The sequence below is a fragment of the Solirubrobacter phytolaccae genome, assembly GCF_027587195.1.
Classification (GTDB): domain Bacteria; phylum Actinomycetota; class Thermoleophilia; order Solirubrobacterales; family Solirubrobacteraceae; genus Solirubrobacter; species Solirubrobacter phytolaccae.
The window spans coordinates 1-115,343 of the sequence record NZ_JAPDDP010000009.1; the positions used below are offsets into that span (position 1 = coordinate 1).

The 115,343-nt window shown below is 71.7% G+C and carries 95 protein-coding genes (1 of these 95 running past the window's edge); 55 read left to right on the forward strand and 40 right to left on the reverse strand.

All coding sequences use genetic code 11. The features are described from left to right. Window positions 1–135 precede the first annotated feature (135 nt). A complete protein-coding gene (locus OJ997_RS06915; protein ID WP_270024332.1) occupies window positions 136–744 on the reverse strand; it encodes a hypothetical protein in 609 nt (202 codons plus the stop codon). A gap of 949 nt (window positions 745–1,693) precedes the next feature. Between OJ997_RS06915 and OJ997_RS06920 the strand changes: the two genes are divergently transcribed. Further along, window positions 1,694–2,254: a hypothetical protein gene (locus OJ997_RS06920; protein ID WP_270024333.1), complete on the forward strand. Its 561-nt coding sequence runs from the start codon at window positions 1,694–1,696 to the stop codon at window positions 2,252–2,254. 59 nt (window positions 2,255–2,313) lie between these two features. On the opposite strand, the gene OJ997_RS06925 is transcribed toward OJ997_RS06920, so the two are convergent. After that, window positions 2,314–3,747: an SMP-30/gluconolactonase/LRE family protein gene (locus tag OJ997_RS06925; RefSeq protein ID WP_270024334.1), complete on the reverse strand. Its 1,434-nt coding sequence runs from the start codon at window positions 3,745–3,747 to the stop codon at window positions 2,314–2,316. Window positions 3,748–3,855: 108 nt separating this feature from the next. Between OJ997_RS06925 and OJ997_RS06930 the strand changes: the two genes are divergently transcribed. Continuing rightward, entirely contained in the window at window positions 3,856–4,761 is a 906-nt protein-coding gene (locus OJ997_RS06930) for an NAD(+)/NADH kinase (RefSeq protein ID WP_270024335.1), read from the forward strand. On the opposite strand, the gene OJ997_RS06935 is transcribed toward OJ997_RS06930, so the two are convergent. Genes OJ997_RS06935 through OJ997_RS06945 form a run of 3 tightly spaced genes read right to left on the reverse strand, consistent with a single transcriptional unit; the run spans window position 4,754 to window position 6,611 of the window. Continuing rightward, complete coding sequence (locus OJ997_RS06935) at window positions 4,754–5,251, reverse strand: DUF892 family protein (RefSeq protein ID WP_270024336.1); 498 nt, start codon at window positions 5,249–5,251, stop codon at window positions 4,754–4,756. The genes OJ997_RS06930 and OJ997_RS06935 overlap by 8 nt on opposite strands. Continuing rightward, window positions 5,248–5,493 carry a hypothetical protein gene (locus tag OJ997_RS06940; RefSeq protein WP_270024337.1) on the reverse strand — a complete coding sequence of 82 codons (246 nt, stop codon included), beginning with the start codon at window positions 5,491–5,493 and terminating at the stop codon, window positions 5,248–5,250. Before OJ997_RS06940 ends, OJ997_RS06935 begins: the two co-directional genes overlap by 4 nt. Further along, window positions 5,490–6,611 (reverse strand): inorganic phosphate transporter, encoded by a 1,122-nt coding sequence (locus tag OJ997_RS06945; protein ID WP_270024338.1) that lies wholly within the window; start codon window positions 6,609–6,611, stop codon window positions 5,490–5,492. The genes OJ997_RS06940 and OJ997_RS06945 overlap by 4 nt, the downstream gene beginning before the upstream one ends. Before the next feature lie 176 nt (window positions 6,612–6,787). On the opposite strand from OJ997_RS06945, the gene OJ997_RS06950 reads away from it, so the two are divergent. Beyond that, a complete protein-coding gene (locus OJ997_RS06950; RefSeq protein ID WP_270024339.1) occupies window positions 6,788–10,030 on the forward strand; it encodes an HtaA domain-containing protein in 3,243 nt (1,080 codons plus the stop codon). Here OJ997_RS06950 and OJ997_RS06955 read toward each other — a convergent pair. The 6 genes from OJ997_RS06955 to OJ997_RS06980 form a co-directional block, all read right to left on the reverse strand. Then, a complete protein-coding gene (locus OJ997_RS06955) occupies window positions 10,014–11,750 on the reverse strand; it encodes an APC family permease (RefSeq protein ID WP_270024340.1) in 1,737 nt (578 codons plus the stop codon). The two genes, OJ997_RS06950 and OJ997_RS06955, sit on opposite strands and share 17 nt — an antisense overlap. Next, window positions 11,747–12,124 (reverse strand): 4'-phosphopantetheinyl transferase family protein, encoded by a 378-nt coding sequence (locus OJ997_RS06960; protein WP_270024341.1) that lies wholly within the window; start codon window positions 12,122–12,124, stop codon window positions 11,747–11,749. Before OJ997_RS06960 ends, OJ997_RS06955 begins: the two co-directional genes overlap by 4 nt. After that, a complete protein-coding gene (locus OJ997_RS06965) occupies window positions 12,121–15,927 on the reverse strand; it encodes a Pls/PosA family non-ribosomal peptide synthetase (protein WP_270024342.1) in 3,807 nt (1,268 codons plus the stop codon). The genes OJ997_RS06960 and OJ997_RS06965 overlap by 4 nt, the downstream gene beginning before the upstream one ends. Window positions 15,928–16,002: 75 nt before the next feature. Next, on the reverse strand, window positions 16,003–16,875 hold the full coding sequence (locus OJ997_RS37415; RefSeq protein ID WP_270024343.1) for a type IV toxin-antitoxin system AbiEi family antitoxin domain-containing protein: 873 nt from the start codon (window positions 16,873–16,875) through the stop codon (window positions 16,003–16,005). A 116-nt stretch (window positions 16,876–16,991) separates the two neighbouring features. After that, entirely contained in the window at window positions 16,992–18,788 is a 1,797-nt protein-coding gene (locus OJ997_RS06975; RefSeq protein ID WP_270024344.1) for a hypothetical protein, read from the reverse strand. A gap of 68 nt (window positions 18,789–18,856) precedes the next feature. Continuing rightward, the gene (locus OJ997_RS06980) at window positions 18,857–19,849 is read right to left on the reverse strand and encodes a hypothetical protein (protein ID WP_270024345.1); all 993 of its coding nucleotides are present in this window, start codon (window positions 19,847–19,849) and stop codon (window positions 18,857–18,859) included. A 27-nt stretch (window positions 19,850–19,876) separates the two neighbouring features. On the opposite strand from OJ997_RS06980, the gene OJ997_RS06985 reads away from it, so the two are divergent. Both OJ997_RS06985 and OJ997_RS06990 read left to right on the forward strand, forming a co-directional pair. After that, window positions 19,877–21,154 carry an MATE family efflux transporter gene (locus OJ997_RS06985; RefSeq protein WP_270024346.1) on the forward strand — a complete coding sequence of 426 codons (1,278 nt, stop codon included), beginning with the start codon at window positions 19,877–19,879 and terminating at the stop codon, window positions 21,152–21,154. A 3-nt stretch (window positions 21,155–21,157) separates the two neighbouring features. After that, on the forward strand, window positions 21,158–21,925 hold the full coding sequence (locus tag OJ997_RS06990) for a hypothetical protein (RefSeq protein ID WP_270024347.1): 768 nt from the start codon (window positions 21,158–21,160) through the stop codon (window positions 21,923–21,925). Here the strand turns inward: OJ997_RS06990 and OJ997_RS06995 are convergent. Then, window positions 21,918–22,517: a class I SAM-dependent methyltransferase gene (locus OJ997_RS06995; RefSeq protein ID WP_270024348.1), complete on the reverse strand. Its 600-nt coding sequence runs from the start codon at window positions 22,515–22,517 to the stop codon at window positions 21,918–21,920. The genes OJ997_RS06990 and OJ997_RS06995 overlap by 8 nt on opposite strands. Window positions 22,518–22,543: 26 nt before the next feature. Here OJ997_RS06995 and OJ997_RS07000 point away from each other — a divergent pair, with 26 nt between their 5' ends. The 3 genes from OJ997_RS07000 (at window position 22,544) to OJ997_RS07010 (ending at window position 25,115) form a co-directional block, all read left to right on the forward strand. Further along, on the forward strand, window positions 22,544–23,491 hold the full coding sequence (locus OJ997_RS07000) for an NAD-dependent epimerase/dehydratase family protein (protein WP_270024349.1): 948 nt from the start codon (window positions 22,544–22,546) through the stop codon (window positions 23,489–23,491). After that, a complete protein-coding gene (locus OJ997_RS07005) occupies window positions 23,488–24,561 on the forward strand; it encodes a DegT/DnrJ/EryC1/StrS family aminotransferase (protein WP_270024350.1) in 1,074 nt (357 codons plus the stop codon). Before OJ997_RS07000 ends, OJ997_RS07005 begins: the two co-directional genes overlap by 4 nt. A 68-nt stretch (window positions 24,562–24,629) precedes the next feature. After that, the gene (locus OJ997_RS07010) at window positions 24,630–25,115 is read left to right on the forward strand and encodes an anthrone oxygenase family protein (protein ID WP_270024351.1); all 486 of its coding nucleotides are present in this window, start codon (window positions 24,630–24,632) and stop codon (window positions 25,113–25,115) included. Here the strand turns inward: OJ997_RS07010 and OJ997_RS07015 are convergent. Continuing rightward, window positions 25,097–28,378, reverse strand: coding sequence for an AfsR/SARP family transcriptional regulator (locus tag OJ997_RS07015; RefSeq protein WP_270024352.1), 3,282 nt, complete (start codon window positions 28,376–28,378; stop codon window positions 25,097–25,099). The genes OJ997_RS07010 and OJ997_RS07015 overlap by 19 nt on opposite strands. A gap of 160 nt (window positions 28,379–28,538) precedes the next feature. On the opposite strand from OJ997_RS07015, the gene OJ997_RS07020 reads away from it, so the two are divergent. The 5 genes from OJ997_RS07020 to OJ997_RS07040 are packed head-to-tail and all read left to right on the forward strand — an operon-like array spanning window position 28,539 to window position 32,186. Next, a complete protein-coding gene (locus OJ997_RS07020; RefSeq protein ID WP_270024353.1) occupies window positions 28,539–29,360 on the forward strand; it encodes a class I SAM-dependent methyltransferase in 822 nt (273 codons plus the stop codon). Between the two features lie 25 nt (window positions 29,361–29,385). Further along, the gene (locus tag OJ997_RS07025) at window positions 29,386–29,565 is read left to right on the forward strand and encodes a hypothetical protein (RefSeq protein ID WP_270024354.1); all 180 of its coding nucleotides are present in this window, start codon (window positions 29,386–29,388) and stop codon (window positions 29,563–29,565) included. A 38-nt stretch (window positions 29,566–29,603) separates the two neighbouring features. Further along, window positions 29,604–30,152, forward strand: coding sequence for an RNA polymerase sigma factor (locus OJ997_RS07030; RefSeq protein WP_270024355.1), 549 nt, complete (start codon window positions 29,604–29,606; stop codon window positions 30,150–30,152). Continuing rightward, entirely contained in the window at window positions 30,145–31,194 is a 1,050-nt protein-coding gene (locus tag OJ997_RS07035; protein ID WP_270024356.1) for a hypothetical protein, read from the forward strand. The genes OJ997_RS07030 and OJ997_RS07035 overlap by 8 nt, the downstream gene beginning before the upstream one ends. A gap of 38 nt (window positions 31,195–31,232) precedes the next feature. Further along, entirely contained in the window at window positions 31,233–32,186 is a 954-nt protein-coding gene (locus OJ997_RS07040) for a L,D-transpeptidase family protein (protein ID WP_270024357.1), read from the forward strand. Here OJ997_RS07040 and OJ997_RS07045 read toward each other — a convergent pair whose 3' ends face one another. After that, window positions 32,187–32,618, reverse strand: a complete 432-nt coding sequence (locus OJ997_RS07045) for a hypothetical protein (RefSeq protein WP_270024358.1) — start codon at window positions 32,616–32,618, stop codon at window positions 32,187–32,189. A gap of 37 nt (window positions 32,619–32,655) precedes the next feature. Beyond that, on the reverse strand, window positions 32,656–33,291 hold the full coding sequence (locus OJ997_RS07050) for a response regulator (protein ID WP_270024359.1): 636 nt from the start codon (window positions 33,289–33,291) through the stop codon (window positions 32,656–32,658). 80 nt (window positions 33,292–33,371) lie between these two features. Between OJ997_RS07050 and OJ997_RS07055 the strand changes: the two genes are divergently transcribed. Then, window positions 33,372–34,466, forward strand: coding sequence for an MFS transporter (locus OJ997_RS07055; protein WP_270024360.1), 1,095 nt, complete (start codon window positions 33,372–33,374; stop codon window positions 34,464–34,466). On the opposite strand, the gene OJ997_RS07060 is transcribed toward OJ997_RS07055, so the two are convergent. Next, window positions 34,390–34,950, reverse strand: coding sequence for a hypothetical protein (locus OJ997_RS07060; RefSeq protein ID WP_270024361.1), 561 nt, complete (start codon window positions 34,948–34,950; stop codon window positions 34,390–34,392). The two genes, OJ997_RS07055 and OJ997_RS07060, sit on opposite strands and share 77 nt — an antisense overlap. 49 nt (window positions 34,951–34,999) lie before the next feature. Between OJ997_RS07060 and OJ997_RS07065 the strand changes: the two genes are divergently transcribed. Continuing rightward, window positions 35,000–35,980, forward strand: a complete 981-nt coding sequence (locus tag OJ997_RS07065; protein WP_270024362.1) for a PAS domain-containing sensor histidine kinase — start codon at window positions 35,000–35,002, stop codon at window positions 35,978–35,980. Here OJ997_RS07065 and OJ997_RS07070 read toward each other — a convergent pair. Further along, complete coding sequence (locus OJ997_RS07070) at window positions 35,963–36,622, reverse strand: response regulator transcription factor (RefSeq protein WP_270024363.1); 660 nt, start codon at window positions 36,620–36,622, stop codon at window positions 35,963–35,965. The two genes, OJ997_RS07065 and OJ997_RS07070, sit on opposite strands and share 18 nt — an antisense overlap. Window positions 36,623–36,955: 333 nt before the next feature. Between OJ997_RS07070 and OJ997_RS07075 the strand changes: the two genes are divergently transcribed. Genes OJ997_RS07075 through OJ997_RS07095 form a run of 5 tightly spaced genes read left to right on the forward strand, consistent with a single transcriptional unit; the run spans window position 36,956 to window position 44,544 of the window. Continuing rightward, entirely contained in the window at window positions 36,956–38,209 is a 1,254-nt protein-coding gene (locus OJ997_RS07075) for a sugar phosphate isomerase/epimerase family protein (RefSeq protein ID WP_270024364.1), read from the forward strand. A 9-nt stretch (window positions 38,210–38,218) separates the two neighbouring features. Further along, complete coding sequence (locus tag OJ997_RS07080; RefSeq protein WP_270024365.1) at window positions 38,219–38,875, forward strand: hypothetical protein; 657 nt, start codon at window positions 38,219–38,221, stop codon at window positions 38,873–38,875. Next, the gene (locus OJ997_RS07085; protein ID WP_270024366.1) at window positions 38,868–40,106 is read left to right on the forward strand and encodes a hypothetical protein; all 1,239 of its coding nucleotides are present in this window, start codon (window positions 38,868–38,870) and stop codon (window positions 40,104–40,106) included. Before OJ997_RS07080 ends, OJ997_RS07085 begins: the two co-directional genes overlap by 8 nt. A gap of 32 nt (window positions 40,107–40,138) precedes the next feature. Beyond that, window positions 40,139–40,285 carry a Sec-independent protein translocase subunit TatA/TatB gene (locus OJ997_RS07090; protein WP_270024367.1) on the forward strand — a complete coding sequence of 49 codons (147 nt, stop codon included), beginning with the start codon at window positions 40,139–40,141 and terminating at the stop codon, window positions 40,283–40,285. Further along, window positions 40,282–44,544, forward strand: coding sequence for a ThuA domain-containing protein (locus OJ997_RS07095; protein WP_270024368.1), 4,263 nt, complete (start codon window positions 40,282–40,284; stop codon window positions 44,542–44,544). Before OJ997_RS07090 ends, OJ997_RS07095 begins: the two co-directional genes overlap by 4 nt. A 22-nt stretch (window positions 44,545–44,566) precedes the next feature. Here OJ997_RS07095 and OJ997_RS07100 read toward each other — a convergent pair whose 3' ends face one another. Together OJ997_RS07100 and OJ997_RS07105 are read right to left on the reverse strand one after the other, a co-directional pair. Next, window positions 44,567–44,791, reverse strand: a complete 225-nt coding sequence (locus tag OJ997_RS07100; RefSeq protein ID WP_270024369.1) for a hypothetical protein — start codon at window positions 44,789–44,791, stop codon at window positions 44,567–44,569. Window positions 44,792–44,881: 90 nt separating this feature from the next. After that, on the reverse strand, window positions 44,882–45,718 hold the full coding sequence (locus OJ997_RS07105; protein WP_270024370.1) for an SDR family NAD(P)-dependent oxidoreductase: 837 nt from the start codon (window positions 45,716–45,718) through the stop codon (window positions 44,882–44,884). 74 nt (window positions 45,719–45,792) lie between these two features. Between OJ997_RS07105 and OJ997_RS07110 the strand changes: the two genes are divergently transcribed. Beyond that, window positions 45,793–47,028 carry a hypothetical protein gene (locus OJ997_RS07110; RefSeq protein ID WP_270024371.1) on the forward strand — a complete coding sequence of 412 codons (1,236 nt, stop codon included), beginning with the start codon at window positions 45,793–45,795 and terminating at the stop codon, window positions 47,026–47,028. Here OJ997_RS07110 and OJ997_RS07115 read toward each other — a convergent pair. Then, complete coding sequence (locus OJ997_RS07115) at window positions 47,025–48,236, reverse strand: Tm-1-like ATP-binding domain-containing protein (RefSeq protein WP_270024372.1); 1,212 nt, start codon at window positions 48,234–48,236, stop codon at window positions 47,025–47,027. The genes OJ997_RS07110 and OJ997_RS07115 overlap by 4 nt on opposite strands. Then, a complete protein-coding gene (locus tag OJ997_RS07120) occupies window positions 48,233–49,072 on the reverse strand; it encodes a phosphoenolpyruvate hydrolase family protein (RefSeq protein WP_270024373.1) in 840 nt (279 codons plus the stop codon). Before OJ997_RS07120 ends, OJ997_RS07115 begins: the two co-directional genes overlap by 4 nt. A gap of 92 nt (window positions 49,073–49,164) precedes the next feature. Between OJ997_RS07120 and OJ997_RS07125 the strand changes: the two genes are divergently transcribed. From OJ997_RS07125 to OJ997_RS07180, 12 genes are all read left to right on the forward strand, one after another. Continuing rightward, window positions 49,165–50,346, forward strand: a complete 1,182-nt coding sequence (locus OJ997_RS07125; RefSeq protein ID WP_270024374.1) for an ROK family transcriptional regulator — start codon at window positions 49,165–49,167, stop codon at window positions 50,344–50,346. Between the two features lie 147 nt (window positions 50,347–50,493). Further along, on the forward strand, window positions 50,494–51,303 hold the full coding sequence (locus tag OJ997_RS07130; protein WP_270024375.1) for a sugar phosphate isomerase/epimerase family protein: 810 nt from the start codon (window positions 50,494–50,496) through the stop codon (window positions 51,301–51,303). 27 nt (window positions 51,304–51,330) lie between these two features. Beyond that, window positions 51,331–52,449 (forward strand): Gfo/Idh/MocA family protein, encoded by a 1,119-nt coding sequence (locus OJ997_RS07135; RefSeq protein ID WP_272599466.1) that lies wholly within the window; start codon window positions 51,331–51,333, stop codon window positions 52,447–52,449. After that, a complete protein-coding gene (locus tag OJ997_RS07140) occupies window positions 52,449–53,396 on the forward strand; it encodes a branched-chain amino acid ABC transporter permease (protein WP_270024377.1) in 948 nt (315 codons plus the stop codon). The genes OJ997_RS07135 and OJ997_RS07140 overlap by 1 nt, the downstream gene beginning before the upstream one ends. After that, window positions 53,393–54,433 carry a branched-chain amino acid ABC transporter permease gene (locus OJ997_RS07145; protein ID WP_270024378.1) on the forward strand — a complete coding sequence of 347 codons (1,041 nt, stop codon included), beginning with the start codon at window positions 53,393–53,395 and terminating at the stop codon, window positions 54,431–54,433. The genes OJ997_RS07140 and OJ997_RS07145 overlap by 4 nt, the downstream gene beginning before the upstream one ends. 21 nt (window positions 54,434–54,454) lie before the next feature. Next, window positions 54,455–55,873, forward strand: a complete 1,419-nt coding sequence (locus OJ997_RS07150) for an ABC transporter substrate-binding protein (protein WP_270024379.1) — start codon at window positions 54,455–54,457, stop codon at window positions 55,871–55,873. A 7-nt stretch (window positions 55,874–55,880) separates the two neighbouring features. Continuing rightward, on the forward strand, window positions 55,881–56,663 hold the full coding sequence (locus OJ997_RS07155; RefSeq protein WP_270024380.1) for an ABC transporter ATP-binding protein: 783 nt from the start codon (window positions 55,881–55,883) through the stop codon (window positions 56,661–56,663). After that, entirely contained in the window at window positions 56,656–57,375 is a 720-nt protein-coding gene (locus tag OJ997_RS07160; RefSeq protein WP_270024381.1) for an ABC transporter ATP-binding protein, read from the forward strand. The genes OJ997_RS07155 and OJ997_RS07160 overlap by 8 nt, the downstream gene beginning before the upstream one ends. Before the next feature lie 13 nt (window positions 57,376–57,388). Further along, complete coding sequence (locus OJ997_RS07165) at window positions 57,389–62,743, forward strand: ThuA domain-containing protein (RefSeq protein ID WP_270024382.1); 5,355 nt, start codon at window positions 57,389–57,391, stop codon at window positions 62,741–62,743. A 113-nt stretch (window positions 62,744–62,856) separates the two neighbouring features. Then, window positions 62,857–64,764 (forward strand): SGNH/GDSL hydrolase family protein, encoded by a 1,908-nt coding sequence (locus OJ997_RS07170; RefSeq protein ID WP_270024383.1) that lies wholly within the window; start codon window positions 62,857–62,859, stop codon window positions 64,762–64,764. Further along, window positions 64,761–67,124: a hypothetical protein gene (locus OJ997_RS07175; RefSeq protein WP_270024384.1), complete on the forward strand. Its 2,364-nt coding sequence runs from the start codon at window positions 64,761–64,763 to the stop codon at window positions 67,122–67,124. The genes OJ997_RS07170 and OJ997_RS07175 overlap by 4 nt, the downstream gene beginning before the upstream one ends. Before the next feature lie 96 nt (window positions 67,125–67,220). After that, window positions 67,221–68,375 carry an ROK family transcriptional regulator gene (locus tag OJ997_RS07180; protein ID WP_270024385.1) on the forward strand — a complete coding sequence of 385 codons (1,155 nt, stop codon included), beginning with the start codon at window positions 67,221–67,223 and terminating at the stop codon, window positions 68,373–68,375. A gap of 6 nt (window positions 68,376–68,381) precedes the next feature. Here OJ997_RS07180 and OJ997_RS37420 read toward each other — a convergent pair whose 3' ends face one another. From OJ997_RS37420 to OJ997_RS07200, 4 genes are all read right to left on the reverse strand, one after another. Beyond that, entirely contained in the window at window positions 68,382–70,235 is a 1,854-nt protein-coding gene (locus tag OJ997_RS37420) for a DNA/RNA non-specific endonuclease (protein WP_270024386.1), read from the reverse strand. Window positions 70,236–70,310: 75 nt separating this feature from the next. Continuing rightward, complete coding sequence (locus OJ997_RS07190) at window positions 70,311–70,676, reverse strand: hypothetical protein (RefSeq protein WP_270024387.1); 366 nt, start codon at window positions 70,674–70,676, stop codon at window positions 70,311–70,313. Between the two features lie 22 nt (window positions 70,677–70,698). Beyond that, entirely contained in the window at window positions 70,699–71,703 is a 1,005-nt protein-coding gene (locus tag OJ997_RS07195) for a hypothetical protein (protein WP_270024388.1), read from the reverse strand. A gap of 353 nt (window positions 71,704–72,056) precedes the next feature. Beyond that, window positions 72,057–72,260 (reverse strand): hypothetical protein, encoded by a 204-nt coding sequence (locus OJ997_RS07200; RefSeq protein WP_270024389.1) that lies wholly within the window; start codon window positions 72,258–72,260, stop codon window positions 72,057–72,059. A 116-nt stretch (window positions 72,261–72,376) separates the two neighbouring features. Here OJ997_RS07200 and OJ997_RS07205 point away from each other — a divergent pair, with 116 nt between their 5' ends. From OJ997_RS07205 to OJ997_RS07265, 13 genes are all read left to right on the forward strand, one after another. After that, entirely contained in the window at window positions 72,377–74,053 is a 1,677-nt protein-coding gene (locus tag OJ997_RS07205) for a hypothetical protein (protein WP_270024390.1), read from the forward strand. Between the two features lie 46 nt (window positions 74,054–74,099). Next, window positions 74,100–76,094, forward strand: coding sequence for an LLM class flavin-dependent oxidoreductase (locus tag OJ997_RS07210; protein WP_270024391.1), 1,995 nt, complete (start codon window positions 74,100–74,102; stop codon window positions 76,092–76,094). After that, window positions 76,091–76,924 (forward strand): transketolase, encoded by an 834-nt coding sequence (locus OJ997_RS07215; RefSeq protein WP_270024392.1) that lies wholly within the window; start codon window positions 76,091–76,093, stop codon window positions 76,922–76,924. Before OJ997_RS07210 ends, OJ997_RS07215 begins: the two co-directional genes overlap by 4 nt. A gap of 67 nt (window positions 76,925–76,991) precedes the next feature. Beyond that, on the forward strand, window positions 76,992–77,936 hold the full coding sequence (locus OJ997_RS07220; protein ID WP_270024393.1) for a transketolase family protein: 945 nt from the start codon (window positions 76,992–76,994) through the stop codon (window positions 77,934–77,936). Next, on the forward strand, window positions 77,933–79,264 hold the full coding sequence (locus tag OJ997_RS07225) for an FGGY family carbohydrate kinase (RefSeq protein WP_270024394.1): 1,332 nt from the start codon (window positions 77,933–77,935) through the stop codon (window positions 79,262–79,264). Before OJ997_RS07220 ends, OJ997_RS07225 begins: the two co-directional genes overlap by 4 nt. Continuing rightward, entirely contained in the window at window positions 79,261–80,250 is a 990-nt protein-coding gene (locus OJ997_RS07230; protein ID WP_270024395.1) for a sugar-binding transcriptional regulator, read from the forward strand. The genes OJ997_RS07225 and OJ997_RS07230 overlap by 4 nt, the downstream gene beginning before the upstream one ends. Continuing rightward, window positions 80,247–80,873, forward strand: a complete 627-nt coding sequence (locus OJ997_RS07235; protein WP_270024396.1) for a DUF2291 family protein — start codon at window positions 80,247–80,249, stop codon at window positions 80,871–80,873. Before OJ997_RS07230 ends, OJ997_RS07235 begins: the two co-directional genes overlap by 4 nt. Window positions 80,874–80,881: 8 nt before the next feature. After that, window positions 80,882–82,378: a sugar ABC transporter ATP-binding protein gene (locus OJ997_RS07240; RefSeq protein WP_272599470.1), complete on the forward strand. Its 1,497-nt coding sequence runs from the start codon at window positions 80,882–80,884 to the stop codon at window positions 82,376–82,378. A 14-nt stretch (window positions 82,379–82,392) separates the two neighbouring features. Continuing rightward, window positions 82,393–83,466: an ABC transporter permease gene (locus OJ997_RS07245; RefSeq protein WP_270024398.1), complete on the forward strand. Its 1,074-nt coding sequence runs from the start codon at window positions 82,393–82,395 to the stop codon at window positions 83,464–83,466. A 25-nt stretch (window positions 83,467–83,491) separates the two neighbouring features. Beyond that, window positions 83,492–84,493: a D-ribose ABC transporter substrate-binding protein gene (locus tag OJ997_RS07250; RefSeq protein ID WP_270024399.1), complete on the forward strand. Its 1,002-nt coding sequence runs from the start codon at window positions 83,492–83,494 to the stop codon at window positions 84,491–84,493. 8 nt (window positions 84,494–84,501) lie between these two features. Beyond that, window positions 84,502–87,060: a DUF1593 domain-containing protein gene (locus tag OJ997_RS07255; RefSeq protein WP_270024400.1), complete on the forward strand. Its 2,559-nt coding sequence runs from the start codon at window positions 84,502–84,504 to the stop codon at window positions 87,058–87,060. Further along, window positions 87,057–88,886 carry a DUF1593 domain-containing protein gene (locus OJ997_RS07260; protein ID WP_270024401.1) on the forward strand — a complete coding sequence of 610 codons (1,830 nt, stop codon included), beginning with the start codon at window positions 87,057–87,059 and terminating at the stop codon, window positions 88,884–88,886. The genes OJ997_RS07255 and OJ997_RS07260 overlap by 4 nt, the downstream gene beginning before the upstream one ends. After that, window positions 88,883–90,796 carry a DUF1593 domain-containing protein gene (locus tag OJ997_RS07265; protein WP_270024402.1) on the forward strand — a complete coding sequence of 638 codons (1,914 nt, stop codon included), beginning with the start codon at window positions 88,883–88,885 and terminating at the stop codon, window positions 90,794–90,796. Before OJ997_RS07260 ends, OJ997_RS07265 begins: the two co-directional genes overlap by 4 nt. Window positions 90,797–90,834: 38 nt before the next feature. Here OJ997_RS07265 and OJ997_RS07270 read toward each other — a convergent pair whose 3' ends face one another. Further along, window positions 90,835–92,025, reverse strand: a complete 1,191-nt coding sequence (locus tag OJ997_RS07270) for a threonine/serine exporter family protein (protein WP_270024403.1) — start codon at window positions 92,023–92,025, stop codon at window positions 90,835–90,837. Window positions 92,026–92,061: 36 nt separating this feature from the next. Beyond that, window positions 92,062–92,658 (reverse strand): TetR/AcrR family transcriptional regulator, encoded by a 597-nt coding sequence (locus OJ997_RS07275; RefSeq protein WP_270024404.1) that lies wholly within the window; start codon window positions 92,656–92,658, stop codon window positions 92,062–92,064. Between the two features lie 180 nt (window positions 92,659–92,838). On the opposite strand from OJ997_RS07275, the gene OJ997_RS07280 reads away from it, so the two are divergent. Both OJ997_RS07280 and OJ997_RS07285 read left to right on the forward strand, forming a co-directional pair. Continuing rightward, window positions 92,839–96,897 carry a ThuA domain-containing protein gene (locus OJ997_RS07280; protein WP_270024405.1) on the forward strand — a complete coding sequence of 1,353 codons (4,059 nt, stop codon included), beginning with the start codon at window positions 92,839–92,841 and terminating at the stop codon, window positions 96,895–96,897. Further along, window positions 96,894–98,261 (forward strand): sugar phosphate isomerase/epimerase family protein, encoded by a 1,368-nt coding sequence (locus OJ997_RS07285; RefSeq protein WP_270024406.1) that lies wholly within the window; start codon window positions 96,894–96,896, stop codon window positions 98,259–98,261. The genes OJ997_RS07280 and OJ997_RS07285 overlap by 4 nt, the downstream gene beginning before the upstream one ends. 66 nt (window positions 98,262–98,327) lie before the next feature. Here OJ997_RS07285 and OJ997_RS07290 read toward each other — a convergent pair whose 3' ends face one another. Further along, window positions 98,328–99,959 carry a calcium-binding protein gene (locus tag OJ997_RS07290; RefSeq protein ID WP_270024407.1) on the reverse strand — a complete coding sequence of 544 codons (1,632 nt, stop codon included), beginning with the start codon at window positions 99,957–99,959 and terminating at the stop codon, window positions 98,328–98,330. A gap of 106 nt (window positions 99,960–100,065) precedes the next feature. On the opposite strand from OJ997_RS07290, the gene OJ997_RS07295 reads away from it, so the two are divergent. Next, window positions 100,066–102,714, forward strand: coding sequence for a hypothetical protein (locus tag OJ997_RS07295; protein ID WP_270024408.1), 2,649 nt, complete (start codon window positions 100,066–100,068; stop codon window positions 102,712–102,714). Here the strand turns inward: OJ997_RS07295 and OJ997_RS07300 are convergent. The 7 genes from OJ997_RS07300 to OJ997_RS07330 form a co-directional block, all read right to left on the reverse strand. Beyond that, the gene (locus OJ997_RS07300) at window positions 102,711–103,046 is read right to left on the reverse strand and encodes a hypothetical protein (protein WP_270024409.1); all 336 of its coding nucleotides are present in this window, start codon (window positions 103,044–103,046) and stop codon (window positions 102,711–102,713) included. The two genes, OJ997_RS07295 and OJ997_RS07300, sit on opposite strands and share 4 nt — an antisense overlap. 61 nt (window positions 103,047–103,107) lie before the next feature. Next, entirely contained in the window at window positions 103,108–103,791 is a 684-nt protein-coding gene (locus OJ997_RS07305) for a hypothetical protein (protein WP_270024410.1), read from the reverse strand. Then, window positions 103,722–103,886 (reverse strand): hypothetical protein, encoded by a 165-nt coding sequence (locus OJ997_RS07310; RefSeq protein WP_270024411.1) that lies wholly within the window; start codon window positions 103,884–103,886, stop codon window positions 103,722–103,724. Before OJ997_RS07310 ends, OJ997_RS07305 begins: the two co-directional genes overlap by 70 nt. An 81-nt stretch (window positions 103,887–103,967) precedes the next feature. Continuing rightward, complete coding sequence (locus OJ997_RS07315; RefSeq protein ID WP_270024412.1) at window positions 103,968–104,513, reverse strand: hypothetical protein; 546 nt, start codon at window positions 104,511–104,513, stop codon at window positions 103,968–103,970. Window positions 104,514–104,653: 140 nt separating this feature from the next. Then, window positions 104,654–105,340: an acyl-ACP thioesterase domain-containing protein gene (locus tag OJ997_RS07320; RefSeq protein WP_270024413.1), complete on the reverse strand. Its 687-nt coding sequence runs from the start codon at window positions 105,338–105,340 to the stop codon at window positions 104,654–104,656. 252 nt (window positions 105,341–105,592) lie between these two features. Then, window positions 105,593–106,018, reverse strand: coding sequence for a hypothetical protein (locus OJ997_RS07325; RefSeq protein WP_270024414.1), 426 nt, complete (start codon window positions 106,016–106,018; stop codon window positions 105,593–105,595). A gap of 48 nt (window positions 106,019–106,066) precedes the next feature. Beyond that, window positions 106,067–107,971 carry a hypothetical protein gene (locus OJ997_RS07330; protein ID WP_270024415.1) on the reverse strand — a complete coding sequence of 635 codons (1,905 nt, stop codon included), beginning with the start codon at window positions 107,969–107,971 and terminating at the stop codon, window positions 106,067–106,069. A gap of 120 nt (window positions 107,972–108,091) precedes the next feature. On the opposite strand from OJ997_RS07330, the gene OJ997_RS07335 reads away from it, so the two are divergent. Beyond that, window positions 108,092–108,586 (forward strand): AMIN-like domain-containing (lipo)protein, encoded by a 495-nt coding sequence (locus tag OJ997_RS07335; protein ID WP_270024416.1) that lies wholly within the window; start codon window positions 108,092–108,094, stop codon window positions 108,584–108,586. Here OJ997_RS07335 and OJ997_RS07340 read toward each other — a convergent pair. Both OJ997_RS07340 and OJ997_RS07345 read right to left on the reverse strand, forming a co-directional pair. Beyond that, window positions 108,576–109,535 carry a hypothetical protein gene (locus OJ997_RS07340; protein WP_270024417.1) on the reverse strand — a complete coding sequence of 320 codons (960 nt, stop codon included), beginning with the start codon at window positions 109,533–109,535 and terminating at the stop codon, window positions 108,576–108,578. The two genes, OJ997_RS07335 and OJ997_RS07340, sit on opposite strands and share 11 nt — an antisense overlap. A gap of 2 nt (window positions 109,536–109,537) precedes the next feature. Continuing rightward, window positions 109,538–109,984: a GNAT family N-acetyltransferase gene (locus OJ997_RS07345; protein WP_270024418.1), complete on the reverse strand. Its 447-nt coding sequence runs from the start codon at window positions 109,982–109,984 to the stop codon at window positions 109,538–109,540. A 231-nt stretch (window positions 109,985–110,215) separates the two neighbouring features. Between OJ997_RS07345 and OJ997_RS07350 the strand changes: the two genes are divergently transcribed. Beyond that, entirely contained in the window at window positions 110,216–110,908 is a 693-nt protein-coding gene (locus OJ997_RS07350) for an NADPH-dependent F420 reductase (RefSeq protein ID WP_270024419.1), read from the forward strand. A gap of 63 nt (window positions 110,909–110,971) precedes the next feature. Here the strand turns inward: OJ997_RS07350 and OJ997_RS07355 are convergent, their stop codons facing one another. After that, window positions 110,972–111,385 (reverse strand): hypothetical protein, encoded by a 414-nt coding sequence (locus tag OJ997_RS07355; protein WP_270024420.1) that lies wholly within the window; start codon window positions 111,383–111,385, stop codon window positions 110,972–110,974. 102 nt (window positions 111,386–111,487) lie between these two features. Here OJ997_RS07355 and OJ997_RS07360 point away from each other — a divergent pair, with 102 nt between their 5' ends. Together OJ997_RS07360 and OJ997_RS07365 are read left to right on the forward strand one after the other, a co-directional pair. Further along, window positions 111,488–112,174, forward strand: a complete 687-nt coding sequence (locus tag OJ997_RS07360) for an MBL fold metallo-hydrolase (protein ID WP_270024421.1) — start codon at window positions 111,488–111,490, stop codon at window positions 112,172–112,174. Beyond that, the gene (locus OJ997_RS07365) at window positions 112,174–112,731 is read left to right on the forward strand and encodes a TetR/AcrR family transcriptional regulator (RefSeq protein ID WP_270024422.1); all 558 of its coding nucleotides are present in this window, start codon (window positions 112,174–112,176) and stop codon (window positions 112,729–112,731) included. Before OJ997_RS07360 ends, OJ997_RS07365 begins: the two co-directional genes overlap by 1 nt. Here OJ997_RS07365 and OJ997_RS07370 read toward each other — a convergent pair. Next, window positions 112,720–113,070 carry a hypothetical protein gene (locus OJ997_RS07370; protein ID WP_270024423.1) on the reverse strand — a complete coding sequence of 117 codons (351 nt, stop codon included), beginning with the start codon at window positions 113,068–113,070 and terminating at the stop codon, window positions 112,720–112,722. The genes OJ997_RS07365 and OJ997_RS07370 overlap by 12 nt on opposite strands. Before the next feature lie 19 nt (window positions 113,071–113,089). Between OJ997_RS07370 and OJ997_RS07375 the strand changes: the two genes are divergently transcribed. Beyond that, window positions 113,090–114,250 (forward strand): aminotransferase class V-fold PLP-dependent enzyme, encoded by a 1,161-nt coding sequence (locus tag OJ997_RS07375; RefSeq protein WP_270024424.1) that lies wholly within the window; start codon window positions 113,090–113,092, stop codon window positions 114,248–114,250. Here OJ997_RS07375 and OJ997_RS07380 read toward each other — a convergent pair whose 3' ends face one another. Next, window positions 114,251–115,039 (reverse strand): DeoR/GlpR family DNA-binding transcription regulator, encoded by a 789-nt coding sequence (locus OJ997_RS07380; RefSeq protein WP_270024425.1) that lies wholly within the window; start codon window positions 115,037–115,039, stop codon window positions 114,251–114,253. Between the two features lie 233 nt (window positions 115,040–115,272). On the opposite strand from OJ997_RS07380, the gene OJ997_RS07385 reads away from it, so the two are divergent. Next, window positions 115,273–115,343: the beginning of a ThuA domain-containing protein gene (locus tag OJ997_RS07385; RefSeq protein ID WP_270024426.1), read on the forward strand. Its footprint extends 4,738 nt past the window's final position; only the first 71 of its 4,809 coding nucleotides appear in the window; the start codon lies at window positions 115,273–115,275; its stop codon lies beyond the right edge, outside the window.

A 115,343-nucleotide genomic window follows, 5' to 3' on the forward strand; every position in this document is an offset into this window, starting at 1 on the left:
CGGACCGCGCCGGCCGTGGACCCGTCGGTTCGACGCGGGGCGGTCGAATTCATCGAATGGATGACACCGCCGAAGAGCTAAGAGCCGCCAGCGCGGCTGCAGTGCAGAAGTAGTCGTGCTCTTGGACTCCCCGCGTTAGGCGGCGGCGTCACCGTCACGGTCGCCGGCGAGTCGGATCGCACGCTCGAGATATTCCGGTGAGTGCTCGAGCACGCTGGCCGGCACAGCATCAAGGATCGGTGATTCCGTCCACCACGATGGGATGCGCGCGCTGTGGTGTTCGTAGTGCAGGCAAGAGCCGCACCACTCCCAGCCGCCGCCGCGGTCGTTGTCGTAGCGACGGAAGTAGCGTCGTAACTCGGATCGGCGGCAGAGAGGGCATGCGGTGGGCACGCGCGCGTGCGAGCTCTCGATTGCGAAGGCGTCCCGCCACTCCGAGCGCGTGTCGTCGGGGACGTCGAGCCAGCGAAGGCGTTCGCCTTCTACTCGGAGACGGACGGACGCGAGCAACTCCGTGCAGGCGCGTCGAGCCTCGGGCTGGCCTACGGTGCCGGGGTAATCCTGCAGCAGAGCCACCGAGCGGTCCGCGAGCTGGTCGCCACGATGACGTGCGACAAGCCAGTCGTGTAGCTCACGCGCGTATCGCCTGGAGAGATCGGCGCCGCCGGCGAAGCGCCCGACTCGGACCTGAAAGTCATCGAAGAACTCCGCCTTGGCGGCGGCTACTGCCTCCGGCGATTTCATCGTCCGAGCAAACCACGACACGACCGCTTCTGGGCCACCTGGCTCGTCTGTGCCCCCCGTCGGCCGCCGCTTCACACCGTCTCCTCCTCCGCACGACCGCGTGGTTTCCCGCATACCGCTCCGTGGTTGCCGCGCTTGGCGAGCTGGCCCGCACGCGCGAACCTGTGTGCATGACCCACGCCTCCGCAGCTGGCTCGACCGATCCGAATCGGCGGCGCCCGAAGACGCGCCGCGTCCGCAACGCCGTAAGCCGTCCCGCAGACGCCGTGGCCGAGGTGTGCGAGGTTCGGTCATGACGTTCAACGCCGAGTGGCACCACACCCACCCGATGCCCCCGAAGGCCACCTTCGAGCAGCGCGTAACGTGGCACCGCGAGCACGCACGCGAGTGCGCTTGCCGCAAGCCTCCCCGCGACATCGCCGTCCTCCTCGAGCAGGTCGAGCTCACCGATCGACCGGAACGCGCGTCTGCGTAGGCGGCCTCGCCGGTTCCAACACCGTGACCCGTGCGCGTTGTAGTGCTTTTCGACGGTTCCGCTACTTCGTGGACTGCGACTCATGCCCACAGCGCGCTGCGATGAGAGTCCCCCGATCGCGGTCTCTCTCTATGCGTCCCACACGCCGCTCGACTCCGTGAGCGACCGTCGCGAACGGCGAACACACGACGCTTCTCCAGCACGACGACACTGCTCGCTCTGTCGTCGCCGCCTTCTTGACAGGCTTTAGGCAACTCGACGGCGAGTGCTCCGACGGTGCGTTCGAGGCCGGCTGGCGCCACCCGTTTCCGCGCGATGCGGTCGCACAACTCGACCGCCTGCTCGACGCGGAAGCGAAGTAGCGTTTTTGACGAGACCGCTCGACGGTTCCGCGTTTGCGGATCCAGTGAGCACCGGGCACACTGACCGTGTGGGGCACGCTGTATTCCGCCAGGCGAGCCCGTGAGGATGTCCGTGCGGCGTCTTCTGGCTCTCGCGGCGCTGGTGCTCCTGGCTGTGGCGGCTGTGGCCGGCGGTCGAGAGTTGAGCGAGGGGGCGCCGCGGGCCGAGTTCCGGCCGCGTGCGACAGGCTTTGGGCTTGCAGGGGTGGACCGCGTCACGGCGCTCGACCGTGCACGCCAGCAGCGCAGTTTCCAGGCCGTCGTCACGGAGGGCGACTGCTCGAGGTTCATAGGGTTTCGGTTCCGGGTGACTTCGAACGCGATCACCGCGTGGGCCGAGATGCGAGAGAAGATCCCGCCTCCTGGCGCTGCGTGCCCGGCCAAGGCATTCGAGCGCCGAACGACACTCACGCTGCCCGAGGCTGTCGGCGACCGCGCGTTGATCATCTACGCCGGCCCGTACGAGTTCAGGACCCTTGTCATCCCGCCGGCAGGACGCGAGGCCGTGCGGGCGCTGTTGTTGCCGATCCGTCGTGGGGATCGACGTCAGCCGCCGCCGCTGACCTACGGCTCCGCGGTGTGCGATGCGGTGGACCGCTACATCCGCGACGTGCCGCGACGTGACCGGTGCTGACCCGCCGACATCACTCGGCCGGAGCGCCTTGAAACCTCACCGGGAGTTGGCCAACGCGGTTAGACGGGGCAGCGGACTTCCTTATCGGAGACTCGCACCCCGTCGGGACGCAGCCACGCGCGTGCCCAACCGCGGCAGGTTCCGCGGTTGGATTCATCGGGGTTGTACCGGTAGTACGTGACGCGGCACGCGACCTCGCGGCGACTGCGGGCGGTGCAGTGGCCGAGCTCCGTGCCCCAACCGTCGCCACCGTCGCCTTCTCCGCCGACGACCTCTTCGCCGATCGCGCGCCGCGCGGTGCCCATCCGGAGGCGATCGCGAGTGACGAAGCGGCCGGAGGCCTGCACAACACCGCCGGGCGGCGTCGTGAGGATCAGCTGGACGTCGAAGACGCCTTTGGGCACGGGACTTGGCAGCCGGATCGTTCCGAGGCCGCCGGACGTCGTGCCGGTCGTCGTGTGCGATGTGCGCCCGCCGGCCTGGCGAACGGTCAACCGCCACTGCCCCGCGCCATTGGCGAGATAGCGGATCCGGCCTCGAGGGAACGACCGCCAGGTCGACGGCAGCAACACGATTCGGGCGCGCGCGCTCGACGGCGGGACAAGCGCCCGCACCGAGCACTCGTCGTCACGGAACACGAGTTCGCCGTCGCCACCGAGCCACGCGCTCGAGGGCCGGGCCAGGGGAAGCCGACGGTAGCCGTCTCCGTTGCCGTAGATGCCCGTGGCCCCGGTTGCTTGGAGCGACTCGCTCTGTCGCGACCCGTGAAAGCGCATTGTGTGAGTCAGCGCCACGCCGTCCTCGTCCGCGGAGATCAACGCGACGAGCTCGTCGCCGTGCGACGCGAGGGTCGTGCTCGGCCCGCTGTCCGGTGGGAGGTGCGCGAGCACGGTCCGGCGGCCGTTGCGCTCGACACGCACAATGCGGTCGCGCATGAACTCGACATAGGCGAACGCGCCACCGCCCAGGGGGGCGACGTCCGTGATCAGCGCGCGACCGGAAGGGCCCGGTACCACGACGCGTGCCTTGCCGTCGACGATGCGCCAGAGCGCCGAGCCGTTGTCTGCAACCAAACTGCCGTCGTCAAGGGCGATCACCCGCTCGAAGAAGTCCGCGGACCCGGGCAGATCGACGATCACGGACGTGGTCTGCGCGGCAAGGTCCACGCGCAGGATCCGACGCGACGAGCGGGCGACCGCGACAAACGACGAGGGCCCATCGGGAGCGATGTCCTGAACTGATTCAGGCAGCGCGGCGACGGGTGTGCGCACACCGTCGAGACCGACCCGCCACACGCGCGGCGGCGAATCATCGGCCACCAGCAGGCTGCCGTCGGGGTACACACCCACGGGATCACAGCCATGCTCGTCCGCCCCCAGCAGCGTGAACAGCCGACCTCCCGGGCCGCTCGCGCCAACGGCGCCGGGTGACGGGTCAGCGACCGTCAGTGCCGCGGCCAGTGCCAGAACAAAAGCCGACACCCGTGAGCGCACCGAACCACTGTTCCACTCGACGCCCAGAGCCGCAAGCCGGCCTCGCGCTCGACGGCAGTCGCCTCGCGCAGTCGCGACACGCCATGAGTCCGTCAAGATCGGGCAGACATGGGTGCTTCACAGCAGATGCGCATCGGGCTCGTGCTTCATCCGAGCCGGGACGACACCGCGGTGATGGAGACGTTGCTGAGCTGGGTCGGGTCCAGCGGCGGGCACGTGCTCGTGCGGGCCGCGGACGCCGAGCGGTGCCCGCCCGGCGTCGAGGCGGTCGACGACATGGTGTTCGCCGAGCAGGTCGAGGCGCTGATCAGCCTCGGTGGGGACGGGACGATGCTCGGGGCGCTGCGGCTCATGGCGCACCGGCCCGTGCCGGTGCTGGGCGTGAATCTTGGGCACCTGGGGTTCCTGGTGGAGATCCATCCCGACGAGCTGGGGACGGCGCTCGAGCGGCTGGGCACGGAGGACTTCTCCGTCGAGGAGCACAGCGCGCTGCTCGTCAATGGCGCCGGCGAGGAGCTCGTGGCGTTCAACGACGTCGCGCTCGTGCGGATCCCGGGGCAGGGCGTCGTGCAGGCGACGTTGTCGGTCGGCGGGCAGCGGATGGGGCGGTTCCGTTGCGACGGGCTCGTGGTCTCGACGCCGATCGGGTCGACGGCGTACGCGTACGCGGCGGGCGGGCCGGTGGTGTCGCCGAACCTGGACGCGCTGATCATCGCGCCGCTCGCGCCGATGGCGGGGATCGGCCGGCCGATGGTGGTCTCGGCCTCGGAGCCGGTCCGGCTCGACCTGCTGCCCGAGAGCGGGCGGCTGGCGATCGAGGTCGACGGCCTGAAGGTGTGCGAGATCGGCGCGGGCGACGCGCTCGACGTGACGCTGTCACCGGCCGCCGGCCAGGTGGTGCGGCTCGACAGCGATCGCTACCAGCGGCGCAACCAGGTCAAGCTCAGCCTGCTCGACCTGCCGTTCCTGCCCGAGGAGCTGCGCGAGCTGGCACCCGGCCCGCCGGCTAGCTGAGCGCGTCCGCCAGCGCGGGGATCTCGGCGATGATCGCGTCGAAGCGCTCCTGCTCCTGCGCGCCGAGCCGGGCGGCGAGCGCCTGCGTGGTCGTGTCGCCCGCGCTGCCGGCGATGCGGTCCAAAGCGCGGTAGTCGGCGATGTTCGCGGCGTGGGCCGCGGCCGCGTGGCGGGCACGCTGCAGCACGCGGTCGCCCGGGTCCGACGGGCGCAAGAGGTCGAGCGGCGTCAAGCGACGGGCGGTGGCCTGCGCGATCCCCGACTGCACCAGGTGCACGACGCCGGACACCAAGGAGCCGTTGCGGTAACCGAGCTCGCTCAACCGCCCCGCGAGCAGGCGGATGTGCGTCTGCGTCTCGGCGAGGTGCGCTTCGAGCTCGTCGCGGTAGCCACCGGGCGGCGCGGCGGAGAGCTGCGCGCGGATCTCGGGCACGAGCGCGCGCTCGCGCTCGTGGATGTCATGCAGGCGGCGGAGGACCCGCGGGGTCATTTTTGCGTGATCGCCCACAGCCCGAGTCCTAGCAACGCGAGGGTGCAGAGTGCGCCGAACAACGCCACCGCGCCGTAGCCGACGGCGGTGCCGGTGCGCGCTCCCGAGCGGACCTCCTGGGTGCGCTCCAACCCGAGCAGCAACAGGCCCCAGGTGACGACGAGGCCGACGCCGCCGGTCAGGCCGACCGCAACGACCTTGCCGAGATCGCCCCAGGCGACCAGCTCCGCGAACACGTTCACGCCGGCACCGCCTTCAGGTCGTTGAGGCTTGCGTCCGCCGAGTCCTCGCGGCGGGTCTTGAGGAACAGCGCGACCGAGCCCGCCAAGGCCAGGCCGCCGACGACGATCGGGCCGGCCGTGTCACCCAGCACGGAGACGATCCCGTACGCGCCCGCCGCGACCGCGCCAGCGCCGGGGATGGTCAGCAGCCAGGCGATGCCCATCCGCCCGGCGATGCCCCAGTTGACCTCGCTCTCACCGCGCCCGATGCCCGAGCCGACGACCGCGCCGCTCACCACCTGCGTGGTCGAGAGCGGGTAGCCGAAGTAGGAGGAGCCGAGGATCAGCGTCGCGCCCGACGCCTCGGCGGAGAAGCCCTGGGGCGGCGTGATGTCGCCCGTGACCTTCTTGCCGAGCGTGTCGATGATCCGCCAGCCGCCCATGAAGGTGCCCAGGGCGATCGCGGTCGCGCAGCTGACCTTCACCCACAGCGGGACGGTGAAGTTGTCGGCGCTCAGGTTCCCGTTGGCGACGAGCGCAAGCACGATGATGCCCATCGTCTTCTGCGCGTCGTTCGTGCCGTGCCCGAGCGACACGAGCGACGCCGAGCCGATCTGGCCGAGCCGGTAGCCGCGCGTGGCCATGCCCTCGCCCATCCGGCGCAGGAAGAAGTAGGCGACCTTCGTGCCGATGACGGCGACGCCGCCCGCGATCAACACGGCGAAGACGCCCGGGATGAGCACCTTCTCGAGGATGCCGGACCACTCGACGCCGCCCGATCCGACCGCGGCGAGCATCGCGCCGACCATGCCGCCGATCAGCGCATGGCTGGAGGAGGAGGGCAGGCCGAGGTACCAGGTGGTGAGGTTGAAGCCGATCGCGCCGAGCAGGCCGGCGAAGATGATCGGGAGGGCGATCTGCCCCTGGTCGACGATGCCGCTCGCGATCGTCGCGGCGACGCTGATCGACAGGAACGCGCCGATGAAGTTCAGGCTGGCCGCGAGGCCGAGCGCCTGCTTGGCCGGGAGCGCGCGCGTGGCGATCGTGGTGGCCATGGCGTTCGCGGTGTCGTGGAAGCCGTTGGTGAAGTCGAACGCCAACGCGGCTCCCACGACGACGAACAGGAGCACGTCGTTCATGCCCACGACGATCCCCCGTCCGGGCCGATCCAACCGGGGCGGTAACGGAACCTTCACGACCATGAGAACGCCGTGAGCGGGGAGCCACCGGACCGAGCGGTCCGCAAGTGTTAGGGCACCCTAACTCCGTTTGTTAGGGTCGGCGGCTCGACTACTGCTTGGAGCTGACCCTGACCATGTCTCTGACTCGCCGTGCCCGAAGGCTGCTGGTAGGCCTCGTCGCCGCCTTCGGGCTTCTCTGGACCTCGACCGCCCACGCCGATCCGGTCCCGATCACCGCCGGCGCCGGCCTCGACTGGGGCGTGAAGGAGTCCTGGCGCAACTACATCACCGCCGGCGGGACGACGTTGAGCGCCGGCGCCACCCGCAACGCCGACGGCACGTTCCACTTCCCGGTGACCGGCGGCAGCTACGACGCGGCCACGCGCGCGACGATCGTGCGCTTCGGCGGCAGCGTCGAGTTCCTCGGGCACTGCGAGGGCGCGCAGCCGTACGAGCGCCCGTGCGCGCTGGACATGACGGTCACCAACCCCTGGGTCGAGATCAACGAGGACCGCGCGATCGTCCACGCGCAGATGCGGAGCCGCCCGCGCGAGGGTGGTGAGATCACCGACTACCCGGACGTGCCGATCGCGGCGCTCGGCGTCGAGGACGCGACCCCGGTGATCGCCGGCGGCAAGACGACGTGGAGCAACCTCGCCTCGACGATGACGCTCGCGGGTAGCGACGTGTTCACGTATGCGGTCGGCACCGTGATCGATCCCGTCACGTTCGGCTACGACGGTCCGGGTGGCAAACCGCTCGGCGAGGTGTTCGCGGAGGCGGGCATCGCGACCTACGCCCGCGAGCCGATCGCCGACGGTGACCGCCCGCGCTGGACGGTCTCCGGCAAGACGGGCGGGCCGCTCGTCGGCATCCACCTGGGCATCATCTCGAGCGGGCTCTCGCTGATCGATCCGGTGACGTTCGCGGTCGTGCCCGGCAGCCGCTACACCGGCGCGTACGGCGCGTTCGGCTCCGTCGCGAGCGACCCGACGACCGGCACGGTGTTCAGCACCCAGTCCAGCGGCGGCATCCGCACGTTCACGTGGGACGGCAGCGCCTGGACGGCCACGGTCCTGGAGAACAGCACGCTCGCCGGCTCCAACGCCGGTGGTGCGACGTGGGACCCGCAGGGCAGGCGCTACCTGGTCTCGCGCACCGTCGGCAGCGACAACCAGCTGTGGCAGGTCGTGCAGGTTGCGGGGGTGTGGACGGCGTCGAAGGTCGGCTCCGTGCGCCAGACGACGACGCTGCCGGCGCCGCTGATCCAGAGCATGATCGCGGTTCCGAACGGCAACCCGGCCAGCACCGCGGTGATCCTTGTGACGTGGTTCGGGCAGATCCACCGGCTCACGTTCGCGCCGGACGGCATCGTCGCCGAGCCGCTCACGAACGCGCCCGGCGTGACCGGCAACAAGCTGCTCAAGACGGACAACGGCGCCTACGCGGTCCAGGACGGCCGTGCGACGTTCATCCCGGTTCCCGGCACGGCGACCAACAAGACGATGGGCACTGCGCTCGCGCCGGTGACGATCCCCGGTTCGGCCGGGCTGAACGCGCTCGACACCGGCTTCGTCGCGGTCGATCCGGCGCGGGACCGGCTGTACGTGCCGTCCCTGAACCTGACGCGGATCATGCGGATCGACGCGGGCCAGCTCAAGCACTCGTTCGCGGTCCCCGGCGCGACCCGCGTCAACTACTTCGCCGACTTCCTGGCGGGCGTGAACACCGCCGGCAACCTCGTGATCGAGTCCGACACCGAGTCAAAGGCGTTCTCGCTCGCCTACCAGAACGCCGCGCCGTCGTTCACGACCGCTCCGGCGGACACGACCGTGGACCTGAAGGGCGCGAGCGCCACGGCGACGCTCACCGTCGCCGCCACGGGCGACCCCGCGCCGACCGTCCGCTGGCAGACGCGCCTTCCCGGCCAGGCCACGTGGACGGACGTCGCCGGCGCCACCGCGAACACGCTGACCACGACCGTGACCACCGCCGACGGCGGCCGCCAGTACCGCGTGCTCGCCACGTCGAGCGCCGGAACCGTGGCCAGTCCGCGCGCGACGCTCACGCTGCACACCGCGCCCAGCGTCGCCGTCCAGCCCGATCCGCAGACGGTGGTGGCCGGATCGTCGGCGCAGTTCAAGGTGATGGACGCCGGCAGCCCGGACCCCGTCATCACCTGGCAGCAGCTGGTCGGCGGGTTCTGGCGTGACGTCGACGCGAGCTCCGGCGACTTCGAGGTCGATGGCGGCTTCCTGACCGTGCTCGAGACCCGCTCCGCGATGACCGGCACGCAGTTCCGGGCGCGGCTTTCCAGCCCGCTCGGCACCGTGTTCTCGCGGGCGGTGACGCTCACCGTCCAGACGCCGCTCACGGAGCCGGTGACGATCCGCGGCGGGAACCTCGACTGGGGCTTCGCGAACCGCTGGCGCTGCTACGTGGTCGGCTCGGTCGCGCACGGCGGGATCGAGCTCGGCGGCGGCGTCACGCGCCTCCCGGGCACGCTCGCGACCGGTTCGCTGTGCCCGACCAACGCGGGCTCGGAGGCGCTGCGCTTCCCGGTCACCGGCGGCGCGTACGACCCGCAGACCAAGAAGCTCTCGGTGAGCCTGGCCGGCACGGTGCGCTTCTGGGGGCACGTGACCGGCGGCACCCCAGTGCTCGACACGCGCTTCTCGAACCTGCGCCTGGAGGCCGACGGGCAGACCGCGACGCTCTACGGCGACGCGTCCGGCTCAACCATGACCGACTCGACGGTGAAGACGTGGTCGGGGGTGGCGCTGGTCAGCGTCGACCTCGCGGGCGCCGGGCCGACCGTGCAGGACGGCCGGATCGTCTGGACCGCGGCGCCGACGACGCTCACCGCGGCGGGCTCGAGCGTGTTCGGCGGCTACCCGACCGGTGAGCCGTTCGACCCGCTGACGCTGTCGGCGTCGGCGGAGCCCACGGCGCTTCCGGAGGAGGAGACGCCCACGCCGCCGGTGCAGATCTTGCAGACGATCCAGCACATCACGCAGGTGCTGCCGGCGCCGCTGCCCGCCCCGGCGGCCGCGCCGTCGATCACCGCGCGCACCGCGACGCAGGCGCTCGGCAAGAGCCGCGTGGCGACGCTCGCCACGCTGCGCTGCCCGGCCGGCGCGACCGCGTGCACGGTCAAGGCGCCCAAGCGCGTCAACGTGACGGTCGGCGGCAAGCGCTACGCGTTGACGGTCGTCGCCCCGGCCACGCTCAAGCCGGGCGCGACCGGGACGCTGCGCGTGCGCGTCCCGGTCGCGGCGGCCAAGCGCCTCGCCGGCCGGACCACCACCGTCACCGTCAAGCTCACCGTGGGCGCCGCGAGCAAGACGGTGAAGGTGAAGGTCAAGCGGGCGAAGTAACCAACACCCGTTCCGGGACCGGCGGCGCCTCCTCGCCCGCCGGTCCCGGGTCGACCCCTTCGACGGCCCGGTCGACCGCTTCCTCCGGCAGCCGCAGCGCGACCGCCAGGCGGTAGACGACGAGGCTCCAGGCGGCGGAGGCGACCAGCCCGCCGACGAGCCCGAGGGCGTTGTTCCCGCCGTCCGCGAGCACGTCGTTGAAGGGCCCGACGCCGCCGATGATCCCGCCCGCGCCGAAGCCGCCGAAGTACGAGATCACGAGCATGCCGAGCAGGTACGGGCCGATCCACAGCGCCGCCCGCCACTCGACCTTCGTCGCCGCCGGGTTGAGCTTGAACGCGTACGAAAAGGCGATCAGCGCGTAGCCGACGAGCATCGCCGCCATCAGCGTCGTGAGCGTCTGCCAGCCGGACCAGTACATGATCCAGGTGGCGCACACGAACGCGAGCGGGGCGAGCACACCGGCGGCCGGCAGCCGGTACACGCGCGGCAGGTCCGGCTTGCTCTTGCGCAGCGCGCCCAACGCCAGCGGCGCCGACGCGTACATCAGCACCGACGCGCTGGTGACGATGCCGACGAGCTTGCTCCAGCTCGGGAACGGCAGCAGGAAGAGCAGGCCGATCGCGGTCGAGAACAGCACGCCGAACACCGGGACGAGCGTGCGCCGGCTCGTACGCTCGAACTGCTCGGGGATCGACCCGTTGCGGGCCATCGCGTGGCTGATGCGCGACGAGGTCGTGAGGTAGATGAGGCCGCTGCCGAACGGCGACACGACCGCGTCCAGCCGCAGGATGAACGCGATCCACGCGAGCCCGGCGACGGACGCGATCGCGTAGAACGGGCCGGCGTTCAGCGCCACCACGGCGGGGTCGGTGGAGCCCGCGCCGAGGCCCGTCCAGGTGTGCTCGACGAGCAGCTTCGGGTCGAGCGAGCCGATGAACGCGAACTGCAGCAGCGTGTACAGCGCCGCGCCGATCAGGATCGAGGTGATCACCGCGCGCGGGAGGTCGCGGCCGGGGTTCTTGGCCTCACCGCCGAGTTGCGTCGCCTGCTCGAAGCCCAGCAGCGCGAACACGATCCCGCCCGTGGGCAGCGAGACGAGGATGGCGTGGATCGCGCCGCCATCGTGGACGAAGAAGCCGCCGCCCGCGGTGAAGTTGCCGGGGTGGAAGTGCGTCGCGAGCAGCACGACGACCGTGCCGACCGGGATCAGGACCTTCCACACGGTGATCGCGCTGTTGGCGCGCGAGAGCCAGCGGATGCCGATCAGGTTCAGGATCACGAAGCAGAGCATCAGGCCGGTCGCGACGAGCATCCCCTGGTGGGTCAGCGTGCCGCTCGCGTTGTAGAGGCCGTGGCCCCAGGAGGTAGTGGACATGTACTGGATGGCGGCGAGCACCTCGATCGGCGCGGTCGCCGCGGCCTGCAGGTAGGAGGCCCAGCCGAACGTCATCCCCGCGAAGTTGCCGAACGCGTAGTGGGGGAAGCGGCTCGTGCCGCCGCTGACGGGGAACAGCCCCGCCAGCTCGGCGTGCACGAGCGCGAGCAGGATCACGATCCCCGAGGCGAGGACCCAGCCGATCAGGGCGGACGGGCCGGCGACGGTCGCCGCGACGAGCGCGCCGAACAGCCAGCCGGAGCCGATGATCGAGCCGACCGAGGTCCAGAGCAGACCCCAGAAGCCGACGTGGCGCTTGAGCTGTGAGTCGGTGGTGATCATCGCCAGCACACCCATCCGGTGAAGCCGTCGGGGAGCGGGAGCGGTTCGGCGTGCCAGGCACCGGTGACGCCTTCGCTGAGCGCCCGCAACCGGCGCGGGTCGTAGTCGACCGCGTCGCCGAGTGCCTTGGCCAGCGCTTCCTTGGCCGACCACAGCGAGATGATCTCGGCGTCGGTCTCCGGGACGGTCTCGTCGGGTGTGACGATCGACGCCGCGAACCGCGCGTCGCATTCGACGACGCGCTCGATGTCGACGCCGACCGGGCCGTCGTGGAAGGCGACGAGCGCGTACGGCTCGCAGTAGGAGCGCGACTGGCCGCCCAGCGCGCGGGCACGTTCGCGGAGGTTCGCGCCCTCGATCAGCATGACGTTCATCGCGCCGTCACCGGGGTCCCGTGCCAGCGCGTGCCGGCGGGCAGCTCTTCGCCGCGGAGCACGACGCTGTGGGCTTCGATGGTGGTCGAGGCGCCCACCCGTGTGTCGGGCAGGACGACCGCGGTCGGGCCGAGCGTCGCGCCCTGCTCGAGATGCGTCGGGCCGATCCGCAGCAGGCGGTCGTGGAACAGGTGCGTCATCAGGCACGCGCCGCGGTTGACGGCCGCCCCGTCGTCGAGCGTGATCATGTCGTACTCCGTGACGGCGGTCGTCTCGCACCACACGCCACGCCCGACCTTCGCGCCCATCGCGCGCAGGTACAGCGACATCAGCGGCGTGCCGATCGCCAGGCGCAGGAGCTTCTCGTCGGCGAGCTGCTCCTGGGCGGCGTTCATCATCTCGTCGCGCCACACGAACGCGGACCACAGCGGGTGCTGGCTGCGCGTGTAGCGGCCGATCAGCAGCCACTTCAGCGCGACCGTGATCGCGGTGCAGACGACGCCGCCGGCGAGCAGGACGAACGGGGCGGCGAGCACCCCGACCAGCACGCCCGCGTGGACGACGACCCAGACCATCGCGGTCAGCTCCATGATCTCGACGAAGAGCGCGATCGCGTTCGGGCCGAGCAGGCGCAGCGTGTCCATCACGCCGCGCGCGATCCGCAGCCGCCGGGGCGGGTTGGTCGTGCGTGCGGCGTCGGCCGCGTCGGGATGGCGCGGCAGCTCGAGCGCGGGGACGCCGAGCCACGAGGTGCCGTTGTCCGGGCGCATCGGGGACAGCGTCATCACGCCCAGCAGGCTGTCGTCGCCGAGCCTGGTGTCGCCGCGCAGGATCGAGCCGGGGCCGAGGAACGTGCGGTCGCCGATCGCGATCGGCTCGACCGCCAGCCAGCCGTCACGCGAGCGGGTGGTGCAGAAGCCGATGTCGTCGGTGCCCTGGGCGAGCTCGCCGAACGAGACGAGCGGGTTGAGCCCGGTCGAGACGGAGAGCTCGGTGCCCTTGCCGATCTTGATGCCCATCAGCCGGTACCAGTTGCGCGTGAAGCGGGACGCGTAGAGCGGGAACAGCAGCGTGATCGAGCTCTTCTTGAGCTCCTCGCCGAACCACAGCGCCCAGCCGGTCGGGCCGTGCTCGCCGTGCCAGCCGGGCTTGACCAGGCGCCACACGAGGCGCAAGGTGAGCGCGACGATCAGCGCGGTCAGCGGCACCGCGATCACGGTGATGACGAGGACTTCGAGGATGAGCTCGTCGAGCGAGCTGGAGAGCGTCGGCAGCTCGGAGCCGAGCAGCGCGAGCAGGCCGAGCGCGGGCAGGAACGCGGCGAGGCTGAGCAGCAGCTCCAGGCCGAGGCTGAAGGCGAACGCGAGCGGCCACAGGCCCTTGTTGGTGGCGGGCGGCTGCGTCTTGGGCCAGTGGTCGCCCGCGTGGCCGACCTTCCTGGCGGGCGCGCCGCCCCAGCGCTCGTGCGCGGGGACATGCCCGTCGACGACGGTGCCGGGCTCGAGCTCCGCGCCCGTGCCGATGACGGCGCCGGGGTTGAGCATCGAGCGCGAGCCGATCCGCGCGCCGGGGCCGATCTCGATCGCGCCGACGACGAGCTCCTGCCCGTCGATCCACCAGCCGCGCAGGTCGACGTTGCCCTCGATGGTCGCGCCGGCGCCGACCGTCAGCAGCGAGCCGGCCGGCGGGACGGTGGCGAGGCGGGCGCCGTCGCCGACCTTCGCGCCGACCAGCCGCGCGTACTTCGCGGCCCACGGCGTGCCACCGAGGCGCTCGTAGCGGGTGACCTCGGCGAGGCGGTCGATGAACCACAGCCGCGCGGCGAGCCATGAAGCGCGCGGGTAGCGGCCGGGCTCGACGTCGCGCAGGAGCACGCGGGTGGCGACGAACTGGAGCGCGACGTGCGCGGGCGGGCTGGCCAGCAGCACCCAGGCGGCGAGCAGCGCCACCCAGTGCACGTGCGGCGTGCCGATGTCGACGAGGTTGCCGTACACGAGGGTGCCCAGCAGCCACGGCACGGCCTGGATCGCGAACAGCACGAAGACGCCGACGAGCTGCAGGGCCTGGAGGGTGCGCATGCCCTTCAGCGAAAGCTCGGGGATGTCGGTGATCTGTGGGCCCGCGATGGCTTCGAGATGCGTGGCGAAGGCGCTGAGCGTGCGGTGCTCGTACACGTCGGCGACGGCGACCGCGGGGTGCCCGACGCGCAGCACGCTGATCAGCTTCGCGGCGGCGAGCGAGGTGCCGCCGAGCGCGAAGAAGTCGCTGTCGGGGCCGATCGCGACCGGGCCGAGCTGCTCGCGCCAGTGGTCGGCGAGAGCGCGCTGGGCTTCGGTGAGCTCGCCGTCGGTGGTGTTGGTCTCCGGCGGTGGCCAGGGGAGCGCCTTGCGGTCGACCTTGCCGGAGGTGGCGAGCGGCATGTCGTCGAGGACGACGATCATCGGGACGAGGCTCGCGGGGAGGCGGTCGGCGACGTCGGCGCGCACGTGCTCGGCCGTGACCGCGCCGGTGACGTAGCCGACGAGGAGCTTGTTGCCGGCGGCGGACTCGCGCACGACGGTCGCGGCGGCGCGTACGCCCTCGGTCGCGTTGAGCGCGTCGTCGAGCTCGCCCAGCTCGATCCGGCGGCCGCCGATCTTGACCTGGTGGTCGCGGCGGCCGACGAACGCGAGGCCGTCGCGGGTGCGGCGGACGATGTCGCCGGTGCGGTACGCGCGGTCCCAGCCGAGCGCGGGGAGCGGGCGGTAGCGCTCGGCGTCGAGGTCGGCGCGGAGGTAGCGGCCGAGGCCGACGCCGCCGATCACGAGCTCACCCTCCTCGGCCGGCTGCTCGTGCTCGTCGACGATCGCGAGCTCCCAGCCGCGCAGCGGATCGCCGATCGTCACGGGCACGCCGGGCAGGAGGCGGATCGCGGTGGAGACGACGGTGGCCTCGGTCGGGCCGTACGTGTTCCACAGCTCGCGGGTGGGGGCGAGGCGCTGGACGAGCGGCTCCGGGCACGCCTCGCCGCCGAGGATGAGCAGGCGCACGGAGGCGAGCGCGGAGTCGTCCCAGATCGCGGCGAGCGTCGGCACGGTCGAGATGACCGTGACCTCGCGCTCGGCCAGCCACGGCCCGAGCTCCACGCCGCTGCGCACGAGGGCGCGCGGTGCCGGCACGAGCGCGGCGCCGTTGGCCCACGCGAGCCACATCTCCTCGCAGGACGCGTCGAACGCCACCGACAGCCCGGCGAGCACGCGGTCCTCGGGGTGCACGCGCCACAGCTCGGCCTCGCCGTCGATGAACGCGACCGCGGCGCGGTGGCTGACCGCGACGCCCTTCGGCGCGCCGGTCGAGCCGGAGGTGAAGATGATCCACGCGTCGTCGTCGGCGTGGGGCCGGCCGACGCCGCCTTCGGGCTCGCCGCGCCAGGCCAGCTCGAGGTCGTCACCGATCGCGACGCAGGCGTTCGCGTCCGTGAAGATCTGCTCCGCGCGGGCGTCCGGGTCGTCGCGGTCCACCGGCACGTAGGCGGCGCCCGCCATGAGCGCGCCGAGGATGGCGACGTACAGGTCGGCCGTGCCGCTGGCGACGCGCACGCCGACGCGGTCGCCGGGGCCGACGCCACCGTGGCGCAGGCGGCCGGCGAGCTCACGGACGCGCTCGGCGAGGGCCGCGTAGGTCAGCTGCGTGGTCGGCGTGTCGAGCGCGAGCCGCCCGCCGTGGGCCGCGACCGTCGCCTCGAACACGTCGATGAGCGTCGCCCGCGGGGCGGGCGGGCCCACCGCGGCGGGGTCGAGATCGGGGATGTCGGTTGTGCTCATTCGGAGGCTCCTGGGGCGTCTGATTCGGCGCTTTGGAGCCTCCCAGCGGGCAGGCGGCGGCTCGACAGTACGGGACTACGGCAATCCTCTCCGGTCGCTACTTAGGGCACAGCCGATACGGGTTGCGACGTCCTCGGGCTCGGGGACGCGGATGAGCTCGTAGCCGGCGTTGCGGAACAGCTCGTCGCGCTCGGCGTCGCTGCGGCGGCTCGGCGGGCGCGTGTGCGGCGGGCCGTCGAGCTCGACGATGAGCTTGAGGTGCGGCCAGTGGAAGTCGACTTCTTCGCCGAGGAACGTGGTGTTGACGATCGGGCGCGGCAGGCCTTGGGCGTCGAGGAGGGCGAGGGCGTGGATCTCGCCGCGGGAACGAGTGCCGGCTGAGCCCGCCTCGTACAGGGCGATGGCCTCGTCGAGGAGGGCGACGTGGCGTCGTCCGTTGGCTCTTTGTCTGGCGTCCTGGGTGGCGAGGAGCGAGTAGGCGCCGTTGTAGGCCGCCTGGTGGATGACCGCGGTGATCTCGTGCGGGACGCGGACGACGTCGGTGAGGTCGACGAGGAGGCGGGCGACGGAGGTGACGGGGATGTCGTCCCGGTCGGTGCGGTCGCGCCAGTGGATCGTCGCGCGGCGGTATCGGGTGCCCGGCGACGACTGGCGCTTGCGTGGGACAACGACATCGATGAAGGAGGCGCGCCACTTGATGAGCCCGTGGAGCTCAGCCGCGGCCCAGTGGCTGAGCAGAGCGCCCGGGCCGGCAGCGAGGACCGCCGCGAGCAGCTCGCCTTGGCGGCTCAGCGGTCCGAGCGAGTAGACGCCGCGTGCCCGCCGGCGAAGAGCGCCGCGGTCCACGCGCTTCTTGACCGCGCTGTCCGAGAGCCCGGCCGCGTGGAGCTGCGCGAGGGTCACCAGCCCGTGCTGGCGCGCCGCGAAGGCCGAGATGGCGAGGTCCACGGAGGGTGCGGTCGGAAACTGTCCTGAGGGGAAAGTTTGCGACCGCACCCCCGGAGTTTCCGGGTGATCGGTGTGACGGGTCTAGACGCGTTCGTGCCGAATGTGTGCCGAGATCATCACGCGGTCGTCACGCGCTGGACGACCGTGCCTCCGGCGGTCACGCGGACGTCGACGCGCCGGGCGGGCCGGTCGAGACGCACGCGGAGGGTGCGCGTCGTTGAAGTGAGGCGCGCGGTGCGGCGCGCGAGGGTGCGCGGGCGCGCGCCGACGGAGCGCACGACGACCTGGACGCGTCGGCTCGAAGCGTCGCGCAGGCGCAGGGTGAGTTGACGACCGCGAAGGGTGGCGCGGACCGCGAGGGGCGCGGGCGTGGTGGTGGGCTGCGCCGTCGTGGCGGCGAGCCGCGAGGGGGCGGGGGAGGACGTCGCCTCGGGCTCCGGGACGCGCGTGGCCGTGGTCGGCGTGGCCGGGGTCGCGGTTGCGGTCGGCGTGGCTGTGGCCGTCGGCGTCGTGGTCGGCGTGGCCGTGGCCGTCGGGGTCGCCGGTGCGGTCGGCGTGGCCGTCGGCGTCGTGGTCGGCGTGGCCGTGGGCGTCGTGGTTGGCGTGGCCGTTGGCGTCGGGACCGGCCCGTTGGGCGTGGTCCAGGTCGAGACGAAGATGCGGTGCTGGTAGGTCGGGGCCTGCGTGCCGGTGGGCCAGGCGGCGACGGCGCTGTTGGGACCCGAGGCCGCGACCCGCGGCGGGTAGCTGATGAGCTCGGTCGCGAGGGCGGTCGCCGAGCCGGTGAACGTCCCACCCGCCGGGCGCACGGCCGCGAACACCTGCAGCGAGCCGCTGCAGCGGGTCGGCGAGACGTTCCAGATCACGTAGAGGGTGCCGTTCGCGTCGTAGTCCGCGCTGCCGTGGCAGAAGGTGTAGTCGACGATCTTCTCGGGCGTTCCGACGCCGGTGGCGCTGACCGGCACCGCCCAGCTGCCGTCGCCGCCTTCGCTCCACCAGCCCGGCATGACGACCGTGGCGTTGCCGTCGGCGTCGATCGCGGCGGTGCCGCCGTCGCCGATGTCCGGCAGCCGGACGGGCGGGAGGAACTCGCGCGCGCCCGCGGGCTTGTAGGCCGCCATGTGGCGGTAGCCGCTCTCGACGCCCGGCGACTCGGTCCAGGACAGGATCGTGTCGCCGGCCCGGTTCGTCTTGAGGTCCCCGCCGCCCGGGACGCCGCTGAGCGGGGCCCCGCCCGGCCGGGTGTTGGAGACGATGACGCTCGAGCTGAACTCGCCGCCGGGCGGGCGGATCGCCGCGTACAGGCCGACGTAGTCGTGCCAGCGGGCGACGATCGTGCCGTCGTCGGCGATCGTGTAGGAGCCGCCGCTGATCGGTCGCTCGCCGGCCGCGGACGGGATCGTGCGCACCGGACCGAACGCGCCGCCGCGTGGCGCGTCCGCGTAGAAGTTGTGGTCGCAGTCCGAGCCGAACACCGTGACGTTGCCGGCGGCGTCGAGGAGCACCGCGAGCCCGTTCAGCGTGCACTCGCCGAACGTGAGCCGGAACGGCCGGCGCGGGCCGTCGGCGGGCATGATCACCCCGACGAGGCTGAACACGAGCCGGGTGCCGTCGTCCACCGCCTCCGACCACATGATCGCCGCGTCACCGGCCTCGTTGAGCGAGGCGACCGGGTCCCACGGGCCGGTGGTCAGCAGCTCGACCGGGTCCCAGGTGCCGTCGGCGTGGCGGCGCTGGAACTCGACCAGGCGCGTCTCGTCACCGACCTTGCGCGCCCACGTCACGAGCGCGTCGCTGGCGTCGTTGCCGTAGACGTCCTGCGCGCCCTGGCCGATCCGGCCGCTGTCGGACACGGCGACCGGCGCCGTCCAGTCAGCGGCGGCGGGCGCCGCGGCGACCAGCATCACCAGCATGAGAAGCAATACCGCCGACCGCACCGGGAACCTCCATCGTTCGTCGTCGCGGGAGGCTGGTACCCCGTTCAGCCGTCGATCACGCTCAGCGCGTACAGGTTCCTCGGGTGCGTGCCGACCCGCGCGCCGGTCGCGACGTCCAGCACCGCTGGCTGCGCGTAGACCCGGCCTGCCGCCACCGCCGTCGCGTCCCCGGCGGCGCGCCACAGCACGCGGCCGGTCGTGCTGCGCGCCGTGATCTTTCCGCGTCCGCCGGCGATGATCGTGCGCCCGGAGACGAAGACGTCCGTGCTCCGTGAGTCGCGCGCGAGCAGCCGCCACGTCCGCGTGTCGTACATGCGCAGCCCGCGGGTGCCGCCGATCGCGAGCGTGGTGCCGGTGAATGCGGCGGTCGACGCCACCCCGTCGAAGCGCCGGGTCCGCACGCGCAGCGTCGCCGGGTCGAGCGTCGCGATCCGGCCCTTCCCCACGATGAACGCGCGGCGGTCGCTGCCGGCGAGCGCCACGTCGCGCGTCATGCCCGGGACCCGGATGAACGTCCGGCGGACGCGCCCCGCCGCCGACACCACGGCGACCTCGATCCCGCGCCCGCGCCGGACCTCGTTGACGAGCACGCCGCGGCCCGCGACGACCTCGCCGTCCGGGGTCCCGAACGAGAACCCGATCTGGCGACGGCTGAGGATCTCGCCACTGTCGGGGTCGACGACCACGAGCGCGCCGCTCTGCAACATCGCGGCGACCATGCCCGGGAACACGACCGCCTCGGCGGCGATGCCCGTGCGGACCTGGCGCTCGATCCGCATCGCCCCGGCGTCCACGATCCAGAGCCCGACGCGACCCCGGCCAGGCGTCGGCGGGTCGGGCAGGCCGGAGGAGGACAGGCCGATCGCGAACCGTCGCCCGTCCGGCGCCAGCGCCGGTCTCGCGTGCGGTTCCTCGACCGCGATCGTCGGCCCCACCGGCTGCAGGGTGTCGCGCTCGAACCGGCCCAGGGTGTGCTCGACGACGCCGAGCGGTTGCGGAGCGAGCACGGCCGACACGAGCGCAAGCGTGAGGCGCACGGCCGAAAACTACTGTGTGGATGGTCAATGCTCAACCTCGCTCGCAGCGCGGCGCCGATCTACCTGGCGGTCGTGGCCACGACCATCGGCGCGACCGTCGACGCCGCCGTGCTCGGGCACTACGACACGACCGCGCTCGCGCGGTTCACCGCGGTGATGGCCGTGTTCATCCCGGCGGTGACCGTCGTCACGGGCGCGCAGCGCGGTGTCGTGCCGTCGCTCGCGCAAGCGGTGGACGACCCGCAGCGGCTGCGCGCGAACCTGCGGGCCTCGATGTGGCTGGCGCTCGCGGTCGGCGCGCTCGGCGCCGCGGCGGTGCTCGGCACGCGCGGTGTCGGACGGCTCGTCGGGGCCGCGGAGGAGGTGGCGCAGGTCCCGGTCACGCTGCTGGTCCTGCTCGCCGCGAGCGTCGTGCTGACCGCCGTGCAGGCGACGGGCTCGGCGGTCGCGATCGCGCTCGACCGGGCAGGCCTCGTGTTCCGGGCCGGCGTGACCGCGACCGCCGTCGGCGTCGCCGGGACGCTGCTGCTCGTGCCCGCGCTCGGCCTCGTCGGCACGGGCTGGGCGATGCTCGCCTCGACCGCCACGTACGCCGTCCTCGTGCACGCGACGGTCGCGCGCTCCGCAGGCCTCGGCGCCGCGGCCGTGCGGATCGGGCGCCCGCCCGTCGCGGCGATCGTCGCGCTGGCGCGGGTCGGGATCCCGCTCGCGGCGACGGTGCTCGTGAAGTTCGCGGTCCTCGGGGTGGTGGCGCTCGCGGTGACGCGCCAGGGCGTGGACGCGGCCGCCGCGCACACCGTCGCGCTCTCGCTGGCGAACCTCGCCTTCGCGGCCGCGGTGGCGATCGGGCAGGCGGTGATCCCACGCGTTGCGCGAGCGGAGGACCGCGCAGGCCGGCGCGCGCCCGTGGTCGACGGCGTCAAGCTCGCGCTGGTGACGCTCGTGGTCGTCGGCGCGCTCGTGGCCGTGCTCCACGCTCCGATCGTCGGCGTCTTCACGAGCGATCCCGCCGTGGCGCGCGCCGTGACGAACCTGCTGCCGATCGTCGCCGTGGTGGTGCTCGCCGACGCGGTGCAGGCCGTCGTCGGGTTCGGGCTGGTCGGGCTGCGACGGGCATCCGCGAGCCTGTTGGGCTTCGCCGCGTGTTACGGGGTCCTGGCCGTGCTCGCGGTCCCGGTCGCGGACGCGGGGGGACTGGAGGCGCTGTGGATCGCCCTCGCGGTCGCGAACGGGTTGCTCGTGGTCATCCAGTCGACCTTCTTCACGCGCTTGAGTTCGAACGCGCCACCGCGAATTATCTTGTGACTCATGGCACGCACATGGAAGTTGCTCGGGGGCGCCGCCGTCGCGGTGCTCGTGGCCACGGTCGTCCCGGCCGGCGCGCAGGCCTGCTCGCTCGCGGTCGTCAACGCACAGGTCGTCGCTCCCGCCGAGTCGGCGTCGATCGTCCAGACCGGGGAGGCACTGCCGATCCGCGTCAAGTTCGGCGACAGCGGGACGTACGCGCCGGCCCAGGTCGGCATCGCGCGGATGAACACGTCGACGCTGCCGCCGCTCGGCGCCTCCCTGCCGGCTGAGGTCGGGACCGTCGTGGAGACGGTGCCGCTGACGTTCGACCCGGCGACGGGGACCTGGGGCGCGGACGCCAACGGCAACGACTGGGCGCTGACGCCCGGCGAGTACGTGTGGCAGGCGTCCGCCACCCTGACCGTCCCCGCGCCGCCGCCCCCGGTCGAGGGACAGCCGGTGTCCAGCTGCGGCGGGCCCTTCACGCTGAGCCTGGACGGTCGGTGGGTGCATCGCTTCACCGTGCTCGGGGCGAGCGCCGTGACCACGAAGGCCGGCAAGGCCCGCGCGGGGCGCGCGAAGGTCAGCGGGCAGATCGCCAAGACGTTCCCCGGCAAGGTCCGGCTGACGGTCGCGTGCCCGGGCAAGCGCGAGCGCACGACGTTCGTGCCGACCGCCGACGGGCGCTGGAGTCGCACGGTGCTCGCCAAGCGCGGCTGCACGGTCAAGGCCGCGGTCGCCGCCCGCACGGGGTGGGCCGCGTCGGAGGCCTCGGCGCGCGTCACCTGATCACGGCGAGCAGCCACGGGCGGCTGCGCTGCACCGTCACGAGCTGGCCGTGCGGCGCGAGCTGGGCCATGAAGGCGCGGCTCGACCAGTGATGGATGTGGCCGGGCGTGTTGCCGCGCTCGGCCAGGTACGCGCCGCGGGCGACGTTGAGCGCCCGCCACAGCGGCTCGTCGGGCACCGTCACGACGACGCCGCGGCGGGCGACGCGGGTGGCCTCGGCCAGCGCCTGCGCCGGGTCGGTCACGAGCTGGAGCATCTCGATCAGCGTCACGACGTCGAAGCTGCCGTCGGCGAACGGCAGCGCGTGCGCGTCGCCCGTGATCAGCTCGACCCGAGCGTCACGGGTCGCCCACGCGGCGCGGAGCTTCGGCACGTCGCGGTCGAGGCCCACCACACGCGCCCCGGGCGGGAGTCGTGCGGCCAGGTGCTCCGTCACGACGCCTTCACCGCAGCCCACGTCGAGCAGATCGGCCGGCGCGAGCTCGTCGACGAGCCCGTCGAGCTCCGCGAGAAACCGCGCGACCAGGCGCCGGGTCAGCGGGTTGCGCGAGTCGTACTTGTTGTAGACGTTGCCGGGATAGGGCTCGGGCACGCGCGGATGATGGCAACATGCGGGACTTGGGACGGGTCTTGCTCATTGGCGGTGCCGGCTTCATCGGTGCTCACCTCGCCTCCGAGCTGTCCGGACGTGGGGAGGACGTCGTCGTGCTCGACGACGACCGGACGTGGAGCACGGATGCCGACGGCGCGGCCGCCAGGGCGCGCGAGTGGCGCAGGCGGATGCTGCTCGGCGACGTGGAGCTCCGGCACGGGGCCGCCGAGCACGCGGCGGCAGTCCTGGCCGCGGTCGAGCCGGAGGTCGTGGTGCACCTGGCCAACCTCCCGCTGGTCGGCGTGGCGAGCCGCGATCCCGCGCTGGCACGCGCCGCGATCGTGGGGACCACCGCCGCCGTCCTCGCGGGCGTGGAGCGGCACGCGCCCGATGCGCGGCTGACCTACGTGTCCTCGAGCATGGTCTACGGGGACTTCGCCGGCGACCCACAGCCCGAGACCGCCCCGCTGGTGCCGCGCGAGCCGTACGGCGCCGGCAAGCTGGAGGCCGAGCGGCTCGTCCGCGCTTCCCGCACCCGCTGGACGATCGTGCGCCCGTCGGCCGTGTACGGGCCGGGTGACGGCCACGGCCGCTTCGCCACGCGCCTCGTCGACGCGGCGGTCCACGGCCGCCCGCTGCGGCTGACCGCCGACCCGGACACGCGACTGGACTTCACCGCCGTCACCGACGTGGCCCGAGGGCTCGCCGACGCGGCGCTCTCGCCGGCCGCCGAGCACGGCACGTTCAACCTCGCGGCGGGCCGCGCACGGTCGCTCCGTGACGCGATCGACGCCGTTCGCGCGCTGGGCGGCGACGTCGAGGTCGAGCTGGCGGCCGCGCCCGGCCCGCACCCGCGCCGGGGCACGCTGGACATCACGCGTGCCCGCGAGACGTTCGGCTTCGCGCCGCGCTTCGCCTTGGAGGACGGCCTGGCCGCGCACCTGGACGTCGCCCGCTCGCTCGCGCCGGCATGAGCGAGCCGCTGCCCTTCTTCGCCGCGCAGCGGACGTGGGCCGAGCACGGCCAGCGCTACGCCGCGTTGATGGCCGAGGCGCTGGCCACCGGGCAGGCGTTGCAGGGGCCGGCGGTCGCCGCGTTCGAGGCGGCACTCGCGGAGCGCTGCGGGCGGCGGCACGCGGTCGCGGTCGGGTCGGGCACGGATGCGCTGTTCTTCGCGCTCGTGGCTGCAGGCGTCGGGCCGGGGGACGAGGTGCTCGTGCCCGCGATCTCGTTCATCGCGACCGCGTCCTGCGTGCTGCGCGCGGGCGCGATGCCGGTCTTCGTCGATGTCGACCCGTGGCTGCGGCTGGACCTCGACGCCGCGCGCGCAGCACGCACGCCGGCGACGAAGGCGCTGATCGCGGTCGACCTGTACGGGCAGACCGTGGACCCCGACGCGTTCACCGCCTTCGCGACCGAGCACGGAACCGTGCTGATCGAGGACGCGGCGCAGGCACTCGGCGCGCAGTCCGCCGGCTCGATCGGCCGGCTGTCGTGCTGCTCGTTCGACCCGACGAAGACGATCGCGGCGCCCGGCAGCGGTGGCGCCGTCCTGTGCGACGACGACGAGGCCGCAACGCGGCTCCGGCGCTTGCGCTGGCACGGGCGCGACGAGGACGGGCGCTTCGCGACGCTCGGGTACAACTCGCAGCTGCCGAGCGCCTCGGCGGCCGTGCTGCACGACAAGCTCGCCTACGACGTCACCTGGACCGCCCGCCGCCGCGCGATCGCCGCCGCCTACGACGAGGCGCTCGCGCACACGGAGCACCGCCCGGTCGGCGTCGCACCGGGCCGCGACCACGTCTTCCACAAGTACGTCTTGCGCACCCCGGACCGCGCCGCGCTCGCCGACACGCTGGCCGCCGCGGGGATCCCCACGCGCATCCACTACGACCGTCCGCTGTACCGCGAGCCCGTGTTCGGAGGCGGTGCGCACGACTGCCCCGCTGCCGAGGCGGCGTGCCGCGAGGTGCTCTCGCTGCCGATCCACGCGTACCTCAGCGACGCCGAGGTCGAGCACGTGACCGCCGCGCTCCGAAAGTAGACGCTCGCACATGCATACGCGCACCTGAGCTATTCACGCGCTCACGCGAACGCGATTCCATTCACGACATGGACTTCCTACGCGCGCCGTCGCTGGTCGGAGCGACCTTCACCATGGGCCTCGTGACGGGGGCGTTCGCGCTGTACGCGCACGCGATCATGCCGGGCCTGAAGACCACGGACGACCGCACGTTCGTGGCGGCGTTCCAGTCGATCGACCGGGCGATCATCAACCCCTGGTTCATGCTCTTCGGCTTCCTCGGCGCGCTCGTGCTCACGCTCGCCGCCACGCTCACGCAGCTCGGCCGCGATCCACTGCCGTGGGTCGCCGTCGCGCTCGGGCTCTACGTGATCGTCGTCGTGATCACGCTCGCGGTGAACGTGCCGCTCAACGACGCGATCAAGGCCGCGACGGACCTCGACGACGCGGCCGCGATCCGCGAGCGCTTCCACGAGGCGCGCTGGGCGGCGTTCAACCTCGTGCGCGTCGTCCTGTCGACGGCCGCGTTCGGCTGCCTGCTGTGGGCGCTCGTGGTCTACGGTCGCAGCGCCTGAGCGCGCCGCGTGTGCTCGAGCCACACGCGCGCGCCCATGCGCTCGTTCATCGCGACCGCGTCGGCGAAATGGCGCTCGGCATCGCCAAAGCGACCGAGCAGCGTCGCCAGCAACCCGAGCGGCCGGCTCGCCGAGTCCAGCGCGAGCTCGGGCACCGCGACCGCGTTGTGGTCCGCGTACGGCTCGAGCAGCGCGTACAGCGCAGCGCCGGCCTCGACGTCGCCGACCATCGCGCACGTCTCCGCGAGCAGGCACAGGCTCACGAACCACTGCTCGTCGACGTGCCAGTCCGCGAGGTCATGGCCCAGCAGCTCGACCACGAGCTCCGCCGCCTCATCCAGGCGATCCAGGTGCGCGAGCGCGTGCGCGAGCACCGAGCGGTGCACCAGCGGCGACGGGAACACGTCCTCGCGGTCGCGGACCTCCAGCACGTAGTGGGCGAGCCCGCCCTGCTCGCGGCAGTAGATGAAGCGCTGGAGCGCGCGCGCGGCCGTCGCATTCCACGCCAGCGTCGGAGCGCCGATCTCGTACGCGCGTGAGATGAGCGCGGGCGCCTCGTCGAAGCGGCCCTGCGCGAGCGCGAGCGTCGCGCGCGCCGCCGCGAGCATCCACTGCTGAGCGGGCTGGCGCAGCTCGCCGGCGACCCGCGCCATCTCCGCCAGCTCGCGCGCGCGACGGTCGGGATCGCCGAGCTCCCAGGACGCCCAGAACGCGTGCTCGTGCCCGTCGAACTCGCGCTCGCGATCCCCGGCACGCACGGCCAGCGCCACGATCTCGCCCGCGTTGGCGAGTCGCGCGCTCGCCGTGTGGGGCGCGTGCAACGCCGACTCGGCGGCGGTCAGCGCCGACGCGATCGTGACGGGATCGTCGATCCGGCGGGCCATCAGGATCGCCTCGTCCATCAGCCGCTCGCGCCGCTCCCGGGTCGGGCCGTGGCGCAGGGCGGCGGCCAGGCGCGAGAGCAGCCGGACGCGCAGCTCGCTGTCGCTGGAGCCGACGGCCACCAGGCCCTCTTCGAGCAGCGGCACGAGCCGCTCGTCGGTGAGCCCGCGCGCCCACAGGAACCGCCCGCCGTACCCCGCCGTCGCGCGCGCGAGCAGCTCCGACTGCCCGGCCGCGCGCGCCAGCTCGGCGGCCTGCAGGAACGTCGCCTTCGCGCCGCGGTCGTCGCCGCGGCGGCCCTGCGCGTCGCCGAGCACCAGCAGCAACCCGCAGCGCTGCTCGGGCGTGGCCGCGCCGCCCGCGTCGAGCGCCGCCAGCGCCAGCGCGTAGAGCCGCACGGCCTCCTCATAGGCGAGCAACGTCACGGCGCGCGCGCCCGCACGCGAGGCGTAGTAGACGGCGCGCACCGGTCCGTCACCGGCGGCGGCCTCGGAGAAGTGGTGCGCGAGCTCGGCGAGGTGCGGATCCAGATCGGCCTGGTGGATGGCCTCCAGCCCTTCGCCGACGCGCCGGTGCAGCGCCACCCGGCGGGCGCGCGTGAGCCGGTGGTACGCGGCGTCGCGGATGAGCGCGTGGGCGAAGCGCATGCGCCCGAGCGCGCCGCCCGGCACGTCCGAGACCACGCGCGCGTCCGCGGCCTCGTCGAGCAGCTCGAGGACGGTGGTGCTCGGCAGCTCGCTCACGTGCCTGAGCAGGCGCAGGTCGAACTCGCGGCCCAGCACCGACGCGGTCGTGAGCAGCGCGTTGCAGTCGTCGGAGAGGTGCCGGAGCCGGCGGCCGATCGTCTCGCGGACGCTGGCCGGGATCGTCAGCGTCTGCTCCTTCCCGAGCAGCCGGACGATCTCGCCGACGAACAACGGGTTGCCCTCCGTCTCCGTGTGGACGGACGCGCCCAGCACGGTCGCGGGCACACCGGCGAGCTCGATGAAGCGGGCGACGTCGGACTCGGCGAGCCCGGCGAGCGGGACGGTCCGCGTGACCGGCTCGCGCGTGAGCTCCTCCACCGCGGTCCGCAGCGCGTTCGAGAGCGTCGGGTCCACGTCGCGGTAGGCGCCGACCACCATCACGCGGCTGCGGGCGAGCTCGCGCGCGAGGAACTGGAGCAGCAGCAACGACGGCTCGTCCGCCGCATGCAGGTCGTCGAGCACGAGCACCAGGGGTTGGGCACCCGCGACGCTCTTCAGGAACGCCGTGAGCGAGTCGAACAGCCGGAAGCGCGCGCCTTCGGAGTCGAGCGCGGCGACCGTCGGCAGGTCCGGGAGCACGTCGCGCAGCTCGGGCAGCAGCTGCGCGACGTCCGCCGCACCCGGGCCGAGCTGCGCGCGCAGCGTCTCCGGCTCGGCCCGGCGCACGTACGCGCGGAGCGACTGCACCCACGGCCAGTACGCGGGCGCGCCGCCCGCCTCCCAGCAGCGGCCGACGAGGACGAGCGCGCCGCGCGAGCGTGCGTGCGCGCTGAGCTCCTCCGCGAGCCGCGACTTGCCGATCCCCGGCTCACCGACGAGCAGGAACAGCCGCCCGTGCCCCGCGGCGGCGTCGTCGAGTCCGGCGGTCAGCTCCGCGAGCTCGGCGTCCCGGCCGACGAACGCGCCGGCGGTGGTGGGCTCGGGCGTGGCGGCCGGCGTGATTGGCGCGAGGTCGAGCCGCGGGTCGTGCGTGAGGATCGCGCGCTCGAGCTCGCGCAGCCGCTCCCCGGGCTCGATCCCGAGCTCGTCCGCGAGCGTGGCGCGCGCGTCCCGGTAGGCCTGCAGCGCGTCGGCCTGGCGGTCGCAGCGGTAGAGCGCGAGCATCAGCTGCGCGCGGAAGCGCTCGCGGAACGGGTGCTCGGCGACGAGGCGTTCGAGACGTTCCACCAGGTGCGCGTGGTGGCCGAGCTCGAGCTCGGCGTCCGTCAGCAGCTCGAGCGCGTCGACGTGCAGGTCCTCCAGGCGCGCGATCTCGCGCTGCACGGGCGGCTCGAAGGCGAGGTCGGCGAGCGGCGTGTCGCGCCACAGGGCCAATGCGCCTTCGAGGGTGGAAGCGGCGCGCGCCGCGCGGCCCTCCGCGAGCTCCGCGCGGCCCTCGGCCACGAGCCGCTCGAAGCGGTGCGCGTCGAGCTGCTCGGGATCGACCTGCAGCTCGTAGCCGTGCTCGCGCGTGGTCACGCCGCCGTCCGGGCCGAGCGCCTTGCGCAGGCGCGAGATGTAGACCTGCACGGTCTTCCCGGCGGTCGGCGGCGGATGCTCGCCCCACAGCTCGTCGATCAGCCGGTCAGGGCTCAGCGTCTCGTTCGCGCGCAGCAGCAGGAGCGCCAGCAGCGCCCGCTGGCGCGCCCCGCCCACGGTGAGCGGGCGGTCGTCGGCGTGGACTTCGAGCGGTCCGAGGATGCGGAATTCGATGCCCAGTGGCTCGACGGTATCGGACTCGGTGTTACCGCGCTGAAACCGCGTCCGGGGACCATCCGCCGCGACGTTTCCTCCCCACCGTCATGGAGCTCCCCCAATGTCACTCACCTTCGAGACGATCGATCTCGCCGCGGTCAAGCGCAAGCAGCAGGCCATGTGGGCCAGCGGCGACTTCGGTGTGATCGCCTCTTTGATCCACGTCGTCGCCGAGCGCCTTGCCGACAGCGCCGACCTCGTCGCCGGCTCCCGCGTCCTGGACGTCGCGGGCGGCACCGGCAACATGGCGATCGCGTCCGCCCGCTGCGGCTGCGACGTCACCTGCACCGACTACGTGCCCGGCCTGCTCGAGCGTGGCCGTGAGCGCGCGTCGGCCGAGGGCTTCGACATCAAGTTCGCCGAGGCGGACGCGGAGGCGCTGCCCTGCGAGGACGGCGAGTACGACGCCGTCACCTCCGTGTTCGGCGTGATGTTCGCGCCGCACCAGCACCAGGCCGCATCCGAGCTGGTGCGCGTGTGCCGCCCCGGCGGGCTGATCGCGCTCGCGGCGTGGACGCCGGACGGCTTCCTCGGCGAGCTGTTCCGCGCGACGGGCGCCCATGTCCCGCCGCCGGCCGGCGTGCCGTCGCCGCTGTTCTGGGGCACGGAGGCCGGGGTCGCCGAGCTGCTCGGCGACGAGGTCGACTCCATCCGCACGCGCCGGCGCATGTTCATGTGGCGCTTCCGCGACGCGGCCGAGTTCATCACCACCATGCGCACCTACTACGGACCGACGCTCAAGGCCTTCGAGGCCGTCGGCGAGGCCGGAGCCGAGGCGCTGGAGCGCGACCTGATCGCGGTCGTCGAGCGCTGCGCGCGCCGTCGCGACGGCGGCATCGCCGTGCCGGCCGAGTACCTGGAGGTCGTGGCGGTTCGTCGCTGATCGCCGGAGGGCGTACGCTTGGGCGATGCTTGATTCAGCGCACGCCCTGATGCTTCGTGGAGTGGCCGAGGGCGTGGCGGACGGCAAGCCGCCCGCGCCGGCGCTCCGCGCACTGATCGACGCGGGGCTGGTCGAAGAGCAGTCGGGCCAGGCCTACGTCGTGACCGTGCCCGGCCGCCGCGTGCTCGCTGCCCAAGAGCAGTAGGTGTCACGCGCGGGGCCGCTCGCGCAACGATCAGGGTGGTGGCCGACGATCGGGACCTGTTGAAGCGGATCGCCCGCGGTGACGAGCGGGCGTTCTCCGCGTTCTACCGCGCGCATCTGGACGCGGTCGTCGCGTACCTGCGGCGCCGCGTGCCCGAGCCCGAGCTGGCCTTCGACCTCGCCGCGGAGACGTTCGCCGTGGTCGCGTTGCGCGCCGACACCTACGGCGGCGACGGGCCGCCCGCCGCGTGGCTGTTCGGGATCGCGCGCAACAAGCTGCGCGAGAGCCTGCGGCGCGGGCGGGTGGAGGACGAGGCGCGCCGCGCGCTCGGGCTCGAGCCGGTCGCGCTGGAGGACGAGGCGCTCGCGCGGGTGGAAGAGCGCGCGGCGGCGGGCGGACCGGCGTTGGCGCGGCTGCTCGCGCAGCTGCCCGAGCCGACCCGCGCGGCATTGCTCGCCCGGGTCGTCGACGAGCGTCCCTACGAGGAGATCGCGGTCGTGCTGGAGTGCTCGGAGCAGGTCGTGCGGCAGCGTGTGCACCGCGGGCTGGCGCGCTTGCGAGCCGGACTGGAGGGCGACGATGCGTGATCCGTTCGACACGTTCGAGTCCGGTGTGCGGGAGGCGTTGACGCTGCGACGGCGTCGGCGGCGCCGCGCGACCTGGGCGATCGGCGGCGTGTTCCTCGCGCTCGGCGGCGCGGCCACGGCGACCGCGGTGGTCGTGCGCGACGAGCCGTCCAAGCCGCTCCGCGCGCCACTACCGGGCACCCAGTTCGACTATCGCGCCGCGATGCGCCCGGACCTGACCGCCGGGAAGGTGGGCTGGTGCATGACGGTCGTCGTGCACCGGGGCAAGACCGTGTCCACGGGCGGCAACGGCTGCGGGCCGGCCGCGTCGCCGGACCGCGGCGTCGTGCTGGGCGCGGGCATCGGCTACGGCTCGCGCTCGCTCACGGCGCTCGTCGTCGACGGCCGCGCGGCGACGGTCGTGGTCGGCAACCGGCGGATCACGCCGCGCCCGGATCGCGGCGTCCCCGACGCGTGGAAACTGGCCGTCTACACCGAACGCGAGTCCGTGCAGCCACAGACCACGCCGACGCCGGCGGCGACCGGCGGACCGGCGGAGACGAGCACGCCGACGCCGAACGCGGCCGGCGGGCCGGCGCCGAGCGGCGCGGAGCCGGTGAGCCCTGTCGTGCTCGACGCGGCCGGGAGCGCGATGGCTTCGGAGGACCCGAAGGGCAGCTGGGCCGCAGGGCTCGCGCGGTATCCGGTGGACAAGGTCGACCCGGACGACCCGCCGGGGAAGCCGTGCGCGATCCGGGCGGGCGCGCTCCCGCATCTGCGTGCGGTGTCCGCGAACCTGCTCACGCGCTTCCCGACGACGCCGCCCGTGGTCAAGGAGCCCGCGTTCCTGAGCTGCGCGACGACCGTCTTCTACATCGGCAAGACGCGACTGCGCGCGGCCGTGCTCGTGGACGCGATCGACCACACGCGGCCGGCCGCGCCGCTGCCGGAGCACTTCCAGCTCAGCACGCGGCGGGTCGGCACGGGCTGGCTGGTCGTGTTCGGCGGCGACGCCAAGCTCCGCAAACGACTCCTCGCGGTGCTCTCCACTCGGCTCGAGTGAAGGTGGTGAACGTCCGAAGTGATCGCCACACTCGCCGGATGCTCCGTGCCGCCCTGCTCTCCGCCGTCGTGCTCCTCGCCGCTCCGACGGCCGCCCAGGCCGCCACGGCCCGGATCTACTTCACGAAGGGCGAGCAGCTCGCCTACGTCGAGCGGGATCTCCCGATCGGCGTCGAGCCGGCGCTCAAGGCGCTGATGGCGGGCCCTCCGGCCGGTTACGGCACGACGCTCCCGGCGGGCGTGACCGCGAAGGTCAAGGGCACGAGCATCGACTTCACGCCGAACCTGAAGGACTACGCGGCGCGCGCCCAGGTCGTCTACACGACGGCGTCCGGCGAGGACGAGGTGAAGATCGACGGCAAGACGTACACGCGCGAGGACTTCGGGCCCGAGCCGTACGTGGAGCCCGAGCCGCCCGCCCGCAAGGTCCCGGCGCCCGCGAAGCCCAAGGACGTGCAGACCAAGCTCGCGGCCCTCGGCTACCTGCCGACCAGCGCCATCACGGGCGCGTTCGACTACCGGACGATGCAGGCCGTGCTCGCCTTCCAGGCCTGGACCGGGCTGGACCGTGACGGCGTCGTCGGGCCGATGACGCTGGCCAAGCTCCAGTCCGCCGGCCGGCCGCTCCCGCTGGACCGCACGAGCAAGGGCCGGCGCGTGGAGATCTACCGCGCCCAGGGCGTCGTGCTGCTGATCAACAGCGGCAAGGTCGTGCGCGCGATCCACACCTCGACCGGCATCGGCGGCGACAGCCCGGACATCGGCACCCCGCCCGGCAAGTGGAAGATCTACCGCAAGGAGGTCAAGTCCTGGTCGGTGCCGTACAAGACCTGGCTGCCCTACGCCGCGTACTGGGTCGGCGGCTGGGCGCTGCACGGCTACGCGGACGTCCCCGCCCGGCCCGCCTCGCACGGGTGCGCGCGGCTGCCACTGCCAGAGGCCAAGTACGTCTACGACTTCGTGTCGATCGGGACGCCGGTCCAGGTGATCTAGCTAGTCACGCGGCACGGGCGGCACGAACACCCTCGTCAGGGAGTCGAAGTAGCCGGCAACCCACGCGTGAATGGCCCCGGCGCCGGCCCGGCGGCGGAAGCGCAGGAGCCCGGCGGCCACCAGCACGATCCCACCCGCGAAGAGCACTTCTCGGCCCGGCAACTCGTCGCCGGTGGCGACGGTGTACCCGCCCCCGATCATGAACGCGAGCGCGACGATCACGATGCCCGCGGTCATGAGCGGATCCGGCGGACGCACGATCCCGCTGTGCAGCATCCACAGCCAGCTGACGCTGACGCCGACGCCGCCGACGGCGTTCACGCGCGGGTTGTCGAGCACGAGCAGGCCGACGAGGACGATCGCGCCGAGGACGAGCGCCGCGATGGCCCGCGGGCTTTGGCTGCCAAGGAAGTAGTCGGCGAGGCGCTTCACTCAGCGGAATATAACCGCGCCACGCGGCGACGCGCAATCACTCGATCAGGCCGCGCCGGATGCCCTCGGCGACGGCCGCGGCGCGGTCGGAGACCTCGAGCCGCTCGTAGATCCGCTGCAGGTGCCCCTTGACCGTCGACGGGCTGAGGTAGACCTCGGCCGCGATCGCCGGGGTGGAGCGGCCGGCGGCGAGGAAGCGGAGGATCTCCAGCTCACGCACGGTCAGGATCACGGGCGGGTTCTCGCGGCGGCGCCGCACCGCGAGCGCGAGCGCGATCTGGGCGTCGGACGAGAGCACGGTCTCGCCGGCGGCGACGCGCAGCAGCGTGTCGAGGATCTGGTCGCGGGTGACGCTCTTGTCGAGCACGCCGTGCGCACCGGCCTCGACCAGCGCGTAGACCGTCTCGCAGTCCAGGTCCTCGGCGAGGCACAGCACGCGGGTGTGGAGGCTTTCGCGGGCGAACGCCTTGAGCACGTCGACGGCGCCCATGCCCGGCATCTCGACGTCCACGACGGCCAGCTCCGGGCGGTACTCGAGGGCCAGCTCGATCGCCTCGCGGCCACCGCGCGCCTCGCCGACCAGCTCGAGCTCCGGGTGCGCCTGGATCGTCCTCGCGATCGCGAACCGGAACAGCGGGTGGTCGTCCGCGATCAGTACATCCAGACAGCGCATCCAAGGTCGGTTCTCGGAAGAAACCGCGCGCCCTGAACCGGACGAGAAGTTCATCTGTAGCGCGTGAGGTTTCTTGGCGCGTGGGGCTGCTGCTCCCGGCGGGCGCGATCGGCGACCGCTTCGGCCGCCGCGGCGTGCTGCTGATCGGCCTCGCGATCTTCGGGGGTGGTGCGCTCGTCGCCACCCAGCTCAGCGACCCCACCACGCTGATCGCCGTCCGGGCCGTGATGGGCGTCGGCGCGGCGATGATCATGCCGACCACGCTGTCGATCATCACCGCCACGTTCCCGCCGCAGACGCGCGATCGTGCCGTCGGCGTGTGGGCGGGCGTCGCCGGCGGATCCGCGCTCGACGGCGTCGGCGCCGGCCTGTCCGCGCTCGGCCTCGCCGGCATCGTCTACGGCTTCATCGAGGGCCCGAACCACGGCTGGACGTCCACGCCGGTGCTCGCCGCGTTCATGGTCGGCGTCGCGCTGCTCGTCGCGTTCGTCGGCTGGGAGCTCACGCGCGAGCAGCCGATGCTGGACCCGCGCCTGTTCAAGCTCGCCGGGTTCGCGTCCGGCTCGCTGTCGGTCTTCGTCCAGTTCTTCGCGCTCTTCGGCGTGATCTTCGTGCTGCTGCAGTACCTGGAGTTCGTGCTCCGGTACACGCCGCTGCAGGCCGGCGCGGCGCTCGCGCCGGCGGCCGCGATCATGGTCGCGCTCGCCCCGCGCGTGCCGAAGCTCGTCGAGCGCGTCGGCGTCCGTCGCGTCGGCCCGACCGGGCTCGTGCTGATCGCGCTCGGCCTGCTGGTCGCGGCGACGATGAGCACGGGCGCGTCCTACTGGACGCTGCTCGGCGCGCTCGTGCTGCTCGGCAGCGGCATGGCGCTCGCCGCGCCGCCCGCCACCGCCGCGATCGTCGGCTCGCTCCCGGACGACAAGCAGGGCGTCGCGTCGGCCGTCAACGACACGGCGCGCGAGGTCGGCGGAGCGCTGGGCATCGCGGTGCTCGGCTCCGCGCTCGCCTCGCACGTCGGCCACCTCGGCCCGCACACGGACCCGCTGGTGCTCGTCGACGGCTTCCAAGCGGCGCTGCACGTCGGCGCCGCGGCGCTGCTCATCGGTGCGCTGCTCGTGTTCGCGCGCGCTCCGCGGCGGGCGCGGCGACCCGTCGCGGCTCCGGCCACGCGCTGAGCAGCAGCGGCTCGACCAGGGCGGCGAGCGGGCCGTCCTCCAGCGGGACCCGCGTGACGATGTGCTCGTGCTCGAACAAGAGCGTCGGGCCGTCGCCGAGCTGCAGCGACCGGCCGCGTTGCAGCTCGGCCAGCGCCCGCTCGCGGCGCGCCGGATGGCGGAGCTCGTCGAACACGCGCGCCGGGTCGAGGCCCACGCGCAGCGCGATGTCGACCAGCACGCGACGGCCGAGCCGCTCGCCGCGGTGCAGCTCGACCGCGATCGGCAGCGCGAGCGAAGGCGCCGCCGCGCGCAGCGCGCAGAACGCGCGGGCCGAGCGCTCGGAGTCGTGGCCGAGCCCGAGCCGTGCGGTCGCCGTGCCGGCGTGGGCGGCCTCGAAGCGCACCCGCGCCCGGTGCGAGCGCCACAGCTCCAGCACCGCCGGCGCCGCGGCGGCACTGCGCGGGTGGTGCGGGTCGAAGACGAAGGTCAGCGTCGGCGCCATGTCCCTAGGATCGACGCTGCCCGCGCCGCCGACCATCGGGTTTTCCCACGTGACCGACCTTCCGCTCGCCGAAGCCCTGATGGCCAGCCTGGCCGACGCCGTCTACTTCGTCGACGCGGCGGGCGAGGTGAGCTTCGTCAATCCGGCGGCGCTGACCGTGCTCGGCTACGACGACGAGCTCGAGCTGCTCGGCGTCGACAGCCACGCCACGATCCACTCCCACCACCGCGACGGCAGCCCGTTCCCCGCCGAGGAATGCCCGCTGCTGCGCCCGCGGGCGACGGGGGAGACCGTGCGCGTCGAGCTCGACTGGTTCATCCGCCGCGACGGCTCCTTCGTCCCGGTGAGCTACGTCTCCTCGCCGATGGCCACGCCCGACGGGCGCGGCGCGGTCGTCGTCTTCCGCGACGTGAGCGAGCGCCTCGCGGCGGAGGAGGTCAGCCTCTCGCGCGCCCGGATCATCCAGGCCGCCGACGAGGAGCGCCGGCGGATCGGACGGGACCTGCACGACGGCGCGCAGCAGCGGCTCGTGTCCGTGCTGATCAGCGTCGAGGAGGCGCGGCGCGACCCGGCCCGCGCGACCGACGCGCTCACCCGCGCGGCGACCGAAGCGCGCCAGGCGATCCAGGACCTGCGCGACCTCGTCAACGGCGTCCACCCGCTCGTCCTCACCGACCGCGGTGTCGCGGTCGCGCTGGAGGAGCTGACCGCGAGCGCGCCGATCGCGGTGCATCTCGACGTCACCGAGGAGCGCTTCCCGCCAGCCGTCGAGGCCGCTGCGTACTTCACGGTCGCCGAGGCGCTCACGAACGTGTTCAAGCACGCCGACGCCACCCACGCCGAGGTCACGATCCGCCGCGAGGGCGACACGCTGATCATCGACGTCGCCGACGACGGCCGCGGTGGCGCCGACCCCGCCAAGGGCTCCGGCCTGCGCGGCCTGCAGGACCGGCTCGCCGTCCTCGGCGGCGCGCTGGAGGTCGCCGACCGCCGCGTGCGGGGCGTGATCCCCCTAGCGGGCGGCGCGTAACAACGCCAGCACCGCGAGCACGCGCTGGTTCTCGGCGCGGTCACGCGCGATGCCGAGCTTGCTGAAGATCGCGGTCGCGTGCTTCTCCACCGCCGGTGGCTGCACCGTCAGCCGCTCCGCGATGCCCTGGTTGGAGAGCCCCTCGGCCATCAGCGCGAGCACCTCACGCTCACGCGGCGTCAACGCCTCCAGCGGGTCCTCGCGCCGGCGCCGCCCGAACATCCGCGCGACGACCTCCGGGTCCAGCGCCGTCCCGCCCTGCGCCACCGACCGCACGGCGTCCACGAAGTACCCGAGGTCCGCGATCCGGTGCTTGAGCAGGTAGCCGACACCGCGCGCGTCCTCACCCATCAGCTCGGTGACGAACCGCTCGACCAAGTGCTGGGAGAACACGAGCACGCCGACCTCGGGCAGCTCGCGCCGGATCTCGATCGCCGCCCGCAATCCGTCGTCGGTCAGGTCCGGCGGCATCCGCACGTCAACGATCGCGACGTCCGGCTTGTGCCCGCGCACCCGCCGCAGCAGCTCGGGCGCGTCGGCCGCCCGGGCGACGACCTCGATCCCCGCCTCCTCGAGCACGCGCGCGACCCCTTCGCGGAGGAGCAGCTCATCGTCGGCGATCACGGCGCGGAGGGGTTCCACGACCGCGGAGTATGTCCAGTGCCCCGCCTTTCTCATGATCCGCGCGGCCACTTTGGCGCTACGTCGCCACTTTTGCCCGACTCGATGAGAGATGTGACCCGGTCGGTGGACCTGGACTTGACAACACATCACGTGTAAGCAGATAGTTGCGCCGGGTCTGGGACGCGCTTCTGGCGCGTTGTCATACAAAAGGGTTAAGAGGGCACGGTCGATGGAGTGACCGCGTACGGCGCCATGCCCGCGCCGCGATGCCCCCTGTCCATGTCGCGGGCAGCGAGGAGATAGATGGCCGTGAACTCGGAAGAGCTCCGCCTGGATCGACGTAAGTTCCTGATGGCCGCCGCAGGAGTCGCCGGGACGGCGGCCCTCGGCTCGTGGGCACCGTGGGCGCAGAGCCGCCCCGGAGGCCCGAACGCCCCGATCGTCTTCAAGCAGACGCTCGCGGCGCAGCACTTCTCCATCCGTGACTCGATCACGCGGGTGGACAAGGCAGTGATGGGGTACCTCGGCGGGCCGAACTTCCCGGAGGACCCGACCGACCTCGGCCCGCTCGTGCCGCTGCCCGGCGGCTACCAGGCCGTGTTCCAGTTCCTGGGCGAGTGCGGCTACGGCGGGTTCGAGTTCTACCAGTTCACCCAGGCCGCGGGGAACCCCGGCGGGGCGAACCCCGGCAACACGCTGATCAAGCAGTGGCTGGACTCCGCGGGCCTGAAGTCCGTGGGCACGCACACGGGCGGCCTCGGCCTGCTCAACACCACGACCGGCGGTCTGAGCACGAACGGCCAGACGCAGCTCGCGATCGCCGACGCGCTCGGGCACCGGATGCTCGGCACCGCCGGCGACCCGGTCAGCGGCAACGCGGCGAACACGCTCGCCGGCTGGCAGACCGCGTGCGAGAACTACAACAAGCTCGGCGCGCTGCTGATGGAGAACTACGGGATCAAGGCGTACCTGCATCCCGAGCAGAACAACTGGGACTTCATCCGTGACGCGGCGCACCCGGAGCTCGCGCGCAAGCACCGGATCGACTTCTTCGTCGAGAACACCGACCCGCGCTACGTGTTCCTGGAGCCGGACACGTTCCACATGTACAACGCGCGCGGGCGCTTCCCCGACCCGGTCGACGGGTCGCTGTGGGACCCGGTGCCGTACATGACCAAGAACTGGAAGCGACTGGTCGGCTGGCACGTCAAGGACGCCGTCCGCGCGGCCACGCCGGTCGCGGCGCCGGGCAACCCGTTCGAGCAGACCAAGGTCCGTCCGGGCTTCCCGCTCGCGGGTGGCGTCGACGTCATCTACTCGACCGAGGGCCACATCGGCAACGGCGCGCAGGCGGCCGCGCAGCCCGGCACGTCGCCGCGCGCCTACGGCTACGACCCGGGTGCCACCGCGCCGTCGGCCCAGCCCGGCCCGGACCCGAAGGTGTGGGGCCTGCGGCGGATGTTCACCGACGTGAAGGCCAACCGCGCGAAGGGCTTCGCGTACCACATCGTCGAGTCCGACAGCGGCCCCGGGCCGGCCACCGACCCGGGCCGCAGCCTGCGCCACGCCAAGTACAGCGCGAAGCTCCTGCTCGGGCAGAAGTAGATGCGACCGATGCGGCTCATCGTGGCCGCGGTGCTGGCCCTGCTGTGCGTGCCCGCCGCGGCGCTCGCGCACGGCGACGCGTCCACCCACTATCTCGAGACGGGTGACTTCTACCCGGGGTTCGGGGCGCGCGCGTCCCAGGACACCGAGCTGGAGTTGATCGGGTTGCTGGACGCGGCGAAGGCCGCGGGCTACCCGATGAAGGTCTCGATCCTGGGTGACGCGTCCGACGTGATGGACACGCCGGACATGCTCCAGCACCCCCAGCGGTACGCCACGTTCGTCGCCACCGAGCTCGAGCGCTCGCACGTCAAGCTGGTCGGTCCGGTCGTGATCGTGTCCCCGTACGGCGTCGGCGTGGCCGGCCCGGGCGCGGAACGGCTCGACCTGCCGACGGGTACCGACGGCGAGCAGCTCGTCGCCGCCGCGACCACCGCGGTCCGCACGCTGGCGGAGACGGCCGGGCACCCGCTGCCCGCGACCGTCGCGGCCGCGAGCGTCCCGGTTCTCACACCGCCCGAGCCTGCCGGCGATGGCTACGACCTCAGCGGCCTGACGCCGTTCGCGGTCTTCATCGCGATCTTCGGCAGCGCGCTGCTCTTCGTCCGCCTCCGCGAGCGGGCCCACCATTCCCGACTTTTCGTTTCCAAGGAGAACAATGCCTAGCCGACTGAAGGCCTTCACGGCCACGGCGGGGGCGCTGCTCGCGGCCGGGGCGCTGTGCGCGTCCACCGCGTCGGCGGCGCCCGTCCTCTACGGCGCCACCGGCGTCGCCGAGGACGACAGCCTGCCGGCGTCCAACCTGTACACCGTCGATCCCGCCACCGGCGCGACGACGAGCATCGGCTCGATCGGCAAGGCCATCACCGGCCTCGCGGTCGACAACGCGGACGGCGGCAAGCTCTACGGCGTCACCGCCGGCGTGTACCTGGACGGCAAGGAGCGCCAGCTGCTCCGGATCAACCCGGCGACCGGCGCGAGCACCGTCGTCGGCTCGCTCGGCCCGAACGAGATCGAGGACATCGCCTTCAACGCGCTCGGCCAGCTCTACGGCTGGAACGAGACGGGCGACGACCTGTACGCGATCAACAAGGGCACGGGCGCGATCACCAAGACCGGTGAGTCCAACCTCGGCGTGACCTACGGCGACGGCCTCGCGTTCGACAAGAACGGGTGGCTGTGGGCCGCGCTCGACGGCGACTCCGGCAGCCTCTACACGCTCAACCCGGCGACGGGCGCGGCGGCCAAGGGCGTGCGCATCACCGGCTCGCCGAACTCGACCGGCAACCTGATCTCCAGCGCGGACTTCGCCTGCGACGGCTCGACGCTCTACGGCGTCGTCAACGACTTCGGCGGCGCGGCCAACCTGGTCACGGTCGACACGGCCACCGGCAAGATCACCAACAAGGGCGCGCTGCCCGCGGGCCTGGACTCGATCGCGTGGGGCGGCTGCCCGCCGCCGCCGCAGACCGATGTCGGCGGCAGCGTGCCGGCGACCCTCTCGCTCGGCCTCAAGGGCGGGAGCCCGGTGCTCGGCCCGTTCGTCCCCGGCCTCGCCGCCGAGTACCAGGCGTCGGTCGACGCGAACGTGATCAGCACCGCCGCGGACGCGACGCTGTCGGTCGCCGACGCGAGCGCGGTCAGCCCCGGCAAGCTCGTCAACGGCGCGTTCTCGCTGCCGCAGCCGCTGCTCGCGAAGGCGACCACGGTGAGCGCTCCGGCAGCGGCCTTCGCGGCGCTGAGCGGGACCCCGCTGACCCTGACCACGTGGTCCTCGCCCGTCAGCAACGACACCGCGACGATCGCGTTCAAGCAGGCCATCGGCGCGACCGACGCGCTCCGCACCGGCGTCTACGCCAAGACGCTGACCTTCACGTTGTCCACGACGACCCCGTAACCCAGGAGCCCCCAATGCCGAACATCGGCCCCATGGAACTCGTCGTCGTGCTCGTGGTCGCCCTGCTCGTCCTGGGCCCCAAGCGGCTTCCCGCCGCCGGGCGCTCACTGGGTCAGGGCATCCGTGAGTTCCGCCAGTCGATCACTGGCGCATCGACCCACACAGAGGAGAAAGCATGAAGAGGGGATTGGGTGCGGCTCTACTGAGCCTTGCCCTCGTAGCGCCCGCCACGGCGGCAGCGCAACCGAAGGCCGCGCCGGCCGACCCGTACAAGGTGCTCGTGGTCACGAGCACGCAGGACGCCGCGTCCACGGCGGGCATCAGCGCGATCACGAACGCGGTCGGCAGCGCCGGCACGGTCACCGCGCCGGCCCCGGCGGAGGTCGGCGCGCAGTTCACGCCGGCCGGCCTGGACGCCTACCGCACGGTCGTCTTCCTGAACACGGGCCAGGCCAGCCCGCTGAACGACGCGCAGCGCGCGAACTTCGAGGCGTACTTCAAGAAGGGCGGCGGCTTCGTCGGCATCGGCTCCGCCGTCGAGACCGACTCGAGCTGGGCGTTCCTGACGAACGTGCTCGGCACGCGGTCCTCGGGCCGCACCAGCTCCCAGAGCGGCACCGTGAAGGTCTTCGACCGCGTTCATGATGCGACGAAGAACCTGCCGGAGTACTGGGATCGCACCGAGGCTTGGTACAACTTCTCGACGAACGTCCGCGGGCTGTCGCACGTGCTCGCGACCGTGGTCGAGGACCCGTTCGGCCCGCAGCCGGGCGGCAACACGCTCGACGGCATCGCCGGCGGCACGATGGGCGCCAACCACCCCGTGTCCTTCTGCAAGGACTTCAACGGCGGTCGCTCGTTCTACACCGCGCTCGGCACCGACGCGTCGTCGTTCGACGCGCAGTGGCAGACGCACCTGAAGGGCGCGATCAGCTGGGCCGCGGGCCAGAGCGATCCGGCCTACAGCGACTGTGGCGCCACCGTCCTGAAGAACTTCCAGCAGGTCAAGGTCTCGGCCCCGCCGAACCTGAACGAGCCGATCGGCTTCGACCAGCTGCCGGACGGCCGCCTGATCCAGACCGCTCGCCGTGGCGAGCTGCGCCTGCACGACCCGGTCAAGGGCACGACGCAGGTCATCGCCGACTTCTCGTCGACGAGCCTGCCGACCACGCAGCGCATCTACACGCACTCCGAGGACGGCCTGTACGGCCCGGCGGTGGACAACGACTTCGCCACCAACCACTGGGTCTACCTCTACTACTCGCCGCAGACGGTCACCGACGTCAAGCTCTCCACGGGCGAGATCGTCACGCAGACCACCCCGAACACGACCCCGCCCACGAGCGCGGCGTCGAAGACGGCGTGGGACCCGTACGTCGGCTACTTCCAGCTCTCCCGCTTCAAGTTCATCGACGGCGACGGCACCAATCCGCCGCGGCTCGACCTGACCTCGGAGCAGCAGATCCTCCGCGTCTCCAACAACCGCCAGCAGTGCTGCCACGTGGCGGGCGACATCGACTTCGACTCCCACAACAACCTGTGGTTCGTCACCGGCGATGACAACGAGGCGAACGGCATCAACGGCGCCGGCTGGGCCCCGATGAACGATCAGCTCACCGACGAGCAGCAGACCGTGCGCAACACCAACGCGACCGGTGGCACGTTCACGCTGTCCTTCAAGGGCCAGACGACCGCGCCGCTGCCCTACAACGCGACGCCACTCCAGGTCGACGCCGCGCTGGAGGCGCTCTCCACCGTCGGCGCCAACAACGTCCAGGCGTCGGGCGCCAGCACGGCCAACGCGGCCGTCGTCAACGTGTTCTTCCGGCGCGGGCTGCAGCAGGCCGACCAGGAGCAGGTCACGATCAACGGCGCGGGCCTCACCGGCAACTCGCCGACGGTCACCGCGGCCACGACGCAGCAGGGCGGCTGGTTCCTGAACCCGATCGGCGACACCCGCCGCGGCGCCGCCAACACGAACGACCTGCGCGGCAAGGTCAACCGCATCAAGGTCAAGGACGGCGCGATCCCGGCCGCCGACTTCAACAAGGCCGACCTCGGCTCGGGCGGCGCGTACACGATCCCGGCCGGCAACCTGTTCCCGCTCCAGGGCGGCCAGCCGCAGGCGAAGACCCGTCCCGAGGTCTACGCGATGGGCTTCCGCAACCCCTACCGCCTGCAGGTCGACGAGGACGACGTCGCGTACGTGACCGACTACTCGCCCGACGCGCAGTCCCCGCAGCGCGGTCGCGGCCCGGCCGGTACCGGCCGCGTCGAGATCGTCCGCAAGCCGTCCAACTACGGCTGGCCGATGTGCTACTCGAAGAAGCTCAGCTACTACAAGTGGAGCTACTCCGAGTTCATCCCGAACTACAACCCCACCAGTCCGGCGCTCGGCGTGCCGCTCAACGACCCGCCGCAGAAGTGGGACTGCACCGGCGCTTCGGTGCGCAACGAGTCCAAGTGGGTGCGTGACGGCGGCCCGGCCAACGAGGCCGGCCTCGCCGACCTGCCCCCGGTGACCGATCCGGAGATCTGGTACTCGTACCGCGACAACCCGTCGGCGGCCGTTCCGCAGCCGCTCGGCACGCCGTGCCCCGAGTACTCGGATCCGACCCCGGGCCCGATCGCGCCGGGCTCCACCACGGAGTGCGCGCGCCTGTTCCCGGAGCTGTACGCGGGCCTGGCGCAGGTCGGCCCGCACGGCGCGGCCAAGTACAACTACAGCGCGGCCAACCCGAACCCGGCCAAGTTCCCGCCGTACTGGGACGACTCGATCATCCTCGGCGAGTTCACGCAGGACACCATGCGTGAGATCAAGCTCGACTCGCAGAAGCGGGTCTTCAAGATCAACACGGCGCTGGACTGCGGTGCGGTCGCCGGCTTCGGTGGCGTCGCCACCGCGCCGTTCGAGTTCGAGTGCGACAACCCGGAGGACCTCCAGTGGGGGGCCGACGGCAACCTGTACCTGCTGACGTACGGTGACGGCTTCTTCGCCATCAACGGCGACGCCGGCCTGTACAAGTGGCAGTACGTGAAGGGCCAGCGCGCGCCGAAGGCCGTGCTGAGCACGAACAAGACCGACGGCGCGCTGCCGCTGACGGTCCAGTTCACCGGCTCGGCCTCGAGCGACCCGGATCCGGGCGACTCGATCCGCTACGAGTGGGACTTCGGCGACGGCTCCCCGATCTCCGAGGAGGCCAACCCGAGCCACATCTACACCAAGGCCGGCCGCTACACGGCCGTCCTGAACGTGATCGACTCGTCGGGCAAGAAGACGGCGACGTCCACCGTCATCACGGCCGGCAACACCGCTCCGACCGTCACGGTCGAGGCGCCGATCCAGGGTGGCCTGTTCAAGTTCGGCGACGTGATCAGCTACAAGGTCACGGTCACCGATCCCGAGGAGGGCACGATCGACTGCAAGGACGTCGTCACGACGTTCGTGCTCGGCCACGACACGCACGGCCACGCTGAGAACAGCGCGACGGGCTGCAGCGGGCTGCTGGAGACGATCGCGGACGACGTCGATCACGGCGGCAACGTGTTCGGCGTGATCAGCGCGACGTACGCCGACAAGGGTGCGCCGGGCGCTCCGTCGCTGGAGACCACCAGCCAGGTGACGATCCGCCAGAAGCACACCGAGGTCGAGTTCGTCGTCAACCAGTCCGGCACGGCGACGGCGACCAACACCGACGGGATCGCCGGCCTCCACCGGTCGAACCTGGGCGCCGGCGAGTGGCTGCAGCTGAACGGTCCGCTGAACCTGCAGCAGATCGACTCGCTCTCGTTCCGGGTGGCCGACGCGGCCGCGGGTCGCACGGCCGGCTCGCCGCTGGCCGCGATCGAGGTCCGCGCCGACTCGATCACCGGCCCGATCGTGACCACCGCCAACCTCGTCTCCACGGGCGGGACCGGCACGTGGTCGACGCAGACGTTCCCGATCTCGCTGACCGGCACGCACGAGCTGTTCTTCGTGTTCCGGACGGTGACGAACGGGGCGACGGGCAACAACCTGTTCAACTTGAACTGGGCGGAGTTCGGCGGCAACGGCGTCACGACCACCCTGACCAAGGCGAACGGCGACGTGGGCGGTGCGGTTCCGGCCACGCTGTCGCTGTCCCTGGGCGCTCCGGCCACGTTCGGCGCGTTCACGCCGGGCGTGGAGAAGACGTACACGGCCAAGACGGACGCGAACGTCATCTCGACCGCCGGTGACGCGTCGCTGACGGTCAGCGACCCGGGTCACCTGACCAACGGGACGTTCTCCCTGCCGCAGCCGCTGCAGGTCGCGTTCTCGAAGTCCAGCTGGACCGGCCCGACCTCCAACGAGAAGGTGGACATCACCTTCTCGCAGAAGATCGGCGCCAACGACGCGCTCCGCACGGGCGCGTACAGCAAGACGCTGACGTTCACGCTGAGCACGACTCAGCCGTAGGCGAGGGTGAGCCGGCGCGCAGCTAGTGCGCGCCGGCCAGCTGCCCGGAGAGCGAGGCGTGCAGCGTCTCGCTCTCCCGGCTCAGCCCGGTGATCTCGACCGCCGTGCCGTGTTTGGCGTAGTGCCGCTCGATCGCGTCGATGATCACGCGCGGCGGGTCGCCGGCGAAGTCGAACGCGTCGATCAGCGCACCCTCGTCACCGACGTTCGGCAGGTCGGTGCCGGTCACGACCACGGCGACGGTCAAACAAGCCGAGCGTGCCGCCGCCGGTCAGGTGCGGGATCTGCGCGCGACGCGCGGGTCGACCCCGGCGCGGCACGCGTCCCAATGTAGGAGCTACGCGGTGGTGCGCTCTGCGAGCTTGTCCGCGATCCGGTCGGGGATGAGCGGGCGGAGCGCCGTCGCCAGCTTGCCGTCCGCGCCGACGACGTAGCGCGTGTCCGGCTTCTTGGTCGTGAGCGCTTCCGCGATCACCTCGGCCACGTCCTTGGGCGCCTTGCCGTGCTCGTCGGCTGAGTGGAGCGTCTCGCGGAACGACGTCAGCCGCTCGCGGTAGCGCTTCAGGCGCTTGTCGTCGGAGGCGGTCAGCTGGTCGAGGTAGGCGATCGCCTTGTCCCAGATCGGCGTGGCGATCGTGCTCGGCTCGATCAGGATCACGGGGACGTCGTCGGGGTCGAGCTCCTGGCGCCAGACATCGGCGATCGCCTCCAGCGCGAACTTGGACGCGTGGTACGCGCCGGCGAACTGGGAGGCGAGGATGCCGCCGACCGAGCCGACGATCACCACGCGGCCGTGGCCGAGCCGGATGAGCGGCAGCGCGGCCTGGGTGACCGCGACCTGGCCGAGCACGTTGACGTCGAGCAGGCGCCGGAAGTCCTCGCGCGGGAGCAGCTCGAGCGGCGCGGCGTAGCCGATGCCGGCGTTGTTGACGACGCCGTCGAGGCCGGCGTCCCCGACCTGGCTCCGGATCGTCTCGAACGCGGCGGCGATCGACGCGTCGTCGCTGACGTCGAGCGTGATGCGCTGCAGCCGCGAGGACGCGCCGGCGAGCGCCGTGGCCCCGTCGCCCTCGTTCTCGACGCCCGCGAACACGCGCGCGCCCTGCTGGTCCAGGTGCAGCGCCGTCGCCGCGCCGATTCCGCTGGAAGCCCCGGTGATGACTACGTTCTGCATGCCTGCGTGCTCTCCACACCGGGCACGGCTGAACCACGTGGTCGCGCCCGGACGGGCGGGTACGGTGGGCGGCAGTGGACATCGAGACGCTCATCGATCAGACGGCCGCAAGCGTCGCGCCGGGCTACGCGGACCTCGACCTCTCGCGGGCGGTCGGCGTCCTGCTGTGGGAGCAGTACAGCGGGGACGTCTCGCAGCTGACGCCGCTCGCGCTCGAGCTCACTGAGCTCGACGAGCACGTGCAGCGCGACGGCGAGCAACGCGAGCTGGGGTACCCGCACTTCGACCCCGCGAGCGAGGCGGGCGCGAGCTGCGCGGCCCTCACCGAGGCCTTGGAGGCCGCGGACGACGGCTACGTCCTGATCGAGACCTACTGGCTCGCGCTCGCGACGCGGTTGCACGCGTTGCTCGGCATGCCGGTGCTCGTGGACGAGATCGAGACGCCGGTGAGCGAGCAGTTGCGCCGGCAGAGCGAACGGCCGAACCCCGATCCGCTCGCCGGGCTCGACGTCATCGTCTCCACGCCGGTCGACGAGCACCGCCACGCGGGGCTGTACCGGCGCGACGGCATGACCTTCGGTGCGGCGCATCTCCCGAACGTGGCCGACGAGTGGCTGGTCGAGCGCGGGCTGACGGAGCTCGGCCGCTCGCCGCAGGTGGTGGCGGGCGGGATGCCGCGCGGTGCCGTCGCGGCCGAGGTCCGTGACCGCAAGGGCGTCTGGCACGCGGCGGTCACCGCTCCCGGCCTGTGGCTCTGCGTGCTGCCCCAGCGCAGCGGCCAGAGCGATCCCGAGGTGCGGTTCATGGACGCCGTCCGCGCACCCGTCACCGATCCCGAGGACGACTTCTCGGCCGGCGTGCCCCGCGAGGACGAGGTCGCGCACGAGGTGGAACGGCGGGTGCTCGCCGGCGCGCGGGTGCCCGTGCTGTGGCTGCAGGGCCGGGGCCGGCCCGACCTGTACGCGTGGGAGGGCGAACCGCACGCGGCCACCGCGCTCGGGGTGGCGGGCAACGGCTGCCGGCTGTGGATCGGGCCGACGGCCCAGGACCCGCGACGCGTGTTCGAGGAGCACCTCGTGCGCGACTGGGGCTACGGCCCCGAGACCGCGGCGTTGCGGGTGGACGAGCTCCCGATCGGCACACTCGAAGGCACCGTCGACGGACAGCCGGTGACGTTCGCGCTCGCCGCACCCGGAGAGCCGTGGATGGACGACGAAGGCTGGGTCGCCGTGGCACAGCTGGACAGCTATGCCGTCGCGTTCACCGGCTACGACCGGCCGCCCGAACGGCTGGATCTGGAGCGCATCTAGCGCGCGAGCTGGCGCAGCAGGCCTTCGGCGAGGCGGTCCGCGAACGCGTCGTCGTTGATGTGCAGGTCGTGCTCCTCGAAGCGCACGCCGGAGCCGGAGAGCTCGTCGCGCACCGCTTCGCTGAGCGCGGCGCGGGCGTGCGGGTCGTCGAACGGCGCGCCCGCGACGTCGAGCGCGGAGACGCCCCGGCGCGGCACGACCATCGTGGCGGGCCCGACCGCGGCGCGCAGCTTGTCCCCGATGGCCGCACCGATCGCGGCCGCCTCGTCGACCGAGACGCGCAGCAGCGTGCTGTCGGCGGTGTGCTCGTACAGGCGGCGGCCGTGGAAGCGCGCCGGGAGCGTGCGCAGCGGGCCGAAGTTGGCCATGTCGGTCGCGCCGAGCGAGACGACCTGGGGGACACCGGCGCGGGCCGCGGCCTCGAGCCGGTGCGGGCCGGCCGTGAGGATGCCGCCCAGGATCTCGTCGGCCCACTCGGTGGTGGTGACGTCCAGCACGGCGTCGACGAGCCCGTCGTCCACGAGCCGCTCCATCATCTGCCCGCCCGCGCCGCACGCGTGGAAGACGAGCACCTCGCAGCCGGCGGACTCGAGCCGGGCCTTGGCGCGCTGCACGCACGGGGTGGTGACGCCGAACATCGTCGCGGCGACGAGCGGCGCGGTGTACGCCTCCTCGCGCGTGTCCGCGGAGCCCTCGACCATGCCCGCGAGCGCGTCGGCCGCGCGCGCGTAGGAGACGCGGCTGATGCGGTTCACGCCCGCGACGTCGACGATCGACGGGAACAGCACGAGGTCGCTCGTGCCGACGAACCGGCTCGTCTCCGCCGCGAGCGTCGAGAGCACGACCTTCGGCAACCCGAGCGGGAGCCCGCGCAGCGCGGTCGCGCCGATCGTCGTCCCGGCGCCCCCGCCGATCGCCATCGCGCCCGTCAGGCGCCCGCGCGCGTGCAGGTCCGCGAGCACGTGCGTCGCGCCCGTCGTCATCACCGCCACCGCCGCGGAGCGATCGCGGCGTGCGACGAGCTCCGCCAGCGAGCTGCCGCCGGCCCGCGCCACCGTCGCGCGTGAGACGTCGGCGGGGAAGCCCGGCTCGCCCAGCACTCCGGTGTCGACCACCGTGACCTCGTGGCCGCGGGACTGCAGGCGGGACGCCAGGAAGTCGGCGTCCTCGGCCTTCGTGTCCAGCGCGGCGACGAGGGCGACGCTCACAAGCCGATCGGGATCGATTTGAAGTGCTCGGTGGTGGAGGAGACCGCCTCCTCGACCGGCAGGCGCTCCATGCTCGACGCGCCGACGAAGCCGACGGCGTTCGAGCGGCCCATCACCTGGGCGGCGTCGTCGGGCGTGGCGATCGGGCCGCCGTGGCAGAGGACGATCGCGTCCGGCTTCTGCGCGAGCGCGGCCTCGCCGATCGCGCCGACCAGCTCGCAGGCGGCGTCGAGCGTCATCGCCTCGTCGACGCTCATGCCGATGCTCCCGCCGACGGTGAGGCCCATGTGCGCGATGATCGCATCCGCACCGGCCGCGGCCATCGCCGCCGCCTCCTGCGGCGTGAAGACGTAGACGATCGTGAACAGCTCGAGCTCGTGCGCGGTGGAGATCATCTCGACCTCGCGCGCGAAGCCGAGGTCGGAGGCCTCGAGCTCCTTGCGGAAGCGGCCGTCGAACAGGCCGACCGTCGGGAAGTTGTTCACGCCCGAGAACCCGGCCTCGGCGACCTGGCCGAGGAAGCGCCGCATCACCCGCGTCGGATCGGTGCCGTTCACGCCTGCGATCACCGGTGTGCGCTGGACGACCGGCAGCACCTCGCGCTCGCCCATCTCCATGACGATCGCGTTGGCGTCGCCGAGCGCGAGCAGCCCGCACATCGAGCTGTGCCCCGCCATCCGGAAGCGGCCCGAGTTGTAGACGATGATCAGATCGGCGCCGCCGCGTTCGATGAACTTCGCGGAGATGCCCGTGCCCGCTCCCGCGCACACGACCGCCTGCTTGCGCTCGATCTGCCCCCGCAGCCGGCTGATGATCTCGGCCCTCGTGAACTGCACCCGCCCCTCCTCCTAATTTCGTCGACGAGCAACGTAACTCTTCCGACGGTACGCGTCAACTCGTCCGACTTCCGCCGACGTATGATTGGGCCGTGGCGTCCACGAATCCGAGTCCGCTCCGCCTGGCGCGCACAGGCGAGGTCCTGGACCTGCTCCGCCGCGGCTCCGCGGAGACCACCGCGGACCTCGCGGCCACGATGGGCCTGGCCCGCTCGACCGTCACGGAGCGCATCGACGTGCTGCTCCGGCATGGCTTGGTCGTCGGCGTGGGGGAGACGAGCGGCGCGCGCGGTCGCCCGGCCAGCCGCTTCGCCTTCAACGGCTCGGCGGGTGTGACGCTCGCCGCGCAGGTCGGCATGAGCGGCATGCTGATGGCGGTCACCAACCTCGCCGCGGACGTGCTCTGGTACCGCAAGGTCGACATCGACGTCGGCGAAGGTCCCGAGGCGCTGCTGTCCGAGCTCGAGCGCCACTTCGACGAGGGCCTCGCCGAGGTCGGCGCCGACGCCGGCCGCCTGTACGGCCTCGGCATCGGCATGCCGGGGGACCTCGAGATCGCCGGCACCGGCAGCGCGACCGCCGCCTGGCGCTCGTTCCCCCTGGCCGAGCGCCTGGAAGCCCGCTACGAGCGCCCGGTGTTCATGGACCGCGACGTGAACTTCCTCGCCCTCGGCGAGCACCGCACCTCGTGGCCCGACGCCCGCGTCTTCCTGTGCCTGAAGGTCGGCACCGTGATCGCGTGTGGCCTGATCATCGACGGCCAGGTCGTCGGTGGCGCGACCGGCCTGCTCGGCGAGATCGGCCACACCAAGGTCCACGCCCACGAGGAGCCCTGCACCTGCGGCTCCCGCGGCTGCCTGAACACGGTCGCGGGCGGCGCCGCGCTCGCCGCCCGCCTGCACGCGCACGGCTTCGACATCCACACCGCCCGCGAGGTCTCAGAGCTCGCGAACCGCGGGGTCCTGGAAGCGGTGCAGGAGGTCCGTGAGGCGGGGCGCGTGATCGGCGACGTCGTGGCCGGCGCGATCAACCTCCTGAACCCGGACGTGATCGCGGTCTGGGGCTACCTCGTCGACGCCGGCGACCAGTTCCTGGTCGGCATGCAGGAGGCGATCTACAAGACCGCGCTGCCGGCCTCGGCCCGCGCCGTCACCCTCGCTCGCTCCCCGTACGGCGACGACGCCGGCCTCCGTGGTGCCGCGCTCACGGTGATCGAGCACACGCTGGACCCGGACGCGATCGACGCCTTCGTCACCGAAGCGGCGGCGGCATAACGCCTATTCGTCGCTCGTCGACAAATTAAGTTGCACCCCCGCTCTTAATCTGTAGTCTCTCGCCCGAAGTCCGCTTCGGAGGAGAGAGGGATGAACCAAATTGGGGCGTCGTCCTGGATATGGACCTCGCCATTCAGCGATAGCGACGTGCCGCTGCTCGTCGCGAACGCGAAAGCGCTCGGGTTCGACCTGCTGGAGATCGCGGTCGAGGACCCGGACGCGTTCGATGTCGAGCGGCTTCGGCAAGCCGGCGAGTCCGCGGGCATCGGCTTCACGGTGTGCGGCGCGATCGGCCCGGACCGCGACCTCTCGCACGAGGACCCGGAGATCCGCGCCAACGCGCTCGCGTACATCGAGCGCTGCGTCGAGATCGCGGCCGCGCTCGGCGCGCCGCACTTCGTCGGCCCGCTCTACTCCGCGGTCGGCAAGACGCGCATGCTCGAGCCGCACGAGCGCGAGGCGCAACGCACCCTCGCGGTCGAAGGCCTCAAGCGCGCCGCCGAGCACGCCGCGAAGCACGACGTCAGCCTTGGCGTCGAGCCGCTCAACCGCTTCGAGACCGACCTGGTCAACACCGCCGAGCAGGTGCTCGAGCTCGTCGACCGTGTGGACAGCGACCACGTCGGCGTCCTGCTCGACACGTTCCACATGAACATCGACGAGAAGTCGATCGGCGACGCGATCCGCCTCGTCGGTGACCAGCTGCTCCAGGTCCACACGTGCGAGAACGACCGCGGCACGCCGGGCACCGGCCACTTCCCGTGGGGCGACCTGTTCGAGGCGCTCAAGGACATCGGCTTCCAGGGCCCGCTCGTGATCGAGTCGTTCACGCCCGGCATCGAGGAGATCGCCAAGGCCGTCTCCCTGTGGCGTCCGCTCGATGCCGAGCCGGACGAGCTCGCCCGCAACGGCGCCGCCTTCCTGCGAAGCGCCCTGACCCCGCCGATCGCGGCCTGAGGAGAGAACGACGTGATTCGAGTGGCGATGATCGGGCTCGGCTTCGGCGCCGAGTTCATCCCGATCTACCAGCGGCACCCGCAGGCGGAGCTGGCCGCGATCTGCCGGCGGGACCGAACCGGTCTCGACGAGGTGGGCGACCAGTTCGGCATCGACAAGCGCTACACGGACTACCGCGAGCTGCTCGAGGACCCGGACATCGACGCGGTCCACATCAACTCGCCGATCCCCGACCACGCGTGGATGACGCTCGAGGCGCTCGAAGCCGGCAAGCACGTCGCGTGCACCGTGCCGATGGCGACGAGCATCGAGGACTGCAAGCGCATCGTCGAGGCGGTCGAGCGGACCGGCCTCCAGTACATGATGATGGAGACGGTCGTCTACGCCCGCGAGTACCTGTTCATCAAGGAGCTCTACGACACGGGCGCGCTCGGCAAGCTGCAGTTCCTGCAGGCGAGCCACATGCAGGACATGGACGGCTGGCCCGACTACTGGCCCGGCCTGCCGCCGATGTGGTACGCCACGCACTGCGTCGGCCCGATGCTGGCGCTCACCGACGCGACCGCCGAAGTGGTGTCCTGCTTCGGCTCCGGCACGATCCGCGAGGATCTGATCGAGCACTACGGCTCGCCGTTCGCGGTCGAGTCCGCGCACATCAAGCTGCAGGACTCCGACGTCACCGCGCGCATCTACCGCAGCCTGTTCGACGTCGCCCGCCAGTACCGCGAGAGCATCGACGTCTACGGCTCCAAGCAGGCGTTCGAGTGGAGCCTGATCGAGGGCGGCAAGCACGTCCTGCACACGGCGAAGAAGCCCGAGCCGGAGATCCCGGAAGCGATCGACGTGCCCGACTTCGCGCACCGCCTGCCGGAGCCCATCCAGCGCTTCACCACCAAGGGCGTGTACGACGCCGAGGACGAGCAGCACCTCAGCTTCACCCAAGGCGCGGGCCACGGCGGCTCGCACCCGCACCTCGTGCACGAGTTCGTCAGCGCGCTCGCCGACACCCGCGAGCCGTTCCCGAACGCCCGCCGCTCGGCCAACTGGACGTGCGTCGGCCTGTGCGCGCATGAGTCCGCGCTCAAGGGCGGCGAGCTCGTCCGCCTGCCCGAGTTCACGTTGCGGCAGGAGGCCGTCGCGAGCTGATGCAGCAGTTCGTCACGGTCACCCTCAACGGGCTCACGCTCGCCGCGCTGTACTTCGTGGTGGCGAGCGGGTTCACGCTGATCTTCGGGCTCATGCGCGTGGTCAACATGGCGCACGGCTCGCTGTACCTGCTCGGGGGCTACATCGCGCTGGAGATCCAGACGCGCTGGTTCACGAGCGACAGCGGCCTGGGCCTGTCCCTCAGCGGGAAGTCCGACGCCGAGTACAGCGTGTTCGCGTGGCTGATCCCGCTCGTCCTCGCGACGCTGATCATCGGCGTGATCGGCGTCGTGCTCCAGCAGGTCTTCCTGCGCTGGAACCAGGGCCAGGACCTCCGGCAGGCGCTGATCACGATCGCGCTCAGCGTCATCCTCGCCGACCAGATGCTCGCCTACTTCGGCGGCATCTCCAAGGACATCGCGGCCCCGTCCGCGTGGCCGACATCGATCACGCTCCCGGGCGAGGTGCGCTTCGGCTTCTTCCGCGGCGTCGTCGTGCTCAGCGCTGCCGTGCTCATCGGCCTCGGCCTCTACCTGATCATCAAGCGCACCCGCTTCGGCAAGATCGTGCGCGCCGGCGTGGACGACCGCGAGATGGTCTCCGCGCTCGGCATCAACGTCAACCGCGTCTTCATCGGCATGTTCTTCCTCGGCGCGCTGCTCGCGGGCATCGGGGGAGTGCTCGGCGGCACGATGATCTCGCTCGCGCCCGGCCAGGACACGGCGTTCCTGCTGAACTCGCTGATCGTCGTGATCATCGGCGGCATGGGCTCGCTCGGCGGCGCCGCGATCGGCGCGCTCGCCCTCGGCCTGGTCGACGCGTACGCGGACGTCTACCTGGTCTTCGGCGACCTGGACCTGACGAACTACTCGATCATCGTGACGTTCGCGCTGCTGGTCGGCGTGCTCGCCTTCCGCCCGCTCGGGCTCTACGGGAGGCCGGCATGAACCCCACCGTCAGCACCCGCCGGATCGCGTGGCCGGCCCTGATCGCCGTCGTCGCGCTCGCGGCGATCGCCCCGCTGCTCGTCAGCGACTTCTTCCTGAGCGCGATCCTCACGAAGGCGCTGTGGCTCGGCATCGCCGCCGCGAGCCTGATCTTCCTCGCCGCGTACGGCGGGATGGTCTCGCTCGCGCAGGTCGGCATCTACGGGATCGCGGGCATGGCCTACGCGAACCTCGTGCTCGCCGACGGCGGCGCCGCCGCGGCCGTCAACCCCTACCTGGCGCTCGTCGCCGCGCTGCTCATCGCCACGCTCGTCGGCCTCGGCTTCGGCTGGATCGCGGCGCGCAGCGAGGGGATCTACTTCCTGATGATCACGCTGGCCTTCAGCGTCCTCGTCTACTACTTCTTCAGCCAGGTCACCGGGCTGAGCGGCTTCGGCGGCATCAACAGCGTCGACCTGCCGGGCATCGTCGGCTCGCCCGAGCAGGACCCGCTGCCGCGCTACCTCGTGACGCTCGTCGTCGCGGTCCTGGTGTTCCTCGGCCTCGGCGTGCTCTCGCGGACCGCGTTCGGGCTCGGCATGCAGGGCGTCAGAGACGAACCCGCCCGCATGCGCGCGCTCGGCTTCGACGTCACCCTGCACCGCACGCTCGCGTTCGGCATCGCCGCCTTCGTGGCCGGGATCGCCGGGGTGCTGAGCGTCTTCTACAACACGCGCATCACGCCGGGGTCGATCAACCTGGCGCAGACGATCGACGTGCTGATCGTCGCCGTGATCGGCGGCCTGTACCGGCTGGAGGGCGCGTGGCTGGGCGCGCTCACGTACGCGCTGATCGACAACTACTCGCGCGAGTGGGTCCCGGAGGTCGGCAACGTCCTCGGCCCCGCGCGGTTCAACACGCTCATCGGCGTGTTGTTCCTGATCATCGTGCTCGCCTCACCCGGCGGCCTGATCGGGATCGCAGAGCAGCTGAGCAGGAAAGTCAAGACACCACGTCGTGCGCCGGCACCGATGCCCGCGCCACAGACCGTCGACTAAGCAACACGAGGGGAGAGGGAAATGTTCCGACGTTCACACGTCGCGCTGGTCGCTGCCTTGGCGGCCGGGGCGGTGGCCGGGTGCGGCAGCGAGAGCGGCTCCGGAAGCGCGAGTGGTGATGGCGCCAAGAAGGCCGCGACCGACGGTGGCGGCGGCGAGCCGATCAAGATCGGCTTCCTGTCGGACTGCGAGGGCGCGTTCGGCTCGTTCTTCGAGCCGACGGCCTCGGGCGCGAACCTCGCGCTGATCAAGTACGCGGGCGCCAAGCCCGCCGGCGAGAAGCCGACCGACGGCGTGACCGGCGCGACGATCGCCGGCAAGCCCGTGGAGATCGTCGGCTACGGCTGCGCGGACGACACGGCCGACAAGGCGATCGAGGAGACCCGGCGCCTGATGGAGCAGGAGGACGCCGACATCCTGATCGGCCCGCTCAGCGGCGACGAGGGCATCGCGGTCGCCAACTACGCCAAGGAGCATCCCGACAAGACGTTCGTCAACGGCATCGCGGGCGCGCAGGACTCGACGCTGAAGGTCGGCGCCCCGAACTTCTTCCGCTTCCACCCGGACGGCGCGCAGTGGTCGGCCGGCCTCGGCGACTACGCGTACAACAAGCTCGGCTGGAAGAAGGCCGCGATCATCGGCGACGACTACTCGTTCCCGTACACGTCGCTCGCCGGCTTCGTCGCCGAGTTCTGCGCCATCGGCGGCCAGATCCCCAAGCGCGTGTGGGCACCGCTCGGCGAGGAGGACTACTCGTCCTACATCTCGCAGATCCCCAAGGACGTCGACGGGCTGTACGTCGGCATCGGCGGCTCGGGCCTGATCAGCTTCATCAAGCAGTACGAGGAGCAGCGCGGCCGCGTCGACACCGAGCGGATGCTGGGCAACGTCTTCTGGGACGACCCGCTCGTGCTCAAGGAGGTCGGCAAGTCGCTCGTGGGTGGCGTGACCTCCGCGATGACCGCGGCCGACTCGGACTCGCCCGACGTCGCCGCCTACATCCAGGGCCTGAAGGACAACTACGGCGACGAGATCGCCGGCGCCGGCCCGTCCGTGTTCACCTACGGCTACTACACCGGCATGACGGCGCTGATCAAGGGGCTCGAGGCGGCCGGCGGTGACGTCGCCGACCAGAGCAAGCTGCAGGCCGAGCTCGCCAAGGTCACGCTCTCCGGCGAGGAAGCCCCGTGGGGCGACGTCAAGCTCGACAGCAACCGCCAGGCGATCTCGAACGTCTTCCTGAAGAAGATCGTCGAGGACACGACGGGCGACGGCGTGCCGGACGTGCAGACGTTCGCGCGCGTGAACGACGTCGACCAGACGTTCAACGGCGCCTTCTCCGCCGACACCCCCGCGCCTGACCGCGAGAACCCGAAGTGCGAGGCCGGCGAGGCCCCGCCGTGGGTCGGTCAGTCCGAAGACGTGAGCTTCGGCGAGTAGCGAGCTCATGGCCGCCACGGCAACCCACGAAGAGCCGGCGCCGATCCTCCGCCTGACGGGGATCGACCGCCGGTTCGGCGGCGTCCACGCCGTGCGCGGCGTGGACCTCCAAGTGCGGCCCGGCGAGCGCCGGGCCGTGCTCGGCCCCAACGGGGCCGGCAAGACCACCGTCTTCAACCTCATCTCGGGGGAGTTCCCACCGAGCGCGGGGCGCGTCGAGCTGTTCGGGCTCGACGTGACCACGCTGCCCGCCCGCAAGCGCGCCCGCCTGGGCCTCTCGCGCACGTTCCAGACGAGCCGCCTGTTCGCCGGGCTCTCCGTCGAGGACAACCTGTACCTCGCCGCGCTCGGCGTGAGCGCCGGCCACCTGCGGCTCGTGCCGTCGGGCAAGGACGGGACGTTGCGGGCGGCGGCGCGGGCGATGGCCGAGCGGATCGGCCTCGACACGCGCCTCGACGACCTCGTGATGGACCTCTCGCACGGCGAGCAGCGCCAGCTCGAGGTGGGCATGGCGCTCGTCGCCGAGCCGAAGCTGCTGATGCTCGACGAGCCCGCCGCGGGCCTCTCGCGCGCGGAGCGCGTGCGGCTGACCGAGACGCTGATCGGCCTCGACGAGGACATCACGCTGATCCTGATCGAGCACGACATGGACGTCGCCCTGCGCGTCGCCAAGTGGGTGACGATGATGCACGACGGGCGGGTGATCGTGGAGGGCACGCCGGATGAGATCCGCGCCAACCAGACCGTGCACGACCTCTACCTCGGCTCGGGGTTGATCGCGCATGCTTGAGGTCACCGGCCTGAACGCCTACTACGGCACCGCGCACGTGCTCCAGGACGTGTCGCTCACGCTGGGCGCCGAGCCGGTCGCGCTGATCGGCCGCAACGGGATGGGCAAGTCGACGCTGTGCAAGGCGCTGTCGGGCGTGCTCGGTCCGGGCAACCGCGTCACCGGTTCCGTGCGTCTCGAGGGCGAGGAGCTCGGCGGCAAGCCCGCGCACCGGATCGCGAAGGCCGGGATCGGCTACGTGCCGCAGGGCCGTCGGCTGTTCCAGTCGCTCACGGTCGACGAGCATCTGCTGATCGTGGGGGCGCGCCGCGACGATGCCTGGACCCCCGAGCGGGTCTACGAGCTGTTCCCGCGCCTGGCCGAGCGCAAGCACGTCTCCGGCACGTCGCTGTCGGGTGGCGAGCAGGAGATGCTGTCGATCGGCCGCGCGCTGCTGACCAACCCGAAAGTGCTCGTGATGGATGAGCCGTCGGAGGGCCTCGCGCCCACGGTCGTGGAGACGCTGATCGAGACGATCAAGGACCTCGCGGCGGCCGGCATGGGCCTGCTCGTGGTCGAGCAGAACCTCGGCGTGGCGACGTCGCTCGCCGAGCGCGTGGTGGTGATGGTGTCGGGGTCGGTGGCAACCGAGACGACCTCGCAAGACCTGTTGTCCGACCCCGAGCAGCAGAAGCGCTTCCTCGGGGTCGAGCCCTTGGCCGAAGCCGCGTAGGAGGAGAGAGACGATGAGGATGAGATGGAAGGCGGCGGCGCTGACCGCCGCGTTGCTGGGCATGAGCGCCACACCGGCGGCCGCGCAGACGCCGCGCTTCGACGTGCTCGTGTTCTCGAAGACGACCGGGTTCCGGCACACGGACGCGATCGACGCCGGCAAGGCCGGCATCCAGGCGATGGGCACGGCGCAGAACTTCAACGTGACCGTGACCGAGGACGCCACGCAGTTCACGGACGCGAACCTGCGCCCGTACGAGGTCGTCGTGATGCTGCACCCGGACGGCGAGGGCATCCTCACCGCCAACCAGCGCACCGCGTTCGAGCGCTGGTACCAGCGCGGCAAGGGCCTCGTCGGCATCCACGCCGCGGCCAACGCCGACCGCGACTGGGAGTGGATGAAGGAGGCGCGCGGCGGCTCGTTGTTCAACAACCACCCGGCGATCCAGCAGGCGACGGTCAACATCGTCGACGGCAATCACCCCGCTACGCAGGGGATTCCGACCAACTGGGCGCGCACGGACGAGTGGTACAACTTCACCGCCGAGCCGCAGGGCGTCAAGGTCCTGGCCAAGCTCGACGAGGGCACCTACAACGAGGAGGACGGCACGGCCGAGGCCGACGACCACCCGATCGTGTGGTGCTCGAACTTCGACCGCGGGCGCTCGTTCTACACCGCGCTCGGGCACTCCGGCACGGCCTGGCAGGAGCCCGACTATCGCAAGCACATCCTCGGCGCGATCGAGTGGGCGGCAGGCGCCGCGCCCGGCGACTGCGGGACGCCGCGCGACGGCACCCCGACCGACGCGTCCTTCGACAAGGTCACGCTCGACGACAACACCGAGAACCCGATGGAGATCGCCATCGCGCCCGGTGGCAACGTCTACTACGTCGAGCTCGCCGGCAAGGTCAAGTACTACAACGCGACCACGCGCTCGGTGCGCACCGTCGGCACGATCCCCGTGCACCGCGGCAACGAGAACGGCCTGCTCGGCATCGCGCTCGATCCGGGCTTCGCGACCAACAAGTGGATCTACCTCTTCTACAGCGCGCCGTCGCCCGAGGAGCAGCACGTCTCGCGCTTCACGATCGGCGCCAACGGCAACGTCGACCTCGCCTCGGAGAAGGTGCTGCTGAAGATCCCGCACCAGCGGATCGTCTGCTGCCACTCCGCGGGCTCGATGACGTTCGGCCCCGGCGGGCTGCTGCACATCTCCACCGGCGACGACACCGAGCACTCGCAGTCGCAGGGCTACAACCCGATCGACGACGACGTGATCCGCAACAACGCGGGGGACAACCCGGACGCCGACCGCGCGTATGACGCGCGCCGCACCTCCGGCAACACGAACGACCTGCGCGGCAAGATCCTGCGCATCAAGCCCGAGGCCGACGGCACGTACTCGATCCCGGCCGGCAACCTGTTCCCGCCCTTCCAGTCGGACCCGGCGAAGACCAAGCCCGAGATCTACACGATGGGCCACCGCAACCCGTTCCGGATCGCGGTCGACCAGCAGACGGGCTGGGTCTACAACGGCGAGGTCGGCCCCGACGCGAACGCGGAGAACGCGAACCGCGGCTCACGCGGCTACGACGAGCTCAACCAGATCCGCCAGGCCGGGAACATGGGCTGGCCGTACTGCATCGCCGACAACAAGGCCTACCGCGACTGGACGTTCCCGAGCGGCCCGGCGGGCGAGACGTTCGACTGCGCAGGTGGCCCGAACAACACCTCCAACTACAACACCGGCCTCGCCAAGACGCCGCCCGCGACGGGCGCGCTGCTGTGGTGGCCGTACTCGCCGTACCCGACCGGCTTCCCGTGGGCGACCGGCCCGACGGCGATCCCGACCGGCAGCGGCCGCACCGCGATCGCCGGCCCGACCTACCACTTCAACGAGGGCACGAGCTCCGACACGAAGCTGCCCGCCTTCTACGACAAGAAGGTCTTCTTCGCCGACTGGTCGCGCGACTGGATCGCGACGCTGACGCTCGACGCGCAGGGCAAGCCCGCCGAGGTCCGCCGCTTCATGCCCAATGCCGACTTCCGGCACCCGCAGGACATCGAGATGGGTCCCGACGGCACGCTGTACGTGCTCGAGTGGGGCCGTGACTTCAACTACGCCGGCTCGGGCATCAACCCCGACTCGGGCCTGTACCGGATCGACTACGTCAAGGGCTCGCGCACGCCGGTCGCCAAGGCCAGCGTGGACAAGGACTCGGGCACGACGCCGCTGACGGCGACGTTCTCGAGCGCCGGCTCCGAGGACCCGGACGGCGACGCGCTCACCTACGCGTGGGACTTCGGCGACGGCTCGGCCACGTCGACGGCCGCGAACCCGACGCACACGTTCACGACCGGTGGCACGTTCACCGTGCAGCTGACCGTCACCGACAGCTCCGGCAAGTCGGGCACCTCGTCCGTGCTCGTCACGGTCGGCAACACGCGCCCGACGGTCACGCTCGACCTCCCGCAGGGCGGCGTCTACGGCTGGGGTGACGAGCTCGCCTACAAGGTCACGGTCTCCGACCCGGAGGACGGGACGATCGACTGCTCGAAGGTCGTCGTCTCGCCCGGCATCTTCCACGACGAGGGCGGCAACGCCCACGTGCACCCGGGCGTGAACAAGACCGGCTGCGAAGGCACGATCCAGGTCGAGCAGGAGTCCGGCCACGAGAAGAGCGCCAACATCGCGCTCGTCCTCACGGCCACCTACCTCGACAACGGCGCGCCCAACTCGACGCCGCTCGAAGGCGCGACCACACGGCGCCTGAACCCGAAGGAGATCCAGGCCGAGCACTTCACCGGCCAGACCGGCACGACCACGGTCGACAGCACGTCGGCGGAGGGCGGCCGGCGCGTCGCGCTCGACCCCGGCGACGCGGTGTACTTCGAGCCCGTCTCGCTGAAGGGCATCACCCGCGTGCGCGTGCGCTACGCGTCGGCCGGCGCCGGCGGGCTGGCCGAGTTCCGGCTCGACTCGCCGACCGGCCCGCTCGTCGGTACGGCCGACCTGACGGCCAGCGGCGGCGCGTCGACCGCGAAGACGGTGACCGCGACGCTCACGCCGCCGGACGACGCCAGCCACAAGCTGTACGTGGTCGGCGCGGCGCGCACGGGCGGCCCGACGAGCGCGCTGTACGAGCTCGACCAGCTGACGTTCTCCGGCAAGGGCATCGCGGCCAACGCGGCGCCCGAGGTGTCGATCACCGCGGACGCGGTCAGCGGCGTCGCGCCGTTCCCGGTGACGTTCACGGGCAACGTGCTCGACCCGGAGGGTGCGGCGCTCACGTACGCGTGGGACTTCGACTCCAACGGCACGGTCGACGCGACCACCAAGGACGCGAGCCACGTCTACGCCGCGATCGGGTCCTACACCGCGACGCTGACCGCGACGGACGCGGGCGGCAAGCACCAGAGGGCGACGATCCGGATCGACGCGACCGCCGCGGTGGCGGCGTGCCCGGCCGACGACGACTTCGTCGGCTCCGCGCTCAACCGCGACAAGTGGACCGTCGTGCGGGAGAACGCGGCGACGATGAACGTCGGCGGCGGCTCGCTGAACATCACGTCGGAGAACTTCGACATCCACGCCGGCGCGACGGGGCTGCGCAACCTCGTGCACCAGCCGCTCCCGACCTCCGGGCCGTGGACGGCGACGATCAAGGCCAACTGGGACCCGACGACGAACTACAACAACGCCGGCCTGATGGTCTACGGCGACGACGCGAACCTGATCAAGGCCGGCATGGTCTACAGCGGCGGCCGGCGCTTCGAGGCGTTCAAGGAGCTGGGCAACACCGCGACGGGCCTCGGCTCGGCCACGGGTGTGCTGCCGGCGTCGTTCCCGACCACGTGGTACCTGCGGCTCACGTCCAACGGCACCACGATCCAGCCCGCGTACTCCGCGGACGGGATCACGTGGACCAACTACGGCGCCACGACCAACCTGAGCGGGATCACGGCCCCGAAGATCGGCGTCTACGCCACGTCCGCGGCGACCGTGAACCGTGAGCTCAAGGTCGACTGGTTCAAGCTCACCACGCCGCAGACGCCGGCGGACGAGTTCGACGGCGCGGGGCTGAACCTGTGCCGCTGGACGGACATCGTGCGCCATGAGCCGGGCGGCTACACGGTCGCCGACGGCAAGCTCACGCTGCCCGCCGCGCACGGCGACTTCTTCGCCAACGGCGCGAACAACAACCCGAACATGCTTCTGCAGCCGGCGCCCACCGGGCCCTGGACGATGGAGACGCGGCTCACGTTCAACCCGAACGAGAACTACGAGCAGGCCGGTCTGCTCGTGTACGGCGACGACGCCAACTACGTCAAGGCCGACTACGTGTACACCGGCTCGCGCGTCCTCGAGTTCCTCAACGAGACGAACAACACGGCGGCCGGCTTCGACAACGCCGCGAACATCAACGGCAAGCCGACGACCGTGAACCTGCGGATCGTCTCGGACGGGACGACGCTGCGCGCGTACTACCGCTTCGACGGCGACGCGGCGTGGACGACGTTCGGCTCACCGACGGCGCTGTCGATTGCGGGCGCCAACCCCAGGATCGGGCTGTACGCCAACGACAGCAACGCCACCGTGACCACGCGCGACAACGCCGTGTTCGAGCACTTCCGCATCACCGCGGGCGTGCCCGACACGACGGTGCCGACGTCGGCGGCGACCACCGCCGGCACGGGGCCCGTGACGGTCACGGTGACCGGCGCGGACGAGGTCGGCGGCTCGGGCCTGGACAAGCTCGAGTACCGGCTGGACGGCGGCGCGTGGACCACCTACGCGGAGCCGGTCGTGGTGAGCGCGGTCGGCGCGCACACGGTCGAGCACCGGGCGACCGACAAGGCCGGCAACGTCTCTGCGGTCGGGAGCGTGGCCTTCACGATCGCGCCACCGACCACCGGCGAGTCGGTGCAGGCGAACACCGACCTCACCGGCAGCGTGCCGGGCGTGCTCGCGCTCGCCCTCACCACGCCACCCACGTTCGGGACGTTCACCCCGGGCGTGACCCGCGACTACACCGCGACCACGCAAGCCCACATCACCTCGAGCGCGGGCGAGGCCAAGCTGACGGTGTCCGACCCCAGCACCGCCCACCCGGGCAAGCTGGTCAACGGCTCTCTCGCACTGCCGCAAGCGGTGCAGGTCAAGGCCACGAGCGCCCGCGGCGGGACCGGGGTCTTCGCGGCCCTGGGCACCACGAGCGCGCCGACCACGCTGCTGACGTACAGCGGCCCGGTCGGCAAGGACACCGCGACGATCGACTTCAAGCAGTCGATCGCTGAGACGGACGACCTGCGTCGCGGCACCTACGCCAAGACGCTCACGTTCACCCTGTCGACTACGACCCCGTAGGCGACGTAGCTCTCCCCCACAGAGACCCGGGCGGCCCGTGCACGCGGGCCGCCCGTGGGTGAACTTTCTCTGATCGCTTGCGTTGTACTGCGCGTGGCGGAGATAGTGGCGACGTGAGCACGTACGTGAGGATCGGGCTTGGCTGCCTGCTGTACGTGGGCGCGTTCGTCTTGTTCTCGGTCGGCGGGTACGACCGTGACTGGAAGCCGCTGGCGCTTGGTCTGCTCGGATTGGTGGTGGCGACCGGGCTGCTGCAACGCGGGCTCGAGCGCGCGCGCAAGGAGGGCAAAGCCCTCGTCCGCGTCCTCGTGCCGGGCGTGATGATCGTGGGCGGCCTGCTCACGAGCGCCGCCTGGTTGTTCGACTGGTTCGGCGAGCCGACCGGCGGCGTGGGACTGGGCGGCCTGTGCGCGTTCTACCTCGGCGTCGGCCAAGCCGTCACCGAATGGCGCGCGCGACCATCGCAGAGTCTCAAGCGCGGGAAGCTGTGGCTGGCAGGGGTCGGCGCAACCGCCCTCGCCGGGTTGGTCGTGACCATCGCGTTCCAGGCGTATGGGCTGCTCTTCACGGCGCTCGCGATGCTGCTGCTCCCGATCGGGATCACGTTGCTGTCGGAGGACCTGCTTTGGAACGAACTGGTCAAGCCGTGGTGGGCTCTGGTCGGCGCGGGATCAATCGTCGCGGGGGCGGTGTGCCTGCTCGTGCTCTTCGATGCCACACCGCGCCTCACCCTCGCGATCGTCGGCTTGGCCGTCGTGCTGATGTGGTTCATCGCCTCGAACACGCAGGCCGACACGCTGCTGGTCGTCGGTCTCATCGCCCTGTTCTGGGTCACGTACCCGACCGGCGAAGCCCCCGACGACTTCCGTGGGCCGGAGGCCGCCAAGCCCGCGCTCGTAGCCCTGGGCGACTCCTACATGTCGGGCGAGGGCGCCCCGGAGTTCTACGTCCGTACGAGTGACCCGGCGAAGAACAACGAGTGCAGGCGAGCGCCGACCGCGTACGCAGCCAAAGTCGTGCGCGAAGGGCTAATCGGGATCGACCATCTCGCGTTTCACGCATGCTCGGGGGCCGTCGCGGACGAGATCCACGAGAAGGTCAAGTTCAAAGGCGACCCCGTGGACGACGACTGGACCGCAGGTCTCGATCAGCTTGATCAGCTGCGAGACGTGCTCGATGAGACGAACGCGCAGGTCCGCTACGTGCTCGTCAGCATCGGCGGCAACGACGCCGGCTTCTCGGACATCGGTACCGCCTGCGTCGCGCCGGGCAGCTGCGTCGCGCGCGGGCAGAAGTGGCTCGACCATCTGACGAAGGGCGACGAGAACGTGCGGTCCGAGGTCCGGGCGGCCTTCCGCGCGATCCGGGGCGTCATCGGCTCCGAGGCGCCCGTCGTCGTCGTGCCCTATCCGAATCCGATCGCGCCTGAGCGCTGTGGCTACTCGGTGCTGCGCGAGGAGGAGCACAAGTTCGTCAACGCGTTCGTCGGCGAGCTCAACGGTGTCATTCGCACCGTCGCGCGCGAGGAGCGCTTCTACGTGGTCGAGCCGATGGAGAACGCGTTCGTACCCGGAAGCAAGCGCATCTGCGACACCGATGAGCTCGACGACAGCGGGATGAACTTCATCGCACTGGGTTCGGTAAGGGGGGTCCTCGACCAGGCGAGCAAGCCGAACAAGTGGATCCACAACAGCTTCCACCCGAATGAGAGGGGCCACGAAGCGATGGCCGAGGTCCTCGCCCAATGGGTCGGCTCCCACTCACGCCTACCGGCGAATCCGGTGGGAGCAGACGTGCCGAGCGCCTTCAGCGCGAAGACGATGGCCGACATCGTCGGCCCCGACGTCGCGTACTGCGGCGGCGCCGACGAACCTCGCTACTGCGGGCGCAGTGACAGGGACTGGGCCATCACGCAGATCGGCGGCTTCCTGATCAAGGTGGGAATCCCGGCGCTCGCGGTCGTCCTCGGCGCCTGGTTGCTGGTCATGCCCGCGCTGGCGCGATGGAGAGGACGCTCGTGATCGGACGCTGGACGGCGGTGGTCCTGGTGCTGGCCGCTGGTTTCGCGGGGGTGTGCGCCTTGCACGAAGCGCTCGGCCAGCGGGCGGTGGTCGTCGCCGCAGCGCTCGTCGTGTTGACGGCGTTCGTGAAGTTCAACGAGATTGCGGGGCGGCTACTCGGCGCGGCGGTTGTCGGGACGCTCGTGCTGCTCGGCTTCAACACCAGGTGGGGCAACGAGCGGTCGATCGAAGTGGGGTTGGTGCTTGCGGTCGTGGTCCTCGCGTCCGCCGCGGCCTGGTATCTGCACGGCACCACGCCGACCAAGCCGACCAAGCCGGCGACGCGAGACGAGGAGGCGACGCGAGACGAGGAGGCGCACCGCACTCGCGAACCCGCGTACAAGCGGATGTGGCACTGGGCGATCGGCCGCGGGGCGCAGTGGCACTGGTGGTCGGCAGGTCAGGTCGCCTTCGCGCTGGCCGTGCTGCTGATCATCGACGTGCCGGTGCTGATCACGCCTCGCGACGACGAGAGCGCGACGGCAGTGGTACTCGTCGTCTCCGGAGCGCTGGCGGTCGTGATCGGGCAGGTCGTGTGGTGCCTGTACAAGCAGGCGTCGCCGCGATGGCAGCTACCGGCCGCTGTTTTCGGCGTGGTCGTGCCTGTGGCCGGTGTGGTCGTTCTCGGGCTCGTGCCGATCCTCGTCGAACCCGAGAAGGTCGACCCGAAGGAGATCGCTGCCCGAGAGGGAGTCGACGTCGACGTGCACATTCGCATCATCACCACCGGTCGCAAGCACGCACCCCCGCCCGACGTTGTCGAGCAGGACCCGGATCTGAACGGGTTCACCGCCCACTACAGCGTCGGCGTCGCTGAGGGCACGCGCGTGCGCTGGACGCTGACCGATACCACTGATCGTCGAGAGGCGCTGCGGGTGCTGGCACTGGGCGCCGAGGCGGGCCGAGAGCCCCGGCCCCGCCCTGTCCCCGACGGGGACGACTCGTTGCTCGTGCTGCTCGTCGACGGCTCGGCGCCGATGGTCGACCTGGCCCAACTCGATGAACGCACCGGTGACGACGTGGAGCGGTGGCGTAGCGTCCGACGAGCGGCCGGCGCCGGGGACCTCCCGACGTACGTGGTGCTGGAGACCGACCGAGCGGAACGACTGGGACGCTGGGAGGGCTTCTCGTCCAAGGGCGGCGTCGCGTCGCTCCAGCGCCTCAAGCGTCCGAACGTGACCGAGTTGGCGTTGGCGCTGGCGGTGCGCGCGCCGACCACGACGGCCGATCTCTCGCTCGCGATCAAGTACCGGCCGATCCTGCTGTTCGACAGCGCTGAACGCGTGCCACGGCCACTGTCGATCGACTGGCTGTTCGCCAGCGGGAAGCTCTCGCAGTGCAGTGACGGCGAGCGCTCGGAACCCGATTGCGAGCGGGTGACCGATCCTGCGAAGCTGTTCAACGGCGGGACGCATCTGCAGGTCGACCAGTCCGGCTGGGACACGCCTGGAAAGCAGAAGACACTGCAGAAGCTCGTCGAGGACGAGTTCGAGGCCGTTGGCGGCGTCGCGGGGTCCGAGCAGGGCACGCTCCCGGGCGCGGCGCAACCGCCAGAGCTCCCGAACGCGTCTGCGCAGCTTCCGGACACCGCGATCTACGTCAACGCGGTCTCGGCCACCTCGAAGGGGCGGGACCTGCTCTACCTCGACTACTGGTGGTTTCTCCCGGACAACCCGGTGGATGTCGGTGGCGGGGCGTTCTGCGGCCCCGGGATGGTCATCCCGGGCATCACCTGCCACAACCACGAGTCCGACTGGGAAGGGCTTACCGTGGTGCTCGATCGCACCAAGGAGCCGTTCGTCGCGTCGGTGCACTACGCGCAGCATTCGAAGGTCGTGCGCTATCGCTGGGAGGAGGATCTGCGGCCGATGTGGGACAAGCCCGAGTACGCCGGCTACATCGCCGAGTCTGAGGATGGAGAGCTGCGGCCGTTGGCCTTCGTCGCCGACGGCACGCACGCCACCTACCCGGACCGCTGCCGGGGTGGTGCGTGCAAGCAGTTCCCCGACCCCGACCTCGGAGAAGGCAGGCACAACGGAGCGCTGCGGTGGATCGGCAACCGGATCAACGTGTGCGGCCGTAGCTCGAGCTGCGTGCACCGCTTCCCGACCCGGGCGGAAGGCCGCCAGCCGGCGCAGTGGAACGCCTTCACCGGGCCGTGGGGTGCCCGGGACTGCGCGCTTGGCTACTACTGCAAGTCGGGGACGCCACCCTCCGCGCCGGCGACGCAGCCGCGTTACCGGAACCCGGTCGACTGCCACGGGTGGGCCGAGCCAGTGAACGGCCGGCTGAAGTACGAGCGCGAGGCCTGCACCGGCTGACCGACCTCCACTTTCTCATGAGACGGGCCTAAAGCCGGTTGAAGAAAGCGCTCATTTGGGCCACGCCGCGTCAGATGTCGGTCTAGATTCGGGACCATGGCCACCATTGACGCGGGCTCGGCTCGAAGCGAGCGGCATGCAGACCTGTCCCGCGACTCGCTCTCGCGGGTGGTGACCGCGCTCGTCCAGGTGCCGGGGATGACGCGCGCGGAGCTGGGCGCGCGTGCCGGGCTCACGCGCTCGCCGGTCGGGCTGGCGCTGGCGGCGCTCGACGATCATGGCTTCATCGAGCAGCGTGTCGAGGCCGAGGGCGGCATGGGCCGGCCGCCGATGCGGATCTACCTCGCCGGGGACGCCGGTTACTCGCTGTCGCTCGAGCTCGTCGACCAAGGGCTGCGCGGCAGCCTGTTCGACCTCACGGGCGCCGAGCGACAGGCGCTCGAGCTGCCGCTCGCCGTCGCCGCCGACCCGGGCGCGGTGCTGGACGCGGCCACCACGCTCGTCGAGGACCTCATCGCCGGCTCCCAGGTCGACCGCGGCGCCGTGTTCGGCGTCGGGGTGGTGGGCGCGGGCCTTGGCGACTGGCCGGGCTCGGCGCTCGCGACGGCCCTGCAGCAGCGTGTCGAGCTGCCCGTGCAGGTCGAGAACGACGCGAACGCCGGCGCGATCGGCGAGCACCGCTTCGGCGCCGGCCGCGGCTGCGACGACCTGCTCTACCTGCGGCTGTCGCCGACGATCGGCATCGGGCTGATCATCAACGGCAACCTGTACCGCGGCGTGAGCGGCATCGCCGGGGAGCTCGGGCACATCTCGCTCGGCGGCACCGGCCCGCTGTGCGAGTGCGGCAATCGCGGCTGCGTCGAGGCGCTCGCCGGCTCGCGCGCGATCGTCGGGGACGTGCACGGCGCCGCGCACGGTGACGTGAGCACGGTCGTCCGCGCGGCCCGCGCCGGCGACCGGCGGGCGCAGCGCGCGCTGACCGACGCCGCGACGGTCGTGGGGGAGGGCCTCGCGGCGGCGATCGGCCTGCTCAACCCGGCGCGCGTCGTGGTCGGCGGCGAGCTGGCCGCCGCGGGCCCGCTGGTGATGGCGCCGCTGGAGGCCGCGATCCACCGGCGCGCGTTCCCGGCCGCGGCGGACGCCGCCCGGCTCGTGGTCGGCGAGCTCGGCCCGCGCGCGGAGCTGCTGGGCGCGTCGACGTTGCACCTGCCGGGGCTCGCGGCCTCGCTGGTCGAACGCCTGCTCGACTGACGCGGCTCAGCTGACGATGTCCGACCGGCCGCGGATCTCGCGCGCCACGCCGGCGCCGGCGGCATCCGGGTTCGGCGGCGGCATCGTGTCGGCGCCGGTCAGCGGGCCGTAGTCCAGCCCGGTCAGCCCCGCGAGCTCGCCGATCGCCACCTGGTAGAGGTTGAACGGCTCCAGGCCGAGTGACTCGAGCTTGGTCTCCAGGTCGTCCTGCGTGAGCACGTAGGCCTTGGCGCGCAGCGCGCCCGCCTCCACGTAGCCGATCACCTTCCAGTACGAGCGCGGGACGAGCACGCCGCGGTACTGATGGTCGTCGGCCTTGAAGATCGGACCGCCGACGACGCTGAGCCTGAGGTCGTCGACCGTGACGTCCTCGTAGATCGCGTCCTCGAGCTGGCCCCACAGCCCGTGCTTGGCCGACTGGTTGAAGTCGTCCAGCTGCGGCGTGATGTTCGTGAACAGGAACGACTCCTGGTTCGCGCGCTGGGCCTCCTCGCGCGTGCCCCACAGCAGGTCGGCGCGGCGGGCGATGTGGCCGCGGTCCAGCCGGTTGTTGGAGTACAGGTCGTCGTCGACCTGGTGCTCGGCGAGGTACTCCGGGTCACGCTTGAACTCGATGCCCGAGCGGCTGAGCTGTTGGAGCCCGTTGCCGTCGACGTTCCAGGCGACCCAGCGGCAGAAGCGGCGCGAGGCGCTCATCGCGAGCGAGAAGTGGGTCGCGTGCCGGACCACGCCGTCGCTCTGCTGCAGCGGCGCGTAGTCGGCTTCGACGGCCTCGGTGGCGACGGGGAACGGGATCGTCTGGCCGGGCAGGAAGGCCGCGTCGTAGCCCGCGCTCGCGGCCTGGCTGACGATCCGCGGGGGCGCCGCGAGCGGCGAGATCTCGAGCTTGCTGAACACCGACGACGCGTAGCAGGCGAGCGCGTGCTCGCCGCTCGTCCCGTCGGCCTCGCCCGCGAAGTGCAGCCCGAGCATCATGTCCGTCGCCGCGCCCTCCGCGTCGCGCGCCAGCCACGCCGCGCCCGAGTCGCCGCCGTCGGAGATCTCGCCGTCGGTGGCCGGGTGGTCGGCGTCGGGGCCGATCTCGAAGCCGCCGATCTGCTCCTCGTGGGCCGGACCGTAGGCGATCTTGGTGATCGTGTGCACGCGCGTGACGACGCCGTAGGTGACGCCGGTCGTGCGGCCGGACTTGACCACGCGGTCGCCGAGCTCGGGGTCGCCGAGCCGGCGGACGGGGACGCCCAGCTCGAGGATCGTCTCCTCGGCGCCGCGGCCCTCGACGCTCGCGATCGCGCAGTCGCCGGCCAGGCCCAGGAAGCTGCGCACGAGCCGGCCGCAGCCGTTCTCGTCGACCCGGTTGTCGTCGAACGCGCCGGGCTGCACGATCCGGTCGCCGAGCGCGCCCTCGGGCCCCTGGAAGACGTGCCAGTTCGACAGCATCCGCGTCTCGCCGGTCGCGTCCTCGCGCACGAGGCAGCCGAGCGTGCCGGCGCTGACCGCGGTGTGGCCGATGCTGACGCCCGGGACCATCGGGTCCAGCCGCCGCTTGCGATCGGCCTTGGGCTCGGCGTCGACGGCCGTCGGATGCGCCGTGTAGCGGCGCTCGACCACGTCGGTGGGGAAGCGGATGCCGTTGGCGGTGAGCTCCGGCGGGATCGGCCGCGTCGGCGCGGCCTCCAGGCCTTCCGGCGCGAACTTCGTCTTGACCGTGAACTGCAGCGCGAGCTCGTCGGTCGGCTCGCCGCCCGTGACCTTGTACGCGACGCCGACCGACGTGATGTTCGGGTCGGCGAGGTACTCGTCGGCGACCTGACGCACCGCGGCCTCGATCGTCGCTCGGTCCTTGAGGTCGCCCTTCCGCACGCGCGGCGCATCGTACCCGCCGCACGCGACGCGTGGCCGGCCCCCGAGCGGAGGCCGAGCCACGCGCGCCGGTGCTCAGCTACAGGGCGTCTGCTGCAGCGTCTCGACGCCGGTGCCCCAGTCCATCATGTGGGTGACGACCAGGTTCTCGCAGGTCGTCTCGGCCGTGTTGTACAGGTAGTGCTCACCCTCGATCTCGTCGTAGAACGAGTACTGCTGCGTCGGGCCCCACACGGCCTCGTGCGCGACCCAGCCGTTGTAGTTGGCGAACGTCGTGATCTCCAGCAGGCCGTCCCCGCCGCTGACGCAGACGTAGTAGAAGTTCGCGTCCGGCCCCTCGCAACCGGACCCCGCGGCGCTCGTGGCCACGAGCGGCGACAGGCACAGCGCCGCCACCGTCGCGGCGGTCGCGAACCCGAGCTTCCTCCGAAGTGACTTCATGGTTTCCCCTCTGTGGTTGTTGTCAACTGCCCCCTGCTCGCCCTCCGGCCTCCAACCGCGAGACCAGGGACGTGGCGGGACCGGCCGAGGCGAACAGCACGAGCTGTCCGTCACGGGTCGTCCCGAGATCGGCGGTGGCCGGGTCTGCCCCGGCGAAGAGCGTGCGCGGGCGGCTCCATCCCTCGTGCCAGCGCACGTAGCGCAACTCCGATCGCTGCTCCCGCGCCGTGCGGTAGACGACGTGCACGACGCCACAGCGGTCGACCGCCGAGCGCACCTCCTGGAACCCCTCCTGAGGCTTCAGGTCGCTCGGCTCCGACCAGGTCGCCCCGCGATCGGGTGAGGCGACGTGGCGGATCACCTCGGGCAGGAACCCGCCCGAGACGTTCTGGCGCCACTGCAGGTGCAGCGCGCCGTCGGGTCCTTCGCGCACGGTGATCCCGTGCGCCTGTCCGCCCGCGGGCATCGCCCGGGGTGCGGTCCAGCTTGTGCCGCCGTCGTCGGACGCGGTGACGAGCGTCCGGTTCGGCTCCCCCGCGTGGGGCGCGATCGCGGCGACGGTCACGCGCCCTGCGGCGTCCGCGGCGACGCTCGCGTAGACGGCCTCGGGGATCCGCAGCTCGTGCGCCGTCCAGCGGCGGCCGTCGAGACGCAGGTAGACGAGGGCGTTCCCGCGCGCGTCGGTCGTGTGGGGGACGATCGCGTGGAGCCCGCCGTTCGCGTCGGCGCGCAGCTCGGCGCCGTCACGGTTCCACAGCAGGTTGCCGCGGGCGCGGTGGATCGCCTCCGGACGGCTCCAGCCGGTCGCGGCGTCGTAGGTGGCGTGCCAGAGCGTCCGCGTGCGCGTCGCCGGGAAACGCCGGCGCGGGATCGCCGCCTTCGTGGCCTGCGGCTCGCCCCAGAGCACGTGCAGGCGTCCGTCGCCGTCGAGCGCGGCCTGGGGGAGCAGGAACCAGAACGCCCCCGGTGGACGGCCGATCGAGCGGCCGGTCCGCGTGTCGACCGCCAGCAGCGCGCCCTGACGCATCGTCCCCGCGTCGAACGCCGGGATGTCGTTGCCGACGGCGAACGTGCCGCTACCGGCAGTGGCGAGTGAGCCGTAGCGGAGCGTGCCTCGCTCGCCGGCGAGCGTCGTCGCCCGCGTCCATTCGCCGGCCTGACAGCCGGCCGTGGGTGTCGTCGAGGTACCGCACGACGAAAGGAGCGCAGCCAGACATGCGCCGACTAACGCGCTAAAGCAAGCTCTCCCCCGCCGCGAAGCCCCCACTTTGTGGGTGCTACGCATCGGACTAGAGCCTGCCAGTTAATCCGAAGTCCGTCAATGCGTCGAGAACACGTTCTCATTCCGCATTGTTGCACTGCAAAACGGCGTATCCGGTGCTAGTACGCCCACCAGGAGCGCGAGCCCGTGTCGTCCACGTACGGGCTGGTCGAGCGGAGGGCCATGTTGAGCTTGATGCAGGAGTCGGTCTCCGGCAGGTAGCAGCGCAGGATCGCGAAGAACTCACCGGGCGCAGCCACGGCAGATGCGCCGGAGATGGCCACCGGCGGGCCGCTCGAACGAGTCGCAGTGACGGCTTCCACACCCAGGCCATCGTCCGTTCGGGCCCAAGACTTGATCCCCACCTCCCCGATTCCCTGACAAATCTCAGGGTTCGACCCCGATTTTCGAGGTTCTGCGGAGCCCGTACGCTCGCGGCGTGATCCGTCTCGCGCTCCTCGTTTTCGCTGCATTGCTCGTGTTCTCGGGGTCGGCCGAGGCGGCGGTGAACCGGACCTGCGCGTCCGGCACCACGGTCTATGAGAAAGATGGCGTGCGGGTGTTCGAAGCTGGACGGAGTGACGACTCGTGGTTCGCCTGCGGGCCGACGAGCACCCGCCCGAGTCTCCTGTGGACCGTCTCGCCGGCCTACGGGCACTTCGCGGTGACCGCGCGGATCGGCGACAAGCTCGTCTTCGAGGGGGACGGCTGGGGTGAGGGCGGCGGCGAGAACACGTTCGTGGGCTGGTTCGACGCGCGCACGTCCGAGGTGCGCCGTGGCGAGCTCGCCGGCGGGGTGAGCAACACGCCGTACGAGGTGACGGTCGCGGCGGACGGCAGCCTCGGCCTCGTCGTCGGGTTCGACGAGGAGGCCAGCCTGCGGGTGGGCCATCTCAAGCTGTCGAGCACGCCGGGTGCGCTGCAGCGCGAGCTCGTGCTCGCCACGCCGGGGGCGCGCGTGCCCGGCTCGCTCGCCTTCGCCGACGGCGACCGGGCGCTCACCTGGCGCCTGCAGGACGGCACCACGCGCAGCGTCCCGACGAGCGGCGAGGCGGTCACCTGCACGAGCGGGACGACCATCGCCGAGGCCGGCGGCGCGCGCGTGTTCGAGGTCTTCCCGAACCGCAAGACGGACCGGGGCTTCCAGGCCGACGTGCTGGCCGCCTGCGCGCGCGGCGCGACCAAGCCGCGCGAGCTCGGGGTCTCCGACGTCTACGACCAGCAACTCTGGGGCGCGCTCGCGCTGAGCCGCGCGGGCGACTGGACCGCGTTCGCGACCGGCCTGTCCGGCCTCGTCGTGCTCGACGGCACCACGGGACAGGTGCGGTTCGTCGAGCCGCGTGGCGTCAGCTTCCTGCAGGACGTCGCGATCTCCGCGGCGGGCGAGGTCGTGTTCATCGCGAGGGAGTCGTGGACGGGCGGCACCGGCTCGTTCGTCTTCAGGGTCACGGATCGGGCCTCCGAGCGGCTGGCGACGCCCGGCGGCGAGACCGTGCCGGGCAGCCTGGCGGTCACGGGTGACGGGCGCGCGACCTGGCAGATCAAGGACGGCCTCGCGCAGTCGACGCCGCTCGCGGGCGAGGCCGCCGTCACCTGCGGCGCCGGCACGGCGCTGATCGATCGCGACGGGCTGCGCGTGTTCGAGCTGATGCTCAAGGGCGGGAAGCACACGCGGCTCTACGTGTGCCCGCCGGGCGCCGCCACGCCGGTGCTCCTGCGCACGGGGCCGCGCCGCGCCGGCTGGGAGGTGGCCGAGTTCGGCCGCGAGCGCGGTCGCGTCGCGCTCTACCTCGGCGCCGAGACCCACTTCGACGACGACTACCTCGTCAGCATCAGCGCGGCCGGGGTGCGCGCGGCATCCTTGGGGCAGACCTACTCGTGGGGCTACATCCGCGGCGTGGCGGTCGCGCCGGACGGGCGAATCGGGGTCGCGCACCGGCGCGGGAGCCGCTGGCGGGTGACGCTCTTCGACCGCGGCCGTCCCGGGAGGCTGAAGCGCGAGCGGACGCTGGCCAGGCCGCGCGACGGCGTCCGGCCGGGCACGCTGGCCTTTAGCGGCCGCCGGCTCGTGTGGCGCAGCCGCGCCGGCGCGTCTCGCGGCGTGCGGGTGCAGTAGCCGGCTACTGAGGACGCGGGCGCGGATCGCGCCGAGCATGGCGGTCATGGAACTGTGGCTGCACACCTTCGCCATCCCGCGCCGTGTCGTCACGGTCGCGCGCTGGGCCGAGCGCGTCGGGTTCATCGGGCTGCTCCTCGCCGACAGCCAGCACCTGACCGCGGACCTCTGGGTCGAGCTCGCGCTCGCGGGCGTGGCGACGACGCACCTGCGGCTCGGGCCGGGCGCGACCAACCCGCGCACCCGTCACCTGGCCGTCACCGCCTCGGCGGCGGCGACCCTGCAGGCCGAGACCGGCGGGCGCGCCGTGCTCGGGATCGCGCGCGGCGACTCCGCGCTGAGCCACGCCGGGCTCGAGCCGCCGACGGTGGCGGAGTTCGAGCGCGACCTGGTGGAGCTGCGGACGTTGCTGGGGGAGGGCGCGCTGCGCTGGGTCGCGGGACGCGACGACCCGGTCGTGCCGGTGCACGTGGCCGCGACGGGGCCGCGCGTGATCGCCGCCGCCGCGCGGCACGCCGACGGCGTCGACTTGACCGTCGGCGCCGAGCCCGAGCGGCTGCGCGCGGCGGTCGAGCATGCCCGCGCCGTCAACCCCGACGTGTCGATCGGCGCCTACGTCAACGTCGGCGTGCACGAGGACGTCGCCCGGGCGCGTGATCTCGTGCGCGGCAGCACGGCCACGTTCGCGCGCTTCGGCGACCACGACGGCCAGCTCGCCGACCGCTACGACCGCACGCAGCACGGCTCGGCGGCGAGCACGCTCGCGCGCGGCCTGCCCGACGAGCTGATCGACCGCTTCGCGATCGTCGGCCCGCCCGAGGTCGTCGTCGAGCGCCTCGAGGCGGTCGCCGCCACCGGGGTCGAGCGCGTGATCGTCGTGCCGGGCTCGCTCGACGCCGATCCGTGGGCTCTCACGCTCGAACGAGCTGCTCGCGACCGAGGTGGTGACACGAGTCGTACGCGCCTAGTTGACAGATCCGCCGACCCCGCATATAAATGCCGCGCTGCTGCATTCGGTACTGAATTTTTATGCAGCGGCACCCGGCGAGGAGGAGAGAGAGCAATGCGGTTTGGCGCAGGCATCTGGCTGTTCGGGCAGTTCGTCGACCGGTACGCGACGGACGCGTACGGGCCGCCCGTGAGCACCATCGAGGCGATCGAGGCCGCCGGCCAGGTCGGCGAGCTCGAGGTCCTCGACATCAACTACCCGTTCACCGAGGGGGTCACGGTCGACGAGGTGCGTGACGCGCTCGCGGCCAACGACATCAGCGCGTGGTGCATCACGCCGCACATCTACACCCGGGACTTCCAGGCGGGTGCGTTCACGAACCCCGACCCGCGCGTCCGGGCCCAGGCGCTCGCGCTGTGCGAGGAGGCCGTCGGCGTCGCGAAGGCGCTCGGCGCGCCGACCGTGAAGCTGTGGCCGGGGCAGGACGGCTTCGACCTGCCGCTGCAGGTCGACTACCGCGAGGTCTGGCGGCTCGCGCTCGAGGGCGTCTCCACCGTCGCCGCGATGGACGACGAGATCCGCGTCGCGATCGAGTACAAGACCAAAGAGCCGCGGATGCACATGAGCTGGTCGACCGCGGCCCGCACGCTCGTCGGCATCACGCAGATGGGCCGTGAGGACATCGGCATCGTGATGGACCTCGGCCACAGCCTGTTCGCCAAGGAGGCGCCGGCCGACGCGCTGCACCTGATCAACGACCACGGGCGGCTGTTCACGGTCGAGGTCAACGACAACTGGCGCGAGTGGGACGACGACCAGCCCGTCGGCTCCATCCACCTCGTCGAGACGCTCGAGTTCTTCCTCGCGCTGCGGCAGATCGAATGGACCGAGCCGATCCTGCTCGACCAGTTCCCGTTCCGTGAGAGCCCGGTCGAGGCCGCGCGCTCGTCGATCAACACGATGAAGGCGATCGACGCCGCCATCGACCGCATCGACCTGGCGCAGCTCGCCGACATCCACGAACGACAGGACCCGCTGGCCGCGCATCGCCTGGTCACCGAGCTGCTGCTCGGCCAGGCGCCGGTCGCATGAGCCAAGTCCGGGTCCAGCCCACCGCGGACGCGATCCGCGCCGGTGCCCGTGCGATCCGCCGCCGCAACGTCGAGATCGTCAACGCGGCGGGCCTCGGCCACATCGGCGGAGACCTCTCGGCGGCCGACATCCTGGCCACGCTCTACCTCGGCGTGCTCAATGTCGATCCGGACCAGCCGGACGATCCCGAGCGCGACCGCTACATCCAGAGCAAGGGCCACGCGTCGGGCGTGCTGTACACGACGCTCGCCGCGGCGGGGTTCATCCCGGACAGCCTGCTGGACACCTACATGGCCGACGGCTCGCCGCTGAACGGCCACCCGGACCGCAACAAGGTGCCGGGGGTGGAGACCAACACGGGCCCGCTCGGGCACGGGCTGCCGGTCGCGGTGGGCACGGCGATCGCCGCCAAGCTGGACGCGAGCCCGCGGCGCACGTACGTGCTCTGCGGTGACGGCGAGCTGCAGGAGGGCTCGAACTGGGAGGCGATCATGGCCGCCGGGCATCGCGGCCTGGACAACCTGGTGGCGATCATCGACCGCAACGGGCTCCAGCAGGGCGCGCGCACCGAGGCGACCAACGCGCTGGACCCGCTGGACGCGAAGTTCGCCGCCTTCGGGTGGGCGGTCAGGACCGTCGACGGCCACGACATCGACGAGCTGCTCGCGACCTTCCGGGCGGCGCCGTTCGAGCGCGGCCGGCCGAGCTGCGTGATCGCCCACACGCGCAAGGGCCGCGGCGTCTCGTTCATCGAGGACCGCGTCGAGTGGCACCACAAGGTCCCGTCGGCCGAGCAGACGGCGCAGGCGATCGAGGAGCTCTCAGAATGAGGACCCTGAAGACCGTGCACGACACGGCCGGCGCCGTGGATCAGGGGCCCCGGGGCGGCGGCGCGAGATGAGCGAGCGCTTCGACTGCCGTGACGCGTTCCAGCGCACGCTGATCGACCTCGCGACCCACGACGAGCGGATCGTCGCCGTCGTGAACGACAGCGTGGGCTCGTCCAAGCTGGGCGGCTTCGAGAAGGCCTTCCCGGACCGCCTGATCAACGTCGGGATCGCCGAGCAGAACATGGTCGGCGTCGGCGCCGGGCTCGCCAACGGCGGGCGGATCCCGTTCGTCTCGGGCGCGGCGCCGTTCCTCACCGGGCGCGCGCTGGAGCAGATCAAGGCCGACGTCGCCTACTCGAACGCGAACGTGAAGCTGTGCGGGCAGTCGCCGGGCATGGCCTACGGCGAGCTCGGCCCGACGCACCACTCGATCGAGGACCTCGCGTGGCTGCGGGCGATCGCGAACCTGCCGGTGATCGTGCCGGCCGACCCGGTCGAGACCGAGGCCGTGATCCGCTGGGCGGCCGCCACCCAAGGCCCGATGTTCATCCGCATCGCGCGCTTCCCGGTCACGCAGCTGCACCGCGCCGACTACACGTTCCGGCTCGGCCGCGCGACCACGCTGCGTGAAGGCGCCGACGTCACGCTGATCGCCTGCGGCACGATGGTCGAGCGGGCGCTCGAGGCGGCGACGCTGCTCGCGACCCGCGGGATCGGCGCACGCGTGCTGAACATGCCGACCGTCCGCCCGATCGACCGCGAGGCCGTGATCGCGGCCGCGGAGCAGACGGGCGCGATCGTCACGATCGAGGAGCACACCGTGCACGGCGGACTCGGCGGCGCCGTTGCCGAGGTGGTCGCGACCGAGCGGCCGACCCCGATGCGGCTGCTCGGCGTGCCCGGCGTGTTCGCGCCGACGGGCTCGGTCGAGGCCCTGTTCACGCGCTTCGGGCTGACCGCCGACGGCATCCTCGACGCGGCGCTCGCGCTCGTGGGACGGGCGGCGGCATGACCGTGCTCGCGATCGACCAGGGCACCTCCAGCACGAAGGGCGTGCTGGTCGCCGACGACGGGATCGTGCTCGCGCGCGCGAGTGCGCGCGTGAGCTGCTCGTTCCCGCATCCGGGCTGGGTCGAGCAGGACGCCGACGAGATCTGGGAGAGCGTGCAGGCCGTGATCGCCGCGATGCCGCTCGGCACGCCGATCGACGCGATCGCGCTCTCCACCCAGCGCGAGTCGGCGGTCGTGTGGTCCGGCGACTTCGTCAGCCCCGTGATCGGCTGGCAGGACGCGCGGACGGCACCCGACTGCGACCGCCTGCGCGAGCACGAGGCGTTCGTGCGCGCCCGCACCGGGCTCGCGCTGGACCCGATGTTCAGCGCGACCAAGCTGCACACGTTGCTCGACGGCCGCGACGACCGGCACGCGGGCACGATCGACGCGTTTCTCATCCATCGCCTGACGGGCGAGTTCGCGATCGAGGCCGGCAACGCCTCGCGCACGCTGCTGATGAACCTGGAGACGCTCGACTGGGACCCCGAGCTGTGCGCGCTGTTCGGCGTGCCGCTCCACACGCTGCCGGAGATCCGACGCTCCGACGCGGGCTTCGGAGAGCACCGCGGCATCCCTCTCGCCGCGGTGCTCGCCGACAGCCACGCCGCGCTCTACGCGCACGGCGCCGCGAAGGCCACGTACGGGACGGGCAGCAGCGTGATGGTCCCGTCCGACGCGTCCGTCGACGGCCTCGCGCACACGCTCGCCTGGCTCACGGACAAGCCCGTGTACGCCGTCGAGGGCAACATCCTCGCCAGCGCGGCGGCGCTCGACTGGATGGCGCGCACGCTGCACGTGGACCGGCTCGAGCCGCTCGCGCTCGACGCGACCACGACCGACGGCGTCCATCTCGTGCCGGCGTTCAGCGGCCTCGGCGCGCCGCACTGGGACCGCGGGGCGAGCGGCGTGATCGCGGGGCTCACGCTCGGCACGCGGCCGAAGCACCTCGCGCGCGCGGCGTTCGAGTCGGTCGCGCATCAGATCTGCGACATCCTCGACCTGGTCGGACTTGAGGCGCTGCACGCCGACGGCGGCGCGACCGCGAGCGCGCTGCTGATGCAGCTGCAGGCCGACCTGTCCGGCCGGCCGGTGCACGTGAGCGCCTCGCCCGAGATGTCCGCACTGGGCGCCGCCGACCTCGCCGCCGGCGGGCGCCGCGAGCGTCCCGTCCGCACGTTCGAACCCGCCATCTCCGACGACGAGCGCCACACCCGGCGCGAGGCGTGGCACGCGGCCGTCCGCCGCTCGCGGATGGCGACCCCCGAGCTGGAAGCGAGCCTGCGATGACCCCGACCCCGCTGCTGCGGCTGATGACCAAGGTCGCGCGCCTGTACTACGAGCAGGGGCTGCGCCAGGCGGAGATCGCCGACCGGCTCGACCTCAGCCAGTCGCGTGTGAGCCGCCTGCTCAAGCAGGCCGAGAAGGAGGGCATCGTGCGGATCACGGTCGCGGTGCCGTCGGGCTTCCACGCCGAGCTCGAGGACCGCCTGCAGGTGCTCTACGGCCTGCGCGAGGCGGTCGTCGTCGACTGCGAGCACGACGACGACCAGGAGGCGCTGCGCGCGATCGGCGCCGCGGCGGCCGCGTACCTGGAGACGACGCTGACCGCCGGCGAGATCCTCGGCATCTCGAGCTGGAGCGAGACGCTGCTGGCGATGCTGGACAACATGCACCCCTCGGCCCAGCCCGGCGCCGAGGCCGTGGTGCAGATCCTCGGCGGCTCCGGCAACCCCGCCGCCGAGGGCCACGCGACGCGGCTCACCAGCCGGCTCGCGCAGCTCGTCGGCGGCGAGGCGCGCTTCCTGCCGGCGCCGGGCGTGGTCGGCTCGCGCGAGAGCCGCCGCGCGCTGCTCGACGACCCGTTCGTCGCGGCCGCGATGCGCTGGATGGAGGAGATCACGCTCGCCATCGTCGGCATCGGCGCGCTCACGCCGTCGAAGCTGCTCGCCGCGTCCGGCAACGTGTTCACGGCGCAGGAGCTGCACGAGCTGGAGGACATGGGCGCCGTCGGCGACATCTGTCTGCGCTTCTTCGACGCCGAAGGCGTACCGGTCGCTTCGTCACTGGACGAGCGCGTGATCGGGCTCGACCTCGAGCAGATCAAGCAGCCGCGGCGCACGCTTGCGCTGGCCGGCGGGCCGCGCAAGTTCGCCGCGATCCAGGGCGCGCTGCGCGGGCGTTTCGTCAACGTGCTGATCACGGACCGCTTCACCGCCGAGCGCCTCGCCGGCGACTGGAGCACGGTGCCGCATGACGACGAGGTGACGGCGTGAAGGTGCGCGCGATCGGCGCCGCCATCGCGGTGCTCGTGCTGGGCGCGATGCTGCTCGACGCGAGCTGGCGCTCTGACGACGAGCCGCTCGCGGCGACCAACGGCCGCGAGGCCTTCGATGCCGCCAAGTTCGGCAAGGACAACTTCGCCCCCAAGGTCGTGCCGGAGCTGGAGAAGCGCGCGGTCGAGCTGACCGAGCTGGTCCCCGCGCTGGAGCAGGACGCCGACGCGGCGGGCGAGCAGTACGGCGTGCGCCAGGGCAACAGCCCCTACAACTTCGCCGTCCGCGGCGAGGGCAAGGCGAAGCAGGTCGACGGCAACATCGTCGAGCTCGACGTCGAAGGCGTGCCGTCCGACGTCACCGTCGCGCTGCAGATCGGCCCCGCGATCAACGGCAGCGCGCTGCGTGACGCGAGCGGGCTGTTCGACTTCAACGACTTCCTCAACCAGGTGGACTACGCGGGCGCGGGCACGGCGCTCAACAACGAGGTCAAGACCACCGTGCTCGCCGACCTCGACCGCGAGGCGCTGGAAGGCAAGACGCTCACGTTCCTCGGCGCCTTCACGTACCTCGCGCCGACCGCGATCACGATCACGCCCGCGCAGCTCGAGGTGTCCTCGTGAGCGCCGTGATGACCGCGCGCGGCGTGACGAAGGTGTTCGGCGCCACGCACGCGCTCACGGGCGTCGACTTCGACGTCCAGCGCGGTCGCGTCACGGCGCTGTTCGGCGAGAACGGCGCCGGCAAGTCGACGCTGATGAAGATCCTCGCCGGCATCGAGCAGCCCACCACGGGTGAGCTCGAGCTCGACGGCGAGCCGGTGACGCTGCCCTCGCCGCGCGCGGCGGCCGATCGCGGCGTGGTGATCATCCACCAGGAGCTCTCGCTGTTCCCGAACATGAGCGTGGCGGACAACCTATTCATGGCGCGCGAGCGGGTGCGCAACGGCGTGATGGTCGACGACCGCGCCCAGCGCGAGACGGCGACCGCGCTGCTGGAGCGGCTCGAGGAGCCGATCGACCCCCGCACCGACGTGGGGGAGCTGCGGCTCGGGCAGCAGCAGATCGTCGAGATCGCGCGGGCGCTGGCGCAGGACGCGCGCGTGCTGATCATGGACGAGCCGACCTCCGCGCTGTCCGCCGCCGAGGTCGAGGTGCTGTTCCGGATCATGCGCGAGCTGACCGCGGACGGCGTCGCGATCGTCTACATCTCTCACCACCTCGAGGAGGCGTTGGAGATCGCGGACACGATCGTCGTCCTGCGCGACGGCGGCCTGGTCGCGAGCGCCGAGGCTGCCGACGTCGACCTCGGCTGGATCGTCGAGCACATGGTCGGCCGCCGCCAGGACGAGCTGTTCCCCGACGAGCACGGCGAGCAGGGCGAAGTGCTCCTGCGTGTGCACGACCTCAGCGTCGCCGACCCGCGCAACCCCGGCCGGCTGTCCGTCGACGGCGTGGATCTCACGGTGCGCGCGGGCGAGATCGTCGGCCTCTACGGGCTGATGGGCGCGGGCCGCACGGAGCTGCTCGAAGCGCTCGCGGGGCGGCTGCGCGCGGTCACCGGCGAGGTCGAGATCGACGGCGCGCTGATCGAGGGCCCGGTCGCGGCGCGGATCGCGCGCGGGCTCACGCTCGTGCCCGAGGACCGCCAGCGCGACGGGCTCGTCCAGTCGATGTCGGTCGGCCAGAACCTGTCGCTCGCGGGGCTGCGGCGCTTCATCCGCGGGCCGCTCGTCTCGGCCGATCGCGAGCGGGAGGCCGTCGCGAGCACGATGCGCGACGTCACCGTCAAGGCGTCCGGTCCGGACGCGCCGATCACGTCGCTCAGCGGCGGCAACCAGCAGAAGGTCGTGCTCGGCAAGGCGCTGCTCACGCAGCCGCGCGTGCTGCTGCTCGACGAGCCGACGCGCGGCATCGACGTCGGCGCCAAGGCCGACATCTTCACGCTCATGACCGAGCTCGCGGGACGCGGGGTGGCGGTGCTGTTCGCCACCTCCGAGCTCGAGGAAGCGCTGCACGTGCCCGACCGCCTGCTGGTCATGGCGAAGGGCAAGGTCGTCCGCGAGCTTCGGAGAGGAGCCGCGAGCCGGGAGGAGATCATGGTCGCATCGGAAGGGGGCGCGCGATGACGGTCGCCCCACCCATGAGCGTCGCGGACGCGCCGGCGCAGGGCGAGGGCAAGCGCCTGAAGGCCTTCAACGCCGTGCTCGAGCTGCGCGCGTTCATCGCGCTGATCGTGATCATCGTCGTGTTCGGCCTGCTGTCCGACGCGTACCTGACGTGGGACAACCTCGTCACGATGACCAAGCACGTCGCGATCAACGCGATCTTGGCCATCGGGATGCTGATGGTGATCCTCACCGGCGGCATCGACCTCTCGGTCGGCTCGATCGTCGGGCTGGCGGGGATCGTCGCGGGCGTGCTGCTCGAGGGGTTGCACCTCGGGTTCGCGAACACCGTCCTGTACCTGCCGGTGTGGGGCGTGGTCATCGTCGCGCTGCTGGTCGGCACCGGCGTCGGCGCCGTCAACGGGGCGCTGGTGACGCGCTTCAACGTCGCCCCGTTCATCGCCACCCTCGGCACCTTGTACATGGCGCGCGGAGTCGCGCTGCTGATCTCGGGTGGCGAGACGTACCCGAACCTCGGCGGTCGGCCGGAGCTCGGCAACACCGGCTTCGACTTCCTCGGCACGGGCAAGATCGTCGGCATCCCGGTGTCGATCTGGCTGATGGTCGCGTTCGGGATCGCGGCCGTGTTCCTCACACGCAAGACGCCGTTCGGGCGCTGGGTCTACGCCCTCGGCGGCAACGCACGCGCCGCCGAGCTCTCCGGGGTTCCGGTCCGGAAGGTCACGATGCGCGTGTACATGATCAGCGGGCTGTGCGCCGCGATGGCCGGGCTGATCATCGCCTCGGAGCTCACCTCCGCGGCACCGCAGGCAGGGGAGACGTTCGAGCTCAACGCGATCGCCGCCGTGGTCATCGGCGGGGCGTCGTTGAGCGGAGGTCGTGGAGCCGTGCGCGGCGCGCTGATCGGCGCGTTCGTCATCGGCTTCCTCGCCGACGGCCTGGTGATCCTCGGCGTCTCGACGTTCTGGCAGATCGTGATCAAGGGCGCGGTGATCGTGCTCGCGGTGATCCTCGATCAGAGCCAGCAGAAGATCCAGCGTCGCGGAGCCGCGATCGCGGCCGCCGCGGCAACGCAACCACAGAAGTAGGAGGAGAGAGATGTTTCTGAAAGGGATGCGGGGTCGACTCGCGATCCTCGGCGTGGCCGCGGTCAGCGCGCTCACCGTGGGCGCCTGCGGGTCCGACGAGGAGCCGAGCGGTTCGGCGAGCAACAGCGGCACCGCCACGACGGAGGCCAAGGCCGAGGCGGGTGGGCTGATCGCGATCATCACGCCGGCGAGCGACAACCCGTTCTTCAAGGCCGAGGCGGACGCCGCGGACGCCAAGGCCAAGGAGCTCGGCTACGAGACCTCGGTCGCGTCGCACGACGACGACCCGAACAAGCAGTCGCAGCTGATCGACACCGCCATCAGCCGCAAGGCGAAGGCGATCATCCTCGACAACGCCGGCGCGGACGCGTCGATCGGCGCGGTCAAGAAGGCCAAGGACGCCGGCATCCCCGTGTTCCTGATCGACCGCGAGATCAATGAGACCGGCATCGCGGCCGCGCAGATCGTCTCCAACAACGCGCAGGGCGCGCAGCTCGGCGCCCAGGAGTTCGTCAAGGCGATGGGCGGCAAGGGCAAGTACGTCGAGCTCGTCGGCAAGGAGACCGACACCAACGCCGGCGTGCGCTCGGGTGGCTACGCGGACGTGATCGGCCAGGTGCCGGACCTGAAGGAGGTCGACAAGCAGTCGGCCAACTGGGACCAGCAGGAGGCGTTCACCAAGGTCGAGACGATCCTGCAGCGCAGCAAGGACATCGACGGCATCATCGCCGGCAACGACACGATGGCCCTCGGCGCCGTCGCCGCGGTCAAGGCCGCGGGCCTCACCGACAAGATCAAGATCGTCGGCTTCGACGGCTCCCCCGACGCGATCGCCGCCATCAAGGACGGCGGCATGCAGGCGACGGTGCTGCAGCCGGCCGCGCTGATCGCCGAGATGGCGGTCGAGCAGGCCAACCAGCTGATCACGACGGGCGAGACGGGCCAGCCGGAGAAGCAGTCGATCGACTGCGAGCTCATCACCGCCGAGAACGCCGACGACTACGGCGTGTTCGCCAAGAAGAGCTGAGGTTCGTCATGAGGAGGAGAGGGCTTATCGGGGCGGCGGTCGCCGCCCTGGCGTTCGTGGTCGCCGCGCCCGCGGTGGCCGAAGCGGCGAAGCCGCGCACGATCCTCACCACCGACGGTGAGGTCGACGACATCGACACGATGATCCGCTGGTTCCTGTACTCGAACGAGATGACCCCCGTCGGGCTCGTCTACAGCAGCTCGCAGTGGCACTGGAAGGGGGACGGCAAGGGGACGCTGTACACGTCGGAGACGCGCGGCGGCGCGCCGCGCACCGACCTGCGCTGGGTCCGGAGCCTGAAGTGCGACGTGCCGACGGTGCCGTGCACGAACCCGAACCCGGGCGAGACCTGGATCCAGGAGCTGATCGACCTCTACGGGGAGAGCTACGACACCCTCAAGCAGCACGATCCGAGCTATCCGACGCCGGCGCACCTGAAGAGCCTGGTGCGGATCGGCAACATCGAGTTCGAGGGCGAGATGGCGAAGGACACGGCCGGCTCGGACCTGATCAAGGACGTCCTGCTCGACGACGATCCGTCGCCGGTGTACCTGCAGATCTGGGGTGGCACGAACACGGTCGCGCGGGCGCTGAAGTCGATCGAGGACCAGTACAAGGGCACGCCCCAGTGGGACGCGATCTACGCGAAGGTGTCCAAGAAGGCCGTGATCTACACGGTGCTCGACCAGGACGTCACCTACAACCGCTACGTGCTGCCGAACTGGCCGCAGATCCGCGTGATCTACAACGCCGACCAGTTCTGGAGCTTCGCCTACCAGTGGCGCTCGCGGGTGCCGGTGGAGCTGCGGCCGTACCTGCAGGGCCCGTGGCTGAACCAGAACATCTTCAACGGCCACGGCCCGCTGATGGCCAAGTACTACCGCTACGGCGACGGCAGGCAGCTCAAGGGCGACGAGTCCGATCACCGGCAGGGGCTCGACATGAACCCGGCGACGCTGGGCGACTTCATCTCCGAGGGCGACACGCCCGCGTACCTGCACCTGATGGACACCGGCCTGCGCAGCACCGACAACCCGACCTGGGGCGGCTGGGGCGGGCGCTTCACCCAGAGCCCGACCAACCCGTACCGCGTCGAGGACCTGCCGAACACGCGGGACTTCAACCCGTACGCGGTGACCAACACGACCACGGTCCTGCCCGCCGCGGCGGGCGCGACGCAGCTGTACGTCGCCAGCATCAGCGCGATCGGCGCCGGCCTGCCGGTGACGATCGGCGGCGTCACGCGCACGGTGGCGAGCGTGGGCACGGCGCAGGGCGCGAACACGACGCTGCTGGCTCCGGCCGCGGCGGGCGCGACGAACATCAAGGTGCCGTCGCTCAACGGGTTCGTCGTCGGCCAGAAGCTGCTGCTCAACACCGGCGCGGGCCAGGAGACGCCGACGATCACCGAGGTCGGTACCGCCGGCACCGCGACGGCGCTGGCGGGAGCGCACACCGTGGGGGCGACGAACCTCAAGGTCGCCTCGGTCACCAACCTCGCAGTGGGTGACACGCTCACGGTCGACAACGCCGCCAACGCCGAGACCGTCACGATCACGTCCGTCGGCACGGCGGGCGCGACCGGCACGGGCGTCGGCGTCACACCCGCGCTCGCGCTCGCGCACGCCAACAACGCCGCGGTGCGCAACCAGAGCAAGCCGGGCACCGGCATCACGTTCACCCCGGCGCTGGCCGCGACGCACGCCATGGCCACCGGCGTCCGCGGGGCGGGCTCGGGCGTCACGCTCGCGCAGCCGCTGACCGAGGCCCTGCCCACGGGCACGACGATCTCCAGCAACTGGAACACGACCTACCCGCAGACGCGCTGGGTGGACGTGATCCAGAACGACTGGGCCGCGCGCGCGGACTGGATGGTCAAGTCCTACGAGGACGCCAACCATGCGCCGACCGTCACCACGCCGCACCCGGACATGGTGTTCGCGCCGGGCCAGCGCGTCGCGCTCAGCGGCGGCGCGGTCGACCCCGACGGCGACGCCGTGACGTTCAAGTGGTGGCAGTACTACGAGGCCGACACCTACGCGGGCCGGGTCGCCATCGACGGTGCCGACACGCGCGAGGCGAGCTTCGTCGTGCCCGCCGACGCGAAGAAGGGCGACACGATCCACGCGATCCTCGAGGTCAAGGACGCGGGCACGCCCACGCTGACCAAGTACCAGCGCGTGGTGGTGACCGTCGGGGAGAACGTCCCCGGGACGGTCGGCGGCACGGTGCCGGCGACCCTGTCGCTGACGCTCGGCGCTCCGGCCTCGTTCGGCGCGTTCGTGCCGGGCACCGCCAAGGAGTACACGGCGCCCACGGACGTGACCGTGACGAGCACGGCGGGGGACGCGGCGCTGAGCGTGAGCGACCCCGGCCACATGACCAACGGCGCGTTCTCGCTGCCCGAACCGCTGCGGGTCGAGCTGGCCAAGTCCTCGTGGACCGGACCGGTCTCCAACGACAAGGTCGGCGTCACGTTCAAGCAGCTCATCAGGGCCAATGACGCGCTGCGCACCGGCAGCTACAGCAAGACGGTCACGTTCACCCTCGCGACGACGTCGCCATGAGACGGCTGCTGTTCGCAGTGGTCGTCGTCGCCGCGCTGCTCTCGGGCAGCGCGGCGGCGCAGGCCGCCAAGCCGCGCGTGATCCTCACGCAGGACGGCGAGGTGGACGACATGGACTCGTTCATCCGCTACCTCTACTACGCGAACGAGTTCGACACCGCGGGGATCATCTACACGTCCTCGACGTACCACTACGCGGGCAACGGAACCACCGTGCAGCCGTTCCGCTGGACGGGCACCGCGTGGCTGAACCAGTACCTGGACCGGTACGCGCAGATCCGGCCGAACCTCGTCAAGCACGCCGACGGCTACCCGACCGTCGAGCACCTGCGGTCGCTCTACAAGCTCGGCAACATCACCGACGTCGGTGAGTCCGAGCAGGTCACCGAAGGGTCGGAGTGGATCAAGCAGGTGCTGCTCGACGACGACCCGCGTCCGCTGTACGTGCAGGCGTGGGGCGGCAACAACACCACCGCGCGGGCGCTGAAGTCGATCGAGGAGCAGTACAAGGGCACGCCCGCCTGGGACGGGGTCGTGGCCAAGATCAACCGCAAGGTCACGCTCTACAACATCCTCGACCAGGACCCGACGCTCAACGCGTACATCAAGCCGAGCTGGCCGGGCATCAAGATCATCGACAACCAGCGGCAGTTCTGGTCGTTCGCGTACCTGTGGCCGTTCGTCACGCCGGTCCCGCACCAGGCCGTGCTGCGCGCGCCGTGGATGGAGGCCAACCTGCTCAACGGCAAGGGGCCGCTGATGGAGCAGTACCGGACCTACCGCGACGGCAAGCCGACGCCGGGCGACAACGAGAACAACCGCTGGCGGCCGGAGGAGTCGGAGGCGAACCAGAACGTCGGCTACGGCGTCCACGACTTCATCTCCGAGGGCGACTCGCCGGCCTACATGTTCCTGTTCGACTTCAACGGGCTGCGGTCGAGCGAGGACCCGACCTGGGGCGGCTGGGGCGGACGCTTCGCGCCGAACGCCACGGGCTGGATCGACGCCGAGGACGACTTCCCGTACACGGAGCCGGGCGGGCTGGGCACCTACCTGACGACCCGGCGCGCCTATCCGCTCACGCGCTGGTTCACCGACCTCCAGAACGACTTCGCCTCACGGGTCGCCTGGGGCGTCGCGGACACCTACGCGGGCGCGAACCATCCGCCCGTCGTCTCGGCCCCGTTCTTGAACGCGGTCTACGCGCCGGGCCAGCGAGTGGCATTGAGCGGAACGGCGTCCGACCCCGACGGCAACGCGCTCACCTACCGGTGGTGGCAGTACCACGAGGCCGACACCTACGCGGGCAGGATCACGCTCGACGGGGCGGGCACGGCCAGCGCGTCGTTCGTCGTCCCGGCGGACGCCAAGAAGGGCGACACGATCCACGTGATCCTCGACGTCAAGGACGCGGGGACGCCGTCGATCAGCCGCTACGCGCGAGTCGTGATCACGGTCGGGGAGAACGTCCCTCACGTGGTCGGCGGCACGGTGCCGGCGACGCTCGCCCTGAACATCACGCCGGCCTCGTTCGGCGCGTTCATCCCGGGCGTCACGAAGGAGTACACGGCGCCCACCACGGCGACCGTGACCTCGACCGCCGGTGACGCGACGCTCAGCGTCTCCGACCTCGGCCACCTGACCAACGGTGCGTTCGCTCTGCCGGAACCGCTGCGGGTGGAGCTCGGCAAGGCGTCTTGGACCGGCCCGACGTCCAACGAGCCGGTGCCGGTGACGTTCGAGCAGCTCGTCAAGTCCACCGACGCGCTGCGCACCGGCACGTACAGCAGGACCGTCACGTTCACCCTCTCCACGACGAGCCCATGACCCGATTGATCGTGCTGTTCGCGCTGGCCGTGTTCGCGGTCATCGCCCCCGCCGCGGCGCAGGCGCAGACGCCCAAGCCGCGCGCCGTCCTCCTGCTCGACCCCGAGCTCGACGACCAGAACACCCTCATCCGCTACCTGCTCTACGCCAACGAGCTCGACACGCAGGGGATCCTGTACCAGAGCTCCGGCGTCCACTGGGCCGGGGACGGCAAGGGCACGTTGTGGTCGGTGCCCGGCCGTGAGTACGCGAGCCGCAACCTGTGCCCGTGCACGTCGTGGCGCTGGAAGGAGGGCGAGCGCTTCATCGACGAGGCGGTCGACCTCTACGAGCAGGTCTATCCGAACCTGAAGGTGCACAACGCGGACTACCCGGCGCCGGCGGACCTGCGCTCGAAGATCTACAAGGGCAACATCGAGTTCGACACCGACATCTCCAAGGACACGGCCGGCTCGAATCGGATCAAGGAGCTGCTGCTCGACGACAACCCGGCCCGGGTCTACCTGCTCACGGGCGCGGGGCACAGCTCGGTCGCCCGCGCGCTGAAGTCGATCAAGCAGCAGTACGAGGGCACGCCGCAGTGGCCGGCGATCTACGAGAAGGTCGTCCGCAAGGCGTACATCCAGTCCTGGGGCGACCAGGACAACACGTACGCGACCTACATCCGCCCGAACTGGCCGGACGTCTACTACCGCAACATGTCGGCGGGCGTGTGGGGCTACGGCGCGCGCAACGCGATCCTGCCGGCCGACCGCTCCCTGCTCGACCCGGCGTGGATGAAGGCGAACGTGTCCGACGTCGGCCCGTTCGGCAGCTTCTACCGCGTATGGGGCGACGGCAAGCAGATGGTCCCCGGCGACATCTTCGACTTCTTCGGCTTCAGCGGCCTGACGGCGGCGCAGCTGACCGAGATGGGCTACGCGGTCTGGACCGGCATCCAGGCGCCCGGCGCGTGGATCTCCGAAGGTGACACGCCGATCTTCATGAACCAGATCGACAACGGCCTGCGCGCCGGCGACGATCCCTCCTACGGCGGCTGGGCCGGTCGCAGCGCCCAGGACGTCAACCCGGCGACGGGCACGCCGAACAACAACTACGCGTCCGCGCGCTGGTTCCGCACCGCGCAGAACGACTTCGCGGCCCGCATGAAGTGGACGGTCACGCCGACGTTCGCGGGGGCCAACCACGAGCCGGTCGTGTCGGTCAACGGGCCGCTGAACGTCACGGCGGCGCCGGGCGAGACGGTCAAGCTCGAAGGCCTGGCGACCGACCCGGACGGGCACGCGCTGACGTTCAAGTGGTGGCAGTACACGGACGCGGACACGTACCCGGGTGCCGTCGTGCTGAACGGCAGCGGGCGCAACGTGTCCTTCGAGGTGCCGGCCAACAGCGTCGTGCCAGTCAACGCCGTGCCCGGCCAGACGATCCACCTGATCCTCGAGGTCACCGACGACGGGACGCCGGCGATGACGAGCTACCAGCGCGTGGTCGTCACGGTCAGCGCCCGCACGACGCAGTACGCGGCGGCTTCGGTCGCGCCGGTGCTGTCCGTGTCGGTGGGCGCGGCGCCCAACTTCGGCGCGCTCGTCCCGGGCACGGCGAAGGTCTACACCGCGACCTCCACGGCGACGGTCACGTCGACCGCGGGTGAGGCGGTGCTGTCGATCCACGACATCAGCCCGCTCAGCCCGGGCAAGCTGGTGAACGGATCGCACGCGTTGGCGTCGCCGATCAAGGTCAACGGTGGCACGTTGAGCGGTTCGCCGCTGACGGTGAAGACGTACCCCGGGCCGGCGACGTCCGACGTGACGACGCTCACGTTCGAGCAGCCGCTGGCGGCGACGGACACGCTGCGGACGGGCTCTTACTCCAAGAGCCTGACCTACACGCTGGCGACGACGACGCCGTAGCCACGACGGTCACGCGCGAAGATAAAGGCCCTGGGTCTTTATCTTCGCGCCGCGCCGACCGCGCCGCCGACGAGCACGCCGAGCGCGATCGCGATGATCGCCGCGACCGCCGCCGTGACCGTCGCGAAGCCCGTCGACGCGTCCGCCGCGAGCTCGGTCGCGGACAGCACGCCGAGGCTGCCGGGGACGAGCAGCCAGAAGGCCGGGAGGAAGATCGCCAGTTGCGGTGGGCCGTGCGGGAGGCGGTTGACGACGGCGGCGGTGAACGCCGCGGCGACGCCGCCGACGAACCCGCCGAGGACCGGTCCGCCCGCCTCCTGCCCGGCGGCCTGCACGGTCGCCGTGACGATCAGCACCAGCAGCAGCCACGGGAGTGCGCCGGGCGGGGCGGAGAGGTGCACGTAGACGCCGACGCCGACGAGCAGCACGCCCGCCACGGTCGCCAGTCGGCCGAGGTCGTCGAGCCGCGTGTTCGCGAGCTCGTCCGGGCCGATGCCGACCACCCGCGCGGCGAGGAACAGCCCGAAGCTGAGCAGCAGCACCTGCACCGCGCCGAACGCGAGCCGCGCGGCGCCCGCGACCATCGCTCCGGCCGTGACCTCGCTCATGCCGGTGACGATCAGCGCGCCCGGCAGCAGGACGGCGATCGGCGCGAGCGCGGTGCGCAGCGGCGCGTCGAGCAGGTCCAGCCGCGCCGCCGCGAACACGAGGCAGCCGGCGGCGAACGCGGCCAGCACCGGCGTGAGCACGCGCAGCACCTGCGCGCGGTCGGCGACGAGGTCGAGCCCCGCGACCACCAGCGCGGCCGCGGTCGCCGCGAGCGCGCTGGCCACGGTCGGCTGCAGCACGAGCGCCACGCCCGCGGCCTGGGGGAGGAGCGCCAGCGCCACGAGTGAGCGCCGCAGCCGCGGCGGCATCTCGCGCACGGCCCGCAGCTCGGCCAGCGCGCGCTCCGCGTCGAGCTCGCCCGCGAGCAGCGCGCCCGTCAGCTCCTCGACACGCGCGGCCTGGTCGAACCGCAGCTGTGGCCCGACGGACGCGAACCCCACCGACTCGCTCGCGCCCAGGCTCACGAAGATCCCGGTCGGCGTGGCCGCCGACCGCACGTCCGGTGCGCCGAGCGCGGCGCCCACGCGGCACACCGCGGCCTCGACCTCGTGCACGGGCCGCCCGGCCGCCAGCTCGGCGACCCCCAGCTCGAGCAGCAGCTCCCGGACCGTGGTGGGCAAGCCGGAGATCCTGGCAGGGCCCGGAGCCCGTTGCGGCTACTCCTTCACGAAGAAGTCGAGCAGATCCGAGAAGACCTGCTCGACGTCGATCGCCTCGTGGTCGATCTGGTCCTGCAGCTGCAGGCCGTCCAGCACGGCGACGAGCGCGGTTGCGAGCGTCTCGGCCGGCAGCGCGTCGGGGACGCGGCCCTCGGCCTGCGCGCCGGCGATCATCGTCGCGAACTCGGCGCGGATCATCCGGTAGCGGTCGACGAAGTACTCGTGCGCGGGGTGCGCGGGATCCACGCTCTCGGCCGAGAGGATCGTGTAGAGCTGGGCGAGGCCGCGGCGCTCGGCGCGGTACGCGGCGGTCTTGCGCACCGCGTTGGTGAGCGTGATGCCCTCGGTTTGGCTGAGCTGCTCCGCGTGCTCGCGATCCTGCTCGTCGCGGCGCGACAGCACGGCGATCAGCAGCTTCACCTTGGACGGGAAGTGATGCAAAACCCCCTGGCGGGAGACGCCGACTTCTGCCGCAATCGAGTCGATAGACGCACCCCGGTATCCGCGGGCGGCGAAGGCCACGACCGCCGCGTCGAGGATGGCATCACGCGTCGCGCGGCCTTCGGCGGTGGTGAACGTCGGGGTCCGCGGCATGCGTCAACAGTAGCCGTGTCCGGGGGAGGGCGTGGAGTGACACGCGTCAGCTTTTTGCCTACCCCGCGCAATCTTTGGTCTGGTACTTGACGGAACGACCTACGGGTCAGTAGGTTGCTGGCGTGGAGGAACGTCCACGCCGGTGTCTGGGCCGGTGTGGACGCACATCGAGAGGAGAACATGTTCAGGTCAGGCACCGCTGTGGGCCTGCTCGCGGCTGCGTTGGCGCTGGGTGCGCCGGCGACGGGCGCGGCCAAGAGCACACCCAAGATCAAGCTGCGCACCGTGGGCACGCCGCCCACGACCGCCGCGCCCGGCGCGTCGTTCACGCTCAAGGGCCAGCTGATCAACGCCGCGCGCACGACGCAGCGGCCGAAGCTGACGATCACGCTGCGGCGCACGAAGACGTCGAAGGCGATCAAGCTCACGACGAAGACGCTGGCGCGCGTGAAGGCCGGCAAGACGCTGCGCTTCAGCGCCACGGTCAAGGTCCCGGCGAGCCTTGCCAATGGCAGCTACTACGTCCGCACCTGCGTGTCCGGCGCCTGCAAGTACTCGACGAAGCGCCTGACGGTGCGCAAGCCCGCCGTCACCCCGGCGCCGACCCCGACGCCCACGCCCGTGACCCCCGGCGCGACCGCGACGCCGACCCCGACCGCGACGCCCGGCCCGATCGAGCCCACGCTCGACTTCCCGGCGACGACGGGTGAGTTCGACGTGCTCGTCTTCCACAAGGGCGCCGACACCACCGTGGCGACGATCCGCGAGCTCGGCAAGACCGAGAAGTTCGGCGTGGCCGTGACCGGCGACGCGACCGCGTTCAGCGAGGCGTACCTCAAGCGCTACCGCACGGTGGTCTTCGCGGGCGTCACCGGCGATGTGCTCAGCGATGCGCAGCAGAACGAGTTCGTGAGCTACTTCAAGGAGGGCGGCGGCTTCCTCGCCCTCGGCGACGCGATCGCCGCCGAGCCCGGCTGGGACTTCCTGACCGGCGTCCTCGGCGCCCGCGCGAAGGGCGCGCCCGCCGCGTCCGCGCCGGCCACGATCAAGGTCGCCGACCGCGGCCACGTCGCCACCCGCACGCTCCCGCAGTCCTGGAAGGTCACCGACGCCTTCCCGAACTTCGACACGAACGTCCGCGGCGTCGCGCACGTGCTCGCGACCGTCGACGAGCACACCTACACGGGCGGCACGATGGGCTTCGACCACCCGATCGCCTGGTGCAAGAACTACCAGGGCGGGCGCTCGTTCTACTCCGGCCTGTCCTCGTTCACGACCAAGGACGCGCAGGAGCACCTCGCCGGCGCGATCGAGTGGACGGGCGGCGTCGCCGACCGCATCTACAGCGACTGCGGCGCGACCGTCGTGGCCAACTACCAGCAGACCAAGATCTCGGCCCCGCCGAACCTGAACGAGCCGATCGGCTTCGACATCCTGCCGGACGGCCGCGTGCTGCAGACCGCGCGCAACGGCCAGCTGCGCCTGCACGACCCGGTCAAGGGCGAGACGAAGGTCATCGCCACGCTCCCGGTCTACACGAACTCCGAGGACGGCCTGTACGGCCCGGCGGTCGACAACGACTTCGCCACCAACCAGTGGGTCTACCTGTACTACGCGCCGCAGACCGTCAGCGTGAAGAAGTGCGACGGCACCACGGCCAACGTGACGACCGGCGCAGGCTCCGCGCCCGAGACGGCCGCCGACCCGTGCGTGTGGCAGGACCAGTGGAGCGGCTACTTCCAGCTCTCGCGCTTCAAGTTCGTCGACGGTGAGACCCCGTCGCTGGACCTGGGCTCGGAGCAGAAGATCCTCAAGGTCGACAACGACCGCGGCGCGTGCTGCCACGTCGGTGGCGACATCGACTTCGACAAGCATGGGAACCTGTGGCTCGTCACGGGTGACGACACCCCGTCGGGCGGCGGCAACTCGGGCGGCTTCGCGCCGTTCAACGACTCCAAGCTCGACGAGAAGCAGACGGTCACGGCGACCGCGCCGTTCACGCTGACCTTCGACGGCCAGACGACGACGCAGCTCACCGCCACCGCGACGGCGGACCAGATCAAGGCCGCGCTCGAGGCGCTCGCGAACGTCGCGCCCGGCGACGTGATCGTCACCGGCTCCGCCGCGAGCGCGACCGTGCAGTTCGACGGCGCCTACGCGGAGCGCAGCGTGCCGGCGCTGACCGCGACCGGCGCCACGATCGCCACCACCCAGGAGGGTGGCTGGTTCAACGCGCCGTACGTCGACGCCCGCCGCACCGCCCAGAACACCAACGACCTGCGCGGCAAGGTGCTGCGCATCAAGGTCAAGGGCGACGGCTCCTACGAGATCCCGCAGGGCAACCTGTTCCCGCTCATCAACGGCGAGCCGGTCGCCAAGACGCGCCCGGAGATCTACGCGATGGGCTTCCGCAACCCGTTCCGGATCCAGGTCGACGAGCACGATGTCGCGTACGTGACGGACTACTCGCCCGACTCGGCGGTGCCGGAGAACTTCCGCGGCCCGGCGGGCACGGGGCGCGTGGAGATCGTGCGCAAGCCGTCCAACTACGGCTGGCCGCTGTGCGCCTCGCCGTCGCTCCCGTACTACCGCTGGAACTTCAACACGAGCAAGCCGCTCGACGCGACCCCGACGCAGCACGACTGCGAAGACCCGACGAAGGGGCCGAAGAACGAGTCGCGCTGGAACACCGGCTTGGACCACGCGCCCGCGCTCACCGCGCCGGACATCTGGTACTCGTTCCGCGACAACGCGGAGCCCGCGCTCGGCACCCCGTGCCTGGCCTACTACGACGGCTCCGGCGGCACCTGCCCGCAGCTGTTCCCGGAGCTCGGCAACCGCGGCGGCGTCGCTCCGCACGGCGCGGTCAAGTACACGTTCGACCCGAGCAACCCGAGCGAGACGAAGTTCCCCGCGTACTACGACGACGCGGTCTTCCTCGGCGAGTTCGGCCAGGACGTCCTGCGCGAGGTCCGCCTCGACGACAAGGGCGGGATCTTCAAGATCAACGACATCCTGGACTGCGGCGACTTCTCCGCGGACCGCACGTCGCTGCCGTTCGAGTGCGACGGCCCGATGGACATGCAGTTCGGGGCCGACGGCGCCTTCTACCTGCTGACCTACGGCGACGGCTTCTTCAGCCCGAACCCGGACGCCGGCATGTACAAGTTCGAGTACGTCGGCGGCAAGCGCAAGCCGCAGGCGCAGCTGAACACGAACGTCACCAACGGGCGCGCGCCGCTGAACGTGCAGTTCTCGTCCGACGGCTCGCGCGACCCCGACCCGGGCGACTCGATCAGCTACGCCTGGGACTTCGACAACAACGGCTCGGTCGACTCGATCGACCCGAACCCGAGCTTCATCTACACCGCCAACGGCGTCTACACGGCCAAGCTGACCGTGACCGACTCCAGCGGCAACATCGACATCAAGACCACGCAGATCACGGTCGGCAACACGCAGCCGAAGATCACGATCACGACCCCGGCCGAAGGCGGCTTCTTCGACTGGGGCGACAAGATCCCGTTCACCGTCACGGTCGAGGACGCCGAGGACGGCCCGGGCGACTGCTCGAAGGTCGAAGTCACGTTCGTGCTGCTGCACGACGACCACGGCCACGGCGAGCAGAACCTGCTCGGCTGCTCGGGCACGCTGCAGACGGTCGCCGAGGACATCAACCACGGCGGGCATCTGGCCGGTGGCATCAGCGTCACCTACACCGACCAGGGCGCCAACGGGCAGCCCGCGCTCACCACGATCCAGCAGACCGTCGTCCAGGCGAAGAAGCACGAGGGCGAGCTCATGACCTCGCGCTCGGGCACCGCGTCCGGGACCTCGTTCCTCGGCGCGCCGTCCTACGCGTCCAGCCTGGACCCGGGCGACTGGGTCGCCGTCAACCGCAAGATCGATCTCCGGGGGATCTCCGGGATCACCGTCAACGTCGCGTCCTGCGGCGCGACGGTGGGGGCGCCGGGCGGCTCGCTCGAGCTGCGGCTCGACTCGCCGACCGGCCCGCTCCTGAAGGCCATCGACATCAAGGTCACCGACAACGGCCCGTACTGCGCGTACGTGCCGGCGTTCACGACGGTGACCACACCCGTCACCGACCCCGGTGGCGCGCACACCCTGTACCTCGTCCCGAAGGCCGTGGACGGGGGACTCGCCAAGGACCTGTTCCTCGTCGACTCCATCCAGTTCGACGGGGACGGCATCGGCACTCTCAAGGAGGAAACGAAGTGAAGGTTCGTTCGAAGCTCGCCGGCCTCGCCGCCGCGGGCCTGGCCGCGACGGCGATCGCGGCGCCCGCGGGCGCCCAGACCCCGACGGGCGAGATCCCGAAGGACAAGATCTCCTTCCAGCTCTACAACTTCCTGATCCCGGTGTTCGGGGCGTTCCCGCTCGGGGACGGCACGTTCTTCCCGCCGGGCGGGACGCCGAACTCGCCGGAGGGCCAGCGCACGGCCGTCCTGAACGTGTTCGACCAGATGTCCGCGAACGGCTTCAAGTCGTTCGAGAACTTCAACGGCACCTTCGGCTGGACGGCCGCGGAGTACCGCGAGAAGTTCGAGAGCCGTGGCCTGCACGCGGTCGCCGATCACGGCACGGTCGACGAGGGCTCGTGGGACGCCCGCCTCGCCGAGGCCAAGGCGCTGGGCCTGAAGTACGTCGGCTCCGGCGGCTGGCCGGCCGGCACGAACATGAACACGGTCGAGGGCGCCAGGAACATGGGCGCCGTGCTCAACCGCCTCGGCACCAAGGCGCGCGCCCAGGGCCTGTGGGTCTACGGCCACAACCACGACGCCGAGTTCTCCACGAAGCTCCAGTACGACACCAACGGTGACGGCGTCCTGGAGACGGTGCCCGCGCTCGAGGTCGTCATCCTCAACACGGACCCGTCGCTGGTCACCTTCGAGATCGACGTGCACTGGATCCTCGAGGGCCTCAAGTACGACCAGGACGCGGCCATCGCGTTCATCCGCAAGTACTCCAAGCGGATCTCGATGCTGCACGTCAAGGGCTCGGATCCGACCAAGAACCCGCAGACGATCCCGTCCACGGACATGTCGCGCGTCACCGACGCCGGCGGCCCGAACGACGTGACCCGGTGGGCGGACATCTTCGCGGCCGCGGCCGACGTGGACTACTACCACTGGGAGTACGACCTCGCGCTCGATCCGTTCGCCTCGTCGAAGGTCGCGTTCAAGCTCATGAACGAGCTCAAGTTCGGCAAGGTCCGCGACGAGCCGGGCACCGTGGGCGGCACCGTTCCGGCCACGCTGTCGCTGACGCTCGGCGCTCCGGGCACGTTCGGCGCGTTCACGCCGGGCGTGGACAAGGAGTACACCGCCACCACCAAGGCGACCGTGCTCTCCACCGCGGGCGACGCGACGCTCTCCGCGAGCGACCCGGGGTACCTGACCAACGGCGCGTTCTCGCTCGCCGAGCCGCTGCGCGTCGAGTTCTCCAAGTCCGCCTGGACGGCGCCGACGACCAACGAGAGCGTCGACGTCACGTTCAAGCAGCTGGTCAAGCGCACGGACCCGCTCCGCACGGGCTCGTACTCGAAGACCGTCACCTTCACGCTGAGCACCACTCAGCCGTGAGCGAACGAGGCCGGCGCTGAGCGGAGCTCCCCCCGCGTCGGCGCCGGCCTCGATGTTCGACGGTCGCTACTTGATGAGCTGAGACGGCTTGGCGCGCGGCAGGACCGTGCGCTCGCCGTCGAGGCTCAGGACGGTCTTGCCGTTGACCGTCTTCGCGGCCTTCGTGAGCTGGATGACGACGTTGTCGCCCGCGCCGCCGTCGGTGACGTCCTGGCCCGGGCCGCCGAGCACGACGTCGTCGCCGTCGTTGCCGAGCAGCGTGTCGTTGCCGGCGCCGCCGATCAGGATGTCGTCGCCGGCACCGCCCGTGAGGGTGAGCGCGATGGCGTTCGCGGCGGTCTGGGACGCGTCGATCACGTCGTCGCCGGCGAGCGCGTTGACCGTCAGGCGGTCGGTGCCCGCGACGGCGTTGCCGACGTCGGTGCGGACGGCCAGGCCGAGCACGGACGCGTTGGCGCCGGAACCGAGCACGGTGACGACGTCATCGCCGTTGGTGGCGTTGGTGATCACGTTGTCGGCCGCGTTGTCGTTGAGGCCGAGGTCGGGGGAGACCGTGCGCAGGTCCGTGCCGGACAGGTCGTTGACCGTGATCGTGTCCGCGCCGCCCAGCGCCTTGGCGTCGATGGTCTCGACGTCGTTGAGGTCCATGACGATGTTCGCGATGTCGCGCGTGAACAGCACGCGGCCGCCGTTGGCCTGGACCGTCATGCGCTCGTTGATGTTCGAGCCGTTGAACAGCATCGTGTCGCTGCCGTCCTGGCCCTCGATGACGTCGTTGCCGTCGCCCGGATCCCATTGGAAGACGTCGTCGCCGGCGCCCGTCAGCCCGACGTCGTTGCCCTGCTGGCCGTCGACGAAGTCGTTGCCGTCGCCGCCGAGGATCACGTCGTTGCCGTTGGAGCCGAGCAGGTTGTCGTTGCCCGTCCCACCGTCGGTCGTCATCTTGATCAGCGCGGCGAGGTTGCCGGTGGCGCTGGCGCGGTCGTCTCCGCCGTTGGCGTTGAGCGTGAGGTTCTCGGACGTGCCGATGTCGATCGCGAACGGCGCCGGGTCGAGCCGGTCGAAGCGCACGCGGGTGCCGTTGGCGGTGGTCGTGAACTGCTCGGTGCCGTTGCCGCCGTTGACCTCCACCGTGTCGGTGCCGGTCCCGCCCTCGTTGAGGTCGGTGTCGTCGCCCGGGCTCCAGACCAGCCGGTCGTTGCCGGCCTGCCCGAACGCCTGGTCGTCGGCGTCGCCGCCGGTCAGCGTGTCGTTGTCGTTGCCGCCGAACAGCAGGTCGAAGCCGCCCTTGCCGAGCAGCGTGTCGTTGCCGGCCTCGCCGAACAGCTGGTCGTTGCCGCTGCCCGCGGTCAGCACGTCGTTGCCGGAGCCGCCGAACAGGTTGGTCCTCGGCAGCGCGCCGTTGACCTCGCTGAGCGTGAGCGTGTCGTTGCCCGCCAGGCCGAAGACCTGGATGAGGGACACGTTGGCCACGGTCGGCGTGCCGCCGACGGTCGCGACTGCGCCGCCGTTGACCAGGATCTGGCCGGCCGCGTTGCGGCTGACGGCGATGTTGTTGTCCAGGTTGTCGCCCGTGATCGTGAGCACGCCGTTGCTGTTGAACGACGACGTCACGGCCGCCTGCGCGGAGGCGGTGAGGACGGCGAGCATGCTCGCCGCGAGCACACCGCCGGAGAGGAGTCGAGTGCGAATGGTCATTGCCAGAACCAGACGCCCCGGGACCGAGTTCATTCCTTCGTAAGAGATGTTGTCCACACCGTGGGTACGTTCCGGGCGCTGCTCCACACGAACCAGGGGGGACGGGATGAGGGCGCTACTCGCCGTGGGCTTCACGCTGTTGGCAGCTGGGACCGCGGAAGCGCAGGAACGGTCGTACACCTACGTGCCGATCGGCGGCTTCGGGTGGGATTCGATCAGCGTCGCCAACGACGTCAACGCGACGGGCCAGGTGGCCGGCCATGGGGGCACGCCGGGCGTGATGAAGGCGCTGCGCTGGCAGGACGGGCAGGTCACCAACCTGGGCGCGATCAACGTCGGCGGCCAGAGCATCGGCAACGGCATCAACGACGCGGGCGACGTGGTCGGCCACACGCATCCGGTCAGCAACTACGAGCCGTCGCACCTGTTCGTGTACCGGGACGGGAAGATGACCGATCTCGGGCAGGCGCTCGGCGGGTCGGTGCCCAGCTCGGGCAAGGAGATCAACAACGCGGGCTGGATCATCGGCGACCAGGGCAACCGGGGCTTCCTCTACCGCAACGGCACGTTCACCGACCTCGGATCGTTCGGCGGGTCCACGACGGCGGAGGACCTCAACGAGCGCGGGCAGGTCGTCGGCTGGTCGCTCAAGTCAGGCGGGCCGCATCACGCGTTCGTGTGGGAGAACGGCAAGCTGCGCGATCTCGGCGTGCTCGGGCCGGACACCGAGGCGACGCAGGCGTTCGCGATCAATGACGCGGGCACGATCGTCGGCTCCTCGCAGGGGGATTCGCTGAAGATCGAGCCGGTGATCTGGGAAGGCGGAGGGCCGATCGAGGCGCTGCCGTCGCTCGGCGACGGCGGCTACCCGACCGACCTCAACGAGCGCGGCGAGATCGTCGGGTCCGCGCGGACGCCGACGAGCCCCTATCTCAACCAGGGCCACGCGGTCATGTGGGCGGACGGCGAGATCTACGACCTGAACGACATCACCACCAACCTGCCCGACGACGTGCAGCTCGAGGGGGCCTACGGCATCAACGAGGACGGCGTCATCGTCGGTGACACCTGCAGCAGCTACTGCGATCCCGGCAAGACCGCGGCCTGGCACGGCTACATGCTCGTCCCGGAAGGCCGGCCCGTGCCGGTACCGCAGCCGGTCCTGACCGACATCTCCAGCCACGCCCGGAAGATCACCGTCGCCGGGCCCCAGCCGACCAGCGCCCAGGGCCAGTGGGGTGACGCCCTGCAGTTCGCCGGTGGCCGGCTGCAGACGCCGCAGTTCGAGGTGCCCCTCACGCACAACTTCTCCGCCTGGCTCAAGCCCGATGGCCGCCCCGGCGAGCAGGTCGTCGCCGACCTCGGCGGTGTCGCCCGGTTCGTCTACGACGGCACCCAGCAGCGTCTGAGCTACTCGGTCGTCGACGGCGGCGGGCGGGTCATCACCGCCGCCACCCCGCCCGGGAGCTTCCCGGCGTCGTCAGCCCGTCGCTTGGTGGCGGCGGGGCGGGCGAAGACGGGCGAGCTCGTCGTCTCGATCGCGGGCATCACGTACTGCGCCGCGTCCAAGCTGACCTCGGTGGCCCGCGGCGACGGCGTCACCCCGATCAGCTTCGGCAGCGTCGCCGACGGCAGCCGCCCGTTCTACGGCGTGATTGAGTACCCGGGCGTCAGCCCTGCCGCCATCAGCAACACGGACCACCGGCCGACGTGGTGGCCCTACTCCGGCGCGAACATGCTCGTGTACGTCTTCTACGACGTTGATCAGAAGCCGAGCGGCGACGACTACGAGCCGCCGCCGACCGTGCCGACGACGCCGTGCCGCGTGGTGGCGGACCCGACGCCGACGCTCACGCCGACGAGCACGCCCACGCCGACGAGCACGCCCACGCCGACGAGCACGCCCACGCCGACGAGCACGCCCACGCCGACGAGCACGCCCACGCCGACGAGCACGCCCACGCCGACGAGCACGCCCACGCCGACGAGCACGCCCTCGCCGACGAGCACGCCCACGCCGACGCCCACGGCAACGCCGTCGCCCACCGCGACGCCCACGCCGACGGCGACGCCGGTTCGCACCCCGACGCCGACGCCGACCGCACCTCCGGTCACGACGCCTGCTCCGACCCCGACGGCGACGCCGGTTCGCACCCCGACCCCGACGCCGTCCCCGTCCCCGACGGCCACCCCGGTCGCGACGCCGTCCGTCCCGGTGTTCGCGCCGAGCGCGCCGGCGATCACCGCGCCCGCGTCCTACAGCTGGAGCCGCACCGCCACGTTCACGCTCTCCGGCACCTCACAGCCGGGCGTCACCGTCGAGCTCTTCGACGGCGGCACGTCGTTCGGCACCACGACCGCGACCGCGGCGGGCACGTGGTCACGCGCCGTGACCGTCCCGAGTGACGGCGGGTACGTGTTCACCGCGAAGGCGCGCACGCTCGGCGGCACGTCGCCGGACTCGAGCTGGCGCGTGATCCAGGTCGACACGCGCGCGCCCGCGGCGCCGGTCATCACCGCGCCGATCTCCAGCACCGGCTCGTCGTTCACGCTCACCGGGACGGCCGAGGCGGGCACGATCGTCGAGGTGTTCGAGAACGGCTCCTCCCGGGGCACGAGCTCCGTGAGCGGCGGGAAGTGGACGAAGTCCTTCACCGGCACGCCGAGCGGGAGCCGCACGTTCACGGCCAGGGCCACGGACTTGGCCGGCAACGTCTCGGCGACCTCCGCGGGGTACTACCTGACGGTCAGCTAGACGAGCGCGTGGCGGGCGTCACGGTCCAGCTCCGTGACGTCGTCCACGCGGCGGAACTCGACGCGGAACCCGTTCGGGTCCACGGTCACCCGACCGAAGCTGAAGGCCTGCGAGGGGTCGAGCGTGCGCAGCCACTTGGCGCGGCGCGCGGCGGCGCTGGCGCTCGTGGGCTGGAAAGCGACGTGGGGCGCGTGGGGATCGAGCTGGCGAGCACGGGTCGTCGCCCAGTCCTCGTATTCGTCCGCGGCACGCTGCACGGCGATGGCGGGGTGTGGGCACGCGTACGCGACGCGCTCTCCCTCCTCAACGTCAATGTCGGCGACGAACACCATGTGCGGTGTCTACAGAAGCCGCAGAACGCGGGTACGAGGTGCCTCCCCCGTAGGTGGGAGGTCAGCGCAGGAACGTGAGCGGCGGCGCCCAAGCGCGATCGCCGTCGGGCCACGCGCGGTCGCCGCCGTCCGGCACCACGAGCACCGGGGCGCGCACGTGCTCGAAGGCCCGCCGCGAGCGCCGGTCCTCCAGCGTGGCCCGGGGGGTGACGATCAGCTCGACGTCAGAGCCCGCGCGCTCGGGCCCGCGCGCGAACGCCGCCGGGCCCATCTCGGACCGCCAGTCGCCGAGTGCGCCGGCCGCGACCTCCGCGACCCGCTCACTCGCCGGCGAGTCCGGTCCGGCCACGTGCAGCACGACCCGCTGGCTGACGCTGACGCGCTGCCGGATGCGGCGCGACGCGGCGGGGGAGACCGCGAGCAGCGGGTGCGGCAGCGCGCGGCACAGCTGTCGTAGCCGTGCCGCGTCGCCGCTCCAGGGTATCACGACCGCGACGACCCAGTCGTGCTCCGCGATCGTGCCTCTCCGCCCAGGCCGTCCTTCCTCGTCGCGCGGGACGACCGGGATCGGCGCCCACGCGACTTCGAGTCCCTCCGCCAGCCGCAGGCCGATCCGCTCACACGCCCGGGCCTCCGGGGAGCCGTCGTCGAGCGTGAGGATGTACGGGACGTCGGTCAGCGCACCGCCTCGTGATCGGCCCCGCTGAGGTCGTCGTGGTAGGCCTCGCGCATGTCCCAGCCGCACGCCGTGCACTCCACGTCCGCGGGCGGGGACGGAACGCCGCGCGCCGGCGTCTCGGCGTCCGGCTCGCGGTGCAGCAGTCGGTTGAACAGACCCATGCGTGATCTCCTCGCTTCTCGGGGGACCTCGCACGCAACCTAGGCGCCGCCGTGCGGCGGGGCTATGGGATCAGACCCCCATCAAGCGCCGGCGACCGGGTTGGTGACGGGGACGTTGCCGCTCTGGCCGGTCATGGCGATGATCAGGTCCTTGCGCACCTTCGCGACCGACGGGTTCTTGAACGCGATCTTGATGTTCTGCGTGAGGTTGGTCGTGCTGCCCGGCGTCTGACCCGGCATGCTGCCGTCGTTGGTCAGCGTGACCGTGCCGGACGCGTTGCTCCACGTCGCGTGCGTGCGCGGCTTGAACGTGTGCAGGCCGTTGATCTTGTACGACAGGCTCACGGTCTCGCCGTACGGGATGGCGTTCGCGTTGACCGGGCAGACGGCGTACACGTAGCCGTGGCTGCTCTTGGCGACCGAGCACTTGCCGAAGCCCATCGAGGCCTGGGGCGTCTCCGGGTTCGCGGGCGAGATCTCGCCGTTCGGGGTCGCCGGGTTCGCCGGGGAGATCTCGTTCGTCGGGGTGGGAGCCGGCGCGATGATCTCCTGCGCGTGCGCCGCGGGAGCGGCGATGGCGACGGTGGCGACGGCGGTGGTGAGTCCAGCGAGGAGCTTGCTGCGCATGGGGAATCTCCTTGGGGTTGAGATGCGCGGTTGGTTGGTGAGGAGAGCTTGCGCTTCTCGACCCCAACGCGACTCCGTAGCCGACTACTGGACTTTCCGCCCGCGACTACTGACCTCCGGCGGACCGTCCGGTCCGCCGGTTACGCGAGGAGGAGGAAGGACGCCGCGACCGTGCCGTCGGCGTGCGTGATCCAGCGGCGGTCGCCGTCGCTGAGCAGCGTCGCCGGTTGCAGCGTCGACGGGACCCGGTGCTCGACCTCGACGGTCAGCGGCGCGGGCGGCAGGTCCTCCTCCTCGAGCGCCTGCCAGTACGCCGCGTTGTTGACGTGCTCGGCGAGGTCGAGGTCCGCGCGCCGGAACGTCCACGGCTGCGCGTGCGCGTCGTCGGGCGGCGTGGGGTGGACGAGCCCGGACCGCACGCGGCGGTCGCCGGCGGACTCGCCGTAGACGTCGGCGAGCGCGTCGATCTTGGCCGGGCGCAGCGTGTGCGGGTCGATCGCCACCCACAGGGCGACGGCTTCGACACCGGGCAGGCTCGTGCGCCGCTCGGCCCAACGTGCGCCGAGCGCGCTGCACGAGGTCCGGACTTCCACACGGTCGCCGAGCCGCGGAAAGCGCGTGATCCGCAAGGTCACGCGCCGCACCACCCACAGGACGAAGTCCTGCAGGCCGGCGTCGAGGATGTCCGCGAACGCCACGGCCTGCAGCCAGTCGGCGAGCGCGTCCAGGCGAACGCGCCCGTCGGCCGCAGTGTCACCGGGGCCGACGAGGCGCTGCTCCGCGAACACGCGCCCAACGCTCGGGAAGGGCGGGATCGCGTCGCTCACGCGGGCTAGTTAACCCGAGTGCGCTCGCCGTAGTGCAGGTACGGGCCGCGCGGGCCCGGCTGGAACTCACCCGGAGCGGGGAACTGGCGGGTGAGGAGATCGAGGAGGCGGCTGATCACCGGTGGTCTCCTTTGTGATTGGGATTCTGGGGAGGAATGCGGACGCAAGCGCTTGCGTCCACGTCTCCCACGCTATCCGCGGCGGCTCCGGATCCGTGTCGGCGACGACTCGATCCCCCCGACTGTGGGGGGTTCAGTCGCGCTTGGGCTTCTTGGTCCGCGCCTTGATCTCCGCGCGCAGGTACGAGCCGCAGTCGCTGTACTCCTCGAGCTCGGTCGGGAGCTTCTTGAGTGCCGTGCGCAGCGCGCTCACGGGGTAGCGGCGGTCGAGCCAGCCGTCGTTGGCGCAGTCGCGCAGGATCGTCTTCGTGCTGCGGCTGGAGCTGCTCAGGCGCCCGTCGCCGCCACGCTTGAGGGCGCGGTTCAGGCGCGTCTTGCACTCCTTCTGCCGCTTCGCCTTGGTCGACAGCGCCTTGACGCCCTTGCGCAGCTCGGCCTTGGAGTACTTGCCGTCGATCCGGCCGTCCTTCGTGCAATCTCGCGCGGGTTTCGGCAACGTCGCGGCGGACGCGGCGGCCGGCAGGGCGAGCAACGCGAGGGCGACGAAAGCTGCGGTCAATACTCGGATCATGGGCAGCTTCAACGCACTCGGTGCGCGTTGGTTGCGTCAAACGGGCAGGCGGACCGTGACCGTGCGCTTGCGCTCGCCGATCAGCTGCATCACCTCGACGCGGACCCAGCGCGTGTCCGCGGCGTCCTCGAGCACGACGCGGTAGCTGCGGCGCCGCTGGCCCCATAGCGCGTCGACGGCCGGGTTGTCGTCCTGAGACTCGGCGCGGGTGCGCGTGCCGGTCACGGAGAGCAGCGTGTCGCGAGCGTCGGAGCTCATCCGCCAGCGAACCTCGACGCGGCCACCGCTGAGCCGGCGTGCGCGGACGTCCTCGATCCGTGGGAGCGGCAGTGCGGGGAGCCGTCGCAGGCGCGGGGTGGCGACCGTGCGGGTGACCGTCCGCGCGCCCGGGGCGCTCGAGCGCACGGTGATCTTCACGGGACCGGGCCGGGCCGGTGCGATGCCGCGGTTGGACGGCGGGAGCCGGACCATGACCGTGCCGGCCCGCGAGAGCGCGTGCTGAAAGCCGTCGTCCGAGCGGGTGTTCCCGTACGTGACGCTGAGGTCGCAGGCGGCGCTGCAGCGGACGGGCAGCACGAGCCACTGGCCGGGGCGGAGGGCACTCTCGCGCGGCGTGCCGATCGTCACGCGCGGCGCCGCGGGCTCGCGCGCGGCCGGCGCGCCCTCGAGCGCGTAGTGCGTCCGCGCGGGCGAGTCATCGTCGAAGCGGTCCTGGTTCGTCCAGGCGAGCGCGCGCCGGCCGTCGGGCAGGGCGAGCAGCGAGAGCCCTTCGGGGTCGCGCAGGCGGCTGCCGAGGCGCGCGCGCTCGACCACCGCGGTGCCGGCGAGCGTCGCGAGCCGCACGTCGCCGTCCGTCCACGCCACCGAGACGCGGCCGTCGGGCGCGACCGCGGCCTGCAGCGGCGGCAGCGGCCGGACGACCGGCAGGCCCAAGCCGACGCCCTGCAGCGGAGGCAGCTTCGGCGGGGGCACGATCACGATCGGCCGACCGAAGCCGGTCGCGCCGTCGCGGACCGCCGCACCCGTGGTTCCGGCGCCCTCTTCGTGCCAGGCGACGACGGTGCGGCCGTCGGCGCCGAAGGCGACCGCAAGCTGGTCCGCGTTGACCGCTGCCTTCGGGTCGGTGACGGGCTGCGGCGCGCTCAGGGGTCCGCCGCGCGGGCGTTCGAGCACGGCGACCGAGCCGCCCGACGTCGCCGCCACGACCACACGCCCGTCCGGGCCGACGCCCAGCGCGAGGCCGTAGACGTCCGGTGGCAGCGGCGTCGCGGGACCCAGCGGTGTCCCGCGGGCGCCGGTACGCACCGTGTCGGTGCTCGCCCAGTCCTTGCTCGTCCCCGTGGGCTCGCGGGTGAGCACGACCGCCTCGCCATCTGCCGCCATCGCTGCCAGCACGCCGGTCGAGCCCCGGTCGGGCCGCCAGGGCACGAGATCGGTGGGAGTGCCGAAGCTGCCGCCGGCGTCGCGCCGGGCCACGCGGAGCCGCACCCGCCGCGGGGAGAACGCGTACTCCGCCCAGGTCACGACCGCGTCCCCGTGCGGGGAGACGGCGACGCTGAGATCGAAGACGTTCTCGGCCGCGGCGAGCGTCACCGGCGTGCCGAAACCCGTGCCGCCCGGCTCGCGCAGCGCCACGCGCAGCGCGTCCTCCGTCGCTCCCGCGACGACGGCCGCGCCGGTCGCGTCCGCGTCCGCGCGCGGGCAGCCCGTGAGCTCGCCGAGCGGCACGAGCGTCGGGCGCCCGAGGCCGCTCGCCGTCGCCGTGAGCAGCTCCGCTCCGCCCCCGGCCCAGCGCGACAGCTCCGCGGGAGCGCCGGTCGGCGCCAGGCACGCGGTGCCGTCCGGCAGGCGCTGGAACGGCAGCTCGCTGAGCGGCGCGGCGTCCGCGGACGCCGGCAGCGCGAGCGCGACGACCACCGCGAGCCGGCAGGGGCCGCTCACCCACCTCGGCGCTCCTGAACGCGCGGTCGTGTGCACGGCGCCGCTGATACCCCGCGGCCGGGACGGGCACACCTCGCGGTTCGTTGACCGACCCTGAGGGCTCAGGTATACCTGACGAACATGGTGGCGGCACGAACATCGCTCCTCGTCGGGTTGCTGGTGTTGCTGGCGCCGGCGAGCGCGCAGGCGCTGCCGCCGTTCACGACCGGGGCGAAGACGTCCCCCTCGGGTGGTGGGCAGGCCGAGCTGTTCGGAGCCGCCGCGGGCTGTCACTCCACGTTCGATCGGTTCGTCATCCGCGCCCGGTCCGCGACGCCGGGGTACGACGTGCGCTACGTCAGCCAGATCGTCGAGGACGGCTCCGGCGATCCGGTGTCACTGCTCGGCACCCGGCGCATCCGGGTGATCGTGCGCGACGCGCGCGGGCACACGTCGGGCGGGACGAACCTGCTGCCGAGCGTCATCACGCCCGGGTGCTCGAACCTCCGCCAGATCAAGAACGCCGGCGACTTCGAGGGCCAGGTCACGTTCGGCCTCGGGCTCCGTCGTCGCACGGGCTTCCGCGTGTTCCGGCTCACCGGCCCGACGCGGATCGTGATCGACGTCAAGCACTAGGGTCGAGCACCGCGAGGTTCGCGAGCGCTTCGCCGGTGCGCAGGTCGACGGCGACGATCCGGCCGTCCTGCGCGTACGCGGTCGCGGTGCCGCCGTGGGCACGGAAGTGGGCGAACCGCGTGCCGGGGAACGTGACGACGGCGACCGGCGCATGCGCTGCGTCACGAACCGTGACCCGCGCGTCGATGGCGGTCTCTTGGAGGAGGGCGGAGCGATCGCCGTCGACGTCGACCTCCGCGTAGTCGTCGAGCGGCCGCACGGTCTCGGGCCCGTCCACCGGCTTGACGCACTCGACCAGGTCGCCGTCGAGACGGTCGATGTAGACGAGCGTCCCGTCCGCGGTGGTCGCCGAGACCCGCAAGGGCGCGGCGACGGTGAACATGTCGCCCCACGTCTCGGTGTCCGCCTGCCGATCGATCACGCGGCGCGACGGGAGCTCCCACGTCCAGCGCTCGACGCCCACCACCGTCGGGTCCTCGCCGCGGCGGAAGGACACGATCGCCGACAGGCGCGTGGGTGAGCGCTGATGCTCCTGCACCGTCGCGTCGGAGCGCTCGAACTCGGCCCAGGCGATGCGCGGCGGGTCCGTCGTGAGGTCGAACGCCCGCAGCCCTTCGTGGCCCTCGATCGTCACGGTCGTGCCGTCGAACGTCGGCGCGATGCCGTAGCCCGTGAGCGTCGGAAGGGGAGTGAGCTCGTGTGTGGCCAGGTCGAGCCGGTGCAGCGCGAACCCGCTCCGGTGTGGACCGACGATCAGCGCCGACGTACCGTCGTCGGCGATCGTCAGGCTGCTCGCCCGTACGTCCCATCGGGCCTCCTCGCGGCCGTCCGGCGTGAGCAGGAAGACGCCCGCGTTCCCCGCGGCGACGAGCACTCCGGTCGGCAGCAGGATCGCCTCGGAGATCACCGCCCCGGCCGCGCCGGCCTCGGCAGCGCGAACGGCGTTCACGCCTACGCCCGTCCGGCGTACGCGACCCGTTCGAACGGCCACGCCTCGTCGAGCCAGCGGGACACGAGCGTCCGCAGCGGCGCATCGCGCTCGGCGTGCGTGACGCGCACCCACGAAGCGACCTCGGCGTCGTGCCTGCCGCTCATGTCGGGGTAGATGTACACGCAGCCGATCACGCGGCGGTCCGACGGGTCGAGGACCGTGTAGGTGAACCCGTCCCGCTCCGCGAAGTCACGGGCGTGGCGTTCGAGGTCCGCGCGGTTCTCGTCCAGCGTCATCGTGCGCGGCCAGTTGCCGTCCGGGAAGCCGGGCGTGGCGCGGATGTGCTCGATCGACGAGGACCACGCCTCGTGGTCATCGACGTTGTGCTCGGTGCCGAGCGGCTCGAGCAGGAAGCCGTCCGCCTCGAGTCCTGCCGGCACGTGGAAGTCGTCCGGGACGAAGGCCACGTGGACATCGTCGCACGGGAAGGGGGGAGGAGGGCCTGCTCCACATTGGGGTCCTCGGCCGCGAGGAGGAGAGGGTGTTGGCCGAGGCGCTGTGGAGCAGGCCCAGGACCCCTATCGGGCGCTCGGTGCGCGACCTTGAGCGTGAATCTCCAATCGGTCCGCGTGACGACCCTCGCTTATCGAGCGTAAGTTGCGGGGTAGGCTTCGATGGACATCGAACTTGGAGTCGACATGAGCACCATCGGGCTTATTGGCAGTGGATTGATCGGCGGGACCGTCGCGAGGCTCGCGGTGGCGGCCGGCCACGACGTCGTGCTCAGCAACCGGCGTGGACCGGACACGCTGGCCGACCTGGTCGCCGAGCTCGGTCCGCGTGCGCGGGCGGCGACGCCGGCCGAGGCGGCCGAGGCCGGGGACATCGTGGTGGTCACGGTGCCGCTGAAGGCCTACCAGCAGGTGCCGGTCGAGCCGTTGCGCGGCAAGACGGTGATCGACACCAACAACTACTACCCCGAGCGGGACGGGCAGATCGCGGAGCTCGACGACCAGTCGGCCACCGTGAGCGGGCTGCTGCAGGCGCACCTGCCGGAGTCGCACGTCGTGAAGGCGTTCAACAACATCGGCTTCGCGCACCTCGCCGAGCTGGGCCGGCCGAGTGGGGACCCCGAGCGTTCCGTGCTCGCGATCGCCGGCGACGACGACGCCGCGAAGGCGACGGCCACGGCGTTCCTGGACTCGATCGGCTATGACGCGGTGGACGCCGGCCCGCTCTCGGAGAGCTGGCGCTTCGAGCGGGACACGCCGGCCTACGGCACGCCGTACCTCGACCCCACGGCGCAGGACGCGAGCTTCGGCACCCCCGGGACGGGGCAGCAGGTGACCGCGGAGACGCTGCGCGGCAAGCTCGCCGAGGCCGTTCGCTAAGTCGCACCGTGCGTTGGTCGGCGACGAACGTGCGCGGAGCACGTCGTCGCCGCTGAACGCCGACTACTCGGTGCCCGGTGTCGTGTCCGCGGTCATGTGCTCGCGCGCGATCATCGCCGCGGCCACGCCGATGATGGCCGTCACCGTGCCGAGCAGCGCGCCGGCCTGGTCCTGCGTCAGGCTCCACCAGCCGAAGCCGGTGCCCAGGGCGAGCGTGGACGAGACCAGTGCCGTGATCGTGCCCGCCAGCGCGACGTTCTCCTTGGCGGTGCCCGGCTTCAGGTGCGAGAGCAGCGCCGCGAGGAACCCGAGGAGCGCGGCGGCCTCGGCGGTCACGAAGGCGGTCTGTGCCGCGGACCAGTCCACGATGGCGAACGCGGTCAACACGACGATGACCGCGGCGGTGAAGGTCCCGAGCGCGGTGATCACCGGCTTCGGGTCGGGGGAGGGCAGCGAGGCTGCCGACAAGCTGGACATGCCCCATTGAGGACCCGTGGGGCCGGGATGATACGTCGGGGGCTCCTTGACGAACCTAATGGTGTTAGGTATACTCCTAAGCACCTTAGGAAAGGACCGCTCATGAAGACCACTCCCGTTACCGACCATCTGACCCAGCTCACGCGCTGGCACTTCGTCAACGCGTTCCTCGTGCGCGAGGACGACGGCCTGACCCTTGTCGACACCACGATCGGCCGGCGCCCGGACGCGTTGCTCGAAGCAGCGCGCCGGGCGGGAGCGCCGATCCGGCGGATCGCGCTGACGCACGGCCACGGCGACCACATCGGCCTGCTCGACGCGCTGCACGAGCGCCTCGGCAGCGAGGTCGAAGTGCTCGTCCCCGAGCTCGACGAGCGCATCCTCGCGGGCGAGACCGAGGGCAAGTTCCCCGGCAGCTGGCCGACCGTCAAGACGCGCGCGGACCGGCGGCTGCAGCCGGGCGATCGCGTCGGCAGCCTCGAGGTCGTCGCCACTCCGGGGCACACGCCCGGCCACGTCGCGTTCCTGGACACGCGCGACCGCGCGGTGATCGCCGGCGACACCTTCACCGCCTACGGGCGCGTGATGACCTCCGACAAGCTGCGGCTCCCGTTCCCGCTGGCGGCGGCCGCGACCTGGCACGGCGACGAGGTGCTGACGTCGGCGCAGACGGTGCGCGCGCTTCAGCCGTCGGTCATGGTCGTCGGCCACGGCCCGGTCGTGCGCGACCCCGTCGCGCGGATCGACAGGGCCCTCGAGCTGGCCGGCGCGACCGTAGCGACGGCCTGATGGCGCGCGCCGGACTCGACCGTGAGGCGGTGGTCACCGCCGCCGCCACGCTGGCCGACACCGAGGGCCTGGAAGCGGTCACGCTCGCGAAGGTGGCGGCGCAGCTTGGCGTGAAGTCGCCGTCGCTGTACGTGCACGTCGACGGCCTCGCGGGCCTGCGACGCGAGATCGCCGCCCGCGGCGCGCGCGAGGTCACCGGCCTCTTGCAGGCGGCGGTCGCCGGGCGCGCCGGCCGCGACGCGCTTGCGGCCCTCGCCGACGCCTACCGTTCCTACGCCCGCGCTCATCCCGGCACCTACGCCGCCATCCAGAACGTGACCAACCTCGAAGGCCCCGCGGCCGACGCCGCCACCGCCGCGCTCGACGTCTTCTACGCCGTCCTGCGCGGCTACGCGCTCGACGACGAGGCGGCGATCCACGCCGCCCGCATCGTCCGCTCGGCCCTGCACGGGTTCGTCTCCCTCGAAGTCGGCAGCGGCTTCGGCATCGACCTCGATCTCGACGAGAGCTTCGCGCGGCTGGTGGACGTCCTCGACCGCGGCCTCTCAGCCCGCTGAACCGAACCACCACACGTCACCGGTGGTGTGCGCCGTCGGCTCGCCCGACACGGTCAGCCGCGCGTCGCCGTCGTCGAAGACGATCGTCAGCGAGCGGTCCTCGGCCCGTTCGACCGCGGTGACGGTCATGCCGTTGAGCTCCAGCAGGTGCGGGAGGCCGGCGTCCGGGTCGCCTTCGGTGAGCCACCAGTCCGGCTCGCTCGTGCTGAACGGCGCGTCGAAGTAGAAGCGCACCTCGGTGGACGGCGTGGGGCGGTTGTCGCAGAACCCCAGGAACGGCCACACTTGGCGCACGCCGATCTCCACGACGAACTGGCCGACGAGCGCTTCGAGCTGCACGGGGTCGCATCGTAGGCGCGTGCCGTCCCCGCTGTCGGCCAGACTGCAGGCGGTGATCGGCGTGAGTGAGGACTGGGTGCGCGACCTGTACCCGGCCACGCGGGACCAGGTATATCTCGACGTGGCCGCCGTCGGGATCGTGTCGACGCGGGTCGAGGCGGCGATGGCCGAGGTGCTTGCCGCCCACGGCCGACGCGGCATCGGCGCCGCGGCCGGGTGGGGAGCGATGATCGCCCGGGCCCGCGCGCTCGTCGCCGCGCTCGTCGGTGGACACGAGGACCGCGTCGCGTTCACGCAGAACACGAGCACCGGCCTGGCGCTCGTGGCCAACGGCGTCGACTGGTCCGCGGGCGACAACGTCGTCGTCCCGGCGGGCGAGTTCCCGTCGAACTTCTACCCGTGGACGCAGTTGCGCCGCCGTGGCGTCGAGCTGCGCGAGGTGCCGATGGTCGACGGGCACGCGGACCTCGCTGCCGCCGCGGCCCTGGTCGACGACCGCACGCGGGTGCTGGCGATCAGCGCCGTCCAGTACTCCTCGGGCTATCGCTACGACCTCGCACCGCTCGGGGAGCTGTGCCGAGCCCGCGACACCCTGCTCGTCGTCGACGGCACGCAGGCGGCGGGCGCGTTGACGCTCGACGCCGACGCCACCGGGATCGACGTGCTGGCGGTCAGCGCCCACAAGTGGATGCTCGGCCCGCTCGGCATCGGGTTCGTGGCGCTGTCCGAGCGGGCCATGGGCCGCCTGCATCCCTCCACCGCGGGGTGGTTGAGCGTCGAGCGGCCGTTCGACTTCGACCACGAGCCGCAGCTCGCCGGCGACGGGCGACGGTTCGAGTCCGGCACCGAGAACATGGTCGGCATCGCCGGGCTCGGGGCGACCGTCGGCATCGTGCTCGAGCTCGGACGCGAGGCCGTCGAGACGCTCGTGCTCGACCGCACCGCCGAGCTCACCGAGCTCCTCATCGCCGCTGGCCTGACCCCCACTCGAACGAGCGAGCGATCGCACTGGTCGGGCATCCTCATCGCGACCACCGGCGACGACGACGCGGCCCTGCACCGCCGGCTCCTCGACGCCGACGTGCGGTGCTCGCTCAGAGGCGGGGGCATCCGGTTCGCGCCCCACTACTACACGACCGCGAGCGACATCGAGCGGCTCGCGGCGGCGCTCCCGGCGTAGCTAGCCCGCGACTTCGAGCAGCACGCCCGCGGCGCGGAACTCGGCGGCCACGCCGGCGTCGAGCTCGGCGTCCGTGATGACCGTGTCGAAGTCCTGTGCGCCGGCGATCGTCAGCAGCGAGGCGCGCCCGAACTTGGTCGAGTCGATCAGGGCGACCGTGCGCTCGGCGTTCGCGCGCGCCGTGTTGATGACGTCGGCGAGCGGGCGGCGTGAGGTCGTCAGGCCCGCGTCCAGGGTGAGCCCCGCCGCCGACACGAACGCCACGTCGAAGTTCAGGCCGGCCATGAAGTCCGTCGTCCAGCGCCCGGCGAACATGCGCATGTGCTGGTCCAGCTCGCCCGGCACGGCGACGACGACGATGCGGTCGTCCACCAGCTCGTAGGCGATCGCGGGGGAGTTGGTCACGAGCGTCAGGCCGGACACGGAGCCCGCGACGAGCTCACGCGCCAGGGCGAGGCAGGTGGAGGAGGAGTCGAGGAAGATCGTCGCGCCCGGGAGGACCTGGCGGGCGGCGTAGGCGGCGATCGCGCGCTTGGCCGGGCCGGCCTGGGCGGTGCGCTGCTCCCAGCCGGTCGGCGGGATCGCGGGCGCGTCGCCGTTAGACGAGGTGGCCACGACGCCTCCGTACACGCGCTCGACCTGGCCCTGCTCGGCGAGCTGGGTCACGTCACGGTGGATCGTCACGGCCGACACGCCCAGCTCCCGCGCCAGCTCGGTGAGCGAGACCCCGCCTTCGCGCTGCAGGCGCTCGAGGATCTGCGCTCGGCGCATGGCGGGCGGAACGGGCACGCGGTCGTTCTATCACAGATTGTCTGACAATCTCTTGCATATTCGTTCAAACCTTGACAAACCTTTTCAAGCATAGGTAATTTGGCGGTTCGCCGTACTAAAGGGTCTCGCAAGGGAAAGTGGGGAGAGGGATGCGTGCATTCAGCCGAAGGCTGATCGTGCTGTGCGCTGTCTTGGTGGCCACGTGGGGCGCGGCTGGAGCCGCGTACGGACAGGCCGTCGATGAACCACGCGTGCTGGTCTTCTCGAAGACCGCCGCGTTCCGTCACAGCTCGATACCGGCCGGCGTCCAGGCCATCCGCGA

What these genes read in the sequence shown, in the direction of transcription:
- OJ997_RS07035 (WP_270024356.1), top strand. Translation starts at nt 30,145, where the DNA reads ATGCGTGATCCGTTCGACACGTTCGAGTCCGGTGTGCGGGAGGCGTTG.
- OJ997_RS07350 (WP_270024419.1), top strand. Translation starts at nt 110,216, where the DNA reads ATGAGCACCATCGGGCTTATTGGCAGTGGATTGATCGGCGGGACCGTC.
- OJ997_RS06975 (WP_270024344.1), bottom strand. Translation starts at nt 18,788, where the DNA reads ATGCTGGTGATGCTGGTCGCCGCGGCGCCCGCCGCCGCTGACTGGACG.
- OJ997_RS07220 (WP_270024393.1), top strand. Translation starts at nt 76,992, where the DNA reads ATGAGCGAGCGCTTCGACTGCCGTGACGCGTTCCAGCGCACGCTGATC.
- OJ997_RS07075 (WP_270024364.1), top strand. Translation starts at nt 36,956, where the DNA reads ATGGCCGCCGCAGGAGTCGCCGGGACGGCGGCCCTCGGCTCGTGGGCA.
- OJ997_RS06915 (WP_270024332.1), bottom strand. Translation starts at nt 744, where the DNA reads ATGAAATCGCCGGAGGCAGTAGCCGCCGCCAAGGCGGAGTTCTTCGAT.
- OJ997_RS07365 (WP_270024422.1), top strand. Translation starts at nt 112,174, where the DNA reads ATGGCGCGCGCCGGACTCGACCGTGAGGCGGTGGTCACCGCCGCCGCC.
- OJ997_RS07085 (WP_270024366.1), top strand. Translation starts at nt 38,868, where the DNA reads ATGCCTAGCCGACTGAAGGCCTTCACGGCCACGGCGGGGGCGCTGCTC.
- OJ997_RS06955 (WP_270024340.1), bottom strand. Translation starts at nt 11,750, where the DNA reads ATGATCACCACCGACTCACAGCTCAAGCGCCACGTCGGCTTCTGGGGT.
- OJ997_RS07195 (WP_270024388.1), bottom strand. Translation starts at nt 71,703, where the DNA reads ATGCGTCAGGGCGCGCTGCTGGCGGTCGACACGCGGACCGGCCGCTCG.
- OJ997_RS07265 (WP_270024402.1), top strand. Translation starts at nt 88,883, where the DNA reads ATGACCCGATTGATCGTGCTGTTCGCGCTGGCCGTGTTCGCGGTCATC.
- OJ997_RS07215 (WP_270024392.1), top strand. Translation starts at nt 76,091, where the DNA reads ATGAGCCAAGTCCGGGTCCAGCCCACCGCGGACGCGATCCGCGCCGGT.
- OJ997_RS06935 (WP_270024336.1), bottom strand. Translation starts at nt 5,251, where the DNA reads ATGACCCCGCGGGTCCTCCGCCGCCTGCATGACATCCACGAGCGCGAG.
- OJ997_RS07280 (WP_270024405.1), top strand. Translation starts at nt 92,839, where the DNA reads ATGTTCAGGTCAGGCACCGCTGTGGGCCTGCTCGCGGCTGCGTTGGCG.
- OJ997_RS07250 (WP_270024399.1), top strand. Translation starts at nt 83,492, where the DNA reads ATGCGGGGTCGACTCGCGATCCTCGGCGTGGCCGCGGTCAGCGCGCTC.
- OJ997_RS07090 (WP_270024367.1), top strand. Translation starts at nt 40,139, where the DNA reads ATGGAACTCGTCGTCGTGCTCGTGGTCGCCCTGCTCGTCCTGGGCCCC.
- OJ997_RS07290 (WP_270024407.1), bottom strand. Translation starts at nt 99,959, where the DNA reads ATGACCATTCGCACTCGACTCCTCTCCGGCGGTGTGCTCGCGGCGAGC.
- OJ997_RS07135 (WP_272599466.1), top strand. Translation starts at nt 51,331, where the DNA reads ATGATCGGGCTCGGCTTCGGCGCCGAGTTCATCCCGATCTACCAGCGG.
- OJ997_RS07360 (WP_270024421.1), top strand. Translation starts at nt 111,488, where the DNA reads ATGAAGACCACTCCCGTTACCGACCATCTGACCCAGCTCACGCGCTGG.
- OJ997_RS07255 (WP_270024400.1), top strand. Translation starts at nt 84,502, where the DNA reads ATGAGGAGGAGAGGGCTTATCGGGGCGGCGGTCGCCGCCCTGGCGTTC.
- OJ997_RS07165 (WP_270024382.1), top strand. Translation starts at nt 57,389, where the DNA reads ATGAGGATGAGATGGAAGGCGGCGGCGCTGACCGCCGCGTTGCTGGGC.
- OJ997_RS07295 (WP_270024408.1), top strand. Translation starts at nt 100,066, where the DNA reads ATGAGGGCGCTACTCGCCGTGGGCTTCACGCTGTTGGCAGCTGGGACC.
- OJ997_RS07180 (WP_270024385.1), top strand. Translation starts at nt 67,221, where the DNA reads ATGGCCACCATTGACGCGGGCTCGGCTCGAAGCGAGCGGCATGCAGAC.
- OJ997_RS06945 (WP_270024338.1), bottom strand. Translation starts at nt 6,611, where the DNA reads ATGAACGACGTGCTCCTGTTCGTCGTCGTGGGAGCCGCGTTGGCGTTC.
- OJ997_RS07240 (WP_272599470.1), top strand. Translation starts at nt 80,882, where the DNA reads ATGACCGCGCGCGGCGTGACGAAGGTGTTCGGCGCCACGCACGCGCTC.
- OJ997_RS06960 (WP_270024341.1), bottom strand. Translation starts at nt 12,124, where the DNA reads ATGAACGTCATGCTGATCGAGGGCGCGAACCTCCGCGAACGTGCCCGC.
- OJ997_RS07010 (WP_270024351.1), top strand. Translation starts at nt 24,630, where the DNA reads ATGGACTTCCTACGCGCGCCGTCGCTGGTCGGAGCGACCTTCACCATG.
- OJ997_RS07060 (WP_270024361.1), bottom strand. Translation starts at nt 34,950, where the DNA reads ATGGCGCCGACGCTGACCTTCGTCTTCGACCCGCACCACCCGCGCAGT.
- OJ997_RS07300 (WP_270024409.1), bottom strand. Translation starts at nt 103,046, where the DNA reads ATGGTGTTCGTCGCCGACATTGACGTTGAGGAGGGAGAGCGCGTCGCG.
- OJ997_RS07260 (WP_270024401.1), top strand. Translation starts at nt 87,057, where the DNA reads ATGAGACGGCTGCTGTTCGCAGTGGTCGTCGTCGCCGCGCTGCTCTCG.
- OJ997_RS07275 (WP_270024404.1), bottom strand. Translation starts at nt 92,658, where the DNA reads ATGCCGCGGACCCCGACGTTCACCACCGCCGAAGGCCGCGCGACGCGT.
- OJ997_RS07190 (WP_270024387.1), bottom strand. Translation starts at nt 70,676, where the DNA reads ATGAAGTCACTTCGGAGGAAGCTCGGGTTCGCGACCGCCGCGACGGTG.
- OJ997_RS06985 (WP_270024346.1), top strand. Translation starts at nt 19,877, where the DNA reads ATGCTCAACCTCGCTCGCAGCGCGGCGCCGATCTACCTGGCGGTCGTG.
- OJ997_RS07230 (WP_270024395.1), top strand. Translation starts at nt 79,261, where the DNA reads ATGACCCCGACCCCGCTGCTGCGGCTGATGACCAAGGTCGCGCGCCTG.
- OJ997_RS07020 (WP_270024353.1), top strand. Translation starts at nt 28,539, where the DNA reads ATGTCACTCACCTTCGAGACGATCGATCTCGCCGCGGTCAAGCGCAAG.
- OJ997_RS07050 (WP_270024359.1), bottom strand. Translation starts at nt 33,291, where the DNA reads ATGCGCTGTCTGGATGTACTGATCGCGGACGACCACCCGCTGTTCCGG.
- OJ997_RS06930 (WP_270024335.1), top strand. Translation starts at nt 3,856, where the DNA reads ATGGGTGCTTCACAGCAGATGCGCATCGGGCTCGTGCTTCATCCGAGC.
- OJ997_RS07225 (WP_270024394.1), top strand. Translation starts at nt 77,933, where the DNA reads ATGACCGTGCTCGCGATCGACCAGGGCACCTCCAGCACGAAGGGCGTG.
- OJ997_RS07315 (WP_270024412.1), bottom strand. Translation starts at nt 104,513, where the DNA reads ATGCGCAGCAAGCTCCTCGCTGGACTCACCACCGCCGTCGCCACCGTC.
- OJ997_RS07335 (WP_270024416.1), top strand. Translation starts at nt 108,092, where the DNA reads ATGGTGGCGGCACGAACATCGCTCCTCGTCGGGTTGCTGGTGTTGCTG.
- OJ997_RS07145 (WP_270024378.1), top strand. Translation starts at nt 53,393, where the DNA reads ATGAACCCCACCGTCAGCACCCGCCGGATCGCGTGGCCGGCCCTGATC.
- OJ997_RS07310 (WP_270024411.1), bottom strand. Translation starts at nt 103,886, where the DNA reads ATGGGTCTGTTCAACCGACTGCTGCACCGCGAGCCGGACGCCGAGACG.
- OJ997_RS07105 (WP_270024370.1), bottom strand. Translation starts at nt 45,718, where the DNA reads ATGCAGAACGTAGTCATCACCGGGGCTTCCAGCGGAATCGGCGCGGCG.
- OJ997_RS07160 (WP_270024381.1), top strand. Translation starts at nt 56,656, where the DNA reads ATGCTTGAGGTCACCGGCCTGAACGCCTACTACGGCACCGCGCACGTG.
- OJ997_RS07040 (WP_270024357.1), top strand. Translation starts at nt 31,233, where the DNA reads ATGCTCCGTGCCGCCCTGCTCTCCGCCGTCGTGCTCCTCGCCGCTCCG.
- OJ997_RS06950 (WP_270024339.1), top strand. Translation starts at nt 6,788, where the DNA reads ATGTCTCTGACTCGCCGTGCCCGAAGGCTGCTGGTAGGCCTCGTCGCC.
- OJ997_RS07210 (WP_270024391.1), top strand. Translation starts at nt 74,100, where the DNA reads ATGGAACTGTGGCTGCACACCTTCGCCATCCCGCGCCGTGTCGTCACG.
- OJ997_RS06990 (WP_270024347.1), top strand. Translation starts at nt 21,158, where the DNA reads ATGGCACGCACATGGAAGTTGCTCGGGGGCGCCGCCGTCGCGGTGCTC.
- OJ997_RS07150 (WP_270024379.1), top strand. Translation starts at nt 54,455, where the DNA reads ATGTTCCGACGTTCACACGTCGCGCTGGTCGCTGCCTTGGCGGCCGGG.
- OJ997_RS06965 (WP_270024342.1), bottom strand. Translation starts at nt 15,927, where the DNA reads ATGAGCACAACCGACATCCCCGATCTCGACCCCGCCGCGGTGGGCCCG.
- OJ997_RS07140 (WP_270024377.1), top strand. Translation starts at nt 52,449, where the DNA reads ATGCAGCAGTTCGTCACGGTCACCCTCAACGGGCTCACGCTCGCCGCG.
- OJ997_RS07080 (WP_270024365.1), top strand. Translation starts at nt 38,219, where the DNA reads ATGCGGCTCATCGTGGCCGCGGTGCTGGCCCTGCTGTGCGTGCCCGCC.
- OJ997_RS07005 (WP_270024350.1), top strand. Translation starts at nt 23,488, where the DNA reads ATGAGCGAGCCGCTGCCCTTCTTCGCCGCGCAGCGGACGTGGGCCGAG.
- OJ997_RS07095 (WP_270024368.1), top strand. Translation starts at nt 40,282, where the DNA reads ATGAAGAGGGGATTGGGTGCGGCTCTACTGAGCCTTGCCCTCGTAGCG.
- OJ997_RS07245 (WP_270024398.1), top strand. Translation starts at nt 82,393, where the DNA reads ATGAGCGTCGCGGACGCGCCGGCGCAGGGCGAGGGCAAGCGCCTGAAG.
- OJ997_RS07355 (WP_270024420.1), bottom strand. Translation starts at nt 111,385, where the DNA reads ATGTCCAGCTTGTCGGCAGCCTCGCTGCCCTCCCCCGACCCGAAGCCG.
- OJ997_RS07025 (WP_270024354.1), top strand. Translation starts at nt 29,386, where the DNA reads ATGCTTGATTCAGCGCACGCCCTGATGCTTCGTGGAGTGGCCGAGGGC.
- OJ997_RS07155 (WP_270024380.1), top strand. Translation starts at nt 55,881, where the DNA reads ATGGCCGCCACGGCAACCCACGAAGAGCCGGCGCCGATCCTCCGCCTG.